The sequence below is a fragment of the Mesorhizobium sp. M0145 genome (genome assembly GCF_040322355.1).
Lineage (GTDB): Bacteria > Pseudomonadota > Alphaproteobacteria > Rhizobiales > Rhizobiaceae > Mesorhizobium.
Genome location: NZ_JAMYTK010000016.1, coordinates 1 through 113,480, shown reverse-complemented (window position 1 = coordinate 113,480; position 113,480 = coordinate 1). Strand labels below are relative to the sequence as shown.

Below are 113,480 nucleotides of genomic sequence, written 5' to 3'. Positions count from 1 at the left end.
CTCGCTGCCCTCGACGCGAGAAGCGGTGGCCGGCTGTCGCTCAGGATGCTCAGCGAGCCGCTGAGCGACGACGATGCCGAGGCACGTCCGGCCGGCCACACAGTGGTCTGGCAACGCATCGATGAATATCTGGTGCTGCTGAAGCGGTTGTGGTCGAACGACAGGCCGTTCGACCATGAAGGCACCTTTTACAGCATCAAAGGCGGCTATGTGCCGCGCAAGGGGCCGCATGGTGCCGATGTGACCATCCGCATGGGCGGACAGTCGGGCACGGCGCTCAGGGTCGCGGGCAGGCATGCGGATGTGTTCGAGCTGGCGCCGGGCTCGCTTGCAGAAATCCGCCAGTCAATGGAGCGCGTACGCGGCGCCGCCGCCGAACACGGCCGGGCCGGCAAGCTGCGTTTCGCGCTTCCCGTCCGAATCCGTACGGAAGACAAACCGGCCGCTTCCTGCCAGAAGGCGCTCGAACTTGCCGGGCCGCCGGCGCAGGTCGCGCTGTCGCTGCTTTCCTACGCCACTTTGGGGATCAAGGAGTTCATGATCGTCGGCATCGACAGGCCACGCGAGATTGCGACCGCCGGCCGCGAGGCGATCGCACTGCTGCGCAATTCGCTGGCACGGCGCGAGGCCGATGTCCCTCAGCCGGGGGCGTTTGCGTCACGCGCGACACAGGGAGCACGCGCCGGCTGCTGAAGAGCCACCGTCGTCCCGCGCCTTGGTGACGGGTCTACCACCATTCCGGGAAAGCCGCGTGAGCCGCCCTGGCCAGCGTCGGTATTTCCTGATCGGGAACGGAGCTGTAGGGCCAGAGCAGTCGCGGGCCGAGCGGCGCCCAGCCGCCGGCCGCCGCCATCGCCTTATCGAGTGCTGCATCACCGACATTGTAACGGGTGCGAAACGGTAGGACATGTGCGGCGAGGAAGGCCTGTATGCGGGCCTCGACCTCGGCAGCGGCGGCCATGTCGGTGCGGATTATCTGCCACCACATCATCGCGCCCTTCGGGTTGAGGCAGGCAACGTTGGAATAGCTGCCATGGGCCCCTCCAGCATAGCCTGTTGCCAGCGTGTGGCCGGGGACGAAGACGGAAAATCCGTCCAGTTTGCGGCGCATGTCGGCATACCAGCCGGCGTCGCCGCCCGGCAGCTTGGCGCCGACCAGCGATGGCACGGCCGCACGCAGACTGGCGATGCCGTCGAGCGTCAGGTGGCGCTTGGCGTGCGGCGGATTGTAGAGCACCAGCGGCGTTTCAGGCGCGGCGTCGCACAGGCCGCCGGCAAAGCGCATGACCTCGTCGTCGCTGGGCGGCCACCAGTCGGGCAGCGTGAACTGCACCGCCGCCGGGCGAAGTCCGGCGACCCGCGTCAGTCGCTCCAGCGCGACGCGCGGATTGGACTGGCTGATGCCGATCTGGAAAGGAAGGCGCGCGCGGCCGGCTATGGTTGCGACCAACTCACAAAGCCGGTCGAATTCGGGCTCGGTCTGGCAATGGAATTCGCAGGCCGTGCCATTGGAATAGACGCCGTCGACGCCTGAGGCGCAGAGTCGGGCGATCGTCTCTTCCGTCGCCTGCCAGTCGATCGCTCCGCGATCGTCGATGGCCAGCATCACCGCGCCCCAGATGCCGCGCGGTGCGTGTGCGGGCAAGCGGGCCAGATGGTCGTCGAGGTCAGCGTCCACCGGCGATCTCGTGTTCGCGGCGGGTTTCGTTCGACGCGAAGGCAGCCTCGATAATAGCGATGATCTTGCGCGCATAGATGCCGTCGACCGGCACAGGCGTGTCATCGGCAATGGCATCGCGCATTGCGTTCCATTCGCGCACCAGCGCGTTATGCATCCAGTTCGGCTCAAAGGAACCGGGCAGCTCGGTCCAGACCGTCTCGCGGCCAAGCATGGTGCCGCGGTCCATGTCGATGCGCAGCGTTCCCCGCTCGCAGACCAGATCCATGGCATAGGTGGTGGCGCCGGTGCGATAGCCGACGCTCTGCACCTGGCCGATGCCGCCGCCGGCGAAGCGCAATCCGAGCAGAGCGCTGTCGTCTGCTTCCTGGTCATGGAACTTGGCGCCGAGCATGCCGCTCACCGACACGACATCGTCATCCATCAGCCAGACCAGGCGATCGACCGCGTGGATGCCGGCCGTCAACAGCATGCCGCCGCCGGTCGCCTTGCGCAGATGCCAGTCGCGGCGATTGTGCTCCATCCACAGCTTGATGATCCAGCTCGATCCGGCGAGCGGCCGGCCGAGCGCTCCTTCCTCCAGAATTTGCCTGGCCGCCATGCAGGGCAGGGCGAAATGCATAAGGTGGGCGACCATCAGCTTGACGCCGCTATCGGCCACGGCGGCGTTGATCGCATCGCAGGCGGCCACCGTCGGCGCCATCGGTTTTTCGAGCAGGATATGCTTGCCGGCCTTTGCCGCGCCGATGGCCATTTCGGCATGGAGATGGTGCGGGCTGGCAATGAGGACCGCATCCACCTCCTTGTCGTCCAGCAGCTTGCGCCAATCAGTGTAGCCGCGGCCGCCATATTCGGCGGTGAATCGCTCCAACGCATCGGTATTTCCCCGGCAGGACGCGACGAGGCGAATATTTCCAACCTCGCGGATTGCCCGCGCATGGGCTGCGCCGAAATCGCCGGCGCCGATAATTCCTATTCCAATCATGGTCCTGCCTTTTGATAAGCGGCGTCGATCAGCGACATCGCCGCAACATAATCTTCGATGGACACCGGCGGAGGCGCCTTTCTGGCCAGCCGGTCAAGCGTATCGCGCATGAACAGACGATAGCGCGTTGCCGGCAGTTCGACCGGCAAGTCGACGATTGCCGCGTCGTCGAGCGTTGCGCAGATAACATGGTCGCCATGATCGATGAGGGTGGCATTGGCACTGACGATGCGCCACTCGAAGTCACCGCCGGGGCGCATCGAAGCAAAGGTGTAACCGGCCTCGACGATGAACAGCGCGCCGGCCTCGTCTTCCAGCACCAGAAGTGCGTGATCCTCGACCGGGCCGGGATGGATGCGGTTCGCGATCGAAACGCTTTTCAGGCCGAGCTTGCCGGTTGCGAGGCTGAGTGCCGCGTCGACGCCGTGTATGCCGAGATTCCTCAACGCACCCCCGCCACCAACCGCCGGGTCGAGCACCCAGGCGACACCGTCGGCGATGTAGCGTTGCGGCGGGCCGTTGACCAGCCGGAACTGGCAATGCGCCACGGGGCCGGCGCGACCTTGCCGGCGCAGCCGTTCAAGGCCGGCAACGGCCGGCCCGAAACGGTTGGGCAGGGGAACAGCGACAAAAGCCTGGTGCTGCCTGGCAAGGTCGCGCAGCGCCATCAGTTCCCTCGTATGGCTGGCCGCCGGCTTCTCCAGGATCAGCGGTATCCTTGCCGCGATGATCGCACGTGCCCGCGCCGGCACCATCGAAGGGTGCCCCATCAACAGGATCACATCCGGCGGGCTGGAGAGTATCTCCTTGAAATCTTCGATAAACGGCAGGTCGTGATGCGCGGCGAACGCTTGCGCTTGGCCAGGATCCTCGTCCCAGATACCGGTGATCTCCGTGCCGTAAAAGCGTGCGGCGTCGAGGTGTATTTCGGCGTGCCAGTGGCTCGAGCCGGCGAGGGTAATCTTCATTCGGAGGCAGCAGGTTTGTTATGGGCTTGCAGGATATCCTACAAGTGGCTATACGACAAGCAGCGGGCAAGCTTCAGCGGATGATGAAGGCAGTGGGATGGCGGAACTGAAGTCGATCGAACCGTTGAGCAGACCGCCGCTGCTTCACGTCACCGTGCAGGAAAGCCTCAGGGCCTATATCGAAAGCAACCAGCTCAAGGCAGGCGATCCCCTGCCGCCGGAGACGTTCCTGGCGCAGCGGCTCGGCGTCGGCCGCAACTCCGTGCGGGAAGCCATCAAGGCGCTGGAATCGATCGGCATCCTGGAGACACGACGCGGCATCGGCGTGTTCGTCAAGGAGTTCTCGTTCAAGCCGCTGCTGGATAACCTGGCCTACGGTTTGCAGGATTCGCTGCGCGATGTCGAAGAGCTGCGCGAAATCCGTCGCGTGCTGGAAACCGGCCTCATCGCCAAGACGATCGAGATGATCAGTGCCGAGGACATCGAGGCGCTGCGCCAGTTGACCGAGCGCATGCGGCAACGTGCCGAGCGCCATGAGAGCTTCGCCGAAGAGGACCAGCAATTCCATCAGCTGCTGTTCCGCTGCCAGAACAATCACATGCTGAGCGCGCTGATCGACATCTTCTGGACGGCGTTCAACAAGGCCTCGAATTTCACCAATCTCGATAATCCGACGCCGCTGGCGACATGGCGCGACCATCACGAGATCGTCGAGGCTGTCGCCGCCAAGGACGTCGACCAGGCGCGTCGGCGACTCGACGACCATTACCGGGGGATCCAGCAGGTTATCGCAAAAAACCGAACAAGCTGAAGAACAACCTGACTATGCCAAGGGAGGAAACCATGCGTATCAGGACCATCGCATTCTCAGTCGCCGGGCTGCTGCTCGCCAGCATTGCCCCATTGACCAGTGTCCAGGCACAAAGCGCCAAGACCATTGCGGGCGGCTTCGACGTCGGCCCCGGCGGTTTTCCCAAGAACTTCAACCCGCTGGTGGCGACCGGCGGCTACACCTGGCTCAGCACCTATTTTGAACCGCTGGTCATCTACAATGCCGGGCTGGCCGATATCGAAGGCGACCTCGCCAAGGACTACAAGATCAGCGACGACCAGCTGAGCTATACGTTCAACCTGGTCAACGAGACCTGGCATGACGGCAAACCGTTCACCTCGAAGGACGTCAAGTTCACCCTCGAGCTTGCCAAGAACAAGGCCTCCGGCAGCCTGTTTGCCGCCCGCCTCGCCAACATCGCCTCGGTCGATGCCCCGGATGACCACACCGCAGTGGTGAAGCTATCGAAACCGAACGGCTCGTTTCTATCCATCCTCTCGCAGCTGATGATCCTGCCGGAGCATGCCCTGGCCGCTCTGCCGCCGGAATCGCTGGCGACAAGCACCTGGTGGTCGACCACACCGGTCGGCACCGGCCCGTTCAAGTTCAAGCGCTACGTGACCGACCAATATGTCGAACTGGCAGCCGATGACGATTATCGCGGCGGCAAGCCGAAGGTAGACGTGCTCATCAACCGCTATTTCGAGTCGCCGGCGGCGGCCGTTGCCGCACTCCGTGCCGGCGAAATCCAGTTCACCTATGTCGAGCCCGACGATGCGGCATCGTTCAAGAGCGACAGCAATTTCAAGGTGATCGAAGGTGCCTCGTACGTGGTCAACTATATCGGCCTGAACCAGAAGGTCGACCTGTTTAGGGATATCCGTGTCCGCCAGGCGATCATGTACGCGATCGATCGCAACGCCATCATCGACAGCCTCTACGGCGGTGCCGCCGAGCCAGCCAATTGCGGCTATGTCGCGCCGCATCTCGTTCCCGCAGGCCTCGAACCCTATGCCTACGATCCGGCAAAGGCCAAGGCGCTGCTGAGCGAGGCCGGCTGGGACAAGATCAACGGCGACAAGCCGATCACCTTGCTGACCTATTACGGCTCGCCGCAAGCGGCCAATGTGATGGCCGCTGTCCAGTCGATGCTGGCCGAGGTCGGCATCAATGTGGTGCCGCGGGTCGTCGATACGCCGACCTACAACGGCATCGTCTACAAGCAAGGCACGCCGGACTGGAACGCCTTTCCGATGGTCTATGCCGGCCTGCAGAACGGCCCCAACCCGGCCGGCCTCAATCCCGGCCTCAACAAGTCGCAGATCCCGCCGGCAGGCTTCAACACCATGCGCATCGAGTTCGACGATCTGAGCACCGCATTGGACGCCGCGCTAGGCCAAACCGATCCGGCCAAGCTCGATCAATCCTGGCAGGGGGTCTGCAAGGTGATGAACAAGGAGCTACCCTGGGCGACGTTGTGGGTGGCCAACCGCTATGGCGTAGCCTCCAACAAGCTGCATGACTTCGTCTGGACGCCGGCGCCGGGCGGCGGCCCCTACGCAGCTCACCCCGAGCGCTGGGACATCCAGTAAGAAACCCGCAACCAAGCGAGCAGGCGGGACCACTTTGGCGCCGCCTGCCACCGCCACGGAAAGCCCATGTTGAGCTTCATCGCCCGCCGCAGCGCCACAGGATTGCTGATGCTGGTCGCGCTCAGCGTCCTCATCTTCATCCTGTTGCGGCTGGCGCCGGGCGATCCGATCGACGCCTATATCAACCCATCGGTCCCCATGTCGGCTTCCGACCTCGAGGGCCTGCGCGAACGGCTCGGGCTCGATCGGCCGCTTCCCGTGCAATATCTCGCCTGGCTGCGCGCGGCGCTGAGCGGTGACTTCGGCTATTCGATTCAGCGCAGCGGCGTTGCCGTGCTGCCACTGGTCATGGAACGCATCGGCCCGACGGCGCTGCTGATGGGTACGGGCCTGGCGATCGCCATCGTGCTCGGCATTTCCGCCGGCATTTTCAGCGCGGTGCGCCGTAACGAACCATCCGACATCGCGCTGTCGGTGCTGTCGTTTATCGGTATCTCCAGCCCGGCTTTTCTGACAGCGCTGCTCGGTCTCTATTTCTTCTCGGTGCTGCTGCGCTGGGCGCCGTCCGGCGGCATGCAGACCGCGGGTGCGCCGTTCTCGGCGACGGATGTGCTTGCGCACCTCGTCCTGCCCGCCTGCCTGCTGTCCGTCGGCCATGCCGCGCTGATCATGCGTTACATGCGCGCCTCGCTGCTGGAAGTGCTCAACCAGGATTACGTGCGGACGGCGCGTGCCAAGGGCGTGCGCGAGTTCTGGGTGATCATCAAGCATGCAACCCGCAATGCGCTCTTGCCGGTCATTACCTTGATCGGCTCGACTGTCGGCATCGCCATCGGCGGCGCCATCTTCCTGGAAAGCGTGTTCAACTGGCCGGGCATGGGACTGCTTCTGGTCAACGCCGTCGGCACCCGCGATTACCCGGTGATCATGGGCGCTACCCTGGTGATCGGCGTTTGCGTCATCCTGGTCAACCTCTTGACCGACGTCGTCTATGCCGTCGTCGACCCGCGCATTCAGGTGGCATGATGGCAATCACTGCGCCGGACCCAACGGTCGACCCGACAGCCGTGCCGCAAACCAAAGGCCCGCTTCGCCGCGCGTTCGACCGCTTTTTTGAAAACCGCGCGGCGCGTGCCGGGCTTTTGATCGTCATCCCGATCCTGCTGGCTGTTTCGACCTATCCTTTGTGGTGGCCGTTCGGTCCTAACACCATCGACCTCCGAGCAATGAACAAGGCGCCGTCGGCCATTCATTGGCTGGGCAGCGACGGCGTCGGGCGCGACGTCATGGCCCGGTTGCTGCAAGGCGGGCGGATCTCATTGCTGGTCGCCGTCTGCTCGGTCGCCATATCGACCGTCATCGGCTTCCTGGTCGGCGCCGTCGCCAGCTTTGGCGGGCGTCTTGTCGACGGCACGGTGATGCGCCTGGTCGACCTGGCGATGACGCTGCCGCCGGTGATCTTCCTGCTGGTGCTGGCTTCGATCGCCGGCACCGGTATCGCCCCGACCATCCTGGTGATCTCGCTGCTCTCCTGGCCGGTGCTGTCGCGCATGGTGCGCGCCCGGCTGCTCGAACTGCGCGAGCGCGATTTTGTCGTCGCTGCCCGCGGCATGGGGGCAGGGCTGCCGCATCTCTTGTTCCGGCACGGCCTGCCCAACTGCATCGATATCCTGGTCGTCTACGCCACCTTGCAGATCGCCAACGCCATCCTGCTCGAGGCCGGCCTGTCCTTCCTGGGCCTCGGCATCGCACCGCCCGAAGCCAGCTGGGGCAACATGCTCAATCTCGCCCGCTCCACCGTCGTGCTTGAAAATTACCCCTGGCAATGGATGTTTCCGGGCGCCGCACTGGTGCTCACCGTGCTCGCCATCAACTTCATCGGCGACGGCCTGCGCGACGCATTCGACCCTCGCTCCGATCTCAACTGACCTCAAAGGTTCATCAAAATGCCCCTGTTTACCGGCGTCGTGCCACCTGTCGTCACCCCGCTCAATGCCGATTTCAGCATCGACTTCCCGTCGTTCACCCGCACTATCGAGAACCTGCTCGACGGTGGTGTTCACGGGCTGTTCGTGCTCGGCTCGACCAGCGAGGTGGTCTTCCACGACGAGGCGGGCCGCAGGGCCATCCTCGAGCACGCGGTCAAGGTCAATAACGGCCGGGTTCCGATCTTCGCTGGGGTCATCGACCCGACTACCGACCGCGTCATCAACCACGCCCGGATCGCCAGATCGGCCGGCGCCGACGCCATCGTCGTCACCGCGCCGTTTTATACCCGCACCAGCCAGCCGGAGATCGGCGACCACTTCCGCTATATCAAGGATGCGATCGACATTCCGGTCATCGCCTACGATATCCCGGTCTGCGTTCACATCAAGCTGGAGCGCAAGACCACGGTCGGCCTCGCCAGGGAAGGCGCCATTGCGGGCATCAAGGATTCCAGCGGCGATGACGGCAATCTGCGTTACGTGCTCAAGGACATGGCCGACGACCCCGGCTTCTTCGGCATGACCGGCTCCGAGATACTGGTCGATAGCGTGCTGGCGATGGGTGCGCATGGCGTCGTGCCGGGGCTCGCCAATGTCGACCCGCATGGTTATGTCAGGCTGTGGAAGCTGACGCAGGCGGGCCAGCATGCCGAAGCCCGCCTGGAGCAGGAGCGGTTGTTGAAACTGTTCGAGATCGTCTGGATCTCGCTCGGCAGGACCAGCGCCGGCTCGGCCGGCGTCGGCGCCTTCAAGGCGGCGATGAAGAGCCTCGGCATCATCGCCTCGAACACCATGGCGCGGCCGCAGCGCAGCCTGAACGACGAGGAAACCGCAAAGATCGACATGATCCTTCGCGATGTGGGGCTGCTCCGCTGAGTGCCGCGCCGATCCTCTCGATTTCCGGCCTCCGCTCGGTGTTCCGCATTGCGGGGCGCGACATCGCGGCGGTAAGGGACGTCGACCTGACGATCGGCTCCGGCGAGACGGTGGCGCTCGTCGGCGAATCCGGGTCCGGCAAATCCGTCACCAGCCTGTCGATCATCGGCCTGTTGCCAAAGAGGGTCGGACATATCGCCGAGGGGTCGATCGCGCTGCGGCGCAAGAACGGCACGGTCACCGAGCTGACCAGCCTCGATGCCGAGTCGCTGCGCAAGATACGCGGCAATGAGATCGGCATGGTGTTCCAGGAGCCGATGACCAGCCTCAACCCGGTCTACACGATCGGCGAGCAGATCGCCGAACCGATCCGCATCCATCTCGGCAAATCGCACCGCGAGGCAGAAGCAGACGCGGTGCGGCTGCTGGAACAGGTCGGCATTCCCGATCCGAAGCGGCGGGCGCGGCAATATCCGCACGAACTTTCGGGCGGGATGCGCCAGCGCGCTACCATCGCCATGGCCCTGTCCTGCGATCCGGGCTTGCTGATCGCCGACGAGCCGACGACCGCGCTGGACGTCACCATACAGGCCCAGATTCTCGATCTTTTGGCCGAACTGCAGGTGCAGCGCGGCATGGGCATCCTGTTCGTCACCCACAATCTCGGCGTCGTCGCCGAAATCGCCGACCGGGTGGCGGTGATGTATGCCGGGCGTATCGTCGAAACAGGTCCGGTGAGCGAAGTGTTCGCCCGTCCGCGTCATCCCTATACGGCAGGGTTGATGCGCTCGGTGCCGCGGCTCGGCCAGGCCACGGCGCTGAAGGCGGCGGGAACGCCGCTGCCGACCATTGCCGGAAATGTTCCGTCGCTCGCCTTGCTGCCCAAGGGCTGTTCCTTCGCGCCGCGTTGCCCGATGGCTATCGCTGCCTGCCGCGCCGCGGTCCCGCCATTGTTTGGGGCGACGCCGACCCAGCAAAGCCGCTGCCTGCGCTGGGAGGAGCTCTGATGGCCGACGCCCCTTTCCTTTCGGTCAAAAACCTGACCAAGCATTTTGCGCCGACAGCGTTCTCGCGCGGACCCGTCGTAAGGGCGTTAGAGGATATTTCCTTCGATGTCAGGCGTGGCCAGGTGGTCGGCCTGGTCGGCGAATCCGGGTCCGGCAAGACGACGATCGGCCGCTCGGTGCTGCGTCTGATCGAGCCGACATCCGGCCAAATCAACTATGACGGCACCGACATCACCAGGCTGGGTGCCGCCCAGTTGCGCCGCCAGCGCCGCAAGATGCAGTATATTTTCCAGGATCCCTTCGCCAGCCTGTCGCCGCGCATGACGATAGGGCAGATCCTCACCGAAGGCCTGAACATTCAAGGCATCGGCAAGAAGTCCGAGCGGCGGGCGAAGGCCGAGACGGCACTTGCCGCGGTCGAGTTGCCGGTCGACGCCTATGACCGCTACGCCCATGAATTTTCGGGCGGCCAGCGCCAGCGCATCGGCATCGCCCGGGCGCTGACGCTCGAGCCGGAATTCATCGTTGCCGACGAGCCGGTCTCGGCACTCGACGTCTCGATCCAGGCGCAAATCATCAATCTGTTGCGCGACCTGCAGCTCCGGCTCGGGCTGACCATGCTGTTCATTTCGCACGATCTGGCTGTCGTCGAGTACATCTGCGACACGGTCATCGTGCTCTATCTAGGGCGCATCATGGAGGTTGCGCCGGCGGCCGAGCTTTATGCCCGGCCGCAGCATCCCTACACGCGCGCGCTGCTGTCAGCCATTCCGTCGCTCGATCCGCTGGCCAGGCAAGGCCGGCAGGTGCTCAAGGGCGATATTCCAAGCCCGGCAAACCCGCCGTCGGGCTGCGTTTTCCGAACCCGTTGCCCGTTCGCGCTGGAAGCTTGCGCCGGGGCTGTACCGCCGCTGAGGGCGACAGCCGAGGGCCATCTGAAGGCCTGCATCCGCGACGACATCGCTTAGGTTTTTTGCCCTCGCCCTACGGGAGAACTTGGGCGAGATGGACAAGGTCGTCGGCCACAAAGTCCCAGCTCTCAAGAGGCGAGAGATCGGTCGTCTGCGCCGGGCCATGCTCTTTTGGCCGAGCAACAAAGGCGGTTCCGATACCGCATTTTCGTGCCGCAGCCAGGTCGTCATTATGCGCGGCGACTAACACGGCCTCCGCAGGTCGCACCTCCAGGATCTCCACTGCGCGGAGATAAGCCTGCGGCGCAGGCTTGTAGGTGCCGAACACATCCGAGCCAAGGACGGTGTCCCAAGGCAGGCCGGCGCGCTTGGCCATATCCAGCAACAGCCGGGTATTGGCCCCTGACAAAGGCACGATGATGAAGCGTTCCTTTAGCCTCGCAAGGCCTTTCAGCGAATCGGGCCACGGCTCCAGCCGGTGCCAGGCGAGGTTGAGTTCCTCAAGTTCGGTGGTCGGCAGCTCGGATGGGGCCAGCCCGAACTGGACGAGGGTGGCGTCCAGATTCTCCCTGTTGATCACGTCAAGTGAAACGAAAGGCCGGTGCCCCGTCCGCACCGCCTCGGTCGAGGCGTCATAGCGCGACGCCCATGCGTCGGCGAATTCACCGGGATCGACCTGCTCTGCACCAACTCGCGCGAGGAAGGCGCCGGCCTCCCTTGTGATACCGCTGCGCCAGTCAACGACGGTTCCCAGAACATCGAAGAATAGGACTCGAGTGGCGGTCATATTGAGCTTTCCGGTCGGGTTGCGGTTGGTGTCCTGCCGCATCAGTCGCGATAGGACGGATCGACCTCGTCGAGCTGCTGATCAGATAGTCGAAATGTTTAAAAGCCTGATCGCGAAGGTGGTTCCCCCGGGCTCATTGAAACGTCATCGACGCCAACCCATATGCAATCCGCGTCGGATGTTTCCTCCCATTCATCCGGCGCGTTCCCCTCTGAAGGTTTTCGACCTTCACATCTGGCCGGGCTTTGCAGCCCGGCCTTTTTTTGCGGGGTAAGTGAGCGAGCCGAGATCATGGCGCAGGCGTACCCAGCGTATCGATGCGTTTCGCCAGCGCCGCGGGATCGCCAAGCACGCGCAGCGTCTTCAGCCGAGCTGTGCCGCCGGCGGCGATCGAGACGCCCGATGCCGGCACGCCAAGCGCCTTAGCTACCAGCCTTTCCAGCGCTCGATTGGCGGCTCCGTTTTCCGGCACGGCGCGGACGCGGGCTTTTAGATAGCTTCGCCCATCCACCGATGTTTCGATGCCCTCCAGCCTGTCCATCGCCGCTTTCGGCGTCAGCCGGACGAACAGGTCGATGCCGTCGGCGCGAAGTCGAAAGAAACGGTTCGTCCCGTGACTCACATCGATCCGATACCGAACATCGGCTGAACGGTCGTGTCTAGGAACACGCTGATAAATGTCAGCGCAAGCAACAGGATGATCGGCGAGATATCGATCCCGCCAAGGTCCGGGAGGACGCGGCGGATCGGCCGCAATGCCGGCTCGGTCAGCCGATAAAGCATGTTGCCGATAGAGTCGACAAGCTGGTTGCGCGAGTTGACGACGTTGAAGGCGTAAAGCCACGAGAAGATAGCCGCACCAATCACAATGTACCAATAGATATTAATCGCGGCATGCAGCGTATAAAAGACTGCGATCATCGGTTGCTCCTTGCGAACGCCCGACATGTAGCCACTGTAGGTGAAAGCGGCAAGAGCCGCCTTCCGCCGCATGGCGAAGCCAGACAAACGGCCGAGCGGCATTTCGACGACACGCACCGCCTTGACAGGAAACCGCAGCGGCCGATAAAAGCCCCATCCGCTGGACGGGGCTGTAGCTCAGCTGGGAGAGCGCGTCGTTCGCAATGACGAGGTCAGGAGTTCGATCCTCCTCAGCTCCACCAGCGGATTTTTAGAATCCCTTGCCTGGTTGCATGCCGAAGACCCGCTTGGAGTCCATGGCTATCCTCAGCTGAAGCAACCGAATGCATCGCGAGCCTCTGCCGGCTTGGCACTGTCATCGCCGGGTGGTTCACATCGGCGACGTAAAGACCCTCTACACCAGTAGCGTATGCGGCCTATTGCCACTGCGCCTCGTCCTTGCCAGACTTGGTCCGTCTTCAAAACCGAGGGGAATTCACCATGACCAGCGCGACAAGGCGTGATTTTGTAGGTCTTACAGGAATGGCAGCGACTGCCCTGGCCGGTGCTGTTGCAACACGAGCTACCGCTGCGGAAAGCGACGTATCGCCATCGTTCGATGAGGTTCTTCAAGAGTACAATCAAAACAACACAGAAAGGACTAGATCAAAGCTGGCGATCTATGTGGTCCTTTCTCATCTGCACGCCAGTCTCGAGGAGGAATTTAGCGACCTTGGGCTAGAGCTGCCTTTAGGGAAAAAGGCCTTGCCATCGAACCTGCCGGCCAATTTCGCGGACGCGCAGGTTGCACCCCTTCCTTGGCTCTTCAAGCCCTCGGAAGTTACCGACCACGAACGAAACGGCTATGCGACGATTGCAATGCGAATGAACGCAGTGATGGCAAGACACACCGCCGACGTGAGTGTCGGGGTTTCGCATATCATGTCGCACAAGGGATAACCGCGACCTTGCCGGCGAGCACGGCACGTCAGGCGAGCACAACGCCGGCCGGCGATTTGTTGTTGCGGGCGAACCGATTACCTGTTTTCGCGAGGCGACTGCGCTGCGAGAGTCCTCACAATGGATAAATCCTTCCGGGACGCGCCGCGCGAGATAGCAAAGCTCTCGGCACCCCGGCCAGTGGGAATTGTCAGCCGTCCGCGCGTAGTGGCGCTGCTTTCGCAGGCCCTCGACAGCGGTGCATGCTGGCTGGCTGCGCCTGGTGGATACGGCAAGACCACCGCGGTGATCGACTTTCTGGAACACGGCGGGCTGGAACAAGGCGGCCTGAAGCAAGGCGAATCGGCGTACAACTGGTATCGGGTCGACACTGAGGACCAGGACGTTGCGCGCCTTTTCCACTATCTGACGCTGTCGCTCGACGGCAGGCATGCCGGCATGCCGGTTTTTGGTCCGGAATATGCCGACAATTCCGACGATTTCGCGCGGCTGTTCTTCCGCACCTATTTCTCGCGGCTTGATCCGGGCACGATCCTGGTCCTCGACGATCTGCATCGTGCCGATGCGCCAGGCTTTCGCCGGACGCTGGCGATCCTGTTGCGCGAACGCCCCAACACCGTCCGCTGCATCTGCACATCGCGGATGCTGCCCGAGGGCGATGTCGCCGACCTCGTGCTGTCGGGACAGTTGCCGGTCCTCAACCAAACACTGCTGGAGTTTTCGCCTGCGGAGGCTCGCAACCTCGTCACCGCCCGCTCGCAATCGCCGTCCGAGGTCGGCGACATTTCGGAGGCGCGCGGCTGGGCGGTGGGCCTTCTCCTGCTGGCCAACGCCGGAATGTACTACCCGCTTTCGCAGACCGGCCTTGCCGGAGGCGCCGGCCTTCGGGAGATTGTCGGACGTTATTTCCTGCGCGACATCGCGCCGGAGGACCAGGATCTGCTTATCAGGCTCAACGTTCTGCCGGAGATCAGCACGGAGCTTGCCGATGCGTTCCTGGGCTCGCCGCAGGCTGCTCGCCTGCTGGTGCGGCTGCAGCATCGCCAGCTGCTGATCACGCGCGACGGTCCGGGCGGCGCCGCCTTCCAGCTGCATGACTTGTTGCGCGAATACCTTGCCGGCCTACTGGACCGGCGCGTGACGGAAGCGGACCGTTCCAGGCTGCGCGAGCAGGCAGCAAAGGTCCTGCACGAGGCAGACAAAACCGACGCGGCAATCGTGCTGGCGTTGCAGGCGGGCGCCTGGCCGCTGGCACGCCAGCTCATTCTGGAGTGCGCTAACGGCGTTCTCTCGCAAGGGCGCAGGGCCAGCTTCGTCGAATGGTGCAACAGGCTGCCCCCCGACCAGATGGACGGGTGGGTCCATTATTGGCTGGGCGTCGCCTTCGCATCGGACGATGCGAAGGCCGAACCGCACTTCTCCAAGGCATGGCAAGCATTCGAGAACACCGACATGCGCGGCCAATGCCTGACGGTCGCGCGGGCGGTCGTAGTCAAGACCGCCAGCTGGCGTACGCATGAGGGGCTGGCGGATTGGACGCGCCGAGCCTCACAGGTTCTTGCCAAGGGATTGCCGGAGTTGGATCCGGAGGAACTCATGATGGTCAGGCTCGGCATCCTGCGGGCCGTCGATTTCGCCGAACCTGGCGAATTCGACGCCCATGACGCGAAGCGCCTCGTGGATGATATCCAGCAGCGCCTGACACATCTGCCGATCGAGGATTCGGTCGAGTTGCGCCTGCTGGCAAGCGAAGCGCTCATCGACTACGCGACCTCGTCGGGGCAGCGCGACATTTTTGCCAATGCCGTGGACAGCGTTGCCGCCGATCTCGAACATCCGGATATCCCGCCACTGGTGCTCGGCATGTGGCTGGTGTCCTTTGGCTCGGCCAGCGGCCGTTACTTCCCCTATTCGCGGCGCGGTTTTGTCTATGCCTCGGCCGAGGATGCGTTGCGACGCGCAACGGCGATAGGCGAGCAGCACGCCTTACGGGGCGTCGAGTTCAGCGCCCTCTATCAGCTTCAATTGCTGATGAAGCTTCACAACAGGTTCTCGGAATTCAATGCGCTCGTCTCCCGGCTGGGCGAGATCGCGGACAGCAGGTTCACAACCCAGGTCGCTGTAGTCGCCGACTGCCACGCGGCGATGCACACGCGCAACGGCGACTTCGTCAAGGCTTATCTCGACTGCGATGCCTTCATGGATGCGATCGAGCGGGCGAATGAGCCGATGATCGAACGCTGGCCGCATTACGTCACCAAATACCAGGTCCTGCTGGCCGATCGGCGTCCAGCGGAGGCCATTGCGCTACTCCAGGAGATCGTCGAAAGGCTGAGCGGCGGCCCTCGCCAGCGCGTCGAACTCAACATTCTGGCCGCTCAGGCCCTGGAGCAGAAGTGGAACGGCGGCGCGTCCTATGGCAGTCGTCTGGCTGAATTCATGGAGGCGTTGCGCCAGGTCAACCCCTCCGCAATCCTGCTCAACCTGCCGGACCTATTGGCCGATCTGGTCGCCGATGCGCTGGAGCGAAAGATCGACATCGATCTCTGCCGCCGCGTCGTTCGGGCGCGATATCTGGTCCCGCCCGCTGGCCGACCCGCCCAGTGGCCTTGGCCGCTCAGGATCCACTTGATGGGAGGCTTCCGCCTCGAAATCGATGGCGCCGAGGTCGCGCCCGGTGCCAAACCGACCCGCGCGCTCGACATATTGCGCATTATCTGCCTGTCGAGGGACCAGGTCTGTTCGGTGGAAACCCTGCAGGATTGGCTCTGGCCCGACCTCGACGGCGACCAGGCCAAAGCGGCCTTGGAGCAGGCGCTGCATCGTCTGCGCAAATTGCTCGGGCAAGGCGAACTCGTGACGCTGAGAGAAGGCCGTTTGCGGCTCGCTGCCGACAAGGTCTGGATCGATCTGCAGGATTGGGAAGACCGGCTGAAACGCGTCCTGTCGGGCCAAAGAGACAGCGCAATCGAGGAGCAGAAAATGCTGCTGGAAGGCTTTGTCGGCCCGCTTTTCTCGAATGGCCCGATGCCTGCCTGGTCGAACGCCGCGGCCGACCGGGTGCGGGACGGGTTTGTGGAGCTTGCCGTGCGGATCGCCAAACACTGGCAGAGCCAAGGCAACGCGGATCGGGCACGCCAGGCGTGCCGGCGTGCGCTCGATTTCTACCCGGAATCGGCCAAACTCCATGGCACGCTCATCCAGGAGAGCCTCTCCAGGAACGACCATGCCGGCGCCATCGAGGATTACCGGCGCTATGAACGCGCGCTCGCTTCGACCGGCGACGACGAGCCCTCGCCTTTGCTGCGTTCGCTCGTGCGCCCGTTTCTCTAGACCGGTTCGTTTCACGGAAACGCCGAACCGCTCTATCTCTTTATTTTTGCGCAATTCCGGACGGAAAACCGTTCCACACTTTTCCTGGAATTGCTCTGGCGCAGCTCGGAACTCCGTAAGCCGTCCGTAAGTCGCGGTCTGGGAACCTCGGCCCGTCGATCAAAACCGATCACCGGAGGCCTGAAGCCCCCGATACCAACACTCACAGGAAGGAAAAGGTCATGCCGTATACTGCCAGAGCAACTTCGAGAGTGCGTGCCGGCACCATCCGCGCTGGAGCCACAAGACTTTCCGACCAGCTCAGGATCGGGCCTTGGTCGCTCCTCTCGCCCGAAGCTGTCATACAGCAAAAGTACAACTCCCTTGGAGGCGCCGGCTTCGCCGAGATCGACAGGAAGGACACTGGAAAAGCCTGGTATCTCAAGAACGGCTCATGCATTTGTTACAACGATGCCATGCACGACGCCTTTGAGATCCATGGCGAAATCTACAGGAAGTGGATTGCGCTTGGCGGTCTCGCGTGGGGCATTCCCTGCACCGACGAAAGCGGAACTCCCGACGGCGTCGGCCGATACAATCACTTCAACAACAATACCGCTTCGATCTACTGGACACCGAATACCGGTGCTCAAGCGATTTGGGGGGCAATTCGCGGCAAATGGGCAGCAATGGGCTGGGAGCGCTCGGTTCTCGGCTATCCGGTCACCGACGAAACCGGAACTCCCGACGGCGTCGGGCGCTACAACCATTTTGCCAATGCCGGCTCGATCTACTGGACACCGAACACAGGAGCCAACGTGGTGTACGGTGACATCCGCAAGAAGTGGGAGAGCCTGGGCTGGGAACAGTCATATCTGGGCTATCCCACGACCGACGAGACCGAATTTGCCGATGGTGGCCGTGCCAATCTGTTTGAAAACGGCGGCATATACTGGTGGCCCGACACCGGCGCGATCGACCTTCCAGATGTCGTCGTCCACTATACCGGCCTCCATTGCTTCGGCGAAACCGACTGGGATCAGGGATCGAGTGCGGACGAACCCTATGTCATCGTCAGCGTGACAACGCCGCAGATCGCCGACACCAGGCGCAGCCAGGTCTATGGCGACGTCGATGCCGGAGATACGAGACCCGACCTTATGGAAATCTATCGAGGCAAGCCCTACGGCATCAATATCGGCACGGTGCTGATGGAAAACGATTTTGGCGACCCCAACAAATACAAGGACGAGGTGCAGAAGATCGTCATGGGCGTCCATACGGCGGGCACGCTGGCTTTGGGCCTCATTCCGGTGGCAGGACCTATCATTGCCGCGATAGCCGGCCCCGCCCTGGGATCCTTGATGCCATCGATCGGCGGCGCCATCAGCGATCTCTTCGATTGGGGCGATGACAGGATCGGGAGCGCGACAGTGACCATCTCCGCAAAGCAGATGGTGTTGCTCGCGGCACGCACGAACAATACCACCTTCAGCGGGATTGGGTTCAAAGTGGAAACGCCCCTGATTTCCGGCGAGGGGGCTTCCTACAAAGCCTATTTTGGCTTTGTGCCTGCCTAGGCCAATCGCCCCGGCAAAAAAGCTTGCCGGGACAATCAACTTACCAGCCCCGCCTTCCGTTGGCGGGGCTGACGTTCGCGACTGAGAGATTTATTTCCGTAGCGGTCGTCGCAAGGCGCGGTCCAGATGCGGCAGCGGCCGATCAGCATAGCGGGCAAGCTGTCGTTGCCTAACCCCGCACAGCCCGTAGTGCCGCCATGAACGCGGCTCCTTCGGCCGGAACGATGGAGACCGCATTAAGTGCAGTCACCTCAACGACGCGACCGGCCAACGGGGCCGAGCGGGATCGGCGGAAACCGGATCAGGCGGTGCGCAACCCGCCGCCATGACAGCCGAGATCAATCAGGATGGAAAGAGAACGGTGACAAGAGCGGGCATGCATCACACCAGTCCGCGCTTGGCCATCATCGCTTCCGGGGAAGGCATCTTGCCGCGGAAGGCGGTGTAAAGTTCTTCGGGGTCCTTCGAGCTGCCGGCGGCGTAGATGTTCTTGCGCAGCCGCTCGGCCAGCGCCGGGTTGAAGGGATCGCCTGTTTCCTCGAAGGCGGCGAAAGCATCGGCGTCAAGCACTTCCGACCACATGTAGGAGTAATAGCCGGCAGAATAGCCATCGCCGGCAAAGATATGGCCGAAATGCGGGGTGCGGTGACGCATGGCGATGGTGTCGGGCATATTGAGCTTTTCGAGCGTTTCGGCTTCGAAACGAAGCGGCTGGTCCGGCGCATCCGGGTGTGCGTGATAGGCCATGTCGACCAACGCCGAGGCGGTGAACTCGACCGTGGCGAAACCGGCGCCGAAGGTGCGCGCCGCCAGCATCTTCTCGACCAGCGCCTTCGGCATCGGCTTGCCGGTCTTGACGTGCAGCGCATGTTTTTCCAGCACCGCCGGCACCGTCAGCCAGTGCTCGTAGAGCTGCGAGGGCAGCTCGACGAAATCGCGGCTGACCGAGGTGCCCGCGACCGACGGCCAGGCGACGTCGGTCAGCATGCCGTGCAGGGCATGACCGAATTCGTGGAACAGGGTCTTGGCCTCATCGACCGACAGCAAGGCGGCCTCGCCGGCCGGCGGCTTGGCGAAATTCATGATGTTGTAAATGACCGGCTTGGAGCCATCGCCTAGCTTGTAGCCGGATTTCAGCGCGCTCATCCAGGCGCCGGAGCGCTTCGAAGGCCGCGCGAAGTAATCGGCGAGGAACAGGCCGCGCTCGCTGCCGTCGGCATTCTTCACCACGAAAACACGTGCGTCCGGATGCCAGATGGCAATGCCCTTCTTTTCTTCGAAAGAAATGCCGAACAATCGTGTTGCCACGTCGAAACAGGCGTCGATGATGCGGTCGAGCTGCAGGTACGGCTTCAGCTCGGCCTCGTCGAAGGCAAATTTCTCTGCGCGCAGCTTCTCCTGATAGAAGCGCCAGTCCCAGGCAGCGAATTTCTCGTTGCTGCCGGCCTCGGCCGCCAGCCGCTGCAATTCGGCCTGGTCGCTTGCGGCCTTTTCCACCGCCTTTTCCCAGACCGGATCGAGCAGCGCGTGCACCGCCTCCGGCGTCTTGGCCATGGTATCGTCGAGCTTCAATGCGGCGTAGGAAGCATAGCCGAGCAGCTTCGCCTTCTCGGCGCGCAGGCGCAGCATGTCGCGCACCACGTCCGTGTTGTCGGTGGCGCCGCCATTCTGACCACGCATGATGAAGGCGCGGAACGCTGTCTCGCGTAGATCGCGGCGCTCTGAGAAGGTCGAGAACGGCTCGTAGATTGAACGCGACAAAGTGACGGCGTAGCGGCCCTTCTGGCCGCGCATCTCGGCGGCTCCCGCCATCGAGCTTTTCAGGAACTCCGGCAGGCCGGCAAGGTCGGCCTCGTCGAGGAACAACGCCCAGTCGCGCTCATCGGCAAGCACGTTCTGGCTGAAATTGGTGCCGAGCGACGACAATTCCTCGTTGATCGAGGCCAGTCGCTTCTTGCCTTCGGCGTCGAGCCTGGCGCCGGAGCGGACGAAGTTTTTCCAGGTCTTTTCCAGCACCCGCAGCGTTTCGGCATCGAGCTTCAAAGCATCGCAGTGCTGATAGAGGTGGTCGATGCGGGCGAACAGGCGTTCGTTCATCGAGATTGCCGAGAAGTGCCGCGACATCTTTGGCGAGATGTCGCGCTCCAGCGCCTGGATCGCCTCGTTGGTGTGAGCGCCGGCGCGGCACCAGAAGATCGAGGAGATATGGTCGAGCGCCTCGCCGGCAAGCTCGAGCGAGGCAAGCGTGTTTTCGATCGTCGGTGTCCCGGTGTTGCCGGCAATCGCCTCGATCTCGGCCTCATGCGCCTTGAGGGCCGCGTCGAAGACCGGAGAAAAATCGCCGTCGCCGATGCGCGTGAAATCGGGCAGGCCGAGCGGCCCTTGCCATGCGGTCAGCGGATGGGCGGCGAGGTCGACGGTGGACGGCATGGGCAAACTTTCGCTGAGTGGCGGGAGGAGGCGGATCGTCACCGATGTAAGGCGCCGGCCGGTTGCGCGCAACAGCACGCCTGGTTAACGCCGACGCGTGCCCACATGGTGCCGTGAGTATCGTTCGAGCCGAATTCTATGCGTACCAAGATTATTATCTTGTAACCTGCATTTTCCTTCGACTGAGGCTTCCACTCGTATCCTGACATCTGATCCAAAGGAACCTTAATGAGAGTAGAATTCTATGGCCTCACGTTCGACCTACCTGCCGGATGGGTAGATATAACCGGCGATCTTCCAGAGGGGTCGCCACCTACCTTAGCCAAAGAAACGGACGGCGGCGGCGCGGTTCAATTCTCTATTGCGAAGTATCGTAGCGGAGAAAAACCAACCGTAGACTTTAACGTTCTGAGACCATTTATGATTCAGTTTTGCCAAAATAATTCCATAGATGTAGGTCATATCACAAACAACGAGTCTGAAGGTATAATCTCTGTTGGCGTATTGTCAGAGGCCGTGGATCAATTGCTATCTGCCTGGTATTTGTCGAATGGGAATGATGTTGTATTTATGACATACGTCGGTATGGCTAATGACACGGATTGTCTGAAAGAATTGGACGTTGCCCGAGCAATCGTGTCGTCTATATCGTTTTAGAGACTTCGATATTGGGTGGAATTACGGGAATTACGATGACAGTGCGCTTTTTAGACGCGAGATAACGCGGCAATTCCAGCGCCCGTCACCAAAAAAGCCCTGGGCGGAAAACTCCGTCAGTAGCCGTCGCAGTTTTCGGCGATTGCGGCCTGCGAACTGGCGGTGATCTGGTCGTTGGCGACGGCAAAGGTCTCCTGCATCAGCATGTCGTTGCTGGGAAAATCATAGCAGGCGATCACAGTGGTGACGCCGCTCTCCGATTTCTCGATCCGGTGGCGGATTTCGGCCCCGGCGACGGCGCCTTGCCACTCGGCGATCGAGGCGATGAATTCCTGCTTGCTTTGCACGACGCCGAGGTCGTCGAGCTTGATGCGGACGTTGTCGGCGAGCAGGTCCGACAATTCGCTGCGGTCGGCGACGAGCAGTGCCGAATACCAGCGATCGATGATCGCGCTATCGTCGGCACGGGCGAAATCTGCCGAGCACAGCAGTGCCGCAGCCGCGAACGCGTCCCGAAGTCGCGTCATGCCTTGTCTCCTACTCCATCTCCGGCCGCTCGAAATCGCCGGTGTCCTTGTTCATCACCCAAAGCTCGCCGGTCGAGATGTCGAACCAGGCGCCGTGCAGCGATAGCCGCCCCTTGCCTTCGAGGATCGAGACGCAAGGAAAGGTGCGCAGATTGGCAATGGAATAGCGGATCGAGATGCGCTCCAGCGCCGTCTGGCGCTCGGTCGCCGTCATGAAGGTGCTCGACGACACGGTCTCGGCCGCCGGCGCGATCAGGCTCATCCATTTGCCGATGAAATCGCCCGGCGACAATGGGGCGGCCGTGGTGTCGAGCGCTGCGCGGATGCCGCCGCAGCGGCCGTGGCCCATCACCACGATGTTCTTGACCTTGAGGCTCTGCACCGCAAATTCGAGCGCCGCCGATGTCGAGTGGAACTGATCGTCTGGCGCATAGGGCGGCACTAGATTGCCGACATTGCGCAGCACGAACAGCTCGCCCGGCCCGGCATCGAAGATCGCTTCGGGCGCGGCACGGGAATCGCAGCAGGCGACGATCATCGTTTCCGGTGCCTGGCCCTCTCGCGCCAGCGAGCGATAACGCCCGCTCTCGGTGAGATAGCGGCCATTCATGAAATTGCGGTAGCCGGTGAGAAGATGCTCGGGAAGATGGGGCATGGGCAGCGGTGGGAGCCTTTCCGGGTTAAAGGCACGGTTCAATCCCGAAAGGCTCTAGCGCATCGGCCTGAAAATCGGAACCGATTTTCGGAAGGCGGGATGGCGTGGTTTCGAGGTGGCAGCCCGTATTTTGACACAGGTGAACGAACGCCGCCATTAATCGGCCTCAGAACCGCAGATTGGCGCCGGCGCGCAGTAGGAGCCAGTAGAACAGGCCGGTCGCGCCAACCGCCAGCAGCATCGCCAGGAAGAAGCCGCTGGGACTCTCGGCAAATGGCAGTCCGCCTGTGTTCATGCCGAAAATGCCGACGATCAGGGTTCCTGGCAAAAGCAGCGCGCTCATCACCGCCAGCGCCTTGAGGCTACGGTTCGATTCGTCGGCAAGCTCAGCCGCAAGCTCCTCCTGCAGCAGCCTTGCCCGGTCGTTGATCATGACGACCTCGCGGTCGAGCCGTTCAAGGCGCGCAGCAAGCCGGCGCAGAACTTCATGTGCGCCGGCGGAAAGGTTCCAGGCGGAACGGTCTTCGTCCTGGAAAAGCGCTGCCAGGGCCGAGATCGGCCGATGCAGGGATACGGCAAGGCGGCGCACATCCTTCAGCTGCCGTTTTTCGTCGGCAAGCCGCTCGGTCACGAGATGATCCTCGACTGCATCCAGCCGCTTCGTTGCCGCGGCGAGCCGCAGGCTGGTGGTCTTGCAAAAAGCCATGACTAGCATTTCGAACAGCTCGAATGCCGTGGCCGGCCGCAGCCCCGCGGCAAGGGCCGTGTGCACTTCCTCCACTGCCGCCAGCGGATGCCGGCGGCCGGTGACCAGCAGCCGTTCCGAGACCGCAAAATGCAATCTGCCGATGGTCGTCGACTGATGGGTGATCTCGCCATGCAGATCGGCCGAAATGCCGTGGACGACGCCATTCTCATGCGCCAGCACTAGGCTGTCCTCATGTCCTTCGAGGATTGCATGAGCCGACGCCGGCAGCGCGCAGGCATGGCTGACCCAGGAATGGGCGCGCCGGTCGACAAGGTCGACATGCAGCCAGACCCAGCCGCCCGCTGAGGCCAGCGCGGCCTCTATGTCTCGGGGCGCCAGCGGTTCGGGAGCTTTGCCGGGAGCGGCATGATAGGCCCAGACCAGCCCGGGAGCATGATGCTGGTCGTCCGCGGCAAGCAATGTCAGATGCGATGCGTCATTCATGGCCGCCGCCGAAACGATGCACGTTCAGGTGATCAGGGCGGCGCCGGGGCCGGTGCCGCGACATTCTGGTCAAACCCTGCCCCCGCTCAGAACACCTGGCGGAAGATGACGAACAACACGAAGGCAAGACAGATGGAGACCGGAAGGGTCAGTATCCAGGCCATCAGCATGTTGCGCACCGTCGACCATTGCAGGCCCGAGCCGTTCGCCGCCATGGTGCCGGCAACGCCCGAGGACAGCACATGGGTGGTTGAGACCGGCAGGCCGAGATAGTCGGCCGATGCGATCGTCGCCATCGCGACAAGCTCGGCGGACGCACCCTGACCGTAGGTCAAATGGCTTTTGCCGATCTTCTCGCCGACGGTGACGACGATGCGCTTCCAGCCGACCATGGTGCCGAGGCCGAGCGCCAGCGCGATGGCGACCTTGACCCAGAGCGGGATGAACTTCGTCGCGTTGTCGACCGCCTTATGGTAGGTCGTCACCGCCTTCAGGTCGTCTGCCTCCATCGGCAGCAGCTTCTTCTTGTCGATCAGCTTCAGCGCTTCACCGATAAGATAGATGTTGTTGCGGGCGTTGCTGACCAGCGTTGTCGGCAGCTTTTCCACGGACGGATAGGGCGACAACATGGCGCTGGTGTCGTGGATGAAGCTCTGCAGGGCAGGCGTGGTCTCGTCCTTCCAGGTCTTGGTGCGAACGGCGTCGCCGACCGCGGTCGCCGCGTCAGTCACGACGACGCCGGGCTTGACGTATTTGCCGAGTACCGTTTCGACTTGCGTCGCCGCCGATTTGTAAGCTTCGAGATAGTTCACGTCCGGTGTGCGGTTGAGCGCGAAGGCGGTCGGCACGACGCCGATCAGGATGAGCATGATGAGGCCCATGCCCTTTTGCCCGTCATTGGAGCCGTGGGCAAAGCTGACGCCGGTGCAGGTGAAAATAAGCAGCGCCCGAATCCACAGCGGCGGCGGCGCGCTCGACTTGGGCGCCTCGTAGAGCTCGCGGTTCCTGACCAGCAGCTTCATCACCAGAAGCAGCAGTGCAGCCAGGCCAAAACCGACCAGCGGCGAGATCAGGAGCGACAGGCCGACATTGGACGCCCGCGACCAGTCGACGCCGCTGGTGACGGAGCCGGCCGGGGCCATGAACTGGTTGGCGAGACCGACGCCGATGATCGAACCGATCAGTGTGTGCGAGCTCGAGGCAGGCAGGCCGAGATACCAGGTTCCGAGATTCCACATGATCGCCGCGACCAGCAGCGCGAAGACCATGGCCAGCCCCGCGCTCGATCCGACCTGAAGGATCAACTCGACCGGCAACAGCGAAATGATGCCGAAGGCGACTGCTCCGCTGGCGGTGAGCACGCCGAGGAAATTGAAGAAGCCGGACCACATCACTGCAAGCTCGGCCGGCATGGAATGCGTGTAGATCACCGTTGCCACCGCATTGGCAGTGTCGTGAAAACCGTTGACGAATTCGAAGCCGAGCGCGATCAGCAGCGCCAGCCCAAGCAGGATCCACGGCACCGCGATGGTGCTGGTCAGGTCCTGGCTGAGCGCGTAGCCGACATAGGCAAGGCCGCCCAGAATGATGACGGCAAAGGCCGGCAGAAACCATTTACCGGTGTCGTTTGGCCGGTCAAGCGGATGCTCCGGCCTTGGAATTCCTGCCTCGCTTGAAACAATATCGACCACACCCCACTCCTCCTGCGTTGCAGCAAAGAATGGGAGGACGCTATGTCGGCACGATGAAGCCTGTGTGACGGCAGGCACTTTGGGTTGACGCAACGGGCGATCGACGCGACCGAGGCAGTTGAACCCGGCCAGCGCATTCCTAGACTATTCCGCGATCTCCAGCAGGGTCGATATCAGCAGCCGGCGCTCTTCGGCGGAGAGAATGTCCGAACCGAACAGGTTCATGCTGCGAAGCCCTTCGATGGCGAGATAGCAGACCAGCAGCGCCTTGAGGTTCGGCGTTTCCTGCTTCAGCCGCTCGAACAGCTGCCGCCTGAACGATTTTATCGGGGTCAGGAAATCGGGATCCTCGGCAATCGCCGAAAATATCCAGGATGCCGACGGTTTCGATTCCTCGGCATGCTCGGCCGACAGCTTGATATAAGTTGCAAGCGGGCTTTCGCCGTTGACGCCGGCCGTGCGGGCGGACTCCAGGGCCTGCTCGAAGGCGCGCAGGTAATCCTCTACCAGCGCCTGCATCAATTTCGCCTTGGTCGGGAAATTGTAGAGAAGACCACCCTTCGACACGCCGGCACGGCTGGCGACCGCATCCAGCGACAGGCTGCCAGGACCCGTCTCGCGCGCCACGGCGGCGGCGGCGGCGAGAATCTTCTCGCGCGAATTTGCTCTGCGGACTTTCATCAAGGGTTCCCCATTCATTAGCTTAGGCGGAATTGACAAGACCGTCCAGACGGTACAGTAAGATCGCCGTCATTTGAAATTGGGACCAGTCACAGGTATGTGTTCCGGTCGTCCGACCGTTATGCTGGGCCGTGGCCGAGGGGACTGTTCGTGATCAAGCGCTTCATCATCGCCTTCATTCTGCTCGTGCTGGTGTGCGGCGGCATCGTCGGCTTCAACCTGTTTCGCGACAATGCGATCAAACAGTTCTTCGCCACCATGAAGCCGCCGGCCGCGACCGTGTCGACGGTCATCGTCAAACCGATGTCCTGGACGCCCGGCATCGAGGCGATCGGCACTGTCAGTGCCGTACGGGGCGTCGACCTCACCGTCGAAACCGCGGGCATCGTCAAGGACATCCTGTTCCATGCCAATCAAAAGGTCGCCGCCAACGCCGTGCTGCTGCAACTCGACGATGAAGTCGAGCGGGCCGACCTCGTGGCATCGAAAGCGCAGGCCACCTCCGACCAGACGACGCTGATGCGCGCGCTTGAGCTGCAGAAGCGCGGGGTCGGCACCGACGCTACGCTCGACACAGCGCAGGCAGCAGCATCGGTCTCCGCCGCGCAGGTGAACAAGCTGCAAGCGGTGCTCGACCAAAAGCAGTTGACGGCCCCTTTCAAGGGTACCGTCGGTATTCCGAAAATCGACATTGGCCAGTATCTCACACCCGGCACCGCCGTGGTGACCTTGCAGGACATGGACACGATGCGTGTCGATTTCACCGTCCCGGAGCAGCAGCTTCCGCAGCTGAAGATCGGACAGACGGTGCGGTTGGGCGTCGGCGGCGGCGACATGCCGTTCACCGGCAGCATCCGCGGTATCGATCCGAAGATCGACCCGACCAGCCGGCTGGTGACGGTAAGGGCGGAGGTCGGCAATCCCGAAGGCAAGCTGACGCCCGGCCAGTTCGTCCAGGTGCGCGTCGAACTGCCCGAGGAGAACGACGTGCTGGCGCTGCCGCAGACGGCGCTGACCTCCAGTCTGTACGGCGACTTCGTCTTCGTAGTGCGCCCGGCCAAATCCGCCGAAGCCAACGGCGCGGCGCCCGAGGCAAAGCCGGAAGAAAAGCCGGCTGCAGATGCTGCCAAGCCCGCAGCCGAAGCACCCGCGGCAAAACCCGACGAAAAGTCGGCTGCTACCCCAGCCAAACCGGCAGAGGAAGCCAAGCCGGCAGCGGAAGAACAGAAGCCGCAGCTCGTGCTAGCCCAGGTGTTCGTCAAGCCAGGCCGCCGCAACGCCGGCCTGGTCGAGATTCTGGAGGGCATCGCGCCAGGCGACGAAGTCGTTACCGCCGGCCAGAACCGGCTCTCCAACGGAATGTCCGTTGCCGTCGACAACACGATCGATCCGAGCAAGCCAGGGAACCAGCAGGCAGCCCAGCAATGAGCTTTTCCGACCTCTTCATCCGCCGCCCGGTCCTTTCGACCGTGCTTGCCTGCATGATCCTGCTTCTGGGTTTTCAGGGCATCTTCAACCTTTCGATCCGGCAGTATCCAGAGGTTGAAGAAACGGCCATCACCATCACCACTGCCTATCCCGGCGCCAGCGCCGACCTGATCCAGGGGTTCATTTCCGCGCCGATCGCGCGTGCCGTCGCGTCGACCGAAAACATCGACTATGTCACGTCGGCGAGCCGGCCGTCATCCAGCACCGTGACAGTGCAGATGAAACTCGGCTCCGACCCCGACGTCGCGCTGAACGAAGTCTTGTCGAAGGTGCAGAGCGTTCGCGGCGATCTGCCGGACGAAACCAAGGACCCGGTGATCGTCAAGGGCACCGGCCAGCAGTTCGCGATGATGTACATCTCGATGCAGAACCCGAACATGACGCCGGAACAGCTCACCGAATATATCGAGCGCGTCGTGCGGCCGCGTATCTCGACGGTCGAAGGCGTCGCCGACGTGCAGATCTTCGGCGCAGCCGAATATTCGATGCGGGTCTGGATCGACCCGATCAAACTGGCGGCGCGCGGCGTGACGGCGGCGGAAGTGCTGGCCGCCATCAACGAATCGAATTTCCTTTCCGCGCCCGGCGACACCGAAAACGAATATGTGGTTTCCTCGATCACCGTTCGCTCGACGCTGCAGACCCCGGAGGCTTTCGCTGCCCTTCCGCTCCGCTCGAAAGACGGCAATGTGGTGAGACTGCGCGACGTGGCCCGCGTCGAACTCGCCGCGGCGAACACCGACACCAGGGTCAGCTTCAACGGCAAGCCCGGCATCTTTCTCGCTATCTTTCCGACGCCGGCCGCCAATCCGCTGACCACCGCGGCGGCAATCCACAAGATTGTGCCGACCATTCAGGAGACGCTGCCGCTCGGCATGACGATGGAGATCGTCTACGACTCAACCGAGCAGATCAGCGCGTCGATCGAGGAGGTATTCAAGACCATCGGCGAGGCGGTCGCCATCGTCATCGTCGTCATCCTGCTCTTCCTCGGCTCGTTCCGCTCGGTGCTGATGCCGATCGTGACCATTCCGCTGTCGCTGATCGGCGTCTGTTTCCTGCTGTTTTCAGTGGGCTATTCGATCAATCTTTTGTCGTTGCTGGCCATGGTGCTGGCGATCGGACTTGTCGTCGACGATGCCATCGTGGTGGTGGAAAACATCCACCGCCATATGGAGGAAGACGGCTTGTCGCCGATGCAGGCGGCGTTCAACGGCATGCGCGAGATCTCGTCCGCCGTCGTCGCCATGACGATAACATTGGCCGCCGTGTTCGCGCCGCTGGCCTTCACCGGCGGCCTGACAGGCGCACTATTTCGCGAATTCGCGGTGACGCTTGCCGGCTCGGTGGTGCTTTCGGGTGTCGTCGCCCTCACCATCACACCGATGATGTCGGCACGTATCCTGAGGTCCGGCTCGCACAGCCGCTTCCAGCGCATTGTCGACAATACGTTCGGGCGCGTCGAACACATCTATGAGCGGCTCGTCACCGGTTCGTTGAACTATCGCCCGGTGACGCTGATGATCGTCCTCGCGCTGGTCGCCACGACCGGTTTCATGTTCACCAAGACCGCGAGCGAACTGGCGCCGGAAGAGGACCAGGGTTTCCTGCTTTCGCTGGTGACCGCGCCGCGGTACGCGACGTCGGACTATACCGAAACCTACGTCAATCAGATACTCGGCCTGGTCAAGGATCTGCCTGAGACGCGGGCACAGTTCTCCGCGGTCGCCTTCGGTGGTGGCCAGACGAACAGCGCTTTCGTCGGCTTTGCGTTCAAGGACTGGGCTGACCGCACGCGCAACTCGAAGGAAATCCAGCAAGACATTACGGCCCGCCTGAGCAAGGTGGCGGGCGTCGAAGCTTTCGTCTTCGCGCCGCCGACGCTGCCCGGCTCCGGCGGCGGCCTGCCGATAACGATGGTCGTGCGCTCGACCGGCGACGCCTCGCAGGTGTACGAGGCGGCCGAAGACATCAAGAACAAGGCGCAGGCCTCCGGCCGCTTCATCGTCGTGCAGAATTCGATGACCTTCGACGCGCCGCAAGTGACAGTGACGATTGACCGCGATCGCGCCGCCGCGCTCAACCTGCCGATAGCCGACATCGGCCGGACGCTGACGCTCCTGGTCGGTGGCGCCGAAGTGGCGCAATTCGACCGCGAATCCAATAGCTACGACATCATTCCGCAGGTGCCGCAGCAATTCCGCGACAATCCCGAAAAACTGGGCGAGTATTTCGTGCGCAGCGTATCGGGCGAGATGGTGCCGCTCTCGGCGGTGGTGAAGATCTCGACCAACGCGTCGCCGGCCGCCATCGAGCAGTTCAACCAGCTCAACTCGGCGACGATCTCTGCCTTGCCGCGGCCCGGCATCACCACCGGGGATGGGCTACAGGCGATCGAGGACATTGCCAAGCAAAGCCTGCCCGACACCTTCTTCATCGACTATACCGGTCAATCGCGGCAGGAGAAGGAACAGGGCTACACGATCATCATCGCCTTTGCGGCGGCGGTGCTCGTCATCTATCTGGTGCTGGCGGCGCAATTCGAAAGTTTCCGCGATCCGCTGATCATCATGATGGCGGTGCCGCTGTCGATCTTCGGCGCGATCGTGCCGCTTAATATTGGGCTCGGCACGCTCAACATCTACACCCAGGTCGGCTTGATCACGCTGATCGGCCTGATCACCAAGCACGGCATCCTTCTGGTCGAGTTCGCCAACCAGCAGCGTGAAATGCACGGCATGCGGCGGCGTGATGCGATCATCGCCTCGGCCAAGGTGCGGCTACGGCCGATCCTGATGACGACGGCGGCGATGGCGCTCGGCGTGGTGCCGCTGATCATCTCCAGCGGCGCCGGTGCGGCGGCACGCTATTCGATGGGCTTGGTGATCTTCACCGGCATCCTGGTCGGAACCATGTTCACGCTGTTCGTGGTGCCGATGTTCTACACCTTTATCGCCAGCAAGGACCTGCCGCATCACGCCGAAAAGCCGGATCCGAAGCTGATGCCGGTAATGCCGGATTAGACTGCGCTAATTTCCGGCCCCTGGGAGCGACGAGAAGCATCGCTCACTTGACGATGACGATGCTGGTGTTGGCCGGGCCGAAGACCTCGACGAGCTGGTAGAAATCGGCGGCGTTGTCCGGATGCAGACGCACGCAGCCATGCGAGGCTGGCTGGCCGAGGCGCTTGATGGCGCTTGTCGCATGTACGGCGTAGCCGCCGCTGAAGAACACCGAATGCGGCATCGGGGCGTTGTCGTATTTCTTCGAATACCAAATTTCATGCATGCGGGTCGGCTTGAACGAACCGGTCGGCGTGACGTGCGTCCTGTCGCCGGTCGAGACCTTCCAGGCGAATGTCGGCCGGCCGTCGACCAGGATTTCCATGGTCTGCTGCGATAGCGACACACGCGCGACGATCTTGTTGGCGGCGGCGTGGGCTGCGCCGTTGCCGGCACTGACAAGCAAGGCAGTACCGGTGATGAGGGCGGCGGCGATGTTGATGAGCTTGGCGGAAATGGCAGTGTACATGATGTCTCCCCTATTCTGCCGGTCGGGGCCGGCTCAATTCGATGGGGCGTCATGTTTCAAGCCGATTTCGCTACGTGCTCGTTTGTGTTTCGATTCTGTTTCCCCTGGTTAACAGAAAAGGTCCGTGCAAAGCAGCTTGCAGTTGCACGACGTCGTCATGACGGTGGCGTGTTTGCCTAGGCGGATCGGCCAAACCGCGGCGCGAATACGCGATTGCCTTTCGTTTGATAGGAATTCACCTGACTCCGAAACCGAGCTGCAACAAAGCGCAGCCTCGGCGGCATGATCCGGATACAGCGAACAGGCAAAGTTGACCTAACGAAAACAGCCGGCAACGAACGATCGGAAGCCAACACTGTTTTCGCTACGGTCTGGATTGGTCTGGACAGTTTCCAGCCTGCGCGTCGACCGGCTCAAGCCCCTCTGGCGGGGGCGGCTTAGGGCCGTTGAGGATGCGCGGCGCCTCCGGCAACTTGCAGCCGAGAGGACCGAAGGCCCGCGCCGCAACGGGGGGCTCCGCTGGCGGCGCGGGCGCTTCGGGGGTTCCCCTGAAGTGCCCGTAAATTCCAATTTTGAGGAACGAACAGGATGAAAACGAAATTCGCCGCTTCCGTGCTTTCCGCGCTGCTTTACGTCCAGGGGCTGCTCGGCATTGCCGGCCTCGCCACCGTGCTGCTGAAGGAACGTGCCCATGCCGGCGAGGTCAGCACGAACAGTGACATGCTGTCCGGCCCGTCGCTTCTCGTGGTGCGCTGAAGAGCATCGGACCCCAAGGTGGAAACCGGTTTTGGGAAAATCCGATGCTCAAGACAAGAGGGTGGCCGTCCTGCCTTCAATCGGCGAATTGCGTCGGCGGATCGAACCGGTAACCCGCACCCCGTATGGTGGTGATGGTTTCGGTATCGAGCTTGCGGCGCAGCCGCACGATGCGCGAATCGATCGACCGGTCGAAGGCTTCGGCATTTTCGGCGGGCGCGGCGGCGATGATGTCGTCCCGCGTCAGCACCTTGCGCGGGCTGGCCAGGAACAGCCTGAGCAGCGCCACCTGCCCGGGGGACAGCTGTTCTTCCGTGCCCGAGCGGTGCATGACGATGGCCGATCGGAGATCGACGGTCGCGTTCTCCAGCACGATCAGTTCCCCGGCGCTCCTGCCGCGCCGAGCCAGAAGGCCGCCTACGCGAGCGGCAAGCTCCCTGACATTGAGCGGGCTTTCGACGACGTCGGCGGCGCCGAGTTCGAGCGCCAGAACCTTGTCGACCAGATCGGCCGGGCGGCAGATCAGGATGAAATCCGGTCCACCTTCGCCGCCATGTCGCCTGAGCAGGTCGCGCCCCTCTGCCTGGCTGACGCTGTCGCCGACAACCACGACATCGATACCCTTTTCCGAAAGCAGCGATTCGGCCTCCCACGGCTGTCGCGCCGCGCGGACGTCATGACCGCGCCGCTCGAGATGATCGGCGAGATCGGTCGCAATTACTTCAGCGACGGAAACAAGCGCGATAACGGATCGTGCAGCCATGTTTTTCTACCCCGCATACGGCAACCCAAGAAGAGTGCTGGACATCATGTTTATACCCAATCTACTTTCCGCTGAAAGCGGGAGCGAAAGCATCGTGCGGGCACGAATTGTCATTGTCGAGGACGAGCCCGACCTGAGGGATGCGGTCGCCGAGTATCTCGGCGCCAGCGGCTATGATGTGGCCACGGCCGAAAGTGCGGCGGCGGCGCGCGGCCTTTTGGAAACCCAGTCCTTCCATCTGGCCATTCTCGACATCGCCATGCCGGGCGAGGACGGCCTGTCGCTCGGCCGCTGGATGCGGTCGAAAATGCCGATCGGCATCATCTATGCGACGGCCGCCGGTACCGCGCTCGACCGCATCGTCGGACTGGAGCTCGGCGCTGACGACTACATCGTCAAGCCTTACGAATTGCGCGAAGTGCTGGCCAGGGTGCGCAGCGTGCTGCGCCGCGTTCCGGAGCCGACCGAGCCACAAAAAGCCAAGGCTGAAACATCCGGCGGCCGCCGGTCCGTGAGCTTCGGACCTTTTCACGCCGATCTCGACGGCAGGCTCGTCACCGGCGCCAACGGCGCGGTCATCGACATGGCCAAGAGCGAGTTCGACGTGCTGGAGGTGTTCCTGACGCGCGCCAACCGGCTGTTGACGCGGGCGGCGATCTCCGAGGCGATCGGTTTCGTCGAGGACCCGGAATCGTCCCGCGCGGTCGACATCCGCATCATGCGGCTGAGAAAGAAGATCGAAGCGGACCCAGCCAACCCGAAATTCCTGCGCACGGTGCGCGGCGAAGGCTATATCTTCTCGCTGCCGGTCGGTGAAAATAACTGAGGCCTGGCGGCTTGAGCAAGCCAAGGCCAGGAAATGACCATGACGGCTGAAACAGCACGCGCGGACACGCAGGGCGCCAGGCAGGGTGCGGCGATGGTGGCCGTGCATGTGGTTCGCCGGCTGCGCGAAGCCGGCGATTGGCAGCGCGAGATGGAAGGTATTCTCCAAACGCTTTGCGAAGCCATGGATTGTCACCGCGGCATCCTGTTTCGCCTGCGCGAACTGCCCGGCCAGGGCTTCGCCCAGTCGGTCGCCGCTTATTGGATCGCCCCCCGGTTTGGCGGCGAGCTGGCATCACCGACCGTCATCGTGCAGTCGGTCGTCGATTCGGACCCATTGCTGGAACGGCTGGCGGAGGACGAGCGTCAAGGCAAGATCTTCGCCGGGCACACACGCGATCTCGAAGGCTTTCTGCGGACCGATTTCGAAAAGCAGAACATCAAGTCGTTCCTGTCGGTGTCGGTCTTTTCGCACGGCAATTTGTGGGGCACGCTGGCGGTCAACGACTGCGTTAACGAACGCGAATGGACCGACCAGGAAGAGGCGGCGCTGCACATGGTGGCACTCGCTATTGGCGATGCCATCGAACGATCGCCCTCCGACGCGCATGCCAGTGACGTCATTCGCCGCACCATGCTGCAGGCCTCGCTCGACGCCATCATCGTCATCGACGAGACCGGCTCGATCATCGAATTCAATCCGGCCGCCGAGAAGATGTTCGGCTATCGGCGCAGCGATATCCTCGGCAAGGACCTGCTCGACACGGTCGTGCCGGAATATTACCGCAAGGGCTATGCGTCCGGCGCCGAATATATGTCGGGCCGCGGCGCGCCGATGGTCGGCCAGCGGCTCGAAACGGTCACCCAGAACGCCGCCGGCGAGGTTTTTCCGATCGAGCTGACGGCAACCGAGATGCGGGTCGCCGATCGCCAGCTGATCTTCGGCTCTATCCGCGACCTGCGCGACAGATTGCGGGCCGAGGAGGAAATCAACCGCCAGCGCGAAAAACTGCACCAGAACGAGAAGATGGCGGCAATGGGCTCGCTGCTTGCCGGCGTTTCGCACGAGCTCAACAATCCGCTGGCCGTGGTTGTCGCCCAGTCGACGCTGCTGCACGAATTCGCCGCCGATCCGCAGACCAAGGTGCGCGCCGAAAAGGTGCGCGCCGCTGCCGAGCGCTGCGGCCGTATCGTCAAGAGCTTCCTGTCGATGGTCCGCCTGCACCCGGCCGCACAAGCCGAAACCGACCTCAACCAGGTGATCCGTGCCGCACTCGAAGTGACCGCCTATGGTGCACGGTCGAGCGGCATCATCATCGACACCGATTTCGCCAGCGGCCCGTTGCTGGCCATGGCCGATGCCGACCACGTGACGCAGGTGGCCGCCAACTTCCTCATCAACAGCCAGCACGCCTTGGCCGGCGTTGCCGGCGACCGCCGGATCAAGGTCCGGACGTTTCGCAGCGACCGCGGCAATCCCGGATTCTCGGTCGAGGACAACGGGCCAGGCGTGCCGGAAGCGATACGCTCACGCATATTCGAATCCTATTTCACCACCAAGCCGGTCGGTGTCGGTACCGGCATCGGCCTGTCGATCTCGAAATCGATCATCGAGCGGCACAATGGCAATATCTGGTTCGAGGAGGTTTCGCCGAGAGGTGTGCGTTTTGTCGTGCAGCTGCCGGCGATCGCTGCCGGCGCGGCCGCCGCCGGCGAAGCTCCGTCGCGGTCGAGCGGCTTGCGTCACGCGCTGATCATAGACGATGAGCCGGATGTCGCCGCGTCGCTGTCCGATATTCTGGAGCTGATGGGCATCAAGTCGCGGGTCGTGCCGGCCTGGGTCACGGCCGCCGCGACGCTGAGCGGCCATGTGCCGCCGGACATCGTGTTTTCCGATTTGCGCATGCCCGGCACCAGCGGCATAGCCGCCTATCGCGAGCTACTCGCCGAAATGCCGGGTCTGGCGCGGCGCTTCGTGCTTGTCACCGGCGATCTGATCGGCGCGAAAGGCGAGATCGAAGCGCTGCCGGCGCAGCAGCGACCACCGATCCTCGAAAAACCGTTCAGCACGCTGGATGTGCGCGGCGTGCTCTCGGCCATTGCCGAGCAGGCCGCTCTGGGCGGCTAGACTCCGCGATCTCGCCCCGGAAGAAAAAGGCTCCCGGCCGACATTGCGGCGGGAGCCTGACTGGAGTGCTGGAGGGCGCTCGCAAAAAAATCAAAAAACGTTCGGCGTATCGGCCAGCGGGGCGGCATTGGCGATCATGCGGACCGGTCGTGCCTTGCCCGACTGGGCAGCGATGACGCGCAGGCAATCCAGGCTCTCGGCGCCCCAGGCCTGCCCCTTGCAGGCAAAATCGATCTCCGGCATCGGCAGGCGCGCCGTCTTGGTGGTGGTTGTCGCGCCATTGATGAGGTTGGCCGGCGGGTTCAGTGAGGCGAAGGCCGGACCGACGGTCGGCGTCAACGCCATGCCGGCAAATGCGGCAGCCGCCAGCAGCATGAACATCGCCATCGGATGATCACTGGCGCGCTGGCGCAGCGCCAGCTTCGGGCGCCGGTCGTTACGCTGGGGACCCTGCTGGCGAAGGTCGGTATCGGTGATCTGGATTTTCGTACGCATCGTCGTTTCCTTCGGTCTTCTTCTTTTCCCTGTTGAAACGAACTTAATCGCACCTTGTAACCGGCCAACGATGATGGATTAACGATTGTGTAACCGGCATGAAACCAAGCCCGCGGCCATTCCTGGGCAAACCGATCAGGCGTAGCTGGCAGCACCGGTGGCATTCTCGTTTCCGCTACCCACGGCACCAGATCCACGTCGCTTTTCCAGGCCCACAGAGCGTCGGGCGCTCAACAAGTGTAAGGGGATTAACGTCTGGAATTCCCGGGATTTTCCCGGCTTCGATCATTCGGACTGGGCTCTCGAATCCCGCTCGATTTCCCGTAAAGAATTCGCCCCATTTTCCCAAGCCATTGCATTTCAACGGAAAATATGCTTTTATTGAACGAGCATTCAATAAATAAAGAGCCTTTTATGAACCCGCATCTGCGTGACGTGGCAATCCCCAACGATTGGGATCGGCGGGGGCTGCCGGGCTGGAGCTATCATTCCGACGCCTTGCTCGAACTCGAGAAAGAGCACGTCTTCCGCAACCATTGGCAGATCGCCGGCCATGTCTGCGACGTGCCGAACGCCGGCGACTATCTGACGATGGATGTGGTCGGCGAGCGGGCGCTGATCGTGCGCGGCAAGGATGGCGTTGTGCGCGCCTTCAACAATATGTGCCGCCACCGCGGCAGTCGCGTCGTTGCCGACAGCCAGGGCACTTGCAAGAATGCGCTGGTCTGCCCCTTTCATGGCTGGGTCTACAATCTCGACGGCACGCTGCGCGGTGCTGCCCGCCCCCGTTCCTTCCCCGACCTCGACAAGACCGAATTCGGCCTGATGCCGCTCGAGCTCGAAATCTGGATGGGCTTCATCTTCATCCGTTTCCGCAAGGGTGGGACGCAGCCATCGGTGGCCGAGCTGTTGAAGCCGATCGAAGCCGAGATTGCCCATTACGGCGTCGTCGAGATGGTGCCGTCCTGGGGCATCTGGACCCAAAAGACGCCGGTCAACTGGAAATCGGTGCGCGATGTCGACAATGAAGGCTACCACGTCGCCATGGCGCATCCGGCGCTGCAGGACCTTTACGGTGCGACCTATTTCGACGAGCCGTTCGTCAACGGCGTGTCGCGCTCGTTCGCCACCTACAATCCGTATGCCGGACGGCGCTGGAGCGTCGCGCAATACATCAAGCTCGCACCCGAGGCGAAGCACCTGCCGGAACACCTGCGCAAGGCCTGGATCTACTACGGCATCTTCCCGAACAACGCGCTGTCGATCATGCCGGAATCGGTGCAGTTCTATCAGGAATTTCCGCTGTCGACGGGTGAGACGCTGCTGCGCGGCGCCATCTACCGCTATCGCGACGAGACCAGGCGACAGGCGGCAGCCCGCTACCTATCCTACCGCATCGACCGCGACACGCTGGCCGAGGATGTACAGCTTTCGATATGGTCCAACGAATCCATGCTGTCCGAAGCCTTCGGAGGTTTTTACCTCTCCGATCTCGAATATGGCGTGCGCACCCACCACGACCATTTGCGCAAGCAAGTTCCCGTGCTCGGATTGGGGACCGCGCCCGAGGAGAAGGATATGTGGGCACTCAACGAGGCGTTCAGATCACGCTCCTGACGCCCTGGTCCTCAGGCCCAGATGGCGACGGGAATGCCGAAACGATCGGCGAGCGGCGGATCCGGAAACGGCATTGCCTCGCCTTTGACGATGCGTCCGGCAACCAGCATCATCGCCGCGGCATCGAGGAAATCGTCGGCGGCCGCGCCGCGCGGCGGCGTCTGGTCGAGAAAATCCTGGCTATAGCCATGCCGGGCAAGCAGCGCCTTGCGTTCGGCCATGCCGGCCGGATTGATGTTGCCCCTGATCTTCTTCGGCAGGCGCATCGCCCGGTCGCCGTTCAGTTTGCAGAAGGCAACTTCCGGATGCGATTCGAACACGCGGCTGCGTAGTTCGGGGCGCGCGATCAGCAGCGAATCGATCTCACGGATCTTGGCGAAGATGCCGAAGGCCTGGATCGAGACACCGCGCGGCGGATCTGAGGTCGTCTTGGCTACCTCGCTTGCCTTGCGATGTGCGGCGTACCAGGCGTCGACCGTGGTGAAGGCTTCGATCTCCGCGTAGAGCGCGGCGCGGGAGGGGATGGCAAAGACACTGGACTGCCGGGCCCCAAGCAGCGGCCGCACCAGCGCCTCCGGGCCGCGACCGCCTCTTTGCGAGAAATCGGGCAGGCCGATTGGCATATCGACCGCTACCAACGAGTCGGCGGGCAGTCGGTCGAGCAACGCCGCGAAGCTTGGGAAAACGGCTGTCGACGGTGCCGCACCGGGATCGCGGCGGACGGCTATCCAGCCGGCCTTGCAACCGTCGACGCCGACAAGCACAACACCCCAGGGCATAACATCGTCGGGCGCAACATCCTTGGGCGCACCATCCTGGGGCACGGCGTCTTCGGCCTGCGTCACGCCCGGCGGTCCCGTTCCGGATGCAGGAGATGGCGAAGCTGCACCATCGCCATCGGGTGCGACAGGCTCTGGGCATCGGTCTCGAGCTGCAACTCGTCGCCGCCGCGCTTGGCGGTCCGCGCCAGGATCTCGTAGACCGCCGCCGTGGTCGATTGCAGCGCCTTGGCGGCCGGCTGGCCGGACAGGATCCGCGCCAGGTAGACGGCCGCCGTCAGGTCGCCGAGCCCATTCGGCGGCTTGTCGATGAGCCGGTGTTCGGCAAGCAGTGCCTCTCTGCCGGCGAGCAGTAAATTGCCGGTGCCGCCGGCCATCATCGCCGGCGCCGATGTGACCAGCATGGCCGGTGGGCCGGCCTGCAGGGCCGCAGCCATTGCCGATTTCAAGTCGGGCAGCGGCGCTCCGGCCATCCATTCCAGCTCGTAGCGGTTGGGCGTGGCGATATCGGCGATCGGCATCAGCCGGTCGCGCATGGCGATTGCGGTCGGCTCAGGTACGTAGAGCCCGCCCGAATCGCCCATCACCGGATCGCAGATATAGAGGGCGTCCGGCGTCTTCGCCTTCACTGCGCCGACCAGCGAAGCGACGGCTTCGGCCTGGCCAGCCTCGCCGAGATAGCCGGACAGCACGGCGCCGACCTCGCCCAGCCACGGCGCGCGCTCAAGGTCGGCCATCAGCGCCTTGAACTGGTCCAGCGGCGGCACGATGCGGGTGGCCCGGCCATGGCCCGGATGCCAGGGCAGGATGACGGTCGGTACCGCCCAAACCGGAAAGCCGAGCGTCTCCAGCGCAAAGACAGCGGCACGGTTGCCGACCGAGCCACGGGCGACATGGCTGGAGACGACGATGACCGCGCGCGGCGCCTCGGTTTTTTCGGCACTCATTGATTTTCCTAACTGCCCCTGGTGACGAAAAGCACGAGCCAGATCAACAGGCCGATGGCAATAAGCAAGCCCGCTGCCCGACCGATGCGGGTGCCCCAATATTCGATCGGGTCCGACCGGTCGGCATCGGCCGCGGTGACGTAGTCGCGCGCGCCTTTAGTGGTTCGTGCAAGGAACGGGGTGCCCCCCGGGTCGGTCTCGCGCGCCACCCGTTCGATGATGCGGCGCGATTCCGCGTCGCTGTCGTGGCGTTTCGCCATGGTGATGTCCCGTTTTATGCCGAGCTTAACCCGTTCGCCTCGTCTGTCACAGGGCCCGACGGCGAATGGCAGAAACCAGTAACACTTCTCGGCCGAAGTCATTTTCTTACGCAAGGATTGTGCTAATGCTTCGCCTGCCAATGCTATCGAGGGGACTTATCATGCTTGCCCAGCGCCTTTCTTCGCCGCCAATCTTTCGTAATCTAGCTGCGTTCCTGGTCATGGCCGTCATGCTGCCGCTGCTTGCCGGCTGCGGCTACAACACCATTCCGACGGCTGAGGAAAACGCCAAGGCCGCATGGAGCGAGGTGTTGAATCAATACCAGCGCCGCGCCGATCTCATCCCCAATCTGGTCAACACGGTCAAGGGCTACGCCGCGCACGAGAAGGACACGCTCGATGCCGTGGTCGAAGCGCGCGCCAAGGCGACGCAGGTGACCGTGACGCCGGAAACGCTGAACAATCCGGAAGCCTTCAAGAAATTCCAGGACAGCCAGGCCGGCCTGACCAGCGCGCTGTCGCGCCTGCTGGCGGTGGTGGAGAACTATCCCGATCTCAAGGCCAACCAGAACTTTCTGGCGCTGCAAGCACAACTCGAAGGCACCGAGAACCGGATCACGGTCGCCCGCCGCGACTATATCCAGGCAGTGAGAGAGTACAATCTGACGCTGAGGACCTTCCCGTCGGTGATCTGGGCGACCTTGTGGTTCCGCGGCAACCAGCCGTTTGCGAATTTCACGATCGAGGAGGATAAGATGCAGCCGCCGAAGGTCGATTTCGGCACCAACACCACGCAAGGCGGGTGAAGAACAGCCGGTGAGCGTGGTCCCTATTGGCCTTGCACTCCGTAGCGCCCCCCTCTGCCCTACCGGGCATCTCCCCCTCAAGGGGGGAGATTGGCAGCTTTGGCTTCACCGCCCATCCTGCAACGTTGGAGATTGGCGAAAACAGCCGTGACAGCCGATCTCCCCCCTTGAGGGGGAGATGTCCGGCAGGACAGAGGGGGGCGCGACAGAACGCCAGCCTGGCCTTCCTGCTCGTCTTCCAAAGCCTTCTCCTCCTCCCTCTCACCGCCTTCGCCGCCGCACTGCCAACCCTCACCGGACGGGTCGTCGACAATGCCGGCATTATCGATGCCGCGACCGAGGCGGCGCTGACGCAGAAGCTTGCCGAGTTCGAGACCAAAGGGTCCGACCAGATCGTCGTCGCGACCATCCCCAGCCTCGACGGCGAGGAGATCGAGCCTTACGCCAACCGGCTGTTCCGCGCCTGGAAACTGGGCCAGGCGAAGGAGAACAACGGCGTCCTGCTTCTGGTGGCGCCGAACGACCGCAAGATGCGCATCGAGGTCGGCTATGGGCTGGAAGGCACGCTGACCGACCTGCACACCAAGCTGATCATCGAAAACGACATGGTGCCGGCCTTCCGCGCCGGCGATTTCTCCGGCGGCATCAGCAAGGCCGTCGACGACATGATCATGGTGCTGGAAGGCAATCCCGAAGAACTGGAGGCGCGCGGCGAACGCAACCAGCAGCCGCCGTTCAACAGCGACGATCTGTTCTTCACGATCTTCATAGCCATCTGGGCAATCATCTTTTTCGGCGGCCTCGCAGCCTCCATCCTGCCGCCGATCTTCGGCCAGAAGATCGGTCCCGGCCGCTATCGCTGGCTGGGCATGACCTTCGAGCCAAACCGGCGGTCGTCCGGCGGCTGGTCGGGAGGTTCCGGCGGGGGATGGTCGTCGGGTTCAAGCGGTGGCGGGTTTTCCGGCGGCGGCGGTTCGTCCGGCGGCGGCGGCTCCTCGGGAAGTTGGTGACGAGATGACAAGACACGCCATCAGCCCGGTGGAATCCGGCCGTTTCATCAAAATGATCGGCACCGCGCTGTTGGCCATGGCGGTGCTGCTGGTCGGCTTCGCGGCCTTCGCCGCCGCACTGCCGGCGCTGACCGGACGGGTCGTCGACAATGCCGGCATCATCGATGCCGCGACCGAGGCGGCGCTGACGCAGAAGCTTGCCGAGTTCGAGACGAAAGGGTCCGACCAGATCGTCGTCGCGACCATCCCCAGCCTCGACGGCGAGGAGATCGAGCCTTACGCCAACCGGCTGTTCCGCGCCTGGAAACTCGGCCAGGCGAAGGAGAACAACGGCGTCCTGCTTCTGGTGGCGCCGAACGACCGCAAGATGCGCATCGAGGTCGGCTATGGGCTGGAAGGCACGCTGACCGACCTGCACACCAAGCTGATCATCGAAAACGACATGGTGCCGGCCTTCCGTGCCGGCGATTTCTCCGGCGGCATCAGCAAGGCCGTCGACGACATGATCATGGTGCTGGAAGGCAATCCCGAAGAACTGGAGGCGCGCGGCAAGCGCAATCCGGCGAATGACAATCCTGTCGATCCCATCTTCATGCTGTTCATTGTCCTGTGGGCGACGATGTTCTTCGGCGGCTTGGCAATGGCGTTCCTGCCGCCGATCTTCGGCACGAAACTGTCGCCGGGCGTGTACAAGTGGCTGGGCATGACGTTTCGCTACGGCCGTGGGCCAGCTTCGTCATCCTCCGGTGGCGGTGGCTGGACGTCGGGGACCTCGTCCGGCAGTGGCTGGTCGTCTGGAAGTTCCGGCAGCAGTTGGTCGTCCGGAAGTTCCGGCGGCGGGTTTTCAGGCGGCGGCGGTTCGTCCGGCGGCGGCGGTTCTTCAGGAAGCTGGTGAGACATCAATCATGGCAACACGACCGATCAGCCCCGAGGATCATGAGCGCATCGCCGATGCGATCCGCGCTGCCGAATCAAAGACCGACGGCGAGATCTACTGCGTCGTGGCGCATGCCAGCGACGGCTATTTCTTTCCGGCCGCTTTCATGGCGATGCTCGGCATGCTCGTCGTCAGCCTCGCCGTCGGTTATGGGCTGGAAGCCTGGTGGCTGTCGATCCGCTTGCCGCATTTCGTCATCGCCGAGCTTCTGGCGCTTGCCAGTGTGCTCATCCTGTTGTGGGCATTGCCGGCATTGCGCATCCATTTGGTGCCGAGGCGGCTGCGCTACCAGGCCGCCCACGCCAATGCGATGAAGCAGTTCCTCGCCCGCAACGTCCACCGCACCACGGCGCGCACTGGCGTGCTGGTGTTCGTCTCGATTGCCGAGCGCTACGCCGAGGTGGTCGCCGACAGCGGGATCGATTCTTGTGTCGGCCAGCATGTCTGGGACGGTGTCGTCCGCGACCTTACGGCGCATGCCGGCGACGATCGGCTTGCCGAGGGGTTCGTCAAGGCGATCCAAGCAGTCGGTGCGGTACTGGCCGAGCATTTTCCGGTCTCGACCGGCGACAGCAACGAACTGGACGACCATCTGGTCGAGATTTGATCTCGCCAAAGGCGGTTTCGCAGCGTCTCAAGGACGCACCGTCCGGCTGTGTGAAAGCATCGCGGCGGTTGACCGGACTCTTGCAATCGGGCGCAGCGGGTTTATGGTTAACCAATCATGAATACGCTGAGCATCGACATCAGGAAAGCCGAACCGCGCGATGCAGCCGCCATCGCCGACGTGCATCTCGAGGCCTGGCGCGGCGCCTATTCGGGCATCATCCCGCACCGCACGCTGACATCGATGATCAACCGCCGCGGCGCCGACTGGTGGGCGAATGCCATTCGCCGCGCTGCCACCGTCCTGGTCGTCGAAATCGGCGGCAAAATTGCCGGCTATGCGACGATCGGCAAGAACCGCGCCCGCGAACTCAGGCAGCAGGGCGAGATCTACGAACTTTACCTGCGGCCGGAATATCAAGGCATCGGGCTCGGCAGCCGGCTGTTCTCGGCCGCGCGGGCACGGCTGGCCGACCATGGCCTGAAAGGCATGGTGGTCTGGGCGCTGGAAGACAATCAGAACGCACTTGCCTTCTATGCCGGCGCCGGCGGCCGCGATGTTGCCGAAGGCGTCGAGATATTCGAGCAGAAGGCGCTGAAGAAGGTCGCTTTCGTCTGGGAATGACGGCCAGCGCATGATCCGGCCGGTTTTCGGTTCGGACGATCTCCCCGTACCATTCGCCGCATTGCACCATTCGCCGTCGCCCGCTATCGATCTGCAATCGAGAGAGGGATAAAGCGATGCGTATCGAAGCGATTGCCAGCGGAAAGAACCCGCCCGAGGACGTCAACGTCATAATCGAGGTGCCGATCGGCGGCGAGCCGATCAAGTACGAGATGGACAAGGAAGCCGGCACGCTGTTCGTCGACCGCTTTCTGCACACGTCGATGCGCTATCCCGGCAATTACGGTTTCGTACCACACACGCTATCGGGCGACGGCGACCCGATCGACGTATTGGTCTGCAACACGCGCGCGCTGGTGCCAGGCTGCGTCATCAATGTACGGCCGATCGGCGTGCTGGTGATGGAGGACAATGCGGGCCAGGACGAGAAGGTGATCGCGGTGCCTTCACCCAAGCTGACCTTGCGTTATGAGGACGTCCACGAATACACGCAATTGCCCGACATCACCCGCCAGCAAGTGCAGCACTTTTTCGAGCACTACAAGGATCTCGAACCCGGCAAATGGGTCAAGATCGAAGGCTGGTACGATGCGGCTTATGCCAAGAAGATGATCGTCGAGGCAATCGAGCGGGCCAGGCGCAAGTAATTGTCGGGCGCAAATAATCAGTTGTCGACGCGGCCGAAAGCGGGCGCGTCGCCAAGCACCTCACGCTTGTCCTTGCCGCAGGCGAAGGTGCGTGCCTTCTCGTCGGCAAGCTTGCGCGCCTGATCGTTGGCGGCGGGATTGCCGGTGGCGAGCACAAGGCCGATCGCGCAGCCTTCGTGGGCGTCAGGCTGGGCAACCTTGGCGACGATCAGCACTTCCGTCGACTTGTTCTCGCCCTCGGTATCGCTGATCGAGCGACGATGAATGACGGCGAAGGGAATGGCAGTTTTGCCGTTGGTTTCGATCCGCCACTCGACCTTGGGTCCAGCCGAATTGATACCGGAAAAGCTTTCCCAGACCGTGGTCATGTCGCCAGGTGGAAAGCCGTAGAACAGCGATTCCCGCGCGTCGTCGTAGGAAACCAGCACAGGGTAGCCGCGATAGCCCGAACAGGCGAGATCGGCCCAGTCCCCGTCGCCTTCTTCCGCTTGGGCATAGGTGACGCAGTCCTTCTCCCAATCGAGATCGGTATAGACGCTGGATATGTCGCCGGCCCGGGCCGCCTGGCAGAAACCGGCGAGGGCAAGCGGGATCAGGAGAGCGCGCATGGCGGAACAACTCAGTTCGGGGGGCGCAGCGTACCGTCAAATTTAGCAGCAGCCTAGAGGAAGTCAGGCTGCGCACAGTGGTCTGGTAAACGGAACACTATTTCTTCAAGCTTGCCTCTATCAGAAGATCGGCGTTGCGGGCCACCGACTGCGCCGGCCCGCCGGCACCGAACAGCTGGCCGCTAATATAGGCGCCCTCGATCAGCAGCAGCAGCCCGTCGCCCAGCGTGTCGGCGTCGCCGGCGCCCATCGCCGCCGCCATGGCGCGCAAGCGGCGGCGCAATTCCTGCTTGTTGGCCTCGCTCACGACGCGGGCCGGATGGCCAGGTTCGGGATATTCGACCGCGGCATTGGTCATGCCGCAGCCGCGATAGTCGGGCTTTTGCGTGCGCTTGCCGACACGCGTCAGGAAAGCGACGATCTGCGCGCGCGGATCGCCGGGATGGGCATCCACCGCCTCGTCGAAACGCTCCCAGAATTCGAGGTCATAGTGCCGGAGGTAGGATGCGGCCAGCTCGTCCTTGGACGGAAAGCTGCGGTAGAGGCTGGGCTTGGTGACGCCGGCACGCCGCACGATCTCGTCGACGCCGATCGCCCTGATGCCTTGCCGGTAGAACAGGTCGCGCGCGACCTGGAGAATCCGTTCGGCGGCGCGAGGCGGCGGTGCGTCATTCGCCTTGATCGTTGGTTCAATGCTTTTCATGCCTGGTCTGCCGGTTAGCTGGTTGACAATGTTACCGGTCGGTACGTATGTTTCGCGCTCCTGCAACGTACCGGTCAGTAACATGATAGCTCAATCCCGCCCGTTTGGCCAGCGCTACGCTTTCGTCGTGGTCGCCGTCATCTTCCTCTGCCTGCTGATCGCAGCGGGCCTGCGTTCGGCGCCGGCAGTCATGATGCTGCCGCTGGAGAACAGTTTCGGCTGGCGGCGCGACGTGGTGTCGCTGGCGGCGGCCACCGGCATCTTCCTCTACGGCCTGACCGGGCCGTTTGCCGCGGCGCTGATGGAGCGGATCGGGCTGCGCCGCACCTTGCTTGCCGCGCTGCTGTTGATGTCGGGATCGACCGCGCTCAGCCTGTTGATGACCAAACCGTGGCATCTGCTCCTCACCTGGGGCGTGTTTTCCGGCGTCAGCTCGGGCGCCGTCGCCACCGTGCTCGGCGCGACCATCGTCAACCGCTGGTTCAAGACCAATCGCGGCCTGGTGATGGGACTGATGTCGGCGTCCAGTGCCACCGGGCTGCTGGTCTTCCTGCCGCTGCTCGCCTCGCTCGCCCAGTCGGGCGGCTGGAGGCCGATTGTCATCGCGGTCTCGGTTGCCACCGCCTGCCTGCTGCCGCTGGTCTGGCTGCTGGTGCCGGAGCGGCCGGCCTCCATCGGCATGGTGCGCTATGGCGCCGAGCTCGACGACGTGCCGCCGTCACCACCTGCCGCGCAAGGCAATTTCCTCGCGCATACGATGAGCACGCTGCGCCGCGCCGCCGGCACGCGCGTCTTTTGGTATCTGTTCGCCACTTTCTTCGTCTGCGGCTTCACCACCAACGGGTTGGTCGGCACTCACCTGATCGCCTTTTGCGGCGATATGGGCATTGGCGAAGTGCAGGCTGCAGGCCTGCTCTCGATGATGGGCATCTTCGATCTTATCGGCACGACGCTGTCGGGCTGGCTCACCGACCGTTTCGACCCGCGCAAGCTGCTCGGCGTCTATTACGGTATTCGCGGCCTGTCGCTGATCTATTTGCCCTATTCCGGCTTCTCGGCGACCAGCCTGATCATCTTCGCCGTGTTTTACGGACTGGACTGGATCGCCACGGTGCCGCCGACGCTCAGGCTTTCCAACGAGGCGTTCGGCGACCGCAGCGGGCCGATCGTCTTCGGCTGGATCGTCGCAGGCCATCAGGTTGGCGCCGCGACAGCGGCCTTCTTCGGCGGCACCATGCGCGAGCTGCAAGGCAATTACGAGCTTGCCTTCCTGATCGCCGGTATGACGGCAATAGCCGCCGCCTGCATCTCGCTGCTGATCAACACCAGCCGCCCGGCGTTCGACCCGGAACCGCAAGCGGCTTAGGGGTGCGCCAACGGTGCGGCTTTCCCTTCTCCCCTTGTGGGAGAAGGTGGCCGAGCGAAGCTCGGCCGGATGAGGGGTGTTCCAGCTTGGAACCGCCGGCACTCCGTCCAGCACCCCTCAACCGTCTTGGCGCTGCGCGCCAATCCACCTTCTCCCACAAGGGGAGAAGGAAAGAGCTAGCGCTCCTGTTGGTTGTTACGAAACCTTCATCGTTTCGAAATGTGCCTGAAACATTGAAGCTGGAGCTTGGCGGCGACGTTCAATGCCATCCAGGAGACAGCCATGAACAAGATTTCGATGACGCGGCGCGCTTTCGTCACGTCGGCCAGCGCCGTTGGCCTGGTCGGCGCCTCGGGCCTGGCGCTTCCCTATTACTCGCGCGCCAATCAGCGCCCGGCTTTCACCCATGGCATCCAGTCCGGCGACGTCGACGCCACCAGCGGCATGGTCTGGACACGCACCGACCGGCCGTCGCGCGTCATGTTCGAGGTGTCGCCGACCGAAAGCTTCACCAATGCCGTCCGCCTGGCGCCGCTCGATACCTCGCCGGCCAGCGATTATACGGTGAAGCGGCTGCTTACCGATCTCGCCTCCGACCAGGACATCTTCTACCGCATGGTCGCGGCCGATCTTGCCGACATCAACGCCGTTTCCGAGCCGGTCGTCGGCCGCTTCCGCACGGCACCTGCCTCGAAGCGCGACATTCGCTTTGCTTGGTCGGGCGACACCGCCGGCCAAGGCTGGGGCATCGACGAGACCGGCATGAAGACCTACGCCACCATTGCCAAGCACACGCCCGACTTCTTCCTGCATTCGGGCGATACGATCTATGCCGATGGTGCGATGAAGGACGAGGTCGACCTGCCCAACGGCGGCAAGTGGAAAAACAAAGTGCTGATCGACGAGAAGCGCAAGGTTGCCGAGACGCTGGACGAATACCGGGCGCAGTGGAAATACAACATGATGGACAGGCATGTGCTGGCGCTCAGCGCCATCTGTCCGACCTTCTATCAGTGGGATGACCACGAGGTGCTGAACAACTGGTCGGACTCGAAGGACCTGAGCGCCGACGATCGCTACACTGAAAAATCCATCCATGTGCTGACGGCACGTGCGGCGCGCGCCTTCCACGAAATGACGACGATCCGTTACGAGCCGTCGGAGCCCGGCCGCGTCTACCGCAAGATCGCCTATGGTCCGCTGCTCGACGTGTTCTTCCTCGACATGCGTTCCTACCGCGGCCCCAACGGTCCGGATATGCAGGAGACGATGACGCCGCAATCGCGCATCCTCGGTGAACAGCAGATCAAATGGCTGAAGCGTGAACTGGCGAATTCCAACGCAACCTGGAAAATCATCGCCGCCGACATGCCGCTCGGCCTCGTCGTCTGGAACGACGGCACCAAGAAGGTAGGGGCCGAGGCGGTCAGCAATGGCGACAATGGCCCGGCCAAAGGGCGTGAGCTGGAAATTGCCGACCTTCTTCGCTATATAAAGAATGCGGGTATCAGCAACACTGTCTGGCTCACCGCAGACGTGCATTACACAGCCGCGCATTACTACAATCCGGACAAGGCGCAGTTCCAGGACTTCAATCCGTTTTGGGAATTCGTTTCGGGTCCGATCCATTCCGGCACGTTCGGGCCTAATGGTTTCGATATGACATTCGGCCCGGAGCTGAAGTTCATAAAGGCACCAACTGCCGAACAGGGTCAAAACCTGGCGCCTTCGGCCGGCCTGCAGTTCTTCGGGCTCGTCGAAATCGATGGCGCCACCGAGCAGTTGACGGTGCGGCTGATGGATCGCGACGACAGCGAACTCTACAAGGTCACGCTCGATCCGGTGCGGTCGGCGTGAGCGACGGCGCCACTACCCTCGGGCCAGCCCGAGGGTAGGGCGTATATCAATCGGGATAGCAGACGACGGGAATGTTGGGCCAGACGGCGCTGTCGCATCCGGCATTTTGCTGCCGCTGCTTGAAGGCGGCGCTGACCGGCCCGGTCACCACCGGATCGACGCCATCGGGAGCATCGGCAAAAAGCTGCTCCGCCGACGGCTTGTCGGACGGCAAAGCAGACCGCGTCTCCTTGAACGACGCCGCCGACTGCGCCGCGCCGGCCGCGAGGAGGACGGCGAGCGCGGTACATGCCAAAATCGGCCGGAGTTTGATGCCTATCTCGATCATGAAATTCGAACTGTCCGGACCATGAAAGGTTCCGCCTTGGTTAATAATTCCACTTCACACCAAGACATTTAAGATTTGGTGACTTTATTTGGTGGCTCGCCTCCTCTTTCGCAATTGCGAAAAACCCTGTATGAGCCGCCCAACCGAAAGAGGCAGCGCCTTTTGGCCTGCTGCCTGCAACGCTCCCGAGACCGAAACATGAAAATCCGCAATATCGCGATCATCGCGCACGTCGACCATGGAAAAACCACCCTTGTCGACCAGCTTCTGAAACAGTCCGGCTCGTTCCGCGACAACCAGCGCGTCGCCGAGCGCGCCATGGATTCGAACGACCTCGAAAAGGAACGCGGCATCACCATCCTGGCCAAGGCGACCTCGGTCGACTGGAAGGACACCCGCATCAACATCGTCGACACGCCCGGCCACGCCGACTTCGGCGGCGAGGTCGAGCGCATTCTGTCGATGGTGGATTCGGCCATCGTGCTGGTCGACGCCGCCGAGGGGCCGATGCCGCAGACCAAATTCGTCGTCGGCAAGGCGCTCAAGGTTGGACTGAAGCCGATCGTCGTCATCAACAAGATCGACCGGCCCGATGCCCGTCACGTCGAAGTGGTCAACGAGGTGTTCGATCTTTTTGCAGCACTTGACGCCACCGACGAGCAGCTCGACTTCCCTATCCTTTATGGTTCAGGCCGCGACGGCTGGGTCTCGGAAAACCCCGAAGGTCCGAAGGACCAGGCTCTGGCGCCGCTGTTCGACCTCGTCATCAAGCACGTGCCGGCGCCGACCGTTCATCCCGGCCCGTTCCGCATGATCGGCACCATCCTGGAAGCCAATCCGTTCCTCGGCCGCATCATCACCGGCCGTATCGAATCCGGCACGCTGAAATCCAACCAGGCTGTCAAGGTGCTGCACCATGACGGCACCCAGGTCGAAACCGGCCGCATTTCGAAGATCCTCGCTTTCCGCGGGCTCGAGCGCCAGCCCATCGACGAGGCGCAGGCGGGCGACATCGTCGCTATTGCCGGCCTGTCGAAGGGCACCGTCGCCGACACCTTCTGCGACCCGTCGGTGACGGAACCGCTGCATGCGCAGCCGATCGATCCGCCGACCGTGACGATGTCGTTCCTGGTCAATGATTCGCCGCTGGCCGGCACCGAAGGCGACAAGGTGACCAGCCGCGTCATCCGCGACCGCCTGCTGCGCGAGGCCGAAGGCAATGTCGCGCTGAAGATCGAGGAATCGCCGGATAAGGATTCGTTCTTCGTCTCCGGCCGCGGCGAATTGCAGCTGGCCGTGCTGATCGAGACGATGCGCCGCGAAGGTTTTGAGATCGCCGTGTCGCGGCCGCGCGTTGTCATGCAGAAGGGCGACAGCGGCGAATTACTGGAGCCGGTCGAGGAAGTCGTCATCGACGTCGACGAGGAGCATGCCGGCGTCGTCGTGCAGAAGATGTCGGAGCGCAAGGCCGAGATGGTCGAGCTTCGCCCTTCGGGCGGCAATCGCCAGCGCATCGTCTTTCACGCACCGACGCGCGGATTGATCGGCTACCAGTCGGAACTGTTGACCGACACGCGCGGCACCGCTGTGATGAACCGGCTGTTCCATGCCTATGAACCTTACAAGGGTGAGCTGCCGGGCCGTACCAACGGCGTGCTGATCTCCAACGAACAGGGTGAATCGGTGGCGTACGCCATGTGGAACCTGGAAGACCGCGGCCCGATGGTCATCGACCCCGGCGTCAAGGTCTATCAGGGCATGATCATCGGCATCCATTCCAGGGACAACGACCTCGAAGTCAACGTGCTCAAGGGCAAGAAGCTGACCAACATCCGCGCCGCCGGCAAGGACGAGGCGGTGAAGCTGACACCGCCGATCCGCATGACGCTGGAACGCGCGCTGGCCTGGATCCAGGACGACGAGCTGGTCGAAGTGACGCCGAAGACCATCCGCCTGCGCAAGCTCTATCTCGATCCGAACGAGCGCAAGCGTTTTGAGAAGTCGGCGAAAGTGGTCGGCGCGGCGTAAGAGCTTTTATTCTGGGCGGAATGGAGGGGCGAAACACGCGTTCCTTCCCGCTGAGCGGACACGGCTTGTCGCCAGAAGGAATGTGGCGCCGGCCGCTCAGTGTCTCTTCAGAGGCTACAGCGGAGTCGTCGCAATACCATGATATTTTCGCTCTCTCCTTCTTTGTCACGGTAGTTTAGCTGTGGGTAAAGGCGGGGAAACGGGTGTGGGAAATGCCGTTCTGGCTTTCGTCCGGAGCCTTATGCAAGATGACATGCGGCGAAGGCTCGTTGCTCACAAGAATCTTGTTGGATTTGGCAATGCAGTATTGCCAGCGATCGAGCACGAACTTGCAAGGATCGATCTAGGCAAGGTTTCCCATCACGAAATCGCAACGCTTGTGGCGGGCCTCGCTACTGCTCTGCACGATATCAACGAAGACGCATCCCGACGATATATGTCGGCTTCGCTCGCAAGACCGATAACTCCCCTCATGCGAGCTGCGCTCCGCAGCATCGTCCGCTTTGCAATGGACGACTGGCGGCGGTCTTCGGTCGGCGGCATCATTGTTCTGGAGCATGGCAAGCTCGACAGTCGCTTTGAAGCCTCTCGGCACGTTGGCCGCTGGCTGGCAAATGTACCTGAAGCCGATCTGGTTGGCATTTCGCGAATCTACATAATCCCGGAACCTCCCGAGCCCGAATTCGCCGGTACCTACCTCCAGGCGGTATCGGTCATCGAGATTGTCTGGCGACGCCCATCCGAGCACAGGATTGGGAACGTAGTTCGGAGATTCATGATCGAGAAAACGCTCTATCATGAGGTAGGACACCACGCGCTGCAGCATGTCGAATCTGGACAGGATCCTGATCAGGAACGGCAGGCAGACCGTTACGCATGGAAAATGATGCGCAAGGCACATCCCAATCTATCGATGCTTACTCTTCCCTTGCGATTCCTTGGCGCGTTTCACCGAAGGAAAAATGCCAAGGATTTGGAAACAGCTTAGGATTGCGTTTCGGGAAATCGGCGAAAGTGGTCGGCGCGGCGCAAGTTTCTTTCTTGTAGTCTACAACAACGAGGGAAGGGAGCACTCGTGTGCTCCCTTCCCTCGTTGTTTCATCCGCCGGCAGCCGAGATGATGGCTTCCCGGTCGGGCTCGCCGACGAGATAGACGCGGATCGTCGTTCCCGCTCGAGCCGGCTTGCGCAAGGCTTTGCCCCCGTCCGGACCAATGACCAGCAATCGTTTCTCTTCCCAAACCTGTAGCCGCGATCGCGGGACACCGAGTTCGCTGGCCAGCAACCGGTCGAGCCGCAGCGTTGTCGGCATTTCGAGCCAGAGCTGAAGTTCGAGAGCGCTGGTATTTTCCGGCCTGTCCCCGAGCACCTGCTTATGAACGATGGCTTCAGGAAACTCCTCGACGCGCCCGATCCTGCTTCGCAATGCGGCAACATCGAAGGCATGGCGCCGCGCCAGGACCGGATCGTTGCTTTCGAGCGCCTGCAATATTGCCGGTTCGATATCGCGGCGGCTGCAGCGCTCCAGAATGCCGAAATTCCAGGAATTGTCGCAGTCGATGCAGCGGTAGATCAACCAGGCGTCAATGCGCTTGCCATTGGCATTGACGCGGAATTTGCCGCTGCAGCGATAGGCTTTCAAGCTGCCGCAGCGATTGCAGTTGAGGTGAGGTCGAGGTGCGGTCTTGGGTGTGATCGCCCAGCGGATACGCAGTATCGAAGGCATGCCGAAAAGCCCTTCCCGTCGGGAAGTTCGTCAGATCGGCGATATCGAGAACCCTTGCGGGCACGGCGTGGCGAGAGACTGCGGCAGTCGGAAATCAGGTGTCGCGGGTGGTTATGCGCGACAGCGGTTCAGCAGTGCCAAACCGGTCTCGAACCGCCACCCGAGGAACACATGATGTGAAAACAGGCATCGCGACTGCGACGCCCTGCTCTGTGTTGGGGGAGTTGACGAGACCGGCGGTTACGTAGGCAAAGTGAAGCTCGGAAAAGATTTCGGAACGACATCTCTAGCCGTGAGGTGCCTGGCCGACAAGCCTTCTTTCGGTAGACGCTACCGTCGCCGGAACAGTTGGGTTATGTTGAACGACCCAAACATTTCAAACGAGACCGCGTCATGCATTTCACGTCGCTGCTGATTTTTGCCGGCGCCCTGCTTGTTGCAGCCGGCTCGCCCGGCCCATCGATCGCCGCTCTTGTGGCGCGGGTCATCTCGAAAGGGTTTCGCGACGTGTTTCCGTTCCTGCTTGCCATGTGGATCGGCGAAGCGATCTGGCTGTCCCTGGCGGTGTTTGGCCTCGCCGTGGTGGCGCAGACGTTCCACTTTGCCTTTGTCGTCGTGAAGTGGGTCGGCGTCGCCTATCTCGGCTGGCTGGCCTGGAAGATGTGGACGGCACCGGTCGAGGCCAAGGAAGGCGCGCTGCCGCGCGAAGATTCGCCCGTCAGACTGTTCTTTGCCGGCATGGCGGTGACGCTCGGCAATCCCAAGATCATGATGTTCTACCTGGCGCTGCTGCCGACCATCATCGACCTCGGTTCGGTCAGCATGATCGGCTGGGTCGAGCTGACCGCGACCATGGCCGTTGTCCTGGTCGCTATCGATTTGACCTGGGTGCTCGCCGCATCACAGGCGCGCAAGCTGCTCAAAAGCAAGCGGGCGATGAAGATCGCCAACCGCGTCAGCGCCGGAACCATGGCCGGCGCTGCGGCGGCTATCGCGGCGCGGTCCTGAGCCGGCGCGTCAACCCATTTCGATTATCGGCGCAATCTCGACGCTGAAACCCGGGTCCGTCAGGATAGGACAATCCTTGGCTTTGCCGACGGCATCGTCGATGTCTTTCGCTTCGATGATGGTGTAACCGGCGGTCGGATTGCTACCGCCATTGTTCTCGACCTTGCCGCCGGGCAGCAGGGTCTTCGACATGCCGACTGGATTGCCACCATCGACCACGGCTGAGCCAAGCTTGCCGTACCAGCCGTTCCAGGCATCCATCGCTGCCTTCCGTTCGGCCTCCTCGGTCGGCATCTTGCCCGAGCCGTGATAGACGTAGAGAAATTTCGCCATGTTCTCCTCCTTTGATCGGCGGCATCGAACCGGCATGCGGTCATGCCGCATGCCGATCATCGGACCAAACCGGCAAACAAGCAACGAGAATGCGAAGTAGCTAATATAATGTGCGGTTGGCTCGCAACGGCGGTGCCCTATCGCGCCATCGCATGGTATTCATCGTTCGGCCGCATGTCGATTGCCGATGCCAGCCGGTTCGACATGTTGAAGAACGCCGCGGTCGAGGCGACGTCCCAGATGTCGCGGTCGGAAAAGCCGACTTGCCGCAGCGCCGCCCGGTCCGCTTCGACGATCTTTGCCGGCTGCTCGGTCAGCTTCACCGCGAATTCGAGCATGGCGCGTTGCCTGTCCGACAGCTCGGCGGCGCGAAAATTCATCACCATCATCTCGCCGAAGGCCGGGTCGCCGGAAAGCTGGCGCACCGCCGCGCCATGCGCGACCAGGCAATAGTAGCAATGGTTGACCGACGAGACGGCCACCGCGATCATCTCGCGCTCGAGTTTCGACAGGCCGGATTCACCCAGCATCAAATCATTGTACATGTCGGTGAAAGCGCGCAGCTTCTTCTCGTCGAAGGCATAGGCGAGCAGCACATTGGGAACGAGGCCGAGCTTCTCCCGGCACTTGGCGAAATAGGCCTTGGTCGCGTCGCTCAGCTCCGCCGGTGCCAGGTCAAGCGCGGTAATTTTCTCCGTCATGGCGGATTTCTCCTCGTTTTCGCCAGGCTGCCGGTGAATTCCGACATTTCGTCGCAAGCCGTCAAACCTTTGTCGCCAAATACCCGTCATCTGTTAGCATAGCCGCAAAAACATGTGACGGGAGGGACTCATGGCCAGCGTAAAGTCAGCGAGCCGGTTGAAAAAGGCCGGCGTGACGAGGGGTGAAGCCGCGGGTGGCGAAAAGCCCGGCAGGCTTGCCGACTACTTGCTGGCCCGAGCTCCGGCCGAAGATGTCGCCGCCTACGACGTCATCGATCTCGAACGCGCTGCCGAACTCGCCGGCCGCGCAGTGGCCAGGCACAAGAAGGACGACTGCGTCGTTGCCATAGACGTTGATTCCGGTGTCGTCCGCCAGGGCCGGCCGATGACGGTGATCACCGTCGTCAACGACAACATGCCGTTCCTGTTCGATTCCGTCCTCGGCGAGATTACAGAAAGCGCCGGCGAGCCGCTGCTGGTTACCCATCCGGTCATAGTCGTCAGGCACGGCAAGAACGGCGTCGAGGAAATCCTCGGCGATGGCGGTTATGCCAAGGGCGACCACAGCCATGACCGACTGAGCGTCATCCATGTCCATATCGGCCGCCTTTCGGCCGAGCAGGCCGAAGGCCTGGCCGCACGCCTGACCAAGCTGCTCGGCCAGGTGCGAGCCGCCGTCACCGACTGGAAGCCGATGCTTGCCCGCCTCGACCAGGCGATCTCGGAATTCCGCTACTCGCCAGTGCCGCTCGACAAGGCCCATGTCACCGAGGCGATCGCCTTCCTCGAATGGCTGCGCGACGACAATTTCACCTTTCTCGGCATGCGCGAATTCAACTACACTGGCGGCGAGACGAGCGGCATGCTCGAGCGCGCCGAAAAGCCCGGCCTCGGCATCCTTTCCGATCCCGACGTGCTGGTGCTCAGGCGCGGCACCGAAGCGGTGAGCACGACGCCGGAAATCCGTGCCTTCCTGCATGGGCCGGAACCGCTGATCGTCACCAAGGCCAACGCCAAGTCATCGGTGCACCGCCGCATCTACCTCGACTACATTGGCGTCAAGACCTACACCGGCAAAGGCGTGCTTTCAGGCGAGCTCCGTATCGTCGGCCTGTTCACCTCGACTGCCTATACGCGCTCGGTGATGAAAATCCCCTACCTGCGCTCGAAGGCGGAAACCGTCATTGCCAAATCCGGCTTCAATCCAGGCGACCATTCCGGCAAAGCTTTGATCAACGTGCTGGAGAGCTATCCGCGCGACGAGCTGTTCCAGGTTCCGGTGCCGATCCTGCGCAAGCATGCCGAAGCCATACTGGGCTTGATCGAGCGACCGCGCGTCAGGGCATTGGTGCGTGTCGACCAGTTCGACCGCTTCGTCTCCGTGCTCGTCTTCGTGCCGCGCGACCGCTACGACAGCGTCGTGCGCGAGAAGATCGGCACCTATCTGAAGACCGTCTTCGAAGGCCGGCTGTCGGCCTATTATCCGGCCTTCCCGGAAGGCGGGCTGGCGCGCGTCCATTTCATCATCGGCCGCTCCGGCGGCAGGACGCCGAAGGTCGAGCAGGCGACGATCGAGGCGGCGATCCGCGACATCGTACGGACCTGGGACGATGCACTGCGCGAGACCGCGACAGAGACCGGCGCCGATGCGAGACTCACGGCCATCGCCTCGCGTTTTTCGGAAAGTTATCGCGACAGTTTTCCGCCGGCCGTGGCGCTGGCCGACGCCGGGCGCATCGCCAAGCTCGATACGTCAAATCCGATCGCCATCGACTATTACCGTCACACCGTCCAGAAGCCGCATCAGGCGGCGCTGAAGATCTATCACCATGGCAGCCCGGTGGCGCTGTCGCGGCGCGTGCCCGTGCTGGAAAACATCGGTTTCCGCGTCATCAGCGAGCGCACTTTCGAGGTCGGCGACATTCAATCCGGCATGGTCTTCATCCACGACATGGAACTCGAGAACAGCTACGGCAGGCCGATCGACCTCGGCAATGGCGGCGCGCTGTTCGAGGATGCGTTCCTTTCCGTCTGGCGCGGCGATGTCGACAATGACGGCTATAACGGCCTTGCCCAGACCGCCGGCCTGTGGTCGGGCGAGATCACCGTCCTGCGCGCCTATGGCCGCTATCTGCAGCAGGCCGGCATCCCGCAGAGCCAGGATTTCATCGCCGCCGCACTCAACCGTTATCCCGAGATCGCCCGCAGCCTGCATGCGCTGTTTGTCGCCCGCCTCAGCCCGACGGCCGAGACGGAAGGCGTCGTTCAGGCCAAACATCTGAAAGCCAAGATCACGGATGCGCTGGAAGACGTTCCCAACATTGACGACGACACCATCATCCGCCGTTATCTGAATCTGGTCGAAGCCTCGCTGCGCACCAATCATTTCGTTGCCGATACGAAACAGAAAGGCCAATCGCTGGCGATCAAGCTCGATTCGCAATCGGTCGACGGGCTGCCGGCGCCGCGGCCATGGCGGGAGATCTTCGTCTACGGCTCCGAGGTCGAGGGTGTGCATCTGCGCTTCGGCCCAGTCGCGCGCGGCGGCCTGCGCTGGTCGGACCGTGCGCAGGACTATCGCACCGAGGTGCTCGGCCTGGTCAAGGCACAGCAGGTCAAGAATGCGGTGATCGTGCCGGTTGGCGCCAAGGGCGGCTTCTACCCGAAAAAGCTGCCGATGAGCGCCGGGCGCGACGCAATTTTCGAGGCCGGCACGGCCGCCTACAAGAATTACGTTTCCAGCCTGTTGTCGATCACCGACAATATCGGGCTGGACGGCGTCATCCCGCCAGCCGGCGTCGTGCGGCGCGATCAGGATGATCCGTATTTCGTCGTCGCCGCGGACAAGGGCACGGCGACCTTCTCGGACATCGCCAACGCCATCAGCGAAAGGCACGGCTTCTGGCTCGACGACGCTTTCGCCAGCGGCGGTTCGGCCGGCTACGACCACAAGAAGATGGGCATCACCGCCAAGGGCGCCTGGGAAGCGGTCAAGCGGCATTTCCGCGAGATGAACCGCGACATCCAAACCACGCCGTTCACCGTCGTCGGCGTTGGCGACATGTCGGGCGACGTGTTCGGCAACGGCATGCTGCTGTCGGAGCAGACCCGGCTGATCGCCGCCTTCGATCATCGCGACATCTTCATCGATCCCAATCCCGACATGGCGGCTTCGATGGCCGAGCGCCGGCGTATGTTCGCTCTCGCCCGCTCAAGCTGGCAGGATTACGACAAGACGAAGCTGTCCGAAGGCGGCATCATCGTCTCGCGCAGCCAGAAGTCGATCACCTTGCCGGCCGCCGCGGCCGCAGCTATCGGCCTCGGCAAGACAACGGCCACGCCGGTCGAGATCATGAGTGCCATCCTCAAGGCGCCGGCAGATCTTTTGTGGTTCGGCGGCATCGGCACCTATGTCAGGGCATCGGGCGAGACCAACCAGGACGTCGGCGACCGTGCCAATGACGCGATCCGCATCACCGCGCTCGACCTGCGTGCCAAGGTCATCGGTGAAGGCGCCAATCTCGGCGTCACGCAGCGGGCGCGCATCGAATTCGGATTGAATGGCGGCCGCTGCAACTCAGATGCGATCGACAATTCGGGCGGCGTGAACTGCTCAGACGTCGAGGTCAACATCAAGATCGCGCTGGCTTCCGCCATGCGAAAGGGATCGCTGACGCGGCCGTCGCGCAACAAATTGCTGGCCGAGATGACCGACGAGGTCAGCGCCCTGGTGCTGTCCAACAATTACCAGCAGACGCTGGCGCTGTCCCTTGCTCGCAAGCGCGGCCTTGCCGACATTGCCCATCAGAGCCGCTTCATGGAGGCGCTCGAGGCGCGCGGGCTGCTCGACCGTGCCGTCGAGACGCTGCCGTCGCCGGCGGCTCTTGCCGCGCGCTATGCGCGCGGCGAGCCGCTCACCCGGGCCGAGCTCGGCGTGCTGCTTGCCTATGCCAAGATCGTGCTGTTTTCCGATATCGTCGCCAGCAACGTGCCGGACGATCCGCATTTCGACCGCGACCTGATGGGTTACTTTCCCGACCGCATGGCAAAGAAATATGCGGCGGAAATCCACGGCCATCGCCTGCGCCGCGAGATCATCGCCCGTGTCGTCGCCAATGATCTGGTCAATCGCGGCGGCCCGTCCTTCGTCAACAGGCTGCAAGAAGCGACAGGGCGCAGTGCCGCCGATGTCGTGCGCACCTTCGCCGTGGTGCGCGATGGCTTTGCACTGCCGGCGCTCTATCGCCAGATCGATGCACTCGATAACCAGATCGACGGGCAGATCCAGCTCGACCTCTATCAGGCGGTCAGCCGGCTGATCTATGTGACCAGCGGCTGGTACCTGAAGAACGATGCCGACACTGCACTGCTCGGGCAGCGGATTGCCGAGTTGCAGGATGCGCGCAAGGCGCTGGAGCCGAAGCTCGTTTCGCTGCTGCCGGCCTTCTCGCGCGAGCGGATCGAGGAGCGGCGGCACAGCCTGTCGAAGGGTGGCGCGCCCGAGAGCCTTGCCGAACAGCTGGCGTTGACCGATGTGGCGGAACTCATCCCCGACATAGCGCTGACGGCGCGGACGGCAAATGCCGGCATCGTCGCTGCCGCCAAGGCGTTTTTTGCAGTCAGTGATGTCTTCCGCATACCGCGCGTCGAAGATGCGGCACGCTCGATCACGCCCTCGGATTATTACGATCAACTGGCGCTTTCCCGCGCCACCGACACGATCGGCGCGGCCAGGCGCGGCATCGCCGTGGCGGCACTCACCAGTCATGCCGAGGCGGCGGATCCGGTGTCGGCATGGTTGGAGGCCGGCGGCGAACGGGTCGGACGCATCCGCGAGCGGTTGCAGGCGCTGACCGAGGGCGGCGACATCACCGTGTCGCGGCTGTCGGTGGCATCCGGCCTGATGAGTGATCTGACGCAGCTGTGAGACGTCTTCCATATCGCGCGGGATTGCCGGGAAGAACTGCGCTATAGAGCGAACGGCGCCCTGCTTTGGGGGGCGCCGGAGCATGATCCCAAAAAGTGACGATCGGCTTTTGGACAAGATCGTGCTCAACAAGAAGACGGAGCGTCATTCCGATTCGATCGGCATGGAGCAAGCTCCAGCGGAGGGGACATGGCTGAGATGGCAGTGCAGCGGGCATCGGGACGCGGCATCTGGGGATGGATGCTGTTCGACTGGGCGGCACAGCCGTTTTTCACGGTCGTTACCACCTTCATCTTCGGTCCTTATTTCGTCTCGCGCATGGCCAGCAATCCGGAGACCGGGCAAGCGGCCTGGGGCTACGGCATTGCCGCCGCCGGCCTCGTCATTGCCGTTTTGTCGCCGGTCCTCGGCTCGATCGCCGATCAGACCGGACCACGCAAACCGTGGATAGCCCTCTTCGCCGCGGTTAAAATCACCTGCCTCACCCTGCTGTGGTTCGCCGCGCCCGGCTCTAATCTTTTTCTGGTCGTGGCGTTGTTCTCGCTGGCGTCGGTCGCGGCGGAATTCTCGACTGTGTTCAATGATTCGATGATGCCCCGCCTGGTGCCGAAGAGCGACATCGGCAGGATCTCGAACATGGCCTGGGGACTCGGCTATCTCGGCGGCATGATCGCACTGATCTTCGTCGTTACCGTCATGGCCGGCTCGCCTGAAACCGGCAAGACCGTCGTTGGGCTCGACCCGATCTTCGGCCTCGACCCCAGGCTCGGCGAGGACGCGCGCGCTACCGGGCCGTTGTCGGCGGCCTGGTATTTCCTGTTCATCCTGCCGATGTTCCTCTTCACGCCTGATGCGATCAAAGGCATTCCAATCGGGCCGGCGGTGCGCGAGGGACTATCGGAACTGAAATCGACGCTGGCCGAAGTGCGCAAGCGCAGCGGCATTTTTCGCTTTCTCGTCGCCCGTATGATCTATCAGGACGGCGTCAACGCACTGCTGGCGCTGGGCGGAACGTTTGCGGCGGCAATGTTCCATTGGTCGATTACCGAGATCGGCCTGTTCGGTATCATCCTCAACGTCGTTGCCATCGTCGGCTGCCTGGTTGCCGCACGCCTCGACACAGCGCTGGGTTCCAAGACCATAGTGATGATTTCGCTGGTCATGCTGAGCATTGCCACGATCGGCATCGTTTCGACCGGCCCGGGCTATACGCTGTTCGGCGCCTGGGTGATGCCCGGACTGGACGGCGGCGGATTGTTCGGCACGGCGGCGGAAAAAGCCTACATTTTCTACGGCCTGCTGATCGGGCTTGCCTTCGGGCCGGTGCAGGCATCGTCGCGCTCCTACATGGCGCGCAGCGTCACCGCAGCCGAATCGGGGCGCTATTTCGGCATCTATGCGCTGGCTGGCCGGGCAACCAGTTTTGCCGCACCCTTCATGGTGGCCACGATCACCCTGGCCAGCGGCTCGGCGCGGCTCGGCATGGCGGCGATCGTGCTGTTCCTTGGCGCCGGCATGGCGATCCTGATCGGGACGCCCTATCCGGCGGATCGGCCGGCGGAGTGAGCTGCTCTTGCCTTCTCCCACAGCGGGAGGGTAACGCGTTCAATGCCGGAAATGCCTCACTCCGGTGAAGACCATGGCAATGCCGTGAGCGTCGGCGGCGGCGATGACATCGTCGTCGCGCATCGAGCCGCCGGGCTGGATGACGGCTGTGGCGCCGGCTTCGATTGCCGACAAAAGCCCATCCGCGAACGGGAAAAAGGCATCCGAGGCGACGACCGAGCCCCTGGTCAAAGGCTCCGTCAGGCCGGCAGCCTCGGCGGCGTCGAGCGCCTTGCGCGCCGCGATGCGCGAGGAATCGACCCGGCTCATCTGGCCAGCGCCGATGCCGACCGTAGCGCCATCCCTGGCATAGACGATGGCGTTCGACTTGACGTGCTTTGCCACGCGAAAAGCGAATTTCAGATCGGCCAATTCGGCCGGCGTCGGAGCGCGCCTGGTCACCACTTTCAGCTCGAGGTCATCCACCACCGCGTTGTCGCGGCCCTGGACCAGCAAACCGCCAGCAACCGATTTCAAGCCAAGGCCCGCCGCGCGCGGGTCGGGCAGGCCGCCGGTGACCAGCAGGCGTAGGTTCTTCTTGGCGGCAATGATGCGGACTGCTTGTTCGGACGCCTCCGGTGCGATGATCACTTCGGTAAAGGTCTTGACGATCTCTTCGGCGGTTCCGGCATCGAGGATGCGGTTCATGGCGACGATGCCGCCGAAGGCCGAGACCGGGTCGCAGGCCAGCGCCTTGGCATAGGCCGCCTGCAGCGAAGCGTCCTCAGCGACGCCGCACGGGTTGGCGTGCTTGATGATGGCAATTGCTGCGGAGCGCGACGGGTCGAACTCGCCGACCAGCTCGAAGGCAGCGTCGGTGTCGTTGATGTTGTTGTAGGAAAGCTGCTTGCCCTGAAGCTGGCGCGCCGTGGCGACGCCCGGCCGCCTGTCGCCGTTGACATAGAAGCCGGCGCCCTGATGCGGGTTTTCGCCATAGCGCATCACCGACTGCAGCTTGCCGCCGAAGGCGCGCCATGTCGGATGCTCGATCTCAAGCGCCTCGGCGAACCATCCCGAGATCGCCGCATCGTAGGTGGCGGTGCGGGCAAAGGCCTTGGCTGCCAGCTTCTTGCGGAAATCCAGCGACAACGACCCGAAATTCATCTCCAGCGCGTTGAGCACCGAGGCATAGTCATCGGGATCGGTGACGATGCCGACATAGGCGTGGTTCTTGGCCGAGGCACGGATCATCGCCGGGCCGCCGATGTCGATGTTCTCGACGATCGCCGCGTAGTCGGCGCCGGAGCGACGCACCTCTTCGAACGGATAGAGATTGGAGACGACGAGATCGATCGGCTCGATGCCGTGGTCGCGCATCGCTGCGGCGTGCTCGGGATCGTCGCGCACGCCAAGCAGTGCGCCATGCACCGACGGGTGCAGCGTCTTGACGCGGCCGTCCATGATCTCGGGAAAGCCGGTGAGCTCGGACACGTCGCGCACCGCCATGCCCGCCTCGGCAAGGGCCCTTGCGGTGCCGCCGGTCGAGACTAGCTCGACGCCGGCCGAAGCCAGCGCCCTGGCGAAATCGATCAGGCCGGTCTTATCAAAGACGGAAAGGAGCGCGCGACGGATGGGTACAAGGTCGGGCGCGGGAATGTTCTTGGCGGCGACGGCCATGGGCTGGCGGCCTTTCCAGTTCTGGTTGGGAGCGTCCGCGGGCCGTAGCATATGAGGCCCGGAAATCAAGCCGCAAGAGTTGATCAGTGTCTGCCGTTGCCACCGGCTTCAGCTTTTTCCGGACGGCCGGCGATGATGGTGCGCGTCAATTGCCAGTGGACCTCGGAAATTTCCGAGGCCTTGAACGCAAGCACGATCTGGCGGCTGCGGCGCGGGCCGCCAAGCCCTGCGAAATAGATCGATTCCTCGACCTCGGGCACCACTTCGGTAGAGGTAAACACCCAGGTGTCGGCATGGTCGGCGGCCAGCACCAGACGGTCATGCTCATCCTGGAGCAGGCTTATATCGGGATGGACATGGAAACGCACCGTGACGAAGTCACGGCCATTGTTGCGGATAGAAGCGCCGCCCGGGCGCAGGAAACGGTCCCTGCCGGCAAGCACATTGCCGTCGGTCGATAATTTCAGCTCGCGCTCATGCAGGAAGCCGAAGCGCGCCACATAGCCGTCATGGCGGGCGATGAAGCCCTGGCTGCCCTTCTGGTCGGTGCGCTTGCAAGGCACATGCTGCGGCCCGCCGATCAAAGGCGTGCCGAGCAGGTCGTTGACGCGCAAGGAGTGATTGAAGCGCGCCGACGACGTGTCGTTGATGGTGGCGGTCGAGTGGGCGGCGGTGGCGCGGGCAAGCGGCCGGAACTCGGCGGCGCCATAAGTGTCTATTCCGGCGTTGACGATATAGTGCTGGCGGCCCGACGACAATTCGAAGGCGAGGCATCCGGCGTGAGCGGCATTGGATACGTCGACGAGGGGCGGCGGGCCGGTATCGGCGATCACAGTGACACCGCCCATCGACAGGCGCTCATAACCCGAATGCGGCGCGTGCAGCAACGGTGCGCCGGCGGTGTCGTCGTGATGCAGGATGCTGGCGATACGGTCGTGAATGGTGGCGCCCATGCCGTTGAAGCGGGCAAGGCTGCCGTCCTGATGGCGAAAGAAGCGCAGTGCCGGCAGCATCCGGTCGATGGCGCCGATCAGGGCGGCCGGCGGCGTCTCGGCCTGATTGGCGTATGTCTGGCGCAACGGCAGAAGGTCGGCGAGGATTTCAAGCACGGTCATCGGATTACGCGAGATATGGCCGCCGTCAGGCAGGATCTGGCGGTCGAGCTCCTCGGCGAGATTGCGGGTAGCACCGCGTAGCGCCGAGGCCGGCGCCGGCAGCGACAAAGCGGCAAAGGCCAGCGCAATGCGGGCGCGCAGCCTGTCCTTGCCGTCCGGCATCTCGCGCACCATGGCGCGCAGATAGCGGATCTGGACGGCGAGCGATTTCAAGAACGCGCGGTAGAACGGAAATTCGGCGCCCTGCAACACGATCGAGGAATGCTGCAGCCAGGCAATGACACGCTTGGCCGTCGTGCCGGGCTCCCAGGCGACGCCGGAAATATGGCTGCCATGGATTGCAATCCAGTCGGAAACCAACGCCCGCGCGTTGGCGGCGGCGAGCTCGGTACCGGCGGCACGCATATGGCGCAGCCAGCGAAAGCCATGCAGCGTTTTTTGCCAGCCGGGATTGGGCACGTCGATCTGGAAGGGCGATTTGCCGCCGGTCTCGACCAGATGCCCCGAAAGCGGATAGCGGCCGTAATAGATCTCGAGCGCGATCTGAGGATCGGCGAGCCGCAGGTCCGGTGGGGCGATCAGGACGCGCTCCGGCGTGCGGCCTGAGTAGCGCCAGCGATAGAGTGGCCCGGCGCGCAAGCGCCGGCGCGTCTTGCGCCAGAACTCCCTCGCGACAAGCGTCCACAGACGCGTCGTGTTACCGGCAGCGATTGCCAAAACCCCTCCTGATCGTCCTCACCCAAGCACAAGTTTATATGATTCAAGAACTTGTGCGAAGGCGAATTCCGCGGCGGTGGGGCCGTTCAGCCTGTTTTCCATGCCTCCTCGCCCCATGAAGCCGGACGGCACTTCAAGATCGTCCCTTAGCCGGCTCTGCGCATGCGGGCGGCGAAGAAGCCGTCCAGCCCGGAGCGGCCCGGCGAGCCTAGCTCCAGATCGGCAGGCGTGGTGCGCAACGTGCCTTGCGGCGTCAGAAACGGGTCGATGCCGGCGATCTCACCCGGCCGAAGCGGGTCGTCGACAATCTCCGCATTGCCGGCGAGAAAGTCGCGATAGAGCTCTTCGCCTTCCAGCGGATCGAGCGAACAGTTGGAAAAGACGATGCGTCCACCAGGCTTGACCAGGGTGACGGCGCGGGCAAGCAGCCGGCGTTGCAGGTCGGCCAGTTTTTCGACGTCGGCCGCCGTCTTCGTCCAGGGAACGTCGGGATGCCGCCGCACCGTCCCGGTCGAAGAGCATGGTGGGTCGAGGAGGACGGCGTCGAAGAGGTCCTTCGGCTCGTATTTGAGCAGATCGGCCTGGACGATCTCGGCGGCCAGACCGAGCCGTTCGAGGTTCTGCGTCAGCCGTGCCAGCCGCGTTTTGGACATGTCGAGCGCGGTGACGTGGGCGCCGGCGAGGATCAGCTGGGCGGTCTTGCCGCCCGGCGCGGCACAGAGGTCGGCGATTCGCAAACCATTGATGTCGCCGAACAGCCGGGCCGGCAGGCTGGCCGCTGCATCCTGAACCCACCAGGCGCCTTCCCCAAAGCCGGGCAGTTCGGTCACGGAAGCGCTGAGCTTTTCCACCCGCACCGTGCCGGTCGGCAAGACAAAGCCGCCGAGCCGTTCGGCCCACAGCGCCGGGTCCGACTTGACCGAGAAATCGACCGGTGCCTCATGGCGATGGGCGAGCAGTATCTGCCTGGCCTTGTCGAGGCCGTAGACCGTTTTCAAACGGTCGGAAAACCATTTTGGCGCCTCGTCGGTAGCGGCACGTGCTGCGGCGAGCTCGTCCTGCTTGGCCCGCGCCAGCGTGCGCAGCACGCCGTTGACGAGGCCGGAAAAGCGCGCCGTGCGCGGATCGGACTTGGCGTGTGTCACGGCGAGGTCGACGGCGGCGCTGTCGGGAACATCGAGGAACAGGATCTGCGCTGCCGCCACATGCAAAATGTGCGAAAGCGCCGTGGCGTTGGGCGGCAGCGGCTTTTCCAGGCGACGGGCCAAAAGGCCTGATATGGTCATGCGGTAGCGCAGGGCGGTGACCAGAATGGCGCGCACCAAGGCGCGGTCGCGCAGGTCGAGCGCCTTGTACTGCGGATGGCCGTTCTCTTGGTCGGTCAGCCCGTCGAGCGGCGTCCTCGCGTCTATAACCGCGGCAAGCTGGGGGGGGGGGGCGTTGCGCGGGGCGTGGCCGGCTAGGGCCGCGCCGCTCGAATTGTGTTCACGATCGCCTGAAATTCCGTGCCGGCGCTTCGCTGAACTCACGACCACGGACCTTTGGGGCCGGTCGGATTGCGTCCCCAGGGATTGGGTCTCGGCTTGGCCGGCTCAGCCGGCCTCTCGGGCCGCGCGGCCCTGTCCCACGGACCAGACGGCTGCTGCCCGGTCCCTTCCGGCGCCGGCCTTGGCGTCGCGGCCGCTTCGGGTGCGCCGGCCATTTCGCTCGCCATCCTCTGCAACGCGGCGATGCGGTTTTCTGTGCTCGGGTGAGTGGAAAACAAACTGTCCATGCGCTCGCCGGAAAGAGGATTGATGATGAAGAGATGGGCGGTTGCCGGATTGCGCTCGGCATCCGGGTTGCGGATGCGTTCGGCGCCCCGCGCGATCTTGTCAAGTGCCGAGGCGAGCCACAGCGGGTGTCCACAGATTTCGGCACCGCGCCGGTCGGCCTCATATTCGCGGGTGCGGCTCACCGCCATCTGCACGATCATGGCGGCCAGGGGCGCGACTATCATCGCCACCAGCACGCCGACGATGCCAAAGGAATTGTTATTGTCGCGGTTGCCGCCGAAAAAGAAGGCGAAATTGCCGAGCATCGAAATTGCGCCGGCAAAGGTGGCGACGATCGTCATGGTCAGCGTATCGCGGTGCTGCACATGGGCGAGCTCGTGTGCCATCACCGCCGCGACTTCTTCATGCGATAGCCGCTCGAGCAGGCCGGTGCTGGCGGCGACAGCGGCATTTTGCGGATTGCGGCCGGTGGCGAAGGCATTGGGCTGCGGATTGTCGATGAGATAGGTTCTCGGCATCGGCAGGCCGGCACGTTGCGCGAGACCCTTCACGATGGCGTAATATTCAGGCGCGTTGCGTTCGTCGACTTCGATCGCACGGTGCATCGACAGCACCATCTTGTCGGCGTTCCAATAGCTGAACAAATTGGTGCCGGCGGCGATCAGCAACGCGATCATCATGCCGCCGGATCCGCCGATGAGATAGCCGACACCCATGAACAGGGCCGTCATTGCGGCCAAAAGCATGGCGGTGCGAAGGGTGTTCATCGTCTGCTCCGTTCTGGCCCAACAAAGGGGTCGATCCTTGTGGGCCCATCGCTATATGATGGGAAACAGCGGTTCCCGTTTCAATCGGGGCCTGTTTCAATCTAGCGGAAGATCGCATGATCGACAAAACCAGCCAAACGCATGCTAACGGCTCGCCGCAAAAGCCGCTGACCCCGGCAGCCAGGCGCGCCTTGGTCGAGGCCGAGGCCCGGCGGGAGAAATATCGCGAGCAGGAAGCCACGCTGCCGAGGGAGATGGGCGGGCGCGGCGGCAAGGAGCCTGGCCGCTATGGCGACTGGGAGGTCAAGGGCCTGACCAGCGACTTTTAGCCCAGGCAGGGTGCTAGTCAAACAGGCAGCGCGGCCCGCTCCACTCCGATGGCAATCCAGCCGCTGGAATCGACGGCGATGCCGATCGCGTCATAGCCGGCGATGGTGGCATGCGGCGTCTCCAACGGATGCCGGTGCGTGGCGCTGATCACCACGACCGCAGCGCCCGCGGCTTCGGCCGCCGCTATGCCGGCCGGCGCGTCCTCGAAGACGAGGCAGTCGCCCACATCGACGCCGAGCCGTTCGGCCGCCAGCCGGAAGCAGTCGGGCGCCGGCTTGCCGCGCGATACATCCTCCGCCGCAACAATCACGGCGGGAGCCGGAATACCCGCGGCCTGCAGGCGCAGCAGGGCGAGCTCGCGCGGTGCCGAAGTGGCGATCGCCCAGCTTCCAGGCGGCAGCGACGCCAGGAAGGCCGCGGCGCCGGCAATCGGGCGAATGCCCTCGACATCGGCCGCCTCGGCCTGCAAAAGCGAATCGGCTTCGCGGGCAGGATCGACGCCTGGGAGCGCCAGCCGGCCGATGGTCTCGATCGCCCGCACGCCGTGGATGGTCGGCAGGAATGCGGCGACGTCAAGACCTTGCCGATGCGCCCACGCTGCCCAGACCCTTTCCGCTGCGGCGATCGAATTGAGAATCGTGCCGTCCATATCGAACAGGAAGGCCGCGAATTTTCTGCCTGCAAACATCGGTTTCCCGGGGTCATCTTGGAGGGATTATTTCGAAAGACGCGTGTCAATCGACCGTAACGTTGCCGCGTCCGTATGGGAAGCCGCGAGGCGTCGTTTTTGACGACCACAAGGAACCGCCACGCACTGTCCCGCGTTGATCGGCACTATCTTCCATGACGATCGCAGGGGAGGGCGATGCTGATTCGGCTCGGCTATGAAATTGCCATTGAATGCGTTGCAGCAACGCCGGTCGTTTCATTGCTCGATATCCACGGGGATCGCCAGGCCGACATCAAGCGGCAGACGCGCGTGCTGACCTCGCCGTCGGTCCCGACCAGGGTCTACCACGACCTTTTCGGCAATAGCTGCCGCCGCTTCACGGCGCCGGCCGGAAGCTTTCGCATCCTTTATGACGCGGTGGTCGAGGACAGCGGCGAGACGGACGAAGTCAACACGCTGGCGAGAGAAGTCCCGGTTGCCGAATTGCCGGACGAGGTGCTCGGCTATCTGCTCGGCAGCCGTTACTGCGAGACCGACCATCTCGGCGACCTGGCCTGGCAACTTTTCGGCCAGCTTCCACCGGGCTGGGCGCGGGTGCAGGCCATCGTCGACTATGTCCACAACCGCCTGTCCTTCGGCTACGGCTATGCGCGCTCGACCCGCACGGCGGCGCAGGCGCATGAGGAACGCGTCGGCGTCTGCCGCGACTTTGCCCATCTGGCGATCACGCTCTGCCGCTGCATGAACATCCCGGCCCGCTACGTGAACGGCTATCTCGGCGATATCGGCGTGCCCGCCGATCCGGCGCCGATGGATTTCTCGGCGTGGGTGGAAGTGTTCCTCGACGGCAGGTGGTACACTTTCGATCCTCGCCACAATGTGCCGAGGATCGGCCGCGTCGTCATCGCCCGCGGCCGCGACGCCACCGACGTGCCGCTGCTGCACAGTTTTGGCCCGCATCGGCTCACCCTGTTCAAGGTCTGGACGCACGAGCAGGAAGGTAATCTGTTCAAGCCGCCTTGTCGTGGCGTCGACAAGACGGTCAGCGCACGGATGCTGGCCTAGTCTTTCGGGACACATTCACAGTCCGTGTTTCCATTTCCCGCCACCGCGATCGTGCTGAACCGGTTCGATACATCTCGTCTGTACCGGATTGGGACGCAGTCCAGTCGTCCTGAATTGCGAGCCTGTTCGTGGTAAGCGCTTTGTCGACAAAGCCGTGCCGGCGCAGCTTTCGTTTACCCTCTGTTTACCCTGCCGCCGCTCGAAACCGTTTGGAAACAATGACCTGATCGCGGGCCGGTCGCTTTCCCGGGCCTGGCGGCGCGATCCGGCCGGATTCCTGCAATGCGCGTTCGGACAGCTGCAGGCTGTAGCGAATGGAGGCGGAAGGAATGCGGCGTTTCGGGGGTCTTGTTCAGACGATCGGCGGCTTTGCCGGGGATCGCAGCGGAAATTTCGCGGTCCTGTTTGGGATAATCGGCTCAGTGCTGGCACTGAGTGTCGGCTTTGCGGTCAACGTGTCCCAACTCTACAATGTAAAATCGAGCCTGCAAGGCGTGGTCGATGCAGCGGTCACCTCGACGGCCCGCGACCTGACAACCGGCGTCATCAGCGAGGCCGACGCCAGCAAATCGGTGCAGGCCTTTCTCGATGCCAACAGCACGGCGGGTATCCTCCAGGACAACCAGATCGTCCTCGACAATCTGGTTGTCGACAGGACAGCCAAGACTGTCCAGGCGGACGTCCATGTCAACGTCAACTACTATTTCCCGCTTTTCAGCACGGGTGGCATGCAACGCGTCCCCGCATCGACGACGGCGCTCTATTCGGACAAGCAGATCGAAGTCGCGATGATGCTGGACGTGACCGGGTCGATGGCCGGCCAGAAAATCATCGATCTGCGGGCGGCCGCGGCGAATGCTGTCGACAGCTTCCTGGGCGGCCAGGACCCCTCCAAGCCACGTGTGCGGGTTGCCATCGTGCCTTATGCCAATTCGGTGAATGCCGGTACACTTGCCGCCAGCAGCGTCTATGTGGAAACCACCGCCAGTCAACGCAAACAGGCGCCGGCCAATGACGCCGTGCAGTATGTCTCGGGCTTTATCCGTCCCGATAATTGCGCCACCGAGCGCAAGGGGACCTATCAGTATTCGGATGCGGGCCCCGACGTCAGCATGGTCAATCGCGACTACCTGCTGTCATCCTTCGCCTGGCAGACCGGCACCGCCGCCTGCCCGATCGCCGCGCTGATGCCGCTGACAGCGGATGCGACGGCGCTCAAGACGGTCATCAAGAATTTCGTCGCCTCCGGCGGCACCGCCGGCCATATCGGCGTGCAGTGGACCTGGTACATGCTTTCGGAAAACTGGGGCAGTGTGATGAAAGCCTCGGAACGGCCGGCCAAGATGGATCCAAAGAAGGTTGCCAAGATCGCGATCCTGATGACCGATGGCGAATTCAACCTGTCCTACTTCGATGCGAGCACGGTCAGCGACGTCTACAATGACGCCGGCAAGGAGCCGACCCGCACGGCCGCCAAGAAACTTTGCGCTGCCATGCGCGACAAGGGCATCGAGGTCTTCACCATTGGGTTTGACCTAAACGAAACGAATGCCAAGGCGACGCTCCAGGATTGCGCGAGCCCGGACACCGCCAAGATCAAGCACTTTTATCAGGCGGCCAATGGAACGGAACTCAACCAGGCTTTCCAGGATATAGCGCGCAACGTCGAGATGTTAACCGTAACCAAATAGGGGACAACAGCCCAAAAAGGAAAGGCCGCCGCTTCTCGCGAAGCCGGCGGCCTTCCGTGTTTCCGTCCATGGCGCGGCTCCTGGCGGCGACCCTGGTCGCCAGCCGCGCATCTCGCGCCTTAGCGGGAAGACTGCTTCCCGAAAGTGCGATCCGCTGAGGCCACGTTCTGGAAAACGAAATCACTCGACATCGGATCACCTCCTTTCGATTTGTTGAACACTCCCTCATGATGGGGTGTCATCCGGCAAATGGCAAGGCGCGGCACCCGAAAATCCTGAACAAGCCTGCTTGTGCACTCGGGCGGCTTGCGGCCGGCCGATCGGGCAGGCAAGATCGAGCCGCTATTGTTCCGGGCCACTATTTTGCCGGGTAAGGGAGGACGGGATGGAGGCAGCCGAGAGAGCGGCCCGGATTGTTCGGACGGTCATCGAGACGCTGAAGCCGGGTTTTGCGGTGAGGCTGTGGACAGGCGAGCGGATCGGCCCGGCTGCCGGCCCGGTGCTCACCATCAACGACCAGGACATCGTCTGGCAGATCGTACGTCGGCCCTCTTTATCGACGCTGATCGAGATGTGGATTGCCAAGGCGGTCGACGTCGAAGACGGATCGCTGTTCGATTTCTACGCCTTGCCCACGCACGGCAAGCTCAGGACGAAGCTCAAGACATTGCCGAAGCTGGCGATCCTGCGCGACCTGCCGGCGGTGCTGTTTTCGCGAAAACAGATGACGACGCGAACCGATCTTTCCGGCCGCAATCCTTTCGTCAGCGGTTCGAGCAAGGAGGCGATCGAGCATCATTACGACATTTCCAACGCATTCTACCGGCTCTTCCTCGACGAGCGCATGGTCTATAGCTGCGGCTACTTCAAGGATTTCGCCAACGATATCGATCAGGCCCAGAGAGACAAGCTCGACCATATCTGCCGCAAGCTTCGGCTGAAGCCCGGCGATAGATTGCTCGACATCGGCTGCGGCTGGGGAGCGATGCTCATCCATGCGGTGAAGAATTATGGCGTCGTCGGCCACGGCGTTTCGCTATCGGAAGCACAGACCGAGCTCGCCCGTGAACGCATCCGCGCCGAGGGGCTGGAGGACCGCATCACCATCGAGATAAAGTCCTATGCCGAGCTGTCCGGCTCCTTCGACAAGATCTCGTCGATCGGCATGTTCGAGCATCTGGGGCTTGCCAACCATGCGGCCTATTTCTCGAGGATCCATCGCCTGCTCAAGCCGGGCGGCATCTATCTGCACCACGCCATCACCCGGCGCGACAAGGGCAGCTTGAAGAAGACGCTGCGCAAGGGGCCGGAATTCAAGGCGCTGATCAAATACATTTTTCCGGGCGGCGAACTCGACACGATCGGCATGACGCTCGGCAATCTCGAGGCCCACGGCTTCCTCGTCTACGACGTCGAAAATTTGCGCGAGCACTATGCGCGCACCTGCAGGCTATGGGCCGAGCGCCTCCACGCACGCTTCGACGAAGCTATCGCCGAGGTCGGCGAAGCCAAGGCGCGGCTCTGGCTGCTTTATCTCACCGGCTGCTCGATTACCTTCGAACGCGCCTCGGCGCAGGTTTTCCAGACCGTCGCCACAAGGCGCGCGCGTGGGCCGAGCGGCCTGCCGCCGACGCGGGCGGATTTGTACCGATAGCTACAGGAGGCGCATCGTGGCGCCGATCTCGACGCGGGCCGGTCGATCGACGGTGCAGTAGACGCCGAGGTTATGGGCGTTGTGGCGGACCAGGCTGCGCAGGATTGCCGGGTCGTGGTCGAACCCGTCCTGGCCAATGATGGTGAAGCCGCAGCGGCGGCACGGCTCGGAGATGGTCAGGAGCAGGTCGCCGATCGCCAGCTTGCGCCCGATCCATTCCGTCTCGGGGAACGACCCCTCGACCTCCGGCACATCGACGACGATGTTGGGGCGGAAGCGGCGCGCGTCGGCGGTGCCCTTTGGATGCAGCACTTTCAAACGCGCCAGTGAGGCGGTGGTCAGCAGATGAATAGGGGCTTTGACGTAGCGTTCCGTCAGCAGAGGGCCGGCGTAATCCGGAGCAGCATTTTCCCGACGGAACGGCCGGATGGAAGCCGCAAAGCCGAGATAGGCGCAAATGGCGCGATCACTTTGCGCGCCAGGTGCCGAAAGCCAGCGTCCGTCGGGGATGGCGACCTCCAGCCTGCCGGCCTGCGACAGCCGGGTGCGGATGCGGGGCACCTTGTGCCATTTCGCTTCGCGGTCGGGCCGTGCGATTTCATCGGTCGAGGTATCGACAAGACCAAACAGGCGGTCGCCTTCGACGGTATGCCGGTCGACGGAGATCGCCTGCTGAAACTCGCCGGCGAGCGAGCTCGCGGGATAGCGCCAAAGCTCGGTGACGGCGCCCAATGCGGGTTGCATCAGCCCTTCTTGTTTTGCCGGTTGGCGATAAGGTCGTCGACGACCGCCGGATCGGCCAGCGTCGAGGTATCGCCGAGCGCGGCAAAATCATCCTCGGCGATCTTGCGCAGGATGCGTCGCATGATCTTGCCGGAACGGGTCTTCGGCAGGCCGGGCGCGAACTGGATCTTGTCGGGCGAAGCGATGGCGCCGATCTCCTTGCGGACATGGGCGACGAGTTCCTGGCGCAATTCCTCGCTTGGCGTTTCGCCGGCCATCAGCGTGACATAGCAGTAGATGCCCTGGCCCTTGATATCGTGCGGGTAGCCGACGACGGCGGCCTCCGAGACCTTCTCATGCGAAACCAGCGCCGATTCGACCTCGGCGGTGCCCATGCGGTGGCCGGAGACGTTGATGACGTCGTCGACGCGGCCGGTGATCCAGTAGTAGCCGTCAGCATCGCGGCGGCAGCCGTCGCCGGTGAAGTATCTGCCCTTGTAGGTCGAGAAATAGGTCTGCACGAAGCGGTCGTGATCGCCATAGACGGTGCGCGTCTGGCCCGGCCATGAGTCGGCAATACAAAGATTGCCGCTGGCTTCGCCTTCGAGCACCTTGCCGTCGGTATCGACCAGCTGCGGCTTGACGCCAAAGAAGGGCCGCGTCGCTGAACCCGCCTTGAGGTGGGTGGCGCCCGGAACCGGCGTGATCATGATGCCGCCGGTCTCGGTCTGCCACCAGGTATCGACGATCGGCACCTTGCCGTTGCCTACGACGTTGAAATACCACTCCCAGGCTTCCGGATTGATCGGCTCACCGACGGTGCCGAGCACGCGCAGCGACTTGCGCGACGTTTTGGTGACATGGGCATCGCCGGCGCCCATCAGCGCGCGCAACGCCGTCGGCGCCGTGTAGAAGATGTTGACCTTGTGCTTGTCGATCACGTCCCAGAAACGCGACTGCGACGGGTAGTTCGGCACGCCTTCGAACATCAGCGTGGTGGCGCCGTTGGCGAGCGGCCCGTAGACGATGTAGCTGTGGCCGGTGACCCAGCCGACATCGGCGGTGCACCAGTAGATATCGCCGTCATGATAGTCGAAGACATATTGGTGGGTCATCGAGACATAGACGAGATAGCCGGCGGTGGTGTGCAGCACACCTTTCGGCTTGCCGGTCGAGCCGGATGTGTAGAGGATGAACAACGGGTCCTCGGCGTTCATCTTCTCGGGCTTGCATTCGGCCTTAACCGTCGCGACCTCGTCATGGTACCAGACGTCGCGCCCGGCGGCCCAGCCGGTCTTGCCGCCAGTGCGGCGCACTACCAAGACCTTTTCGACTTTCGTTCCGGCCTTGGCGGCGATCTCGATCGCCTTGTCCGTGTTCTCCTTTAGCGGGATCGGCTTGCCGCCGCGCAGGCCTTCGTCGGCGGTGATGACGAAGGTCGACTTGCAGTCATCGATGCGTCCGGCCAGCGCATCCGGCGAAAAGCCGCCGAAGACGACCGAATGAATGGCGCCGATGCGCGTGCAGGCGAGCATCGCATAAGCGGCCTCCGGGATCATCGGCATGTAGATGGTTACGCGGTCGCCCTTCTTGACGCCGTGCTTTTTCATCACATTGGCGAGGCGGCAGACATGCGCGTAAAGCTCGTTATAGGTGATCTTCCTGTCGTCGTAGGGATTGTCGCCTTCCCAGATGATGGCGGTCTGTTCGCCGCGCTTCTTCAGATGCCGGTCGATGCAGTTCCAGGAAACGTTGGTCTGGCCATCCTCGAACCATTTGATTGAGACCTGGCCGTCGAAGGACGTGTTCTTGACCTTGCTGTACGGCTTGAACCAGTCGATGCGCTTGCCGTGCTTGCCCCAGAACTTGTCCGGGTTCTTGACGCTGTCGGCGTACCATTTCAGGTAGGTGTCATTGTCAATCAGCGCGTTCTTCTTCCACGCCGGCTGGACGCGATGGACATGAACATCGGACATTTCTTCGCCTTCCTCCCCAAAACCAAACCGCCGGCTTGACCGCCGGCAGGATCGCAGCGATGCGGCCGCGAATTCGCGCGCATTATTAACAGTTCGGCCGCGACGGCAACATTAGACGTTGGATTCGCGCGGCGGGATGCCGCAGGCGCCTTACCAGGCGGTGTCAGCACTCTCGTGAGTCGGCTGCTAAGCGCATGTTTTTGCGGAAGTAATCTGGTTCGATCATAGAAATATCAATAGACGATTAAGCAAATGGGGTGCACAATTTCAGCCTGGGAGGAAGGAGAATCAACCAGGGGACCGCAATGCGCGACCATTCCGAAATGGACCTGATGCTCAAGGGCTATGGCTTGACCACGGCCAAGATTCTTTATCACTTTCCAGATCATCCGCATCTGCTGCAGAGCTTCATCTGGCAGGATTACGACATCGCCCCGAAATTTCCCGTGCTGATCCGTTTCATCGAGTTCTGGAAGGCCAAGCTCGAAGGCCCGCTGCATTCGGTCAGCTACACGCACCAGAAGCTGATCGCGCCGAACGAATGGCGCAAGGTCGACGGCGAGTTCGTTCTGCATTAGCCGGGCGGGCGGCAGCCTGGGAGCCGCCGCCCAGCTTTTGGAGCGTCAGACTGCGGGCGGGTTCAGCCGGGCAAAACCCTCCTGCCGGCGATAGGGAAAATACGGATAGGGTGCGGTGACCTCACTTGCCGTGTCGAGCTTCTTCATCTGCTCGGCTGTCAACGACCAGCCGACGGCGCCGAGATTCTGGCGCAACTGCTCCTCGTTGCGCGCGCCGACGATGACGGAGGCGACGGTCGGCCGCTGCAGCAGCCAATTGATGGCGATCTGCGGTATGGTCTTGCCGGTTTCCTCGGCGACAACATCAAGCGCGTCGACGACCCGATAGAGATGCTCATCCTCGACGGGCGGTCCGAAGCTTGCCGTGTCGTGCAGCCGGCTTTTCTCAGGCAGCTTCTGGCCACGGCGGATCTTGCCGGTCAGGCGGCCCCAGCCGAGCGGGCTCCACACCAGCGCACCGACACCCTGGTCGAGGCCGAGCGGCATCAACTCCCATTCATAGTCGCGTCCGACCAGCGAGTAATAGACCTGATGGGCGACGTATCGGGGATAGCCGTATCTGCCCGCCAGGCCGAGCGATTTCATCACTTGCCAGCCGGAAAAATTGGAGACGCCGACATAACGCAGTTTGCCGGCGCGCACGAGACTGTCCAGTGTCGACAGCACCTCCTCGATCGGTGTTGCAGCGTCGAAGGCGTGCAGTTGCAGCAGGTCGATGTAGTCGGTGCCAAGGCGCCCCAGCGCGTCTTCGACGGCCTTGATCAGGCGTGAACGTGACGATCCGGCATCGTTGGGACCGTCGCCTATCGGCAGCGAGGTCTTGGTCGAGATCAGCACGGTGTCGCGGCGGCCCTTGATGGCAGCGCCGAGCACTTGTTCGGAAGCGCCATTCGAATAGACGTCGGCGGTGTCGAACAGGTTGACGCCGGCCTCAAGGCAGATGTCGACCAGCCGCCGTGCTTCCGTCGCATCGCTGTTGCCCCAGGCGCCGAACAGCGGGCCTGAACCGCCGAAGGTTCCAGCGCCGAACGAGAGCGCCGGGACCTTCAGGCCTGATGCGCCAAGATTTCGATAATCCATGGGTTTGCTCCTTGTGGAAGGATGGCTGTTTCAAAGATTGGTTGAGGTTTGCCGTTCTATGACCGCGCGATTTCCGGTGTGGCGAGGACAGGATCTCGGTCGAGGCGCAGCGCAAACGCCGCCACGGCAAGCGCTGAAAGCGGCAACAGGGCCGCGACCCAGGTGACGGCATCGAGGCCGGGACCATGGGCGATGACCACGCCGCCGAGCCAGGCGCCGGCAGCATTGCCGAGGTTGAAGGCGGCGATGTTGAAGGATGAGGCGAGGCTCTGGCCGGCGCCTTGTGCCTTTTCCAGCACCCACATCTGCAGCGGCGCCACGGTGGCGAAGGCGGCGGCGCCGAGCAGGCCGACATAGATAACGGCCATGACCTGGCTGTGCAGGGCGAAGGTCATGGTGCCGAGCACCATCGCCAGAACGACGAGACTGCCGAGAACGGACGGTACCAACCAACGGTCGGCGAACTTGCCGCCGGCGAGGTTGCCGGCGATGAGGCCGCCGCCGAAGACCAGCAGGATCGGCGACACCGCTGCTTCGTCAAAACCGGTGATCTCGGTCAGCAACGGGGCGATGTAGGTGAAGACGGCGAAGACGCCGGCATAGCCAAGCACGGTGGTAGCAAAGCCAAGCAGGACCGGCGTGCGGCCGAGCACGGCGAGATCGGCGCGCAAATTGCTCTTCTCAGGCTCTGTTCGGCTGCCCGGCACCAGCAGCAGAATGATGGTAAAGGCGGCGATGCCGACCAGGGTCACCGCCCAGAAGGTCGCGCGCCAGCCGAAGGCTTGGCCGAGCCATGTGCCGAAGGGCACGCCGAGGATGTTGGCGATGGTCAGGCCGGTGAACATCAGGGCGATCGCCGAGGCTTTCTTGTTGGGCGCCACCAGTCCGGTCGCCACGACCGAGCCGACGCCGAAGAAGGTGCCGTGGGCGAAGGCGGTCAGTACGCGCGCACCCATCAGCGTCCAGTAGTCTGGGGCAAGCGCACAAGCGAGGTTGCCCAGCGTGAAGATCGCCATCAGCGCCAGAAGCACGGTTTTGCGCGGCCAACGGCCGGTTGCGATCGTCAGCAGCGGCGCGCCGATGACGACGCCCAGCGCATAGCCGGAAATCAGCTGGCCGGCAGCCGAGATCGAGACGCCGAGATCGGTGCTGACGTCGAGCAGCAGGCCCATGATGACGAATTCGGTGACGCCGATGCCAAAGGCACCGGCGGCAAGAGCGTAAAGAGCAAGGGGCATGGCGGTTCCCACTTCGATGACGACCAGTTTTGACGACGGGCGCCGTGTCCTCCCACGCCCCGATCCGGAAGATCGTGCCGCGATGTGCTGTGAACCAGCCTTGCATCGGGCACATCGTCTGTGAAATAAATTCACCAATGGCCAGGCCCGACATCAATCGCTCCGGCGAGATCGAAGTGTTCGTCCGCGTCGTCGAGGCGGGCAGCTTTTCAGCCGCTGCCCGTGCGTTGCGGATGACGCCGTCGGCGGTGAGCAAGCTGATCGCGCGGCTGGAGGCGCGGCTTGGTGCGCGGCTGGTCAGCCGTTCGACGCGCAAGCTGCAACTGACGCCGGAGGGGGCGGCGTTCTTCGACAGCGGCGTGCGCGTCCTGGCCGACATGGCGGCGGCCGAGCGCGAGGCAGCGGCGGGTGCCGCGCCGCGTGGCCGGCTGCGGATCAGCAGCTATGTGCCTTTCGGGCAGCACCGGCTGATCCCGCTTTTGCCGCGTTTTCTAGAGCGCTACCCCGAAATCTCGGTCGATCTGGTGTTGACTGACGATGTCATCGACCTGATGGAGGAGCGCGCTGACGTCGCCATCCGCGCCGGGCCGCTCGGCGAATCACGGCTGGTGGCGCGCAAGCTCGGGCAGAGCCGGGTGGTCGTCGTTGCGGCGCCATCGTATCTCGAAGCGCGTGGCACGCCCAAGGAGCCCGCCGATCTCGATCGTTACAACCGGATGGGCTTCCGTTTCGTACGTCACCTCGAGGGCTGGCCTTTTATCGACGCGGCCGGCAAGCCGATCACCCTGTCGATCATCGGAAATACGCTGGTCAGCGACGGCGAGGCGATGCGGCTGATGGCGCTCTCGGGGGCGGGCATCGCCCGGCTGGCACGCTGGCATGTGGAGGCCGACATTGCCGCCGGCCGGCTTCTGCCGCTGCTGGAAGAGTTCAACCCCGGCGACGAGGAACTCACCCACGCCGTCTATGTCGGCCAAGGCAAGCATCTGCCGGCGCGGGTGCGGGCGTTTTTGGACTTTTTGGTCGAGACTGTCCGGCTGACCTGAGCCCAAAAAAGATCGGGAGCCTGCCGGCTCCCGAAGCATCGAATCGAAGGTGAGTTTGAGTTACGTTTTCGGCACAAAGGGCGCCGGACGCCGGCCCGCAGCCTGACGTTCCACCATCCAGCCGGGGTATTCGGCGGGCAGGGCACTGACTTCGTCGAGGCGAACGAGATCATCGGCATCGAGCTTCAACTCGGTGGCTGCAAGGTTCTGTTCCAGCTGCTCCATGCGGCTGGCGCCGATGATGACGCTCATCACGAACGGCTTGGCCAGCACATAGCCGAGCGCCACCGTGGCGACGCTGACGCCGTGCTTGGCGGCGATCTCGCGCATGACGGCGACTGCTGCCCAGGCACGGTCCTCATTGACCGGCGGGAAATTGAAGCTGGCGCGACGGCCCTCGCCATTGCCGGGGGCGCCCGGTCCGTATTTGCCGGAGAGCAGGCCGCCAGCCATCGGCGACCAGACCATCAGCCCGAGCTTCTCCTCGTTGAGCAGCGGCACGATTTCGCGCTCGAGATCGCGGCCGGCGATCGAGTAGTACGACTGCACGGTCTCGAAGCGGGCAAATCCCTTGCGCTCGGCAATACCCAGCGCCTTGGCGATGCGCCAAGCCTGCCAGTTCGAGACGCCGACATAGCGGACCTTGCCGGCGGCAACGAGGTCGTCGAGCGCCCGCAGTGTCTCGTCGATCGGCGTCACCGTGTCGGTGCCGTGCAGCTGGTAGAGATCGATGTGATCGAGCTGCAGCCGCTCGAGGCTGCCTTCGACCGAATCCATGATGTGGCCGCGCGAGGAACCACGCTGGTTCGGGCCCCCGCCCATGGCGCCATGGACCTTGGTGGCGATGATCACGTCCTGTCGGTTGACGCCAAGATTCCTGAGCGACTGGCCGAGAAGCCGTTCCGAGGCGCCGAAGGAATAGACATCCGCCGTGTCGAAGAAATTGACGCCGGCGGCGAGCGAGCGGGCAACGATCTCGTCGACGCCCTTCTGGTCGAGGCTGGCGATCAGGCCCCATTGGGCATTCTCGCCGGCCGCGCCGAACGTCATCGTGCCGAGGCAAAGTTCGGAGACGAACATGCCCGTATTTCCAAGTTGATTGTAACGCATGGGTGGCTCCAGACGGGTTGAGAATAACTCGACCCATATAGGAACGAAACGTTCCGTTTCTATACGCTGGCGCAGTCAATGTCAGCCTGTGGCCTAAGGTCGGCTGCGCCTCATCTGGCGCCGAAAATTGCCGATCCAACCCTGACACTGGTCGCGCCGAAGGCGATCGCGGTTTCGTAGTCGCCGGACATGCCCATGGAGAGCTTGTCGACGCCGGCCTCGAGCCCAAGCTTTTCCAGCAGCGCGAAATGCGGACCGGGGTTCTCGTCGGCCGGCGGAATGCACATCAGCCCTTCGATGGCGAGGGCGTGAACCGAGCGGCAGCGGGCCACGAAGGCGACAGCCTCGCGCGGCTCGATGCCGGCCTTTTGCGGCTCGGAGCCGGTGTTGACCTGGACATAGAGCCTTGGTGACCGGCCTTGCCTGGCGATCTCCTTGGCCAGCTCTGCGGCGATCTTTTCACGGTCGACGGTTTCGATGACATCGAACAATGCCACCGCTTCCTTGGCCTTGTTCGATTGCAGCGGACCGATCAGATGCAGCTCGATGTCGGAAAATGCCTCCTTCAGCACCGGCCATTTCGCTTGTGCTTCCTGGACGCGGTTTTCGCCGAAGACGCGCTGGCCGGCCTCGATAATCGGGCGGATATCGGCGGCGTCGAAGGTTTTCGAGACTGCGACCAGCGTCACCGCTCCGGCCTCACGGCCTGCCTCGCGCTCGGCGGCAGCGATCCTTGCCTTGACCGTGAAAAGCTGTTCGACGGCGCTCGCCATGCCTATATCCTGCCTGTGTTTGGCTTTTCGCCGGATCGCCGCAGTTGACGGGTCCGGCAATCCATGGTGAACACCGCGACGACATTTCCTGAGCCGCCCGGGCATTGTCCGGCGGCTCGCGCATGCTTTTAAGTGAAAAACACCCGATGGCAACCGAACGATACAATCCGCGCGCGTCAGAGCCCAAATGGCAGAACGCCTGGGACGCCAAGAAGCTGTTCGAAGCCGACAATGACGACCCGCGCCCGAAATACTACGTGCTGGAGATGTTCCCGTATCCGTCGGGGCGCATCCATATCGGCCATACCCGCAACTATACGATGGGCGACGTGGTGGCGCGCTACAAGCGGGCCAAGGGTTTCAACGTGCTGCACCCGATGGGCTGGGACGCCTTTGGCATGCCAGCCGAAAACGCGGCGATGCAGAACAAGGTCCATCCCAAGGACTGGACCTATCAGAACATCGCCGCCATGCGCGAGCAGCTCAAGGTCATGGGCCTGTCGCTCGATTGGGCCCGCGAGTTCGCCACCTGCGACGTCGACTACTATCACCGCCAGCAGATGCTGTTCCTCGATTTCGTCGAGAAGGGGCTGGTGACGCGCAAATCCTCCAAGGTCAACTGGGATCCGGAGGACATGACGGTGCTTGCCAACGAGCAGGTCATCGACGGACGCGGCTGGCGCTCAGGCGCGCTGGTGGAACAGCGCGAGCTGACGCAGTGGTTCTTCAAGATCACCGATTACGCGCAGGATCTGCTGGATTCGCTCGACCAACTCGACGACTGGCCGGAAAAAGTGAAGCTGATGCAGGCGAACTGGATCGGCCGTTCGGAAGGGCTGCTGATCCGCTGGCCGCTGGCCAAGCCAGTCGCCGGCGAGCATGAGCTCGAAGTCTATACGACCAGGCCCGACACCATCTTCGGCGCGTCCTTCATGGCGATTGCGGCCGACCATCCGCTGGCCAAAAAGGCCGCCGAGGACAATCCGGCGCTGGCAAAGTTCATCGACGAAGTCCGCCATATGGGCACTTCGGCGGCGGCATTGGAGACGGCCGAGAAGAAGGGTTTCGATACCGGCATTCGCGTTGTCCATCCGTTCGACGAGAGGTGGACGCTGCCCGTCTACGTCGCCAATTTCGTGCTGATGGACTATGGCACCGGCGCCATCTTCGGCTGCCCGGCACATGACCAGCGCGACCTCGACTTCGCCAACAGATACGGCCTTCCGGTCATTCCGGTGGTGATGCCGGAAGGCGAGAATCAAGGAAGCTTCCAGGTCATCGACGAGGCTTATGTCGATGATGGCGCGATGATCAATTCGCGCTTCCTCGACGGCATGAAGCCGGATCAGGCATTCGACGAGGTGGCGAAGCTGCTGGAACAAAGGACCATCGGCAACCGGCCGATGGCCGAGCGCAAGGTGAATTTCCGCCTGCGCGACTGGGGCATTTCGCGCCAGCGCTATTGGGGCTGCCCGATCCCGATGATCCATTGCGAGGATTGCGGCGTGGTGCCGGTGCCGAAGGCCGACCTGCCGGTCAAGCTGCCGGACGACATCGAGTTCGACCGGCCGGGCAATCCGCTCGATCGCCATCCGACATGGCGGCACGTCAAATGCCCGCGTTGCGGCAAGGATGCGCGGCGCGAAACCGACACGATGGACACATTTGTCGATTCTTCTTGGTATTTCGCTCGCTTCACCGCGCCGTGGGCAAACGATCCGACCGATCCCAAGGCCGCGACTGAATGGCTGCCGGTCGACCAGTATATTGGCGGCATTGAGCATGCGATCCTGCATTTGCTCTATTCGCGCTTTTTCACCCGCGCCATGCGCGAGACCGGCCATGTCGATCTCGCCGAGCCGTTCAGGGGCCTGTTCACGCAAGGCATGGTGGTGCACGAGACCTATCGGGTTGGCGGCGCCTCGAACGGCCGCTGGCTTGCGCCTAGCGAGGTCAGGCTGGAAGACGCCGACGGCAAGCGCCGCGCCTTCGAAATCGCCACCGGCGAAGAGGCGGTGATCGGTCCGCTCGAAAAAATGTCGAAGTCGAAGAAGAATACGGTGAGTCCGGAAGAGATCACCGACGGCTACGGCGCCGATACGGCGCGCTGGTTCATGCTGTCGGACTCGCCGCCCGAGCGCGATGTCGAATGGACCGACGAGGGTGCGGCCGGCGCGCATCGCTTCATCCAGCGCATCTGGCGCCTGGTGTCGACGGCTGCCGAATCGCTCGCCGGAGTCCGGCCAGAGGCGGCGAAGGACGGCGAGGCCGGGACAGTGTCCAAGGCCGCGCACAAGATCTTGAAGTCGGTCGGCGAGGATATCGAAAAGCTCGCCTTCAACCGCGCCATCGCCCGCATCTACGAGCTCGCCAATGCCTTGACCGTACCGCTCAACGAGGCGGCAGAGGGCAGGGCCGGTCCGGCGCTGCAAGCGGCCTGCCGTGAGGCCGTCGAGATCCTGGTGCACCTGATCGCGCCGGTCATGCCGCATCTGGCCGAGGAGTGCTGGCAGACGCTCGGCGGCACCGACCTTGTCGCCGAACGGCCCTGGCCGGATTACGATCGCTCGCTTGTCGTCGACGCCGAGATCGTGCTGCCGGTCCAGGTCAACGGCAAGAAACGCGGCGATTTGACAATTGCCCGTGACGCGGATCAAGGTGCGGTCGAAAAGGCGGTTCTGGCTCTCGACTTCGTGCAGAAAGCGCTCGAAGGTAAGGCGCCGCGCAAGGTGATCATCGTGCCGCAGAGGATCGTCAATGTCGTTGCCTGATCCGCGAAAGACAGAGCTGACGCTGCGCCGCGTCGTGCTTTGCGGGCTGCTCGCCTCGGTGGCGCTGGTTTCCGCCTGCACGGTGCGGCCGCTCTATTCGAGCGCGCCGCTGATCGCCGGCTCGCAGGTCGGCGCCGCTGCCGAGCTGGCATCGATCTCGGTCAAGCCGGTCAAGACCCGCTACGCCCAGCAGGTCCGCAACAATTTGATCTTCGCGCTCGGCCAGGGCGCCGGCGAGCCGGCTTCGCCGGTCTATTCGCTTGATCTCGGCGTCTCCGAACTCGTCGAATCGGCGGCAATCGAGCAGGTCACGACCGACGAGGACGAGCCGACCGCCGGCACTGTGACGCTGACTGCCAACTATGTGCTCAGCGATGCCAAGACGGGCACGGTCATAGCGAGGGGCAAGCGCTCGATTCCGTCGTCATACGACAGGCCGCGCCAGGAATTCGCGTCATACCGGGCCCAGATCGACGCCGAGAACCGTGCGGCGCGCGAGCTGGCAGATGTGCTGCGGCTGTCGATTGCCCAGGATCTGATCAAGCACGGCAAGCCGGCGGCAAGCTAGGTCTTTCCAGAGTGCGCAATCTGCAAAAAAGGCCGATTGCTCGGCCTTTTTGTTCGTAGGATAGTCGCTTCAGCCGATCTTCTGCCCGGTCTTTGCCCAGTCGGCGAGGAACAGTTCCAGGCCCTTGTCGGTCAGCGGGTGCTTGACCAGCGCCTTGAGCGTCGCCGGCGGCGCGGTGATGACATCGGCACCGATCAGCGCCGCCTGCTTGACATGGTTCACGGTACGCACCGAAGCGGTCAGGATTTCAGTCTGGAAGTCATAATTGTCGTAGATGGTGCGGATATCGGCAATCAGCTCCATGCCGTCCCAGCCGCTGTCGTCGATGCGGCCGACGAAGGGCGAGATGAAGGAGGCGCCGGCCTTGGCGGCGAGCAGCGCCTGGGTGGCCGAGAAGCACAGCGTGACGTTGACCATGCGGCCGTCCGACCGGATGTCCTTGCAGGCTCTCAGGCCGTCGAGCGTCAGCGGCACCTTGATGCAGACATTGTCGGCGATCCTGGCCAGGATCTTGGCCTCCGCCATCATGTCCTTGTATTCGGTGGCGACGACTTCGGCCGAGACTGGGCCCTTGACGATCTCGCAGATCTCTCTTGTGACGTCGGCGATCTTGCCGCCGGATTTCAGGATCAGCGACGGATTGGTGGTTACGCCGTCGAGCAGCCCCAAATCGTTCAGCTCGCGGATTTCCTTGACATCGGCGGTGTCGACAAAAAATTTCATGGCGGTCTCCTGAAGATTTTTCATGTGCACGTCATGCACATTTGGGGTCGGACTTTGATCTAGACCAAAGTCGGGGCAAGGTCACGCCTCATGATCGAAGATTCGCCCTTTGTCGCGGCCGCACCGGTGCTGGTGCCGATGCCCGCCGAGCGCCCCTACACCTATGCCGTGCCGGCTGGCATGCGCGTGGTGCCGGGCTCGATCGTGCGCGTTCCGCTTGGGCCCCGCCAGGTCGCCGGCATCGTCTGGGACGGCGCCGTCGAAAAGGTCGACGCGAAGAAATTGCGGCCGATCGAGCAGGTTTTCGACTGCCCGCCGATCGACCGCGCGATGCGGCGTTTTGTCGATTGGGTGGCGCAGTACACGCTGTCGCCGCCCGGCATGGTGGCGCGCATGCTGCTCAGGGCGCCGGAGGCGTTCGACCCGGAGCCGTGGATCGAAGGGCTGCAGCGCACCTTCGCCAGACCCGACCGGATGACGGAGGCGAGGACGCGCGTGCTGGAGACGGCCGAAGGCGGACTTGCCTGGACGCGATCCGGCCTGGCGCATGCGGCAGGCGTGTCGTCGACGGTGGTGGACGGGCTGCGGGTGCAGGGCGTATTCCAGACGGTGATGATCCCGCCGCGGCCGGTGGTCGCAGCACCCGATCCCGGCTACGCCTTGCCTTCACTGATGCCCAACCAGAGCGATGCCGCCGAGACGCTGCGCGCCAATGTCGCGACCGGTACATTCGGCGTCACCCTGCTCGACGGTGTAACCGGATCCGGCAAGACGGAGGTCTATTTCGAGGCGGTCGCGGCCGCGCTCGATCGCGGCAAGCAGGTGCTGATCCTGCTGCCGGAAATCGCGCTGACGCATGCCTTCCTCGAACGCTTCCAGGAGCGGTTCGGTGCCAAGCCGGCGGAATGGCACTCGGACCTGCCGCCAAGGATGCGCGAAAAGGTCTGGCGGCAGGTAGCGGAAGGCGGCGTGCGGGTCGTCGCAGGCGCGCGCTCGGCGCTGTTCCTGCCATTCAGGGAGCTTGGATTGATCGTCGTCGACGAAGAGCACGATCCCGCCTACAAGCAGGAGGATCGCGTCTTTTACAACGCGCGCGACATGGCCGTGGTGCGCGGCCATATCGGCGGCTTTCCGGTCGTGCTCGCCTCGGCGACGCCGTCGGTCGAAAGCCGGGTCAATGCCAGCCAGGGCCGCTACAGCAGGGCGGTGCTTTCGGCGCGCTTTGCCGAGGCGGCACTTCCCGATCTCAAGACGATCGACATGCGCCGCGCGCCGCCGGCACGCGGCGGCTTCCTGTCGCCTGTACTGCTCGGCCATATACGGCAGACGCTGGAAAGAAAGGAACAGTCGCTGCTGTTCCTCAACCGGCGCGGCTATGCGCCGCTGACGCTCTGCCGGGTCTGCGGCCACCGCTTCGGCTGTCCGGTCTGCTCGGCCTGGCTGGTCGAGCACCGCTTTCGCGGCCAGCTCGTCTGCCACCACTGCGGGCACAATGAACGCCGGCCCGAAGCCTGTCCGGAATGCGGCACGCTCGATCATCTGGTCGCCTGCGGGCCAGGCGTCGAGCGCATCGCCGAGGAGGTCGTCGCGCATTTCCCCGATGCCCGCACTATCGTACTGTCGTCCGACCTGATGGGCGGCGTGCGCCGGCTGCGGCTCGAGCTTGAAGCCATCGCCAATGGCGAGGCCGACATCGTCATCGGCACGCAACTCGTCGCCAAGGGCCATAATTTCCCCAACATGACGCTGGTCGGTGTGGTCGATGCCGATCTCGGCCTTGCCAATGGCGATCCGCGCGCCGCCGAGCGCACCTTCCAACTGCTCAGCCAGGTGACCGGCCGCGCCGGCCGTACCGGCAAGAAAAGCCTCGGCCTGCTGCAGACCTTCCAACCCGACCACCCGGTGATGCGCGCGATCGTCTCCGGCGATGCCGAGTCCTTCTACGAGCGCGAGATCGCCGAGCGTGAGCGGGCGGCGCTGCCGCCCTTCGGCAGGCTCGCCGGCGTCATCGTCAGCGCGGCGACACGGGCCGAAGCCGAAGGGCACGCCCGTGGCCTGCGTCGCGCCGCGCCGCAAGCCACCGACCTGTTCGTGCTCGGCCCGGCCGAGGCGCCGCTGTCGTTGATCGGCGGCCGCCATCGCTTTCGCCTGCTGATCCAGGGCGAGCGGCGCGCCGACATGCAAGGGTTCATTCGCACCATGCTGGCCGAGGGACCGAAGATAAGGGGCTCGGTGCGAGTCCAGGTCGACATCGACCCGCAGAGCTTTTTGTGAAGGGGCTCAGAGGACAGGCTTCCGCAAATTGCCGATGCCCATCTGGCGTATGTCTCTTGCTTCGCTAGAATGCCCGAAATTTCGACTATGCATTTAAGAGGGGACAAGATGGAATTTGCGTTTCCATGGCCGATGAGCCAGGGCGAGTGGCTGGCGTGGTCGAGCGCGGTCGCGACCCTATTGCTCGGCCTATTGCTATTCCTGGCGCCACAGCTGGCATTCCGCATCCTGCGGCTGCAGGTCAGACCGGAGAAGGCGGCGGCGATCGCCGAGGGGCGCGGCCGGATGTCGGGGTTCTATCTCGGCCTCAGCCTGTGCTGCATCCTCCTGGCGCAGCCGCTGCTCTACATGGCGCTCGGCTTCTCCTGGCTATTCACCGCCTTCGGCCGGCTGCTATCGATGATGTCGGACGGCGCCAATACGCCGTTCAACTGGGCATCCATCGTCGTCGAGCTGGTGCTGGCGGCGCTGCCGCTTGCCTTCGCCTTCGGCTTTTTGCCCTGAATCAGGGATCAATCCGGGGTTGGTTGCTGAACTCGCCCGGCGGATGCGACAATAGTGCCTGAAAACCATGCCGGACGACGCATTGCGGTCTGAAAATGCCTGTGCTAGACGGCAATCGACTTTCGACCGGGGATAGCGGAAGCCGCGCCTCCGTGCTTGGAAAAATGCAGTAAGGTCAAAGATTTAGCCAGAGTTTTTGCTCGCGCCAACAATCTGCGGCCTGTCAGACAAGAGAAAAGACGGTCCGTGGCCCAATCGTCATCGCCAATCTCAGGTGTCGCAGAACGCTATGCGGGTTCGCTGTTCGAACTCGCGCTGCAGACCAATTCGGTCGCCAGCGTCGAGGCCGACCTCAACAGTTTCGAAGCGATGCTCGAAGGCAGCGCTGACCTTTCGCGGCTGATCAGGAGCCCTGTCTTCTCCAGCGAGGACCAGGCCAAGGCGATCGCCGCGATCGCCGACAAAGCGGGGATCACCGGCCTCACCGGCAATTTCCTGCGCGTCGTTGCCCAGAATCGCCGGCTGTTTGCCGTGCCCGGCATGATCAAGGCGTTCCGCCAGATCGCCGCCGAACACCGCGGCGAGACCGCTGCCGAGGTCACCTCGGCGCATGCGCTGACGCCTGCCCAGGAAACCGAGCTGAAAGCAGCGCTGAAAAGCGTCGCCGGCAAGGACGTGGCGATCACGGTCACCGTCGATCCGTCGCTGCTCGGCGGACTGGTGGTCAAGATCGGCTCGCGCCAGATCGATACGTCGCTCAAAACCAAACTCAATTCGCTCAAGCTTGCACTGAAAGAGGTCGGCTGATGGACATCCGCGCCGCGGAAATTTCCGCAATTCTGAAAGACCAGATCAAGAATTTCGGCAAGGAGGCCGAGGTCTCCGAAGTCGGCCAGGTGCTGTCCGTCGGTGACGGTATCGCCCGCGTCTACGGCCTCGACAATGTCCAGGCCGGCGAGATGGTCGAGTTCCCCGGCGGCATCCGCGGCATGGCGCTCAACCTTGAAGCCGACAATGTCGGCGTTGTCATCTTCGGCGCCGACCGCGACATCAAGGAAGGCGACACCGTCAAGCGCACCGGCGCCATCGTCGATGCGCCCGTCGGCATGGGCCTGCTCGGCCGCGTCGTCGACGCGCTCGGCAACCCGATTGACGGCAAAGGCCCGATCCAGGCCACCGAACGCAAGCGCGTCGACGTCAAAGCGCCCGGCATCATCCCGCGCAAATCGGTGAACGAGCCGATGTCGACCGGCCTCAAGGCCATCGACGCGCTGATCCCGGTCGGCCGCGGCCAGCGCGAGCTGGTCATCGGCGACCGCCAGACCGGCAAGACCGCGATCATCCTCGACACCATGCTCAACCAGAAATCGGTGCACGACAACGGCCCTGAGAAGGAAAAGCTGTACTGCGTCTATGTCGCCGTCGGCCAGAAGCGCTCGACGGTGGCGCAGTTCGTCAAGGTCCTGGAAGAGCGCGGCGCGCTCGACTATTCGATCATCATCGCCGCGACCGCCTCCGATCCGGCGCCAATGCAGTTCCTGGCGCCGTTCACCGCCTGCACCATGGGCGAATATTTCCGTGACAACGGCATGCACGCGCTGATCAGCTACGACGACCTGTCGAAGCAGGCCGTCGCCTATCGCCAGATGTCGCTGCTGCTGCGCCGTCCGCCGGGCCGCGAAGCCTATCCGGGCGACGTCTTCTACCTGCACTCGCGCCTGCTCGAGCGCGCCGCCAAGCTCAATGACGAAAATGGCGGTGGGTCGCTGACGGCGCTGCCGATCATCGAAACGCAGGCCAACGACGTGTCGGCCTATATCCCGACCAACGTCATCTCGATCACCGACGGCCAGATCTTCCTGGAAACCAATCTGTTCTTCCAGGGCGTCCGTCCGGCGGTCAATGTCGGCCTGTCGGTGTCGCGCGTCGGCTCCTCGGCGCAGATCAAGGCGATGAAGCAGGTTGCCGGGTCGATCAAGGGCGAGCTCGCGCAGTACCGCGAAATGGCTGCTTTCGCGCAGTTCGGCTCCGATCTCGACGCCGCCACGCAACGCCTGCTCAACCGCGGCTCGCGCCTGACCGAGCTGTTGAAGCAGCCGCAATTCTCGCCTCTCAAAGTCGAGGAGCAGGTCGCGGTGATCTTCGCCGGCGTCAACGGTTATCTCGACAAGCTGGCGATCAACCAGGTCGGCAAGTTCGAGCATGGCCTGTTGTCGCATATGCGCTCGGCCGGCAAGGACGTGCTCGACGGCATCCGACAGGAGAAGGCGCTGTCCGACGATCTGCGCGCTAGGCTGAAGGCAGAAATCGACGCCTTCGCCAAGACCTTTGCTTGAGCAGGACGGACGGGATCAGGTTTGAAGCATGCCTTCGTTAAAAGACCTTCGTAACCGTATCGCCTCGGTCAAGGCGACGCAGAAGATCACCAAGGCGATGCAGATGGTCGCCGCGGCGAAGCTGCGTCGCGCGCAGGAAGCGGCGGAAGCGGCGCGTCCCTATTCGGAGCGTATGGGCGCGGTGCTGGCCAATATCACCCAGGCGATCGGCGGCGGCGGCGATGCCCCGGCGCTGATGACCGGCACCGGCAAGGACGACGTGCATCTGCTTGTCGTCTGCACCGCCGAACGCGGTCTGTGCGGCGGCTTCAATTCGCAGATCGCCCGTTTTGCCCGCGACCACATCCGCAAGCTTCTGGCAGACGGCAAGCAGGTCAAGATCATCTGCGTCGGCAAGAAGGGGTTCGACATATTGCGCCGCGACTACGGGGCGCTGATCATCGAGCGTGTCGACCTGCGCGAGGTCAAGACGCTGGGCTTCGTCAATGCCGATGCCATCGCCAAGAAGGTGATCCACCTGTTCAACGAAGGCGGCTTCGACATCTGCACGCTGTTCTATTCGCAGTTCAAGTCGGTGATCAGCCAGATCCCGACGGCGCAGCAAATTGTCCCGGCGGGCGCGCCTTCGGCTGCCGCGGAAGTGAAGGACGGCGGCAGCGCCGTCTACGAATACGAGCCGGAGCCGGGCGAGATCCTCTCCGATCTCATCCCGCGCAACATTTCCGTGCAGGTTTTTCGCGCGCTGCTCGAGAATGCTGCCGGCGAGATGGGCGCCAAGATGAGCGCCATGGACAATGCGACGCGCAACGCCGGCGACATGATCAACAAATTGTCGATCACCTACAACCGCCAGCGGCAGGCGCAGATCACCAAGGAATTGATCGAAATCATTTCGGGCGCCGAGGCGCTCTAGGCACGCCCACAAGGAGGTCATCGACCTCAAGCGTGTGAGAAACAAAGAGACGAAAAGGGTAAAGACGATGGCGAAAGCAGCGACCCCCAAGACGGCAGCCCCTAAGGCCGCGGCACCAGCGAAGGCTCCGGCAGCAGCAAAGGCCGCTCCGGCCAAGAAGGCGGCAGCAACCAAGGCCGCCGCTGTGAATACGCCGGCCGCCACCATCAAGAAAACCGGCCTGGCAGGCAAGGTTCGCCAGGTCATCGGCGCCGTTGTCGACGTCCAGTTCGGCGAACATCTGCCGGCGATCCTGAACGCGCTTGAGACGATCAATGTCGGCAATCGCCTCGTGCTCGAAGTGGCCCAGCATCTGGGCGAGAACACGGTGCGCTGCATCGCCATGGACTCGACCGAAGGTCTGGTCCGCGGCCAGGACGTCTATGACACCGGTGCACCGATTACCGTGCCGGTCGGCCCGGGCATGCTCGGCCGCATCATCAACGTCATCGGCGAGCCGGTCGACGAGGCAGGCCCGGTCGACGGCATCGAGATGCGCTCGATCCACCAGCCGGCGCCGACCTATGTCGAGCAGTCGACGGAAGCGCAGATCCTGGTCACCGGCATCAAGGTGCTCGACCTGCTGGCACCCTATGCCCGCGGCGGCAAGATCGGCCTGTTCGGCGGCGCCGGCGTCGGCAAAACGGTGCTGATCCAGGAACTGATCAACAACGTCGCCAAGGCGCATGGCGGCTTCTCGGTGTTCGCCGGCGTCGGCGAGCGCACCCGCGAAGGCAACGATCTCTATCACGAGTTCATCGAGTCCGGCGTCAACAAGAAGGGCGGCGGCGAAGGCTCCAAGGCAGCGCTCGTCTATGGCCAGATGAACGAGCCGCCGGGCGCACGCGCCCGCGTCGGCCTGACCGGCTTGACGGTTGCCGAATATTTCCGCGACCAGGGCCAGGACGTGCTGTTCTTCGTAGACAACATCTTCCGCTTCACGCAGGCGGGCTCGGAAGTGTCGGCGCTGCTCGGCCGCATTCCTTCGGCCGTGGGCTACCAGCCGACGCTGGCTACCGACATGGGTGCGCTGCAGGAGCGTATCACCACGACGACCAAGGGTTCGATCACCTCGGTGCAGGCGATCTATGTGCCGGCCGACGACCTGACCGACCCGGCACCGGCGACCTCGTTCGCCCACCTCGACGCGACGACCGTGCTCAACCGCGCGATTTCGGAAAAGGGCATCTATCCGGCGGTCGATCCGCTCGATTCGACCTCGCGCATGCTCGACCCGATGGTTGTCGGCGAAGAGCATTACCAGGTCGCCCGCCAGGTGCAGTCGATCCTTCAGCGCTACAAGTCGCTGCAGGATATCATCGCGATCCTGGGCATGGACGAGCTGTCGGAAGAGGATAAGCAGACGGTGGCCCGCGCCCGCAAGATCGAGCGCTTCCTGTCGCAGCCCTTCTTCGTCGCCGAAGTGTTCACCGGCGCACCGGGCAAGCTGGTCGACCTCGCCGACACCATCAAGGGCTTCAAGGGCCTTTGCAACGGCGACTACGACCATCTGCCAGAAGCCGCCTTCTACATGGTCGGCGGCATCGAGGAAGCGGTCGAGAAGGCACAGCGCCTGGCCGCTGAAGCGGCCTGATGGTGAATGGTCAATAGTGAATTGTGAATGGGGAGTAGCGGATAGGAAATCGGGGGCTGAGTGAAGGTCATTCTTTCTGACCGTTCACCATTCACCATTCACCAGTCGCTAAATTGATCATGCCTGAAGCTTTCAAATTCGAACTGGTCTCGCCGGAGCGCCTCTTGGTTTCCGAGCAGGTCGAATCTGTCGTCATCCCGGGCGCCGAAGGCGAGATGACTGTCATGGCGCATCACGCGCCGGTCATGACCACAATCAAGCCGGGCGTCGTTACGCTGAAGACCGCGCAAGGCAAGGAAGAGCGCTACGTGGTGTTCGGCGGCTTTGCCGACATCGTTCCGGCCGGCTGCACGCTGCTGGCGGAATCGGCTGTGGCCGTCGGCGACATCGACCGCGCCGACCTTGCCCGCCGCATCCAGGAGGCCAGGGAAGACGCCGCCGACGCCAAGGACGACCAGACCCGCAGCAAGGCCGAGCAGTTCCTCAACCAGCTTACGACGCTTGAAGGTGCGCTGTTGCCGGCGTGAGTTCCGGTCAAATGACTAACTGAAAAAGCGGGCTTGCCCCGCTTTTTTGTTTGGTGGACAGTCTGGCTGCCTTGGCGTGGGGGTGGCCGATGACAGAACAAGCAGTGCAACAAGAAACTATCTCGCGATCCAGATGGTCGACGGCCCTGGTTTCGGCCTTTGGCGGCCCGTTTGGCGGGTTCCTCTGGATCGGCAGCGGCAAACTGGCGGTCGCCAGCCTGGTGGTGATCAGCGTCGTCGTTTTCGCGCTTATTTACATTGGCTTTCCGGTATTGCCTGGCGTCGATCTTGCTTGGTGGGCCAATTTTTCAGGGATCGGTTTGATGGCCCTGTGGGCAGCGATCGTTGTTCCCTTCGCGCACCGGTTCAAGCCGGACAGATGGTACGCGCGTGGGCTTTCGGTGCTGGTGCTCGTCTTTCTGACCTCGTATCCGGCTGCATTCGCAATACGCGCGTTCCTGCTCCAGCCTTTTTCGATTCCCTCCAGCAGCATGGTGCCGACGTTGCAGGAAGGCGACTATCTCTTCGTCTCCAAAATGGCATACGGCTACAGCCGCTACAGCGTGCCGTTCAACTTGCTTCCCGTTGATGGACGTATATTCGGCGCGGAACCCAAAAGGGGAGATGTGGTTGTCTTCAAGTTCCCGCCCGATCCGAGCGTGGACTACATCCAGCGGATTGTCGGCCTTCCCGGCGAGAAGATCCAGATCATCGACGGGGTGCTTCACATCAACGATATCGCGGTGGGACTCGACGATATTGGTACTTTTTCGTCCGACGAGTTCTCGAGAGCCAAGCTCCAAAGCGAAACCTTGCCGGGGGGTGTCACCCATTCCGTTCTCAACCTCACCGACAACTCGATCGGCGACAATACGCGCGTGTTTGAGGTGCCCGCAGGCCACTACTTCGTGCTTGGCGACAACCGCGACAATGCCTCCGACAGCCGGTTCAGTGTCGCGTTTGTTCCCTATGAAAATCTGGTCGGCAAGGCCCTGCGGCTGTTCTGGAATTCCAAAGGTACCGATTATTCGTCTCGACAGACGCTGAACGGCCAGGCGAGCAAGTAGCTCAAACTGTCAGTGCCTCTACTGCGCGCATGACGCCGCGCAGTTCGGCGAGGCCCTTCAGGCGGCCGATGCAGGAATAGCCGGGGTTCACCTTCTTGCCGATGTCATCGACGATGGCATGGCCATGGTCCGGACGCATCGGCACCTGCCAGTCCGCCCTGCCTGCCGCCTTGCGCCGCCGCTCTTCGCCAATCAGCGCCGACACGACCGCCACCATGTCGGTGTCGCCGTCGAGGTGTTCGGCTTCGTGGAAGGAGCCGTCGGGCTCCTTGGTGACGTTGCGCAGATGGGCGAAATGGATGTTTTCGGCGAAGGCCTTTGCCATTGCCGGCAGATCGTTCTGCGCGCCCGCGCCGTAGGAGCCGGTGCACAGCGTCAGCCCGTTGGCCGGCGAAGCGACCGCGTCGAGCAGCGCGCGGGCATCATTGGCGCTGGAAACGATGCGCGGCAGGCCGAACAACGAAAAGGGCGGATCGTCGGGGTGGATCGCCATCCTGACGCCGGCCTCTTCGGCCACCGGCACGATCTCGCGCAGGAAGGCAAACAGGTTTTCGCGCAGGCCTTCGGTGGAGACGTCCTTGTAGAGGTCGAGGGCGCGGCGGAAGCTTGCCCGATCGAAGATGAATTCGCGCGCCGGCACCCAGCCGATCAGGTTGCGCTCCAGCCTTGCCTTGTCGCTGTCGCTCATCCCTTGCAGTCGCACACGCGCGGCCTCGACGCGGGCCGGTGGGTGATCGGCCTCCGCCCCTTCTCGCTCAAGGATGAAGACGTCATAGGCGCAGAGCTCGACGACATCGAAGCGCAGCGCCGTGCCGCCATGCGGCATCGGGTAATCGAGGTCGGTGCGCGTCCAGTCGGTGATCGCCATGAAATTATAGCAGACGGTATTGATCCCGGCGGCGGCGACGGCGCGGACCGACGCCTTGTAATTGTCGATCAGGCTGCGCCAGTTGCCGCTGCGGGTCTTGATGTCCTCATGGACGACGATGCTCTCGACCACATCCCAGGTCAGGCCTGCTGCCTCGATGTCGGCCTTGCGCCTGGCGATCTCGTCCGCCGGCCAGGCGCGGCCGTCATTGAGGTGATGCAGCGCGCTGACGATGCCGACGGCGCCGGCTTGACGGACATGGGCAAGCGTCACCGGATCGTCCGGCCCGAACCAGCGCCAGGTCTGTCTCATGGCTTCTCACTCCCTATGCCAAGCGCCGCGAAGGCAGCGGCAGGTCCGCCCCGCCGCAGGCGCTCGAGATGGGCTGCCGTCAGATCGATCAGTGTCATGCGGTGGGAATGGTCCTTGGCGAAGCCGGCGAGATCGAATATCGCTGTCACCGTTTCATCAGCCGGCCGGCTGCCGAGCGCCGTAAGCCGAGCGTCGATCGGGTCGGTAAAATGGGCTTCCGGCAAGGTTTTGCCGCGCGCCTCGCAAGCGGTGATCCAGGCCGCCACCACCAGCATGAGATGCGCGGGCGGGTCACCGGCACCCAGCCGATCGAGGGCCGAGGCGACGATGCGCTGCGGCAGCTTCTGGCTGCCGTCATTGGCGATCTGCGCAGTGCGATGGGCGAGCGCGGTGTTCGAATAGCGTTCGGCGAGCTGGGCCGTGTAGCCGGCCGTATCGAGCCCGGCGTCCTGCGGCAGCGTCGGGATGGCCTCGGCCCATAGTCCGTCGACGAATTGCCGGATCGCCGGATTGGCAAAGGCGCGGTCGACCGTGTCGTAGCCGCTGAGCAGGCCGAGATAGGCGATTGCCGAATGCGAACCGTTGAGCAGCCGCAGCTTCATGTCCTCGAAGGGCCCGACGTCGCCGACCATGGTGGCGCCGAACTTTTCCCAGGCCGGCCTGCCAGCCGGGAAATCGTCTTCGACCACCCATTGGCAGAACGGCTCGGTCATCACCGGCCAGGCATCCTCGACGCCGAGCTCGACGGCGATACGCGCCCGGTCGGCGTCGGTAGTCGCCGGCACGATACGGTCGACCATGCTCGACGGAAACGCGACGCCGTCGGCGATGTGTGCGGCGAGCCTGGCATCGCCTGAAGTGGCGAGCCTGGCATCGCCTGAAGTGGCGAGCCTGGCATCGCCTGAAGTGGCGAGCCTGGCATCGCGCAGTGCGGCGAATTCGACCAGCAGGCGGTGCAGCGTGGCGCCATTGGCCGGAAGGTTGTCGCAGCAGAGCACGGTGAAAGGCTGGATGCCGGCGGCACGGCGGCGCGACAGCGCCTCGGTCAGGAAACCATGCGCCGTCCGTGGCATTTGCGGGTTGGCCAGATCATGGACGATGTCGGGGTGGGTATTGTCGAGGCCGCCGCCGGCTGCCCTCAAATAGGCCTTTTCGGTGATCGTCAGCGTGACGATGCGGGTGCGCGGATCGGTCAGGGCGGCGAGCACCGCAGCCGGATCTTCCGGCGCCACCAGCAGCGACAGGATCGAGCCGACGACGCGCAGCTCTTCGCCGATGCTGCTCCTGATCGCCAGCGTGTAGAGGCCATCCTGCGGCTCCAGTGCGTCGCGCGTGTCAGGACTGCGCAAGGACACGCCGACAATGCCCCAGTCCGCCTCTCCCGCCGCCAGGCAGTCGTCGACATAGGCCGCCTGGTGGGCGCGATGGAAGGCACCGACACCGAGATGGACGATGCCCGGTGCGCCGCCGCCGCGGGCGTAGCGCGGAACCGTGACCGAAGCCGGCAGTGCCTTCAGCGTGCTGTTGGAAAGGCGTCTATTGGTCATTGCGCCACGTGTCTGATCGAGATTGTTGGGTCACTGCTGTCAGGCGGCGTAACACCCGATGCCGTCACGCACAATGGGCAATGGCCGACGAAAAGTCATCATACAACAACCCAGTTTTTGTATGTTGACATTATTTCTTTCCAACCCTACCGATGTCCGGATTGGGAGGATTTGCGTGGCCGCATTGACGGATCCGGATTTGCTGTTTGCCGCCGAGGCGCGCCCGCGTTCGCTGGCCCGTGATCTCTACGCCGCGGTCAAGGACCTGCCGATCGTCAGCCCGCACGGCCACACCGATCCGCGCTGGTATGCGCTCAACGAGGCGTTTCCCGATCCGGCGCAGTTGCTGATCGTGCCGGACCACTACATTTTCCGCATGCTGTTCAGCCAGGGCGTTCGGCTTGAGGAGCTTGGGGTGCCGACGCTTGACGGCTCGCCGGTGGAAACCGACGGCAGAACGATCTGGCGGCGCTTCGCCGAGCATTATTACCTGTTCCGGGGTACGCCGACCCGGCTGTGGTTCGACCATGTGCTTGCCCATCTGTTCGGCATCGACGAGCCGCTGACGGCCGCAACCGCCGACCGCCATTACGATATGATCTCGACCTTGCTGCAGTGGGAGAATTTTCGCCCGCGAGCGCTGTTCGAGCGCTTCAACATTGAAGTCATCGCAACGACCGAAGGCGCGCTCGACGATCTCAGATGGCACCAGATGATCCGCGACAGCGGCTGGGAGGGCCGCGTCATCACCGCCTATCGGCCGGATGCGATCGTCGATCCCGACTTCGAAGGGTTCTCGGCCAATCTCGACCGGCTTGGCGAGATCACCGGGTGCGATACCGGCAATTGGACAGGCTATCTCGAGGCGCACCGCCAGCGGCGCGCCTTCTTCAAGAGTTTCGGTGCGACTTCCTCCGATCACGGCCATCCGACGGCCGAAACCGCCAATCTCTCGGATGCCGCCGCGCAGGAGCTGTTCAACCGCATCCGCCGGGGCTCGGACGACGAGCGCGAGCGAAAGCTGTTCCGCGCCCAGATGCTGACCGAGATGGCCAAGATGAGCCGCGACGACGGGCTGGTCCTGCAGATCCATCCCGGCTCCTGGCGCAATCATTCGCCGGCTATCTTTCACAAGTTCGGCAGGGACAAAGGCTTCGATATTCCGACCCGAACCGACTATGTGACGGCGCTGAAGCCGCTGCTCGACTGCGTCGGGCTGGAGCGCGACCTCACCATCATCCTCTTCACGCTCGACGAGACCAGCTATGCGCGCGAGCTGGCGCCGCTCGCCGGCGTCTACCCGGCATTGAAGCTCGGCCCGGCCTGGTGGTTCCACGACAGCCCCGAAGGCATGCGCCGGTTCCGTGAGATGACCACCGAAACGGCCGGTTTCTACAACACCGTCGGTTTCAACGACGACACCCGCGCCTTTCCATCCATACCGGCCCGCCATGATGTGGCGCGCCGGGTCGATTGCGCATATCTGGCGCGTCTCGTCGCCGAGCATCGGCTCGGCGAGGACGAGGCGCACGAGCTGGCGCAGGAACTTGCCTATACGCTCGCGAAAAAGGCGTACCGGCTCTAACGGCGCTTGCCGCCATCGTTCAAAAAGGGAGGAAACCAATGCTGCATTTTTCGAGACTGGCGGGAGCTACGCTAGTTGCCGCCGCACTGCTGGCCGGATCGGCAAGCGCCCAGACGGTCCTGCGCTCGTCCGACACCCACCCGGATGGCTATCCGACGGTCGAGGCGGTCAAATATTTCGGCGAGCTGGTGAAGGAGCGCACGGCCGGCCGCTATGTGGTCGAGATCTATCCTTCCGCGCAACTCGGCGAGGAAAAGGACACGATCGAGCAGGTGCGCACCGGCGTGATCGATCTCAACCGCGTTTCGATGGCGCCGTTCAACGGGCTCATCCCCGAGACCACCGTGCCCTCGCTGCCCTACATCTTCCGTTCGGAAGAGCATATGCACAAGGTCATGGACGGGGCGATCGGCGACCAGATCGCGGCGGCGTTCGACCAGGTCGGGCTGGTGCTGCTCGCCTTTTACGACGGCGGCTCGCGCTCCTTCTATAATTCGAAGAAGCCGATCAACACCGTAGCCGACATGGCCGGGATGAAATTCCGCGTCATCCAGTCCGACATCTTCGTCGACATGGTGGCGGCACTCGGCGCCAACGCGACGCCGATGCCGTATGGCGAAGTGTATTCGGCGATCGAGACCGGGGTGATCGACGGCGCGGAGAACAATTTTCCGAGCTACGACACCGCCAAGCACGCGGAAGTCGCCAAGTACTATTCGCTCGACGAGCACACGATGGTGCCGGAAGCCTTCGTCATGGCGAAGTCGAGCTGGGACAAGCTGACGCCGGAAGACCAGGCGATCTTCAAGGCGGCCGCCAAGGAAAGCGTCGCCAAGCAGCGCGAGCTGTGGACCGCCAAGGTCAAGGAATCGCGCGCCAAGGTCGAGGCGGCCGGTTCGCAGATCACGACGCCGGACAAGCAGCCCTTCATCGACGCGATGGGGCCGGTCTACGAGAAGCACGTCAAGGACGACAAGCTGAAGGCCATGGTCGAAGCCATCAAGGCCGTGCAGTGATCAGGCGGCGGCGCGGACATTCCGTGCCGCCATCCTCCTAGGGAGAAAACCGGTGACTTCCAGCCCAAGACCAACACCGCTCCTTTCCGGCGTCGCGCAAGTGATGTCGCGCGTCAGCACGGCGGCGCTGTCGATCGCCGGCATCGGGCTGGTGCTGATGACCGCCTTCGTCGCCTGGCAGGTGTTCGGCCGCTATGTTCTGAACCGCTCGCCGAGCTGGACCGAGCCGGGCTCGGTGATGCTGATGAGCTGGTTCATTTTCCTCGGCGCTGCCGTCGGCGTGCGCGAAAACTATCACCTCGGCTTCGACGTCCTGCTCTACGTACTTCCGAAAGGCGGCAAGCGCTGGCTGCGGATGATTTCGGATCTTGTCGCGCTCGCCTTCGGCATCGGCATGATCTGGTATGGCAGCCAGCTGGTCGCATTGACCTGGGGCTCCGTCTTGCCGTCACTCGGCATATCGGGGGGCTGGGACTATGTCCCGCTTGTCGCGGGAGGCGCGCTCATCGTGCTCTTCACGCTGGAGCGCATCGTGCTTCGCCTCTCCGGCGCGCCGATCGACGACGCCCTCGATGAACTGCCGCCGGCCGAAGTCGCGGCCGAACTCGACACCGCCAACGTGAAGGTCTGACGCCATGGAACTGTGGATTCTCTTCGGCGTCTTCACCCTGCTGATGCTTATCGGCACGCCGATCGCTTTCTGCCTCGGCGTCGCAAGCCTCGCCACCGTCCTCTATATGGGCCTGCCGCCGCTCATCGTGTTCCAGCGCCTGAATTCCGGCATGAGCGTTTTTTCGCTGCTGGCCATTCCGTTTTTCATCTACGCCGGCGACTTGATGGTGCGCGGCGGCATCGCCAGCAAGATCGTTGCCTTCGCTGGCTCGCTCGTCGGCCATTTGCGCGGCGGCCTCGGCCAGGTCAACATTGCAACCGCTACACTGTTCGGCGGCATTTCCGGCTCAGCGGTGGCGGAGGCAGCGGCGGTAGGCGGCCTGATGATCCCGCAGATGAAGGCGCGTGGATATGGGGCGGACTACGCCGTCAACGTCACGTCGATGGCGGCACTGATCGCGCTGCTGCTGCCGCCGTCGCACAACATGATCATCTACTCGATCTCGGCAGGCGGAAAGATCTCCATCGCCGATCTGTTCACGGCCGGTATCATCCCGGGCCTGCTACTGGCCCTGTCACTTATGGTCACCGCCTATATCGTGGCGCGCTCCCGCGGCTATCCGACCGAGGCGTTTCCGGGCTTCACCGCGGTCGCGCATCTTTTCGCCGTCGCCGTGCCCGGCCTGCTGCTGATCGCGATCATCTTCGGCGGCGTGCGATCGGGCGTCTTCACCGCCACCGAGAGTTCCTGTATCGCCGTCATCTATGCGCTGCTCGTGACCGTCTTCGTTTACCGGCAGATGACCTGGGAAGGGTTCGTTCATGCCACCCATGGCGCCGTGCGCACCACGGCCATGGTGCTGCTCATCATCGGCATGGCGGCGGCGTTCTCGTGGCTGATGGCCTTCCTGAAAGTGCCGGCAGCGCTCATCGCCTCCATGAATGCGATCTCGGACGATCCGCTGGTCGTGCTTCTGCTGCTCAACCTCTTGATGCTGTTCCTCGGCACGTTCATGGACATGGGGCCGACGATCATCATTTGCACGCCAATCTTCCTGCCCGTGGCGCAGGCCTATGGTGTCGATCCGGTGCATTTCGGCGTCATCATGATCCTCAATTTCGGCATCGGGCTGAACACGCCGCCCGTGGGCGCAGTGCAGTTCGTGGCGTGTGCCGTGGGCAAGATATCCGTGTGGGAATCGATGCGCTCGATCTGGCCGTTCTATGGCGCAGGCCTCGTGGTGCTGGCGCTCGTCACTTACATTCCGGCCATTTCGCTATGGCTGCCGAGCGTCTTCAAATAGGGGGTGCGACATGGCATCGGACACTGCCGTCGGGCTCCGCGTCGAACGAAGACCGAAGCTTTCGGAAACCGTGGTCGCGGCGATCCGCAAGCAGCTGCAGGCGGGCGAGATCCAGCCTGGGCAAAAGCTGCCGACCGAGGGCCAGCTGACGGAAACCTTCGGGGTCAGCCGCACCGTGATACGCGAGGCGCTGGCCAAGCTTGCCGCGGACGGCCTGGTCGAGCCGCGCCAAGGCGCCGGCGTTTTCGTGACCGAACATATCTCGACAGCGTTCGGTGCTCTGGCAGCGGAGATGGGCAGCAAGGATTCGATTGCCCTCAACGTGCTCGAAGTCAGGTTGGCGATCGAGATCGAATCCGCCGGGCTCGCCGCCATCCGCCGCAACGCCGCGCAGGAAGCGGCAATCCAGGAAGCCTTCTTCGAGTTCGAACGGCTGCTCCTCAACAGCGAGCCGACTGGACCGGCAGACCTTGCCTTCCACCGCGCAATCGCCAGCGCCACCAACAATCCGTTCTATGTCGAGATGCTCGACGTGCTCGGCCGGCGCGCTATTCCTTGCGATGTGACCTCGCCCTGGTCGACCGAGTTCGCACAGTCCGACGCCTACCAGCGCGGCCTTCAGCGCGAACACCTGATGATCCTCAATGCCATCTCGGCAGGCGATGCCGAAGCGGCGCGGGAGGCGATGCGCGCGCATCTCGGTGCCAGCCAGCAGCGCTATCGCGAGCGCCTGCACGCGCGCCAGATTTTTTATGCCGACTCGGTCAACGCCGCGGCAACTGAATAAGCAATTGAGGCAGCCCCATGGGACAGCAATGAATCACACTGACAATCATACGGATTTCACCTCCCGCTTCGCCATCGATCCTGTTTCTGCCGCAGCCATGGGAACGGACGAGCTGCGACACAATTTCCTGATCGAGGACTTGTTCCAGCCCGGCCGCATCAGCCTGACCTACACCCATTACGACCGCATGATAGTCGGCGGCGCCATGCCCGCCGGCGCACCGCTGCCGCTGCAGGCGATCAAGCCGACCGGGACCAAGAATTTTCTCGACCGCCGTGAGATGATCATCGTCAACATCGCCGGTGCCGGCGTCGTGAAAGCCGGCGGTCAATCCTACGAGTTGCAGGCGCGCGACATGCTCTATCTCGGCATGGGCACGGATGAGGTATCGTTCGCTGCGACCAATCCGGCAGCGCCGGCTAAATTCTACCTGCTCAGCGCGCCGGCGCATCAGGGCCATCCCAACCGGCTGATCCGCATCGGCGATGCCAAGCGGCTCGATCTCGGCAGCCAGGCGACCTCCAACGAGCGCTCGATCTTCCAGTTCATCCATGCCGATGGCGTAAAGACCTGTCAGCTTGTCGTCGGCATGACGCAGCTTGCCCCCGGTTCGGTCTGGAACACCATGCCATGCCATGTGCATGACCGGCGCATGGAGGCCTATCTCTATTTCGACCTGCCGGAGGCGGCGCGGGTGTTTCACCTCATGGGCGAACCGGACGAAACGCGCCATCTCGTCATGCGCAACGAGGAGGCGGTGCTGTCGCCGGGATGGTCGATCCATTCGGGCGCCGGCACCTCGAACTACGCCTTCATCTGGGCGATGGCCGGCGACAATGTCGACTATACCGATGTCGACCTGGTGGCGATGGAGGAGCTCAAGTGAGCGATCTCTCGGCCTTCAGCCTTGCCGGCAAGCGCATCCTCGTCACCGGCGCCAATACCGGCATCGGCCAGGGCATCGCCGTGTCGATCGCGCGCGCCGGCGGCGCGGTCGTCGGCGTCGGCCGGTCGGCGATGGACGAGACGGCGGAGAAGATTGCGGCGGCTGGCGGCCGCTTCGAGGCGGTCCGCTGCGATCTTGGTGATGATGCAGCTGCCCAGGCGATGCTTGACCGCGTCTGGGACGGCACCGGACCGCTCGATGGCCTGGTCAACAATGCGGGCATCATCCGGCGTGCCGACGCGGTCGACCTCACCGAAGCCGACTGGGATGACGTCATCGGCGTCAATCTGAAGACGGTGTTCTTCCTCAGCCAGCGCTTTGCCAGGCGCGTGCTTGCCGAATCTGGACGGCGTGGCAAGATCGTCAACATCGCTTCGGTGCTGAGCTTTCAGGGCGGCATTCGCGTCGCCTCCTACACCGCCTCCAAACATGGCGTGCTCGGCATCACACGGCTGCTGGCGTGCGAATGGGCGGCAAAGGGGATCAACGTCAACGGCATTGCGCCCGGCTATATCGAGACCAACAACACCGAGGCGCTGCGCACCGATCCCGACCGCAGCGCTTCGATCCTGGCGCGCATTCCGGCCGGCCGCTGGGGCGCGCCGGAAGACATCGGCGACGCAGCCGTCTTCCTGCTGGCGCCAGCGTCCAACTACATGCACGGCGCGGTGGTGCCGGTGGACGGCGGCTGGCTGGCACGATGAACAACAAAAGGTGAGAGTTTGGCGATGACCGGAACCAAAATCTTCTCGCATGCCGGCGAGGCTGCGTGGACGCCGACGCCGGATGGCAACCGCAGGCGCGTGCTCCTGCACACGGATGAACTGATGATGGTCGAATTCGGTTTCGACAAGGGTGGTGTCGGTGCATTGCACTCGCACCCGCATGTCCAGGCGAGCTACGTCGCCGAAGGTCGCTTCGAAGTCACCATCGACGGCAGGACCGAGGTCCTGGAAACCGGCAGCAGCTTCATCGTTCCTTCCAACCTTGTCCATGGCGTCAAGGCGCTGCAGGCGGGACGGCTGGTCGACAGCTTCACGCCACACCGCGCCGATTTCCTCGACTGAGCTGCGGGCCCGAAGATCAGGCAGCCGGTTCTCAGAAAAAAACCCGCGCCTCCGGAGAGACGCGGGCGTGTTGCCTGGGCGCTTGTGGCGCCGCGGTACTCAAAACATCACCGCAGAACCTGAACCTGCCGAATGATAGTGAAGATAGGATTAACCGCTCCGAGGCGGTGCGATATTCACAGCCAAAGCGAATAGGGGCTGGAACGACGGTCTGATATCGGCCAATGAGAGAGAAGTTCGCCTCAGGCGGTGCCGCGGACAGGACCAGAGGGGTCGATAAATGTTCGAATCTGCTGTCCAGGCAATCACCTGGCGATTCGCCGGGGAATTTCGGCAGGTCGTATCCCCGAAAGTTCTGTAATGCAGGTAGCAGCGAGCATCCCGGCAGAGGATTCCAAGCGGCGCGTCCTGAAGGATGTATTCGGCTTCGATGATTTTCGTCTCGGCCAGGCGGCCGTGATGGAGGCGCTGCTGGCCGGGCATCATGTGCTGGCTGTCATGCCGACCGGCGCCGGCAAATCGCTCTGCTACCAGGTCCCGGCGCTGGTGCTGGGCGGGCTCACCATTGTCGTTTCGCCGCTGGTGGCCCTGATGCAGGATCAGGTCGCCGCATTGCGCCTTGCCGGCGTGGCGGCCGATACGATCAATTCCTCGCTCGACCGCGACGCCAATGTCGCTGCATGGCGCCGTGTCGCGGCAGGCCAGACGCGCCTGCTCTATCTTGCACCGGAGCGGCTAATGACGGTGCGAATGCTCGAGGCGTTGACCAAGCTCGATGTCCGGCTGATCGCCATCGACGAGGCACATTGCATCTCCCAATGGGGACCGGCGTTCCGGCGCGAATACGAAGAATTGTCGAGACTACGTGATATCTTCCCGAAAGTGCCGATCATTGCGTTGACGGCGACGGCGGACGAGACGACGCGCACCGACATTGCCGCGCAACTGTTCGACGGGCGCGTCGATACCGTGGTGCTCGGCTTCGACCGGCCGAACATCAAGCTAAGCATTGAGCCCAAGCAGGACAGCAAGCGCCAACTGCTCGGCTTCGTGCAGCGCCATGCGGGCCGCAGCGGGATCGTCTATTGCCTGTCACGCAAAAAGACCGAAGAGATGGCGGCGTTCCTCGAGCGGAACGGCGTACGCGCGCTCGCCTATCATGCCGGCATGAGCAAGGACGCGCGTGAAGCGAATCAAAACGCTTTCATGACCTTGTCCGGCGTGGTGATGGTGGCGACCATCGCCTTCGGCATGGGGATCGACAAGCCGGATGTCGCCTATGTCTTCCACACCGACCTGCCGGGCAGCTTGGAGGCCTATTATCAGGAAATCGGGCGGGCGGGCCGCGACGGGCGGGCGGCCGAGGCACATATGCTGTTCGGTCTCGGCGATATCCGCATGCGGCGGCTTTTCATCGAAGACGAGGATGCGCCGGCTGAGCACAAAAGGCGCGCGCATGGCCGACTCGATACGCTGATCGGTTATTGCGAGACGACGCAGTGCCGCCGTCAGATCCTGCTTGGCTATTTCGGCGAAAGTGCTTCGCCTTGCGGCAATTGCGACAACTGCCTCGACCAGGCGCCGCATGCGGATGGCGAGGCGGAGGCGCGGATCATCCTGGCGGCGATCGCACAGACCGGCGAGCGCTTCGGCGTCGCCCATGTCGTCGATGTGCTGCTCGGCCATGAGACCGAGAAGGTCCTGGACAGGAACCACCACAGGCTTGCCAGCTTCGGCACCGGTGTGGCGCATAAAAAGAGTTTCTTGCTGTCGCTGCTCCGCCAACTCGTCGCGGGAGGGTTCCTGACATTGGACTCAGCCGGCCATGGCGGCCTCGCCATTGCCGAGAAGGGCCGTGCGCTGGCTCGGGGCGAGGCTTCGTTCCGGTATCGCTTGGACGCGCGCCAGTCATCGCGAGGCAAGATACGTCCTGAGGATACCGCAGCAGGCACGGAAGGTCTGGATTCGGCGCTGCTGGCCGCGCTCAAGGCTGTACGGCTGCGTCTTGCCCGGGAACGCCAGGTGCCGGCCTTCGTGATCTTTTCGGATCGTACGCTGATCGATATGGCCGAACGCTGCCCGCGTGATCTGGACGCCTTCGCCGCGGTCAACGGCGTCGGCGCCGCCAAGCTCAAGGATTTCGGCGAGATATTCCTCGGCGCGATCGCTGCGCATCAATCCGGTGGATCGGCGTGAGGGTAGCCAAAAATCAAACTCGCAATTGCGCGACACTGCAACAGGTTAGTTTGCCAGGCAGCATTTCTTTGCTTTCTTGCCGCTTCCACAGGGACACGGATCATTGCGTCCGACATGGCGCCAAGGATTTGTGACCGGCGCTGTCAATCTCGACAACTCGTCGAGCCAAGTTTGTTCCGGCAAGGGCGATTGCCAATCTTCCTCGCCAAAATACTCAAGGTGGCTGGTCCATTCCAACGCTTCAAGCACGTCGTCGATATAGCCGAGAGCGGCGCGCTCGAATCGATCGATGTCGTTTGGGCTTTGCTCGGCGGCCAGGAGATCGTCTTCGAAATCGCGGCGGTCGATTACCCCTTCGGGGATGCGGCCGTCGTTCCATGCGCTGTGAACAAGTGACGCCAGATCGCGCAAGCCAAGCAGGGCGATCGCCCCCAGCCAGGCGATCCAGGCGAAATCGTCGTCATCGGCCAGCCTCTCGGTGTGGAATCGCTCGAGAAAATCTCGCATTCGGTCACGCTCGATGCGGCCTTCCCAGGTCAGGAAGGTCGCTGCGCCCAAAACTGCATCGCGGACGAATTCATCGACGGAGCGGTCGCTGATCAAGCTGAACAAAGCGTCGGCGTCGCCATCAAATACGCCGGCGACGATACGCGCCATGCTCTCGGTCACCACGTCGCCGAGCAGGTCATCGAGGTCGCGTCCCGGCCGGCGCAGCAGGCGCAACAAGGGCCCGAACGTTCTAGTGTCGCGAGCGCCGCCCAGAATGTAGATGCCTCGCAAGAGCAGCATCTGATCATCCCGCGACAGAGCCTCTCCTTCGGCCGCTCTTGTGACGACGGCACGCAGCGCGGGAGCCGATTCTTCAATCCTCGCTATGCAGTGAATGATTGCGACATCCGGCAATTGCTGCTCGTTTGCCACGGCATGTAGTTGATCTTCTATCGGACCGAGATCGAAGCCGGGCTTGCCCCGGCCAAGGACGGAGTCCAGTTCTTCCTTCTTCATGGCATCCTCGCTGCCGTTCGCGCTTGCCAAATCTACGACAGGCCGGCTGCCTTTCAACAGTTCATCCGCACAAACGGCAAATTCCTGTGCAGAAAGTGCCAGACGGGGCGAGTTCGATCTCGACACAGCTCTATCCTGAACTGACCTGTGGGACGAGGATCGGCCAGCAGCCAAGCAACCATGAGCGAATATCAATACTACGAGTTTCGGGCGGTCGACCGCCCACTCAGCGAAGCGGATCGCCGGGACTTGCGCGATGTGTCGACGCGGGCGCGGATTACGGCCACGAGCTTCACGAATTTCTACGAGTGGGGCGACTTCAAAGGCGATCCGGTCGCGTTGATGCGGCGTTGGTTCGATCTTCATCTCTATTTGGCGAATTGGGGCACCCACCGGCTGATGATCCGGTTTCCAGCGCGATTAATCGACCGGCAGCGTCTCGAGGGATTCCTGCATGCGGTCGATTGCCTCGAGATCAGCACGTCCGGCGAGAACCTGATCGTCGACATCCTGTGCGAAGAACTGGAACCTGCGGACGATTGGGATAATTGGGACGACGACTCGCACTGGCTCGAAGCACTGGCGCCGCTGCGCGCCGACGTGCTCGGCGGCGATCTGAGGCTTTTCTACCTGCTGTGGCTGAAGGCGGCCGAGATCGGTTCCGTCAAGCCGGACGAGGCGGAGCCTTTGCCGGGGATCGGCCCGATGACGCCCGCGCTCGACGCTTTCGCGCGCTTCTTTCAGCTCGACGCCGACCTCGTCGCTGCGGCGGCCGAGCGTCCCGCCGGCACGACAACGGAATTGTCGCCGGATATGGTCCGGCGTTCAGTCGGCGCCTTGTCCGATCATGAAAAGACGACGCTGCTCGTTCGTCTCGTCGACGGCGATCGGTATGTTGAAAACGAGCTTCGGGCGTTCGTTCGGAATCGCTCGATGTTGAAAGCCTCTGTTGGAAGCCCTATGGCCACTGTTCCGCGCTCGGCCGGCGAACTGCGAGCCCGTGCCGAGGCGATCCGTCAGGCCCGCGAGCGCGCGCAGGAGGAGCAACGAGAGGCTGAAAGAAAACGGCAGGCGGCGGAAGAGGCGCGCGCCCGCCGTATTCGGCTCGATGCGCTCTCGCGGCGCGGCGAAAGCGTCTGGCGTGAGGTGGAGAGCGGGATCGAACGCCGCAACCCTCCCGGCTACGATGAGGCCGCCAGCCTTCTGCTCGACCTCAAGGCAATCGCCGAGGAATGTGGCACGACCCACGATTTTGCTCGCAGGCTGCAGGCGATCCGCGATCGGCATATCCATAAGAGGCGTTTTATCGAACGGCTAAGAGACGATTAGCACCTGCTTCGTCTCGCCGCTGCAATCGCTGCCTCCTGCTGCCGCAAGCGCTCGATCTTCGCGCTCTGGCGGGCAGCCACGGTCGAGGCGACACGCTGCCCTCCCAACAGCCAGCCCGGAATGTTGGTGTGGACGACTTTGCCACGAGCGATGGCTGTCGCCGACATTTCGTCGGCGACAGCGCCCATCGCCACGTTGAGCTCGACGCAACTCATCTTGTCGTATTTCGCAGCATCAAAGGATGCCGGCAAAGGCGATGCGCAACTTCCGACAAACATGAGGCTGCATATCAGAGGCGTGGCCGTGGAGATCGCCTTCATTCCCTTATCAAGCACATTGATGCCGGACGGGCGGATTTTCGGAGGGTTCTCGATCTAGGGCCGCGAAGCACTCGCGAGGTTCCGCGTAACTGAAGCATGTGACCTCTACAATACTCTGTGCTGACCGACCTGTTTGTCTTCAAAGAATTCCGAGAGAGCCGCTGCCGTCTTGTCGGGGTGCTCTTCCGGGAAAAAGTGCCCGCCTTGGACAGCGCGTCCTGCCACTCTGTCGGCCCATTTCCTCCAGATGGCCAGCGGCCCGCCTTCTTGCGCATACCAGTTCTCCAGGGCGCCTTCGCCACTCCATAGCGCCAGTAGCGGACAGTCGATGCGACGACCGTTTGCGTGGTCCAACGCGTCATGTTCACGATCGATCGTCGCAGCGGCGCGATACTCTTCGCAGATGGCATGAATATGCGCGGGATCGCCAAGCGCATCAACATAGGCGTTCCTGACCTCTTTGGAGACCATTTTCGCTGACGATCCCCACTGCGTTATTGCATCGTCGACGACAGCATCGGGAGCCGCGCCGATCAGACGCTCCGGCAGGGGCTCCGGCTGGGCAAGAAGGCTCCAGGGCCAGAAGCCAAGCGCCAGTCTGGCATCCGCCCGATCCCATGTTGCGGCGGTGGGGATGATGTCGAGGACGGCGATTTTGAGCACTTTGTCGGGATGGTCCAGCGCCAGGCGATAGGCAACCCGCCCGCCGCGATCATGCCCGGCAACCATGAACCGCTCAAACCCCACTTGCTTGATGGCCTGAACCATGTCGCCGGCCATGGCGCGTTTGGCGTATGGGCTATGATCGGCAGAGGAAATCGGACATCCGCTTTGCCCATAGCCTCGAAGGTCGGCGGCGACCACCGTGAAGCGGAGCGCCAAGGCTGCGGCGATATCCCTCCACATCAGATGCGTTTCTGGAAAACCGTGAAGAAGCAGCAGCGGCGGACCGGTGCCTCCGACCCTTGCGAAAATCGTCGTATCGTCCAGTCGTAGGCTGGTGGCTCTGAAACCTGCAAACACCGTCAGCCTCCTCCGCGCCCTTAGGAAAGCTCCCTAAGGGCGCTAACGGCCGCCTGAGGCGAAAACCCCGGCCGCGATGGCCAGGGTTCAAGCCGGACAGTTGCTAGAATCGAAACCAGACCCAAACGCGCCTGCGGAAGCACCGCCTGCGCCGATAGCCATTTCGCCAGTAAACGCGACAGACCCTTCTCCAAGCGCGCCGGCGGCGCCGGCGCGGCATATGCCACCGGCGATGATAGACTGGTTGCAACTCCGCTTGAGTTTCGTCGTCGTCGAAGGTCTCGACATCCGGCGCCTCGAGTTCATCGAGAATGCCGCTTCTGGCAGTTGGAACGCCGGCCACTGCGTTGATTGGCCGAACTGTGCTTGCAAGGGCCGCGGCCCCGGCAATGCCAAACATTCCTGTCAAAAATAGTCGCCGATCCATGGAAACCTCCCCAGTCTTCAACCAGCGATAGAACAAGCTAACGATGGGGAGATAGCGCAGTCGGTGCAAACGCCTAGTGCCGCACGGCGATTAGCGGTGGTCCGGTCGGCCGGAGGGTGTTGCCTCGTCCTCGAAGTGGGATGGCTACCTCGATCGACAAACACCCGGAGCTTTCTGAATGGACGGCGGGCCGAAAACAATGAAGATCGAATGACGTCTACGCCATAGCCACGCAATTTCACGCTACTCGCGGTGCAAGGAGGCTTGACTGCCATCCTACCAGAAGGTAGGTAAAAGCATGAGCAACTTGTCTACCACCTCTGATGACATCCTGGCTTGTGCACGTTCGCTGATCGTCGCTGGCGGCTACAACGGTTTCAGTTATGCCGACATTGCTGAAGTGGTCGGGATCCGTAAGGCGAGCATCCATCACCATTTCCCAAGCAAGGTCGATCTGGTTCGGACGCTGGTTGCGCGGTATCGCGAAGAAACTGAAGCGGGGATGGCAAATGTCGAACTTCACGAATCCGATCCGCTCGAACAGTTGCGGATCTATGCCGGGTATTGGGAAGCCTGCATCGCGAACGCCAGCGCCCCGTTTTGTATCTGCGCGCTGTTGGCAAGCGAGCTCCCCGTGCTGCCCGAGGAAGTTGGCCTTGAGGTCCGGGCGCATTTCCGCTCGCTGTCGGCTTGGCTGACATCGGTGATGGAGCGCGGTGCGCGGCACGGCCAATTTCGACTGATGAGTACCCCTCGTGCCGAGGCTGAAGCGTTCATGGCGACCGTTCACGGCGCGATGCTTTCGGCACGGGCCTATGGCGATCCGAAGATATTCGCCGTCGTGACGGGCCCGCTCCTGGAGCGCCTCCGCGCTTCCCCCCGGATACGGGCCTAGATCTCAACTAACTATACTAGCAATCACTCTGCGACGTTCGTCGAGAGTCCCTACCTACTAGTCGAAAGGACGATCCAATGACGGTTCACAGTGGCGATCTTTCCCGCGCCAGTCAGGAACAATGGCTCAAGCTCTATTACTTCGCTCGGACGGCGTTCTCGGCTGTCTGGGTGGCGGCTGCCTTTACGATGGGACAGCATTCCGGGGTGGTCGCGGCGGTGTTACTCGTGGCTTATCCTGCATGGGATGCCTTGGCCAATTTTGTCGACGCATCGCGCAGCGGAGGATTGGGACAGAATCGCACCCAGACCATCAACGTCGTGGTCAGTGTGGCGACAACGCTCGCGGTCGTTTTTGCGCTGAAGATGAGCATGAATTGGGTGCTGGGCGTGTTCGGCCTATGGGCGATCCTGTCCGGCCTGCTTCAACTCGGCACCGCCGTCCGCCGTTGGAAGAGCTCTGGTGCGCAGTGGGCGATGGTCCTGAGCGGAGGGCAATCGGCACTGGCAGGCACGTTTTTCATCGCGCAGGCGCGGATGCCGATGCCGCCATCGATCTCCAACGTGGCCGGCTATGCCGCAGTAGGCGCCCTCTACTTCCTTGTTTCGGCGGTGTGGCTGAGCGTGAGCCAATTGCGGCGGAAGGCTGCATAGGCCCGCGATCTTAAGCCATTACCGGCGCGATGAGAGATGCTGTTACCTATGGGTCCGGGTTGGACACCATTCCGAAGTGGATAGTGTGCTGAAGGTTCTGCAAAAAGTTTTGGAGAGAGAACGGGGCTTGCTCTGAGGGGCGAGCGGCCATGGCACGGTGGTGACGTTGCGATCACCGATTCCCGTGGAAGGGGAAGTGCCATGACCAATCGAGACGTTAGACTGAGCAGAGGCGAGTTGAAAGCGTTGCTGTTGTCGGATGAGGACGGCTTTCGCCAGGCATTGCAGAGTGTCGTGCAGGAGGTTCTTGAAGCCGAGATGACGGAGGCGATCGGGGCCGAGAAAGGGGAGCGGACGAGTTACCGGTCCGGCTATTACGAGCGCAAGCTGGTGACGCGGGTCGGGGTGCTGGAGCTTCGCGTTCCGCAGGATCGGGCTGGCCGGTTCTCGACGGAGTTGTTTGAGCGCTACCAGCGTTCGGAGAAGGCATTGGTGTCGGCGCTGGTCGAGATGTACGTGCAGGGCGTCTCGACCCGCAAGGTGAAGGCGGTGACGGAGGAATTGTGCGGCCACTCTTTCTCGGCCTCGACGGTGAGCGAGGCGACGATGCGGCTGGATGAGGCGCTCAAGGCGTTCTTCACGCGGCGGCTCGAGGAAAGCTATCCGTATCTCATTTTGGACGCGCGCTACGAGCGGGCTCGCGAGGCGGGCGTGATCGCCAGCCAGGCG

101 protein-coding genes and 1 tRNA gene (1 of these 102 running past the window's edge) are annotated in these 113,480 nt (G+C 63.0%); 61 read left to right on the top strand and 41 right to left on the bottom strand.

Going from position 1 to position 113,480, the window contains the following annotated elements:
- Window positions 1–693, top strand: partial view of an LLM class flavin-dependent oxidoreductase gene (locus NKJ28_RS22015; protein WP_352636939.1) — the 3' portion only. Its footprint begins 255 nt before the window's first position; 693 of the gene's 948 nt are visible here — the last part of the coding sequence; its start codon lies off the left edge, out of view; the stop codon is at window positions 691–693.
- A 34-nt stretch (window positions 694–727) separates the two neighbouring features.
- Here NKJ28_RS22015 and NKJ28_RS22010 read toward each other — a convergent pair whose 3' ends face one another.
- From NKJ28_RS22010 to NKJ28_RS22000, 3 genes are read right to left on the bottom strand one after another with little or no spacing between them, the layout of a single operon-like run.
- Window positions 728–1,678, bottom strand: a complete 951-nt coding sequence (locus NKJ28_RS22010; RefSeq protein WP_352636938.1) for a dihydrodipicolinate synthase family protein — start codon at window positions 1,676–1,678, stop codon at window positions 728–730.
- Window positions 1,668–2,663: a Gfo/Idh/MocA family protein gene (locus NKJ28_RS22005; RefSeq protein WP_352569472.1), complete on the bottom strand. Its 996-nt coding sequence runs from the start codon at window positions 2,661–2,663 to the stop codon at window positions 1,668–1,670. The genes NKJ28_RS22010 and NKJ28_RS22005 overlap by 11 nt, the downstream gene beginning before the upstream one ends.
- Window positions 2,660–3,631, bottom strand: coding sequence for a Gfo/Idh/MocA family protein (locus tag NKJ28_RS22000; protein ID WP_031212079.1), 972 nt, complete (start codon window positions 3,629–3,631; stop codon window positions 2,660–2,662). Before NKJ28_RS22000 ends, NKJ28_RS22005 begins: the two co-directional genes overlap by 4 nt.
- A 97-nt stretch (window positions 3,632–3,728) precedes the next feature.
- Between NKJ28_RS22000 and NKJ28_RS21995 the strand changes: the two genes are divergently transcribed.
- The 7 genes from NKJ28_RS21995 to NKJ28_RS21965 all read left to right on the top strand — a co-directional run bounded on the left by NKJ28_RS21995 (window position 3,729) and on the right by NKJ28_RS21965 (window position 10,894).
- Entirely contained in the window at window positions 3,729–4,442 is a 714-nt protein-coding gene (locus NKJ28_RS21995; protein ID WP_031212077.1) for a FadR/GntR family transcriptional regulator, read from the top strand.
- A gap of 32 nt (window positions 4,443–4,474) precedes the next feature.
- Window positions 4,475–6,055, top strand: coding sequence for an ABC transporter substrate-binding protein (locus tag NKJ28_RS21990; RefSeq protein ID WP_023678170.1), 1,581 nt, complete (start codon window positions 4,475–4,477; stop codon window positions 6,053–6,055).
- A 66-nt stretch (window positions 6,056–6,121) separates the two neighbouring features.
- Complete coding sequence (locus tag NKJ28_RS21985; protein WP_023678169.1) at window positions 6,122–7,081, top strand: ABC transporter permease; 960 nt, start codon at window positions 6,122–6,124, stop codon at window positions 7,079–7,081.
- On the top strand, window positions 7,078–7,983 hold the full coding sequence (locus tag NKJ28_RS21980; protein WP_502897626.1) for an ABC transporter permease: 906 nt from the start codon (window positions 7,078–7,080) through the stop codon (window positions 7,981–7,983). Before NKJ28_RS21985 ends, NKJ28_RS21980 begins: the two co-directional genes overlap by 4 nt.
- A gap of 18 nt (window positions 7,984–8,001) precedes the next feature.
- A complete protein-coding gene (locus NKJ28_RS21975) occupies window positions 8,002–8,919 on the top strand; it encodes a dihydrodipicolinate synthase family protein (protein WP_352636936.1) in 918 nt (305 codons plus the stop codon).
- On the top strand, window positions 8,916–9,926 hold the full coding sequence (locus NKJ28_RS21970) for an ABC transporter ATP-binding protein (protein ID WP_352636963.1): 1,011 nt from the start codon (window positions 8,916–8,918) through the stop codon (window positions 9,924–9,926). Before NKJ28_RS21975 ends, NKJ28_RS21970 begins: the two co-directional genes overlap by 4 nt.
- Complete coding sequence (locus NKJ28_RS21965) at window positions 9,926–10,894, top strand: ABC transporter ATP-binding protein (protein WP_352636935.1); 969 nt, start codon at window positions 9,926–9,928, stop codon at window positions 10,892–10,894. The genes NKJ28_RS21970 and NKJ28_RS21965 overlap by 1 nt, the downstream gene beginning before the upstream one ends.
- 16 nt (window positions 10,895–10,910) lie before the next feature.
- Here NKJ28_RS21965 and NKJ28_RS21960 read toward each other — a convergent pair whose 3' ends face one another.
- The 3 genes from NKJ28_RS21960 to NKJ28_RS21950 all read right to left on the bottom strand — a co-directional run bounded on the left by NKJ28_RS21960 (window position 10,911) and on the right by NKJ28_RS21950 (window position 12,545).
- Window positions 10,911–11,666, bottom strand: a complete 756-nt coding sequence (locus tag NKJ28_RS21960) for a haloacid dehalogenase type II (RefSeq protein WP_352636934.1) — start codon at window positions 11,664–11,666, stop codon at window positions 10,911–10,913.
- A gap of 247 nt (window positions 11,667–11,913) precedes the next feature.
- Window positions 11,914–12,246 carry a DUF167 family protein gene (locus tag NKJ28_RS21955; RefSeq protein WP_352636933.1) on the bottom strand — a complete coding sequence of 111 codons (333 nt, stop codon included), beginning with the start codon at window positions 12,244–12,246 and terminating at the stop codon, window positions 11,914–11,916.
- Window positions 12,243–12,545 (bottom strand): YggT family protein, encoded by a 303-nt coding sequence (locus NKJ28_RS21950; RefSeq protein ID WP_292657287.1) that lies wholly within the window; start codon window positions 12,543–12,545, stop codon window positions 12,243–12,245. Before NKJ28_RS21950 ends, NKJ28_RS21955 begins: the two co-directional genes overlap by 4 nt.
- Before the next feature lie 166 nt (window positions 12,546–12,711).
- Between NKJ28_RS21950 and NKJ28_RS21945 the strand changes: the two genes are divergently transcribed.
- The 4 genes from NKJ28_RS21945 (at window position 12,712) to NKJ28_RS21930 (ending at window position 18,376) form a co-directional block, all read left to right on the top strand.
- Window positions 12,712–12,787 (top strand) — tRNA-Ala (locus tag NKJ28_RS21945).
- 238 nt (window positions 12,788–13,025) lie between these two features.
- Window positions 13,026–13,484, top strand: a complete 459-nt coding sequence (locus tag NKJ28_RS21940; RefSeq protein ID WP_352636932.1) for a hypothetical protein — start codon at window positions 13,026–13,028, stop codon at window positions 13,482–13,484.
- 120 nt (window positions 13,485–13,604) lie between these two features.
- Entirely contained in the window at window positions 13,605–16,817 is a 3,213-nt protein-coding gene (locus NKJ28_RS21935) for an AfsR/SARP family transcriptional regulator (RefSeq protein WP_352636931.1), read from the top strand.
- 221 nt (window positions 16,818–17,038) lie between these two features.
- Entirely contained in the window at window positions 17,039–18,376 is a 1,338-nt protein-coding gene (locus tag NKJ28_RS21930; RefSeq protein ID WP_352636930.1) for an LGFP repeat-containing protein, read from the top strand.
- 381 nt (window positions 18,377–18,757) lie between these two features.
- On the opposite strand, the gene NKJ28_RS21925 is transcribed toward NKJ28_RS21930, so the two are convergent.
- Window positions 18,758–20,812, bottom strand: coding sequence for a M3 family metallopeptidase (locus NKJ28_RS21925; RefSeq protein WP_352636962.1), 2,055 nt, complete (start codon window positions 20,810–20,812; stop codon window positions 18,758–18,760).
- A gap of 222 nt (window positions 20,813–21,034) precedes the next feature.
- Between NKJ28_RS21925 and NKJ28_RS21920 the strand changes: the two genes are divergently transcribed.
- Window positions 21,035–21,463, top strand: coding sequence for a hypothetical protein (locus NKJ28_RS21920; RefSeq protein WP_352636929.1), 429 nt, complete (start codon window positions 21,035–21,037; stop codon window positions 21,461–21,463).
- A gap of 116 nt (window positions 21,464–21,579) precedes the next feature.
- Here NKJ28_RS21920 and NKJ28_RS21915 read toward each other — a convergent pair whose 3' ends face one another.
- From NKJ28_RS21915 to NKJ28_RS21895, 5 genes are all read right to left on the bottom strand, one after another.
- A complete protein-coding gene (locus NKJ28_RS21915) occupies window positions 21,580–21,990 on the bottom strand; it encodes a nuclear transport factor 2 family protein (protein WP_352636928.1) in 411 nt (136 codons plus the stop codon).
- A 10-nt stretch (window positions 21,991–22,000) separates the two neighbouring features.
- Window positions 22,001–22,645, bottom strand: coding sequence for a carbonic anhydrase (locus tag NKJ28_RS21910; RefSeq protein ID WP_352636927.1), 645 nt, complete (start codon window positions 22,643–22,645; stop codon window positions 22,001–22,003).
- 166 nt (window positions 22,646–22,811) lie between these two features.
- Window positions 22,812–23,837: a transporter gene (locus tag NKJ28_RS21905; protein ID WP_352594108.1), complete on the bottom strand. Its 1,026-nt coding sequence runs from the start codon at window positions 23,835–23,837 to the stop codon at window positions 22,812–22,814.
- A gap of 86 nt (window positions 23,838–23,923) precedes the next feature.
- Complete coding sequence (locus tag NKJ28_RS21900) at window positions 23,924–25,528, bottom strand: inorganic phosphate transporter (protein ID WP_352636926.1); 1,605 nt, start codon at window positions 25,526–25,528, stop codon at window positions 23,924–23,926.
- A 144-nt stretch (window positions 25,529–25,672) separates the two neighbouring features.
- The gene (locus NKJ28_RS21895; protein WP_352636925.1) at window positions 25,673–26,209 is read right to left on the bottom strand and encodes a TetR/AcrR family transcriptional regulator; all 537 of its coding nucleotides are present in this window, start codon (window positions 26,207–26,209) and stop codon (window positions 25,673–25,675) included.
- A 150-nt stretch (window positions 26,210–26,359) separates the two neighbouring features.
- Between NKJ28_RS21895 and NKJ28_RS21890 the strand changes: the two genes are divergently transcribed.
- Both NKJ28_RS21890 and NKJ28_RS21885 read left to right on the top strand, forming a co-directional pair.
- Window positions 26,360–27,637 carry an efflux RND transporter periplasmic adaptor subunit gene (locus tag NKJ28_RS21890; protein ID WP_502897348.1) on the top strand — a complete coding sequence of 426 codons (1,278 nt, stop codon included), beginning with the start codon at window positions 26,360–26,362 and terminating at the stop codon, window positions 27,635–27,637.
- On the top strand, window positions 27,634–30,720 hold the full coding sequence (locus NKJ28_RS21885) for an efflux RND transporter permease subunit (protein ID WP_352569488.1): 3,087 nt from the start codon (window positions 27,634–27,636) through the stop codon (window positions 30,718–30,720). The genes NKJ28_RS21890 and NKJ28_RS21885 overlap by 4 nt, the downstream gene beginning before the upstream one ends.
- 43 nt (window positions 30,721–30,763) lie before the next feature.
- Here the strand turns inward: NKJ28_RS21885 and NKJ28_RS21880 are convergent, their stop codons facing one another.
- Window positions 30,764–31,228, bottom strand: a complete 465-nt coding sequence (locus NKJ28_RS21880) for a L,D-transpeptidase (RefSeq protein WP_352569490.1) — start codon at window positions 31,226–31,228, stop codon at window positions 30,764–30,766.
- A 588-nt stretch (window positions 31,229–31,816) separates the two neighbouring features.
- On the opposite strand from NKJ28_RS21880, the gene NKJ28_RS21875 reads away from it, so the two are divergent.
- Window positions 31,817–31,984, top strand: coding sequence for a hypothetical protein (locus NKJ28_RS21875; protein ID WP_352451255.1), 168 nt, complete (start codon window positions 31,817–31,819; stop codon window positions 31,982–31,984).
- A 76-nt stretch (window positions 31,985–32,060) separates the two neighbouring features.
- On the opposite strand, the gene NKJ28_RS21870 is transcribed toward NKJ28_RS21875, so the two are convergent.
- Window positions 32,061–32,747: a response regulator transcription factor gene (locus NKJ28_RS21870; protein ID WP_292663715.1), complete on the bottom strand. Its 687-nt coding sequence runs from the start codon at window positions 32,745–32,747 to the stop codon at window positions 32,061–32,063.
- 46 nt (window positions 32,748–32,793) lie between these two features.
- Here NKJ28_RS21870 and NKJ28_RS21865 point away from each other — a divergent pair, with 46 nt between their 5' ends.
- Window positions 32,794–33,573, top strand: coding sequence for a response regulator (locus NKJ28_RS21865; protein WP_352636924.1), 780 nt, complete (start codon window positions 32,794–32,796; stop codon window positions 33,571–33,573).
- Between the two features lie 39 nt (window positions 33,574–33,612).
- Window positions 33,613–35,700, top strand: a complete 2,088-nt coding sequence (locus NKJ28_RS21860; protein WP_352636923.1) for a PAS domain S-box protein — start codon at window positions 33,613–33,615, stop codon at window positions 35,698–35,700.
- Window positions 35,701–35,790: 90 nt separating this feature from the next.
- On the opposite strand, the gene NKJ28_RS21855 is transcribed toward NKJ28_RS21860, so the two are convergent.
- Window positions 35,791–36,195, bottom strand: coding sequence for a hypothetical protein (locus NKJ28_RS21855; protein WP_352636922.1), 405 nt, complete (start codon window positions 36,193–36,195; stop codon window positions 35,791–35,793).
- Between the two features lie 414 nt (window positions 36,196–36,609).
- On the opposite strand from NKJ28_RS21855, the gene NKJ28_RS21850 reads away from it, so the two are divergent.
- Window positions 36,610–37,812: an aromatic ring-hydroxylating oxygenase subunit alpha gene (locus NKJ28_RS21850; RefSeq protein WP_352636921.1), complete on the top strand. Its 1,203-nt coding sequence runs from the start codon at window positions 36,610–36,612 to the stop codon at window positions 37,810–37,812.
- An 11-nt stretch (window positions 37,813–37,823) separates the two neighbouring features.
- Here the strand turns inward: NKJ28_RS21850 and NKJ28_RS21845 are convergent, their stop codons facing one another.
- The 3 genes from NKJ28_RS21845 to NKJ28_RS21835 form a co-directional block, all read right to left on the bottom strand.
- Entirely contained in the window at window positions 37,824–38,591 is a 768-nt protein-coding gene (locus NKJ28_RS21845) for a DUF429 domain-containing protein (protein WP_352636961.1), read from the bottom strand.
- Window positions 38,592–38,653: 62 nt separating this feature from the next.
- Complete coding sequence (gene pdxY / locus NKJ28_RS21840) at window positions 38,654–39,538, bottom strand: pyridoxal kinase PdxY (protein ID WP_023678143.1); 885 nt, start codon at window positions 39,536–39,538, stop codon at window positions 38,654–38,656.
- Between the two features lie 8 nt (window positions 39,539–39,546).
- Window positions 39,547–39,798, bottom strand: a complete 252-nt coding sequence (locus NKJ28_RS21835; RefSeq protein WP_352636920.1) for a hypothetical protein — start codon at window positions 39,796–39,798, stop codon at window positions 39,547–39,549.
- Between the two features lie 161 nt (window positions 39,799–39,959).
- Between NKJ28_RS21835 and NKJ28_RS21830 the strand changes: the two genes are divergently transcribed.
- The 6 genes from NKJ28_RS21830 (at window position 39,960) to ppa (ending at window position 44,429) form a co-directional block, all read left to right on the top strand.
- Window positions 39,960–40,604, top strand: coding sequence for a LemA family protein (locus tag NKJ28_RS21830; RefSeq protein ID WP_352470713.1), 645 nt, complete (start codon window positions 39,960–39,962; stop codon window positions 40,602–40,604).
- Window positions 40,605–40,771: 167 nt separating this feature from the next.
- Complete coding sequence (locus NKJ28_RS21825) at window positions 40,772–41,614, top strand: TPM domain-containing protein (RefSeq protein WP_352636919.1); 843 nt, start codon at window positions 40,772–40,774, stop codon at window positions 41,612–41,614.
- Between the two features lie 52 nt (window positions 41,615–41,666).
- Window positions 41,667–42,509 carry a TPM domain-containing protein gene (locus NKJ28_RS21820; protein WP_352636960.1) on the top strand — a complete coding sequence of 281 codons (843 nt, stop codon included), beginning with the start codon at window positions 41,667–41,669 and terminating at the stop codon, window positions 42,507–42,509.
- 10 nt (window positions 42,510–42,519) lie between these two features.
- Complete coding sequence (locus NKJ28_RS21815) at window positions 42,520–43,158, top strand: TPM domain-containing protein (RefSeq protein WP_352569496.1); 639 nt, start codon at window positions 42,520–42,522, stop codon at window positions 43,156–43,158.
- 117 nt (window positions 43,159–43,275) lie between these two features.
- Window positions 43,276–43,782 (top strand): GNAT family N-acetyltransferase, encoded by a 507-nt coding sequence (locus NKJ28_RS21810; protein WP_023678138.1) that lies wholly within the window; start codon window positions 43,276–43,278, stop codon window positions 43,780–43,782.
- 116 nt (window positions 43,783–43,898) lie between these two features.
- A complete protein-coding gene (gene ppa / locus NKJ28_RS21805) occupies window positions 43,899–44,429 on the top strand; it encodes an inorganic diphosphatase (protein WP_352451245.1) in 531 nt (176 codons plus the stop codon).
- A 17-nt stretch (window positions 44,430–44,446) separates the two neighbouring features.
- Here ppa and NKJ28_RS21800 read toward each other — a convergent pair whose 3' ends face one another.
- Window positions 44,447–45,037: a hypothetical protein gene (locus NKJ28_RS21800; protein ID WP_352636918.1), complete on the bottom strand. Its 591-nt coding sequence runs from the start codon at window positions 45,035–45,037 to the stop codon at window positions 44,447–44,449.
- 97 nt (window positions 45,038–45,134) lie between these two features.
- Window positions 45,135–45,740 (bottom strand): TetR/AcrR family transcriptional regulator, encoded by a 606-nt coding sequence (locus tag NKJ28_RS21795; protein WP_352636917.1) that lies wholly within the window; start codon window positions 45,738–45,740, stop codon window positions 45,135–45,137.
- Between the two features lie 82 nt (window positions 45,741–45,822).
- Here NKJ28_RS21795 and NKJ28_RS21790 point away from each other — a divergent pair, with 82 nt between their 5' ends.
- Both NKJ28_RS21790 and NKJ28_RS21785 read left to right on the top strand, forming a co-directional pair.
- Complete coding sequence (locus tag NKJ28_RS21790; protein ID WP_352636916.1) at window positions 45,823–47,106, top strand: MFS transporter; 1,284 nt, start codon at window positions 45,823–45,825, stop codon at window positions 47,104–47,106.
- Window positions 47,107–47,388: 282 nt separating this feature from the next.
- The gene (locus tag NKJ28_RS21785) at window positions 47,389–48,963 is read left to right on the top strand and encodes an alkaline phosphatase D family protein (RefSeq protein WP_023678132.1); all 1,575 of its coding nucleotides are present in this window, start codon (window positions 47,389–47,391) and stop codon (window positions 48,961–48,963) included.
- Window positions 48,964–49,009: 46 nt separating this feature from the next.
- Here the strand turns inward: NKJ28_RS21785 and NKJ28_RS21780 are convergent, their stop codons facing one another.
- Window positions 49,010–49,291 (bottom strand): hypothetical protein, encoded by a 282-nt coding sequence (locus NKJ28_RS21780; protein ID WP_352451242.1) that lies wholly within the window; start codon window positions 49,289–49,291, stop codon window positions 49,010–49,012.
- Window positions 49,292–49,489: 198 nt separating this feature from the next.
- Here NKJ28_RS21780 and typA point away from each other — a divergent pair, with 198 nt between their 5' ends.
- Both typA and NKJ28_RS21770 read left to right on the top strand, forming a co-directional pair.
- Window positions 49,490–51,319 (top strand): translational GTPase TypA, encoded by a 1,830-nt coding sequence (gene typA / locus NKJ28_RS21775; protein WP_023678130.1) that lies wholly within the window; start codon window positions 49,490–49,492, stop codon window positions 51,317–51,319.
- A gap of 241 nt (window positions 51,320–51,560) precedes the next feature.
- On the top strand, window positions 51,561–52,307 hold the full coding sequence (locus NKJ28_RS21770; protein WP_352574593.1) for a M48 family metalloprotease: 747 nt from the start codon (window positions 51,561–51,563) through the stop codon (window positions 52,305–52,307).
- A 110-nt stretch (window positions 52,308–52,417) separates the two neighbouring features.
- Here the strand turns inward: NKJ28_RS21770 and NKJ28_RS21765 are convergent, their stop codons facing one another.
- Window positions 52,418–53,044, bottom strand: a complete 627-nt coding sequence (locus NKJ28_RS21765; RefSeq protein WP_352574594.1) for a DUF1062 domain-containing protein — start codon at window positions 53,042–53,044, stop codon at window positions 52,418–52,420.
- Between the two features lie 393 nt (window positions 53,045–53,437).
- Here NKJ28_RS21765 and NKJ28_RS21760 point away from each other — a divergent pair, with 393 nt between their 5' ends.
- Entirely contained in the window at window positions 53,438–54,052 is a 615-nt protein-coding gene (locus tag NKJ28_RS21760; protein ID WP_352569503.1) for a LysE family translocator, read from the top strand.
- A 9-nt stretch (window positions 54,053–54,061) separates the two neighbouring features.
- Here NKJ28_RS21760 and NKJ28_RS21755 read toward each other — a convergent pair whose 3' ends face one another.
- The gene (locus NKJ28_RS21755) at window positions 54,062–54,385 is read right to left on the bottom strand and encodes a YciI family protein (RefSeq protein ID WP_023678126.1); all 324 of its coding nucleotides are present in this window, start codon (window positions 54,383–54,385) and stop codon (window positions 54,062–54,064) included.
- A 137-nt stretch (window positions 54,386–54,522) separates the two neighbouring features.
- Window positions 54,523–55,086 (bottom strand): peroxidase-related enzyme, encoded by a 564-nt coding sequence (locus tag NKJ28_RS21750; RefSeq protein ID WP_352574595.1) that lies wholly within the window; start codon window positions 55,084–55,086, stop codon window positions 54,523–54,525.
- Window positions 55,087–55,216: 130 nt separating this feature from the next.
- On the opposite strand from NKJ28_RS21750, the gene NKJ28_RS21745 reads away from it, so the two are divergent.
- Window positions 55,217–60,013, top strand: a complete 4,797-nt coding sequence (locus NKJ28_RS21745; RefSeq protein ID WP_352636914.1) for an NAD-glutamate dehydrogenase — start codon at window positions 55,217–55,219, stop codon at window positions 60,011–60,013.
- A gap of 189 nt (window positions 60,014–60,202) precedes the next feature.
- Complete coding sequence (locus tag NKJ28_RS21740) at window positions 60,203–61,579, top strand: MFS transporter (protein ID WP_352636913.1); 1,377 nt, start codon at window positions 60,203–60,205, stop codon at window positions 61,577–61,579.
- Between the two features lie 39 nt (window positions 61,580–61,618).
- Here the strand turns inward: NKJ28_RS21740 and purH are convergent, their stop codons facing one another.
- The 4 genes from purH to htpX form a co-directional block, all read right to left on the bottom strand.
- Window positions 61,619–63,235 carry a bifunctional phosphoribosylaminoimidazolecarboxamide formyltransferase/IMP cyclohydrolase gene (gene purH, locus NKJ28_RS21735; protein WP_352636911.1) on the bottom strand — a complete coding sequence of 539 codons (1,617 nt, stop codon included), beginning with the start codon at window positions 63,233–63,235 and terminating at the stop codon, window positions 61,619–61,621.
- Between the two features lie 83 nt (window positions 63,236–63,318).
- Entirely contained in the window at window positions 63,319–65,067 is a 1,749-nt protein-coding gene (locus tag NKJ28_RS21730; RefSeq protein ID WP_352569506.1) for a heparinase II/III family protein, read from the bottom strand.
- 146 nt (window positions 65,068–65,213) lie between these two features.
- The gene (locus NKJ28_RS21725; protein ID WP_352636910.1) at window positions 65,214–66,602 is read right to left on the bottom strand and encodes an RsmB/NOP family class I SAM-dependent RNA methyltransferase; all 1,389 of its coding nucleotides are present in this window, start codon (window positions 66,600–66,602) and stop codon (window positions 65,214–65,216) included.
- The gene (gene htpX / locus NKJ28_RS21720; RefSeq protein WP_023678119.1) at window positions 66,593–67,609 is read right to left on the bottom strand and encodes a zinc metalloprotease HtpX; all 1,017 of its coding nucleotides are present in this window, start codon (window positions 67,607–67,609) and stop codon (window positions 66,593–66,595) included. Before htpX ends, NKJ28_RS21725 begins: the two co-directional genes overlap by 10 nt.
- A 116-nt stretch (window positions 67,610–67,725) precedes the next feature.
- Between htpX and NKJ28_RS21715 the strand changes: the two genes are divergently transcribed.
- Window positions 67,726–67,938: a DUF1674 domain-containing protein gene (locus NKJ28_RS21715; protein ID WP_023678118.1), complete on the top strand. Its 213-nt coding sequence runs from the start codon at window positions 67,726–67,728 to the stop codon at window positions 67,936–67,938.
- A gap of 17 nt (window positions 67,939–67,955) precedes the next feature.
- Here NKJ28_RS21715 and NKJ28_RS21710 read toward each other — a convergent pair whose 3' ends face one another.
- Window positions 67,956–68,627 carry an HAD-IA family hydrolase gene (locus NKJ28_RS21710; protein WP_023678117.1) on the bottom strand — a complete coding sequence of 224 codons (672 nt, stop codon included), beginning with the start codon at window positions 68,625–68,627 and terminating at the stop codon, window positions 67,956–67,958.
- Window positions 68,628–68,804: 177 nt separating this feature from the next.
- On the opposite strand from NKJ28_RS21710, the gene NKJ28_RS21705 reads away from it, so the two are divergent.
- From NKJ28_RS21705 to NKJ28_RS21695, 3 genes are all read left to right on the top strand, one after another.
- Complete coding sequence (locus NKJ28_RS21705) at window positions 68,805–69,674, top strand: transglutaminase-like domain-containing protein (RefSeq protein WP_023678116.1); 870 nt, start codon at window positions 68,805–68,807, stop codon at window positions 69,672–69,674.
- A 329-nt stretch (window positions 69,675–70,003) separates the two neighbouring features.
- Window positions 70,004–71,365, top strand: a complete 1,362-nt coding sequence (locus tag NKJ28_RS21700; protein WP_023678115.1) for a pilus assembly protein — start codon at window positions 70,004–70,006, stop codon at window positions 71,363–71,365.
- Window positions 71,366–71,750: 385 nt separating this feature from the next.
- On the top strand, window positions 71,751–73,019 hold the full coding sequence (locus tag NKJ28_RS21695; RefSeq protein ID WP_023678114.1) for a class I SAM-dependent methyltransferase: 1,269 nt from the start codon (window positions 71,751–71,753) through the stop codon (window positions 73,017–73,019).
- On the opposite strand, the gene NKJ28_RS21690 is transcribed toward NKJ28_RS21695, so the two are convergent.
- Both NKJ28_RS21690 and acs read right to left on the bottom strand, forming a co-directional pair.
- Window positions 73,020–73,763, bottom strand: coding sequence for an MOSC domain-containing protein (locus tag NKJ28_RS21690; RefSeq protein ID WP_023678113.1), 744 nt, complete (start codon window positions 73,761–73,763; stop codon window positions 73,020–73,022).
- Entirely contained in the window at window positions 73,763–75,718 is a 1,956-nt protein-coding gene (acs, locus tag NKJ28_RS21685; protein WP_023678112.1) for an acetate--CoA ligase, read from the bottom strand. Before acs ends, NKJ28_RS21690 begins: the two co-directional genes overlap by 1 nt.
- Window positions 75,719–76,023: 305 nt before the next feature.
- Between acs and NKJ28_RS21680 the strand changes: the two genes are divergently transcribed.
- Entirely contained in the window at window positions 76,024–76,296 is a 273-nt protein-coding gene (locus tag NKJ28_RS21680) for an usg protein (protein WP_023678111.1), read from the top strand.
- A 45-nt stretch (window positions 76,297–76,341) separates the two neighbouring features.
- Here the strand turns inward: NKJ28_RS21680 and NKJ28_RS21675 are convergent, their stop codons facing one another.
- Window positions 76,342–77,376, bottom strand: a complete 1,035-nt coding sequence (locus NKJ28_RS21675; RefSeq protein WP_352624917.1) for an aldo/keto reductase — start codon at window positions 77,374–77,376, stop codon at window positions 76,342–76,344.
- A gap of 56 nt (window positions 77,377–77,432) precedes the next feature.
- Window positions 77,433–78,614: an MFS transporter gene (locus NKJ28_RS21670; protein ID WP_352636908.1), complete on the bottom strand. Its 1,182-nt coding sequence runs from the start codon at window positions 78,612–78,614 to the stop codon at window positions 77,433–77,435.
- Window positions 78,615–78,751: 137 nt separating this feature from the next.
- Here NKJ28_RS21670 and NKJ28_RS21665 point away from each other — a divergent pair, with 137 nt between their 5' ends.
- A complete protein-coding gene (locus tag NKJ28_RS21665; RefSeq protein ID WP_352624921.1) occupies window positions 78,752–79,660 on the top strand; it encodes a LysR family transcriptional regulator in 909 nt (302 codons plus the stop codon).
- A 60-nt stretch (window positions 79,661–79,720) separates the two neighbouring features.
- Here the strand turns inward: NKJ28_RS21665 and NKJ28_RS21660 are convergent, their stop codons facing one another.
- Together NKJ28_RS21660 and NKJ28_RS21655 are read right to left on the bottom strand one after the other, a co-directional pair.
- The gene (locus NKJ28_RS21660) at window positions 79,721–80,770 is read right to left on the bottom strand and encodes an aldo/keto reductase (protein ID WP_352624923.1); all 1,050 of its coding nucleotides are present in this window, start codon (window positions 80,768–80,770) and stop codon (window positions 79,721–79,723) included.
- 110 nt (window positions 80,771–80,880) lie between these two features.
- Window positions 80,881–81,543, bottom strand: a complete 663-nt coding sequence (locus NKJ28_RS21655) for a YggS family pyridoxal phosphate-dependent enzyme (protein WP_023678106.1) — start codon at window positions 81,541–81,543, stop codon at window positions 80,881–80,883.
- A 146-nt stretch (window positions 81,544–81,689) separates the two neighbouring features.
- On the opposite strand from NKJ28_RS21655, the gene leuS reads away from it, so the two are divergent.
- Window positions 81,690–84,314, top strand: a complete 2,625-nt coding sequence (leuS, locus tag NKJ28_RS21650) for a leucine--tRNA ligase (protein ID WP_023678105.1) — start codon at window positions 81,690–81,692, stop codon at window positions 84,312–84,314.
- Window positions 84,301–84,882 carry an LPS assembly lipoprotein LptE gene (locus tag NKJ28_RS21645; RefSeq protein ID WP_023678104.1) on the top strand — a complete coding sequence of 194 codons (582 nt, stop codon included), beginning with the start codon at window positions 84,301–84,303 and terminating at the stop codon, window positions 84,880–84,882. The genes leuS and NKJ28_RS21645 overlap by 14 nt, the downstream gene beginning before the upstream one ends.
- A gap of 69 nt (window positions 84,883–84,951) precedes the next feature.
- Here the strand turns inward: NKJ28_RS21645 and fsa are convergent, their stop codons facing one another.
- Entirely contained in the window at window positions 84,952–85,605 is a 654-nt protein-coding gene (gene fsa / locus NKJ28_RS21640) for a fructose-6-phosphate aldolase (RefSeq protein WP_023678103.1), read from the bottom strand.
- A 90-nt stretch (window positions 85,606–85,695) separates the two neighbouring features.
- Between fsa and NKJ28_RS21635 the strand changes: the two genes are divergently transcribed.
- From NKJ28_RS21635 to lepB, 8 genes are all read left to right on the top strand, one after another.
- A complete protein-coding gene (locus tag NKJ28_RS21635) occupies window positions 85,696–87,879 on the top strand; it encodes a primosomal protein N' (protein WP_352636907.1) in 2,184 nt (727 codons plus the stop codon).
- 108 nt (window positions 87,880–87,987) lie between these two features.
- The gene (locus NKJ28_RS21630; RefSeq protein ID WP_292656459.1) at window positions 87,988–88,383 is read left to right on the top strand and encodes an AGROH133_08824 family phage infection protein; all 396 of its coding nucleotides are present in this window, start codon (window positions 87,988–87,990) and stop codon (window positions 88,381–88,383) included.
- A 246-nt stretch (window positions 88,384–88,629) separates the two neighbouring features.
- The gene (locus NKJ28_RS21625) at window positions 88,630–89,190 is read left to right on the top strand and encodes a F0F1 ATP synthase subunit delta (protein WP_352636906.1); all 561 of its coding nucleotides are present in this window, start codon (window positions 88,630–88,632) and stop codon (window positions 89,188–89,190) included.
- Window positions 89,190–90,719 carry a F0F1 ATP synthase subunit alpha gene (atpA, locus tag NKJ28_RS21620; protein WP_352636905.1) on the top strand — a complete coding sequence of 510 codons (1,530 nt, stop codon included), beginning with the start codon at window positions 89,190–89,192 and terminating at the stop codon, window positions 90,717–90,719. Before NKJ28_RS21625 ends, atpA begins: the two co-directional genes overlap by 1 nt.
- A 28-nt stretch (window positions 90,720–90,747) precedes the next feature.
- Window positions 90,748–91,632 carry a F0F1 ATP synthase subunit gamma gene (locus tag NKJ28_RS21615; RefSeq protein WP_352450898.1) on the top strand — a complete coding sequence of 295 codons (885 nt, stop codon included), beginning with the start codon at window positions 90,748–90,750 and terminating at the stop codon, window positions 91,630–91,632.
- Between the two features lie 67 nt (window positions 91,633–91,699).
- Window positions 91,700–93,265 (top strand): F0F1 ATP synthase subunit beta, encoded by a 1,566-nt coding sequence (atpD, locus tag NKJ28_RS21610; RefSeq protein ID WP_023678097.1) that lies wholly within the window; start codon window positions 91,700–91,702, stop codon window positions 93,263–93,265.
- Between the two features lie 119 nt (window positions 93,266–93,384).
- The gene (locus tag NKJ28_RS21605; protein WP_023678096.1) at window positions 93,385–93,792 is read left to right on the top strand and encodes a F0F1 ATP synthase subunit epsilon; all 408 of its coding nucleotides are present in this window, start codon (window positions 93,385–93,387) and stop codon (window positions 93,790–93,792) included.
- An 89-nt stretch (window positions 93,793–93,881) separates the two neighbouring features.
- Complete coding sequence (gene lepB, locus NKJ28_RS21600; RefSeq protein WP_502898283.1) at window positions 93,882–94,859, top strand: signal peptidase I; 978 nt, start codon at window positions 93,882–93,884, stop codon at window positions 94,857–94,859.
- A gap of 1 nt (window position 94,860) precedes the next feature.
- Here lepB and uxuA read toward each other — a convergent pair whose 3' ends face one another.
- Window positions 94,861–96,039 (bottom strand): mannonate dehydratase, encoded by a 1,179-nt coding sequence (gene uxuA / locus NKJ28_RS21595; RefSeq protein WP_352636904.1) that lies wholly within the window; start codon window positions 96,037–96,039, stop codon window positions 94,861–94,863.
- Window positions 96,036–97,586 (bottom strand): mannitol dehydrogenase family protein, encoded by a 1,551-nt coding sequence (locus NKJ28_RS21590; protein ID WP_352636903.1) that lies wholly within the window; start codon window positions 97,584–97,586, stop codon window positions 96,036–96,038. The genes uxuA and NKJ28_RS21590 overlap by 4 nt, the downstream gene beginning before the upstream one ends.
- Before the next feature lie 175 nt (window positions 97,587–97,761).
- Here NKJ28_RS21590 and uxaC point away from each other — a divergent pair, with 175 nt between their 5' ends.
- The 9 genes from uxaC (at window position 97,762) to recQ (ending at window position 107,099) form a co-directional block, all read left to right on the top strand.
- Complete coding sequence (uxaC, locus tag NKJ28_RS21585; protein ID WP_352636902.1) at window positions 97,762–99,171, top strand: glucuronate isomerase; 1,410 nt, start codon at window positions 97,762–97,764, stop codon at window positions 99,169–99,171.
- Window positions 99,172–99,209: 38 nt separating this feature from the next.
- On the top strand, window positions 99,210–100,187 hold the full coding sequence (locus tag NKJ28_RS21580) for a TRAP transporter substrate-binding protein (RefSeq protein WP_352636901.1): 978 nt from the start codon (window positions 99,210–99,212) through the stop codon (window positions 100,185–100,187).
- Window positions 100,188–100,290: 103 nt separating this feature from the next.
- A complete protein-coding gene (locus NKJ28_RS21575; RefSeq protein WP_023719697.1) occupies window positions 100,291–100,818 on the top strand; it encodes a TRAP transporter small permease in 528 nt (175 codons plus the stop codon).
- A 4-nt stretch (window positions 100,819–100,822) separates the two neighbouring features.
- Window positions 100,823–102,103, top strand: a complete 1,281-nt coding sequence (locus NKJ28_RS21570) for a TRAP transporter large permease (protein WP_023678089.1) — start codon at window positions 100,823–100,825, stop codon at window positions 102,101–102,103.
- Window positions 102,104–102,113: 10 nt separating this feature from the next.
- Complete coding sequence (locus tag NKJ28_RS21565) at window positions 102,114–102,890, top strand: FadR/GntR family transcriptional regulator (protein ID WP_352636900.1); 777 nt, start codon at window positions 102,114–102,116, stop codon at window positions 102,888–102,890.
- A gap of 28 nt (window positions 102,891–102,918) precedes the next feature.
- Complete coding sequence (gene kduI / locus NKJ28_RS21560; protein WP_352636899.1) at window positions 102,919–103,776, top strand: 5-dehydro-4-deoxy-D-glucuronate isomerase; 858 nt, start codon at window positions 102,919–102,921, stop codon at window positions 103,774–103,776.
- Window positions 103,773–104,540 (top strand): 2-dehydro-3-deoxy-D-gluconate 5-dehydrogenase KduD, encoded by a 768-nt coding sequence (gene kduD / locus NKJ28_RS21555; RefSeq protein ID WP_352636898.1) that lies wholly within the window; start codon window positions 103,773–103,775, stop codon window positions 104,538–104,540. Before kduI ends, kduD begins: the two co-directional genes overlap by 4 nt.
- Before the next feature lie 24 nt (window positions 104,541–104,564).
- Window positions 104,565–104,903 (top strand): cupin domain-containing protein, encoded by a 339-nt coding sequence (locus NKJ28_RS21550; RefSeq protein WP_352636897.1) that lies wholly within the window; start codon window positions 104,565–104,567, stop codon window positions 104,901–104,903.
- A gap of 360 nt (window positions 104,904–105,263) precedes the next feature.
- On the top strand, window positions 105,264–107,099 hold the full coding sequence (gene recQ, locus NKJ28_RS21545; RefSeq protein ID WP_352636896.1) for a DNA helicase RecQ: 1,836 nt from the start codon (window positions 105,264–105,266) through the stop codon (window positions 107,097–107,099).
- Window positions 107,100–107,144: 45 nt separating this feature from the next.
- Here recQ and NKJ28_RS21540 read toward each other — a convergent pair whose 3' ends face one another.
- Entirely contained in the window at window positions 107,145–108,230 is a 1,086-nt protein-coding gene (locus tag NKJ28_RS21540; RefSeq protein WP_352569542.1) for a DUF1186 domain-containing protein, read from the bottom strand.
- 54 nt (window positions 108,231–108,284) lie between these two features.
- On the opposite strand from NKJ28_RS21540, the gene NKJ28_RS21535 reads away from it, so the two are divergent.
- The gene (locus NKJ28_RS21535) at window positions 108,285–109,433 is read left to right on the top strand and encodes a hypothetical protein (protein ID WP_352636895.1); all 1,149 of its coding nucleotides are present in this window, start codon (window positions 108,285–108,287) and stop codon (window positions 109,431–109,433) included.
- Here the strand turns inward: NKJ28_RS21535 and NKJ28_RS21530 are convergent.
- Both NKJ28_RS21530 and NKJ28_RS21525 read right to left on the bottom strand, forming a co-directional pair.
- Window positions 109,430–109,648, bottom strand: a complete 219-nt coding sequence (locus NKJ28_RS21530; RefSeq protein WP_245274746.1) for a hypothetical protein — start codon at window positions 109,646–109,648, stop codon at window positions 109,430–109,432. The genes NKJ28_RS21535 and NKJ28_RS21530 overlap by 4 nt on opposite strands.
- Window positions 109,649–109,858: 210 nt before the next feature.
- Window positions 109,859–110,776 (bottom strand): alpha/beta fold hydrolase, encoded by a 918-nt coding sequence (locus NKJ28_RS21525; protein WP_352636894.1) that lies wholly within the window; start codon window positions 110,774–110,776, stop codon window positions 109,859–109,861.
- Between the two features lie 725 nt (window positions 110,777–111,501).
- Between NKJ28_RS21525 and NKJ28_RS21520 the strand changes: the two genes are divergently transcribed.
- From NKJ28_RS21520 to NKJ28_RS21510, 3 genes are all read left to right on the top strand, one after another.
- The gene (locus NKJ28_RS21520) at window positions 111,502–112,098 is read left to right on the top strand and encodes a TetR/AcrR family transcriptional regulator (protein ID WP_352636893.1); all 597 of its coding nucleotides are present in this window, start codon (window positions 111,502–111,504) and stop codon (window positions 112,096–112,098) included.
- A gap of 77 nt (window positions 112,099–112,175) precedes the next feature.
- Complete coding sequence (locus tag NKJ28_RS21515) at window positions 112,176–112,751, top strand: DUF308 domain-containing protein (RefSeq protein ID WP_352636892.1); 576 nt, start codon at window positions 112,176–112,178, stop codon at window positions 112,749–112,751.
- 201 nt (window positions 112,752–112,952) lie between these two features.
- A partial coding sequence (locus NKJ28_RS21510; protein ID WP_352636891.1) for a transposase occupies window positions 112,953–113,480 on the top strand: 528 nt, incomplete at its 3' end.

What these genes read in the sequence shown, in the direction of transcription:
- NKJ28_RS22005 (WP_352569472.1), bottom strand. Translation starts at nt 2,663, where the DNA reads ATGATTGGAATAGGAATTATCGGCGCCGGCGATTTCGGCGCAGCCCAT.
- NKJ28_RS22000 (WP_031212079.1), bottom strand. Translation starts at nt 3,631, where the DNA reads ATGAAGATTACCCTCGCCGGCTCGAGCCACTGGCACGCCGAAATACAC.
- NKJ28_RS21995 (WP_031212077.1), top strand. Translation starts at nt 3,729, where the DNA reads ATGGCGGAACTGAAGTCGATCGAACCGTTGAGCAGACCGCCGCTGCTT.
- NKJ28_RS21990 (WP_023678170.1), top strand. Translation starts at nt 4,475, where the DNA reads ATGCGTATCAGGACCATCGCATTCTCAGTCGCCGGGCTGCTGCTCGCC.
- NKJ28_RS21985 (WP_023678169.1), top strand. Translation starts at nt 6,122, where the DNA reads ATGTTGAGCTTCATCGCCCGCCGCAGCGCCACAGGATTGCTGATGCTG.
- NKJ28_RS21980 (WP_502897626.1), top strand. Translation starts at nt 7,078, where the DNA reads ATGATGGCAATCACTGCGCCGGACCCAACGGTCGACCCGACAGCCGTG.
- NKJ28_RS21975 (WP_352636936.1), top strand. Translation starts at nt 8,002, where the DNA reads ATGCCCCTGTTTACCGGCGTCGTGCCACCTGTCGTCACCCCGCTCAAT.
- NKJ28_RS21965 (WP_352636935.1), top strand. Translation starts at nt 9,926, where the DNA reads ATGGCCGACGCCCCTTTCCTTTCGGTCAAAAACCTGACCAAGCATTTT.
- NKJ28_RS21960 (WP_352636934.1), bottom strand. Translation starts at nt 11,666, where the DNA reads ATGCGGCAGGACACCAACCGCAACCCGACCGGAAAGCTCAATATGACC.
- NKJ28_RS21950 (WP_292657287.1), bottom strand. Translation starts at nt 12,545, where the DNA reads ATGATCGCAGTCTTTTATACGCTGCATGCCGCGATTAATATCTATTGG.
- NKJ28_RS21940 (WP_352636932.1), top strand. Translation starts at nt 13,026, where the DNA reads ATGACCAGCGCGACAAGGCGTGATTTTGTAGGTCTTACAGGAATGGCA.
- NKJ28_RS21935 (WP_352636931.1), top strand. Translation starts at nt 13,605, where the DNA reads ATGGATAAATCCTTCCGGGACGCGCCGCGCGAGATAGCAAAGCTCTCG.
- NKJ28_RS21930 (WP_352636930.1), top strand. Translation starts at nt 17,039, where the DNA reads ATGCCGTATACTGCCAGAGCAACTTCGAGAGTGCGTGCCGGCACCATC.
- NKJ28_RS21920 (WP_352636929.1), top strand. Translation starts at nt 21,035, where the DNA reads ATGAGAGTAGAATTCTATGGCCTCACGTTCGACCTACCTGCCGGATGG.
- NKJ28_RS21915 (WP_352636928.1), bottom strand. Translation starts at nt 21,990, where the DNA reads ATGACGCGACTTCGGGACGCGTTCGCGGCTGCGGCACTGCTGTGCTCG.
- NKJ28_RS21910 (WP_352636927.1), bottom strand. Translation starts at nt 22,645, where the DNA reads ATGCCCCATCTTCCCGAGCATCTTCTCACCGGCTACCGCAATTTCATG.
- NKJ28_RS21905 (WP_352594108.1), bottom strand. Translation starts at nt 23,837, where the DNA reads ATGAATGACGCATCGCATCTGACATTGCTTGCCGCGGACGACCAGCAT.
- NKJ28_RS21895 (WP_352636925.1), bottom strand. Translation starts at nt 26,209, where the DNA reads ATGAAAGTCCGCAGAGCAAATTCGCGCGAGAAGATTCTCGCCGCCGCC.
- NKJ28_RS21885 (WP_352569488.1), top strand. Translation starts at nt 27,634, where the DNA reads ATGAGCTTTTCCGACCTCTTCATCCGCCGCCCGGTCCTTTCGACCGTG.
- NKJ28_RS21880 (WP_352569490.1), bottom strand. Translation starts at nt 31,228, where the DNA reads ATGTACACTGCCATTTCCGCCAAGCTCATCAACATCGCCGCCGCCCTC.
- NKJ28_RS21875 (WP_352451255.1), top strand. Translation starts at nt 31,817, where the DNA reads ATGAAAACGAAATTCGCCGCTTCCGTGCTTTCCGCGCTGCTTTACGTC.
- NKJ28_RS21870 (WP_292663715.1), bottom strand. Translation starts at nt 32,747, where the DNA reads ATGGCTGCACGATCCGTTATCGCGCTTGTTTCCGTCGCTGAAGTAATT.
- NKJ28_RS21865 (WP_352636924.1), top strand. Translation starts at nt 32,794, where the DNA reads ATGTTTATACCCAATCTACTTTCCGCTGAAAGCGGGAGCGAAAGCATC.
- NKJ28_RS21860 (WP_352636923.1), top strand. Translation starts at nt 33,613, where the DNA reads ATGACGGCTGAAACAGCACGCGCGGACACGCAGGGCGCCAGGCAGGGT.
- NKJ28_RS21855 (WP_352636922.1), bottom strand. Translation starts at nt 36,195, where the DNA reads ATGCGTACGAAAATCCAGATCACCGATACCGACCTTCGCCAGCAGGGT.
- NKJ28_RS21850 (WP_352636921.1), top strand. Translation starts at nt 36,610, where the DNA reads ATGAACCCGCATCTGCGTGACGTGGCAATCCCCAACGATTGGGATCGG.
- NKJ28_RS21845 (WP_352636961.1), bottom strand. Translation starts at nt 38,591, where the DNA reads ATGCCCTGGGGTGTTGTGCTTGTCGGCGTCGACGGTTGCAAGGCCGGC.
- pdxY (WP_023678143.1), bottom strand. Translation starts at nt 39,538, where the DNA reads ATGAGTGCCGAAAAAACCGAGGCGCCGCGCGCGGTCATCGTCGTCTCC.
- NKJ28_RS21835 (WP_352636920.1), bottom strand. Translation starts at nt 39,798, where the DNA reads ATGGCGAAACGCCACGACAGCGACGCGGAATCGCGCCGCATCATCGAA.
- NKJ28_RS21830 (WP_352470713.1), top strand. Translation starts at nt 39,960, where the DNA reads ATGCTTGCCCAGCGCCTTTCTTCGCCGCCAATCTTTCGTAATCTAGCT.
- NKJ28_RS21820 (WP_352636960.1), top strand. Translation starts at nt 41,667, where the DNA reads ATGATCGGCACCGCGCTGTTGGCCATGGCGGTGCTGCTGGTCGGCTTC.
- NKJ28_RS21815 (WP_352569496.1), top strand. Translation starts at nt 42,520, where the DNA reads ATGGCAACACGACCGATCAGCCCCGAGGATCATGAGCGCATCGCCGAT.
- NKJ28_RS21810 (WP_023678138.1), top strand. Translation starts at nt 43,276, where the DNA reads ATGAATACGCTGAGCATCGACATCAGGAAAGCCGAACCGCGCGATGCA.
- ppa (WP_352451245.1), top strand. Translation starts at nt 43,899, where the DNA reads ATGCGTATCGAAGCGATTGCCAGCGGAAAGAACCCGCCCGAGGACGTC.
- NKJ28_RS21800 (WP_352636918.1), bottom strand. Translation starts at nt 45,037, where the DNA reads ATGCGCGCTCTCCTGATCCCGCTTGCCCTCGCCGGTTTCTGCCAGGCG.
- NKJ28_RS21795 (WP_352636917.1), bottom strand. Translation starts at nt 45,740, where the DNA reads ATGAAAAGCATTGAACCAACGATCAAGGCGAATGACGCACCGCCGCCT.
- NKJ28_RS21790 (WP_352636916.1), top strand. Translation starts at nt 45,823, where the DNA reads ATGATAGCTCAATCCCGCCCGTTTGGCCAGCGCTACGCTTTCGTCGTG.
- NKJ28_RS21785 (WP_023678132.1), top strand. Translation starts at nt 47,389, where the DNA reads ATGAACAAGATTTCGATGACGCGGCGCGCTTTCGTCACGTCGGCCAGC.
- NKJ28_RS21780 (WP_352451242.1), bottom strand. Translation starts at nt 49,291, where the DNA reads ATGATCGAGATAGGCATCAAACTCCGGCCGATTTTGGCATGTACCGCG.
- typA (WP_023678130.1), top strand. Translation starts at nt 49,490, where the DNA reads ATGAAAATCCGCAATATCGCGATCATCGCGCACGTCGACCATGGAAAA.
- NKJ28_RS21770 (WP_352574593.1), top strand. Translation starts at nt 51,561, where the DNA reads ATGCAAGATGACATGCGGCGAAGGCTCGTTGCTCACAAGAATCTTGTT.
- NKJ28_RS21765 (WP_352574594.1), bottom strand. Translation starts at nt 53,044, where the DNA reads ATGCCTTCGATACTGCGTATCCGCTGGGCGATCACACCCAAGACCGCA.
- NKJ28_RS21760 (WP_352569503.1), top strand. Translation starts at nt 53,438, where the DNA reads ATGCATTTCACGTCGCTGCTGATTTTTGCCGGCGCCCTGCTTGTTGCA.
- NKJ28_RS21755 (WP_023678126.1), bottom strand. Translation starts at nt 54,385, where the DNA reads ATGGCGAAATTTCTCTACGTCTATCACGGCTCGGGCAAGATGCCGACC.
- NKJ28_RS21750 (WP_352574595.1), bottom strand. Translation starts at nt 55,086, where the DNA reads ATGACGGAGAAAATTACCGCGCTTGACCTGGCACCGGCGGAGCTGAGC.
- NKJ28_RS21745 (WP_352636914.1), top strand. Translation starts at nt 55,217, where the DNA reads ATGGCCAGCGTAAAGTCAGCGAGCCGGTTGAAAAAGGCCGGCGTGACG.
- NKJ28_RS21740 (WP_352636913.1), top strand. Translation starts at nt 60,203, where the DNA reads ATGGCTGAGATGGCAGTGCAGCGGGCATCGGGACGCGGCATCTGGGGA.
- purH (WP_352636911.1), bottom strand. Translation starts at nt 63,235, where the DNA reads ATGGCCGTCGCCGCCAAGAACATTCCCGCGCCCGACCTTGTACCCATC.
- htpX (WP_023678119.1), bottom strand. Translation starts at nt 67,609, where the DNA reads ATGAACACCCTTCGCACCGCCATGCTTTTGGCCGCAATGACGGCCCTG.
- NKJ28_RS21715 (WP_023678118.1), top strand. Translation starts at nt 67,726, where the DNA reads ATGATCGACAAAACCAGCCAAACGCATGCTAACGGCTCGCCGCAAAAG.
- NKJ28_RS21710 (WP_023678117.1), bottom strand. Translation starts at nt 68,627, where the DNA reads ATGTTTGCAGGCAGAAAATTCGCGGCCTTCCTGTTCGATATGGACGGC.
- NKJ28_RS21705 (WP_023678116.1), top strand. Translation starts at nt 68,805, where the DNA reads ATGCTGATTCGGCTCGGCTATGAAATTGCCATTGAATGCGTTGCAGCA.
- NKJ28_RS21700 (WP_023678115.1), top strand. Translation starts at nt 70,004, where the DNA reads ATGCGGCGTTTCGGGGGTCTTGTTCAGACGATCGGCGGCTTTGCCGGG.
- NKJ28_RS21695 (WP_023678114.1), top strand. Translation starts at nt 71,751, where the DNA reads ATGGAGGCAGCCGAGAGAGCGGCCCGGATTGTTCGGACGGTCATCGAG.
- NKJ28_RS21690 (WP_023678113.1), bottom strand. Translation starts at nt 73,763, where the DNA reads ATGCAACCCGCATTGGGCGCCGTCACCGAGCTTTGGCGCTATCCCGCG.
- acs (WP_023678112.1), bottom strand. Translation starts at nt 75,718, where the DNA reads ATGTCCGATGTTCATGTCCATCGCGTCCAGCCGGCGTGGAAGAAGAAC.
- NKJ28_RS21680 (WP_023678111.1), top strand. Translation starts at nt 76,024, where the DNA reads ATGCGCGACCATTCCGAAATGGACCTGATGCTCAAGGGCTATGGCTTG.
- NKJ28_RS21675 (WP_352624917.1), bottom strand. Translation starts at nt 77,376, where the DNA reads ATGGATTATCGAAATCTTGGCGCATCAGGCCTGAAGGTCCCGGCGCTC.
- NKJ28_RS21670 (WP_352636908.1), bottom strand. Translation starts at nt 78,614, where the DNA reads ATGCCCCTTGCTCTTTACGCTCTTGCCGCCGGTGCCTTTGGCATCGGC.
- NKJ28_RS21665 (WP_352624921.1), top strand. Translation starts at nt 78,752, where the DNA reads ATGGCCAGGCCCGACATCAATCGCTCCGGCGAGATCGAAGTGTTCGTC.
- NKJ28_RS21660 (WP_352624923.1), bottom strand. Translation starts at nt 80,770, where the DNA reads ATGCGTTACAATCAACTTGGAAATACGGGCATGTTCGTCTCCGAACTT.
- NKJ28_RS21655 (WP_023678106.1), bottom strand. Translation starts at nt 81,543, where the DNA reads ATGGCGAGCGCCGTCGAACAGCTTTTCACGGTCAAGGCAAGGATCGCT.
- leuS (WP_023678105.1), top strand. Translation starts at nt 81,690, where the DNA reads ATGGCAACCGAACGATACAATCCGCGCGCGTCAGAGCCCAAATGGCAG.
- NKJ28_RS21645 (WP_023678104.1), top strand. Translation starts at nt 84,301, where the DNA reads ATGTCGTTGCCTGATCCGCGAAAGACAGAGCTGACGCTGCGCCGCGTC.
- fsa (WP_023678103.1), bottom strand. Translation starts at nt 85,605, where the DNA reads ATGAAATTTTTTGTCGACACCGCCGATGTCAAGGAAATCCGCGAGCTG.
- NKJ28_RS21635 (WP_352636907.1), top strand. Translation starts at nt 85,696, where the DNA reads ATGATCGAAGATTCGCCCTTTGTCGCGGCCGCACCGGTGCTGGTGCCG.
- NKJ28_RS21630 (WP_292656459.1), top strand. Translation starts at nt 87,988, where the DNA reads ATGGAATTTGCGTTTCCATGGCCGATGAGCCAGGGCGAGTGGCTGGCG.
- atpA (WP_352636905.1), top strand. Translation starts at nt 89,190, where the DNA reads ATGGACATCCGCGCCGCGGAAATTTCCGCAATTCTGAAAGACCAGATC.
- NKJ28_RS21615 (WP_352450898.1), top strand. Translation starts at nt 90,748, where the DNA reads ATGCCTTCGTTAAAAGACCTTCGTAACCGTATCGCCTCGGTCAAGGCG.
- atpD (WP_023678097.1), top strand. Translation starts at nt 91,700, where the DNA reads ATGGCGAAAGCAGCGACCCCCAAGACGGCAGCCCCTAAGGCCGCGGCA.
- NKJ28_RS21605 (WP_023678096.1), top strand. Translation starts at nt 93,385, where the DNA reads ATGCCTGAAGCTTTCAAATTCGAACTGGTCTCGCCGGAGCGCCTCTTG.
- lepB (WP_502898283.1), top strand. Translation starts at nt 93,882, where the DNA reads ATGACAGAACAAGCAGTGCAACAAGAAACTATCTCGCGATCCAGATGG.
- uxuA (WP_352636904.1), bottom strand. Translation starts at nt 96,039, where the DNA reads ATGAGACAGACCTGGCGCTGGTTCGGGCCGGACGATCCGGTGACGCTT.
- NKJ28_RS21590 (WP_352636903.1), bottom strand. Translation starts at nt 97,586, where the DNA reads ATGACCAATAGACGCCTTTCCAACAGCACGCTGAAGGCACTGCCGGCT.
- NKJ28_RS21580 (WP_352636901.1), top strand. Translation starts at nt 99,210, where the DNA reads ATGCTGCATTTTTCGAGACTGGCGGGAGCTACGCTAGTTGCCGCCGCA.
- NKJ28_RS21575 (WP_023719697.1), top strand. Translation starts at nt 100,291, where the DNA reads ATGTCGCGCGTCAGCACGGCGGCGCTGTCGATCGCCGGCATCGGGCTG.
- NKJ28_RS21570 (WP_023678089.1), top strand. Translation starts at nt 100,823, where the DNA reads ATGGAACTGTGGATTCTCTTCGGCGTCTTCACCCTGCTGATGCTTATC.
- NKJ28_RS21565 (WP_352636900.1), top strand. Translation starts at nt 102,114, where the DNA reads ATGGCATCGGACACTGCCGTCGGGCTCCGCGTCGAACGAAGACCGAAG.
- kduI (WP_352636899.1), top strand. Translation starts at nt 102,919, where the DNA reads ATGAATCACACTGACAATCATACGGATTTCACCTCCCGCTTCGCCATC.
- NKJ28_RS21550 (WP_352636897.1), top strand. Translation starts at nt 104,565, where the DNA reads ATGACCGGAACCAAAATCTTCTCGCATGCCGGCGAGGCTGCGTGGACG.
- recQ (WP_352636896.1), top strand. Translation starts at nt 105,264, where the DNA reads ATGCAGGTAGCAGCGAGCATCCCGGCAGAGGATTCCAAGCGGCGCGTC.
- NKJ28_RS21535 (WP_352636895.1), top strand. Translation starts at nt 108,285, where the DNA reads ATGAGCGAATATCAATACTACGAGTTTCGGGCGGTCGACCGCCCACTC.
- NKJ28_RS21530 (WP_245274746.1), bottom strand. Translation starts at nt 109,648, where the DNA reads ATGAGTTGCGTCGAGCTCAACGTGGCGATGGGCGCTGTCGCCGACGAA.
- NKJ28_RS21520 (WP_352636893.1), top strand. Translation starts at nt 111,502, where the DNA reads ATGAGCAACTTGTCTACCACCTCTGATGACATCCTGGCTTGTGCACGT.
- NKJ28_RS21515 (WP_352636892.1), top strand. Translation starts at nt 112,176, where the DNA reads ATGACGGTTCACAGTGGCGATCTTTCCCGCGCCAGTCAGGAACAATGG.